This is a genomic window from Peribacillus sp. N1 (genome assembly GCF_054600815.1).
Map to the genome: position 1 here is coordinate 115,344 of NZ_BAAHZO010000004.1, position 115,343 is coordinate 230,686.

105 protein-coding genes, 1 pseudogene and 1 riboswitch (2 of these 107 cut by a window edge) are annotated in these 115,343 nt (G+C 40.7%); of the genes and pseudogenes, 72 read left to right on the plus strand and 34 right to left on the minus strand.

What is annotated here, in order from left to right; genetic code table 11:
* The 8 genes from ACYP5M_RS16430 to ACYP5M_RS16465 form a co-directional block, all read left to right on the plus strand.
* Positions 1–373: the 3' portion of an amino acid synthesis family protein gene (locus tag ACYP5M_RS16430; protein ID WP_057278565.1), read on the plus strand. It extends 206 nt beyond the left edge of the window; only the last 373 of its 579 coding nucleotides appear in the window; the start codon falls outside the window, past its left edge; its stop codon occupies positions 371–373.
* Entirely contained in the window at positions 373–1,185 is an 813-nt protein-coding gene (locus tag ACYP5M_RS16435) for an alpha/beta fold hydrolase (RefSeq protein WP_459735273.1), read from the plus strand. Before ACYP5M_RS16430 ends, ACYP5M_RS16435 begins: the two co-directional genes overlap by 1 nt.
* Positions 1,182–2,666, plus strand: a complete 1,485-nt coding sequence (locus ACYP5M_RS16440; protein ID WP_459735274.1) for an aldehyde dehydrogenase — start codon at positions 1,182–1,184, stop codon at positions 2,664–2,666. Before ACYP5M_RS16435 ends, ACYP5M_RS16440 begins: the two co-directional genes overlap by 4 nt.
* Before the next feature lie 57 nt (positions 2,667–2,723).
* Entirely contained in the window at positions 2,724–3,284 is a 561-nt protein-coding gene (locus ACYP5M_RS16445; RefSeq protein WP_101224940.1) for an NADPH-dependent FMN reductase, read from the plus strand.
* Positions 3,285–3,388: 104 nt separating this feature from the next.
* On the plus strand, positions 3,389–3,694 hold the full coding sequence (locus tag ACYP5M_RS16450; RefSeq protein ID WP_459735275.1) for a hypothetical protein: 306 nt from the start codon (positions 3,389–3,391) through the stop codon (positions 3,692–3,694).
* 37 nt (positions 3,695–3,731) lie between these two features.
* Positions 3,732–5,174, plus strand: coding sequence for an aldehyde dehydrogenase family protein (locus ACYP5M_RS16455; protein WP_459735276.1), 1,443 nt, complete (start codon positions 3,732–3,734; stop codon positions 5,172–5,174).
* 12 nt (positions 5,175–5,186) lie between these two features.
* On the plus strand, positions 5,187–5,441 hold the full coding sequence (locus ACYP5M_RS16460; protein ID WP_101224938.1) for a YciI family protein: 255 nt from the start codon (positions 5,187–5,189) through the stop codon (positions 5,439–5,441).
* A 629-nt stretch (positions 5,442–6,070) separates the two neighbouring features.
* The gene (locus tag ACYP5M_RS16465) at positions 6,071–6,523 is read left to right on the plus strand and encodes a helix-turn-helix domain-containing protein (protein WP_101224937.1); all 453 of its coding nucleotides are present in this window, start codon (positions 6,071–6,073) and stop codon (positions 6,521–6,523) included.
* Between the two features lie 119 nt (positions 6,524–6,642).
* On the opposite strand, the gene ACYP5M_RS16470 is transcribed toward ACYP5M_RS16465, so the two are convergent.
* The gene (locus tag ACYP5M_RS16470; RefSeq protein ID WP_459735277.1) at positions 6,643–6,999 is read right to left on the minus strand and encodes a hydrolase; all 357 of its coding nucleotides are present in this window, start codon (positions 6,997–6,999) and stop codon (positions 6,643–6,645) included.
* 188 nt (positions 7,000–7,187) lie between these two features.
* On the opposite strand from ACYP5M_RS16470, the gene ACYP5M_RS16475 reads away from it, so the two are divergent.
* The 8 genes from ACYP5M_RS16475 to ACYP5M_RS16510 all read left to right on the plus strand — a co-directional run bounded on the left by ACYP5M_RS16475 (position 7,188) and on the right by ACYP5M_RS16510 (position 15,514).
* Positions 7,188–7,877 (plus strand): hypothetical protein, encoded by a 690-nt coding sequence (locus ACYP5M_RS16475; RefSeq protein WP_459735278.1) that lies wholly within the window; start codon positions 7,188–7,190, stop codon positions 7,875–7,877.
* A gap of 196 nt (positions 7,878–8,073) precedes the next feature.
* Positions 8,074–9,309, plus strand: a complete 1,236-nt coding sequence (locus ACYP5M_RS16480) for a S1C family serine protease (RefSeq protein ID WP_260356403.1) — start codon at positions 8,074–8,076, stop codon at positions 9,307–9,309.
* Between the two features lie 254 nt (positions 9,310–9,563).
* A complete protein-coding gene (locus tag ACYP5M_RS16485; RefSeq protein WP_101224934.1) occupies positions 9,564–9,878 on the plus strand; it encodes a hypothetical protein in 315 nt (104 codons plus the stop codon).
* A gap of 1,048 nt (positions 9,879–10,926) precedes the next feature.
* On the plus strand, positions 10,927–11,856 hold the full coding sequence (gene qoxA / locus ACYP5M_RS16490; protein WP_101224933.1) for a cytochrome aa3 quinol oxidase subunit II: 930 nt from the start codon (positions 10,927–10,929) through the stop codon (positions 11,854–11,856).
* Positions 11,857–11,929: 73 nt separating this feature from the next.
* Entirely contained in the window at positions 11,930–13,876 is a 1,947-nt protein-coding gene (qoxB, locus tag ACYP5M_RS16495) for a cytochrome aa3 quinol oxidase subunit I (protein ID WP_101224932.1), read from the plus strand.
* Positions 13,876–14,472 carry a cytochrome aa3 quinol oxidase subunit III gene (gene qoxC, locus ACYP5M_RS16500; protein ID WP_101224931.1) on the plus strand — a complete coding sequence of 199 codons (597 nt, stop codon included), beginning with the start codon at positions 13,876–13,878 and terminating at the stop codon, positions 14,470–14,472. The genes qoxB and qoxC overlap by 1 nt, the downstream gene beginning before the upstream one ends.
* 1 nt (position 14,473) lies before the next feature.
* Positions 14,474–14,758: a cytochrome aa3 quinol oxidase subunit IV gene (gene qoxD, locus ACYP5M_RS16505; RefSeq protein WP_034305888.1), complete on the plus strand. Its 285-nt coding sequence runs from the start codon at positions 14,474–14,476 to the stop codon at positions 14,756–14,758.
* A 306-nt stretch (positions 14,759–15,064) separates the two neighbouring features.
* Positions 15,065–15,514 (plus strand): YfmQ family protein, encoded by a 450-nt coding sequence (locus ACYP5M_RS16510; RefSeq protein WP_459735279.1) that lies wholly within the window; start codon positions 15,065–15,067, stop codon positions 15,512–15,514.
* 593 nt (positions 15,515–16,107) lie between these two features.
* On the opposite strand, the gene ACYP5M_RS16515 is transcribed toward ACYP5M_RS16510, so the two are convergent.
* Both ACYP5M_RS16515 and ACYP5M_RS16520 read right to left on the minus strand, forming a co-directional pair.
* Positions 16,108–16,365 (minus strand): BA3454 family stress response protein, encoded by a 258-nt coding sequence (locus tag ACYP5M_RS16515; protein WP_434168402.1) that lies wholly within the window; start codon positions 16,363–16,365, stop codon positions 16,108–16,110.
* Between the two features lie 125 nt (positions 16,366–16,490).
* Positions 16,491–17,327: a DMT family transporter gene (locus tag ACYP5M_RS16520; protein WP_101224928.1), complete on the minus strand. Its 837-nt coding sequence runs from the start codon at positions 17,325–17,327 to the stop codon at positions 16,491–16,493.
* A gap of 303 nt (positions 17,328–17,630) precedes the next feature.
* Here ACYP5M_RS16520 and queF point away from each other — a divergent pair, with 303 nt between their 5' ends.
* The gene (gene queF, locus ACYP5M_RS16525; RefSeq protein ID WP_034305880.1) at positions 17,631–18,131 is read left to right on the plus strand and encodes a preQ(1) synthase; all 501 of its coding nucleotides are present in this window, start codon (positions 17,631–17,633) and stop codon (positions 18,129–18,131) included.
* 204 nt (positions 18,132–18,335) lie between these two features.
* Positions 18,336–19,682: an aspartate kinase gene (locus ACYP5M_RS16530; RefSeq protein ID WP_459735280.1), complete on the plus strand. Its 1,347-nt coding sequence runs from the start codon at positions 18,336–18,338 to the stop codon at positions 19,680–19,682.
* Positions 19,683–20,343: 661 nt separating this feature from the next.
* Here ACYP5M_RS16530 and ACYP5M_RS16535 read toward each other — a convergent pair.
* Complete coding sequence (locus ACYP5M_RS16535; RefSeq protein ID WP_101224925.1) at positions 20,344–20,904, minus strand: nitroreductase family protein; 561 nt, start codon at positions 20,902–20,904, stop codon at positions 20,344–20,346.
* 447 nt (positions 20,905–21,351) lie between these two features.
* On the opposite strand from ACYP5M_RS16535, the gene ACYP5M_RS16540 reads away from it, so the two are divergent.
* The 9 genes from ACYP5M_RS16540 (at position 21,352) to ACYP5M_RS16580 (ending at position 33,719) form a co-directional block, all read left to right on the plus strand.
* The gene (locus ACYP5M_RS16540; RefSeq protein ID WP_434168405.1) at positions 21,352–23,100 is read left to right on the plus strand and encodes an ABC transporter ATP-binding protein; all 1,749 of its coding nucleotides are present in this window, start codon (positions 21,352–21,354) and stop codon (positions 23,098–23,100) included.
* Complete coding sequence (locus ACYP5M_RS16545; protein WP_434168406.1) at positions 23,000–24,865, plus strand: ABC transporter ATP-binding protein; 1,866 nt, start codon at positions 23,000–23,002, stop codon at positions 24,863–24,865. Before ACYP5M_RS16540 ends, ACYP5M_RS16545 begins: the two co-directional genes overlap by 101 nt.
* Before the next feature lie 366 nt (positions 24,866–25,231).
* Positions 25,232–27,286, plus strand: coding sequence for a carbon starvation CstA family protein (locus ACYP5M_RS16550; protein ID WP_434168407.1), 2,055 nt, complete (start codon positions 25,232–25,234; stop codon positions 27,284–27,286).
* A gap of 13 nt (positions 27,287–27,299) precedes the next feature.
* A complete protein-coding gene (locus ACYP5M_RS16555) occupies positions 27,300–27,503 on the plus strand; it encodes a YbdD/YjiX family protein (protein ID WP_459735281.1) in 204 nt (67 codons plus the stop codon).
* A 304-nt stretch (positions 27,504–27,807) separates the two neighbouring features.
* Entirely contained in the window at positions 27,808–29,022 is a 1,215-nt protein-coding gene (locus ACYP5M_RS16560; RefSeq protein WP_230177882.1) for an ammonium transporter, read from the plus strand.
* Positions 29,023–29,037: 15 nt separating this feature from the next.
* Complete coding sequence (locus ACYP5M_RS16565; protein ID WP_063235326.1) at positions 29,038–29,400, plus strand: P-II family nitrogen regulator; 363 nt, start codon at positions 29,038–29,040, stop codon at positions 29,398–29,400.
* A gap of 570 nt (positions 29,401–29,970) precedes the next feature.
* Positions 29,971–30,621, plus strand: a complete 651-nt coding sequence (locus ACYP5M_RS16570; protein WP_459735282.1) for a LytTR family DNA-binding domain-containing protein — start codon at positions 29,971–29,973, stop codon at positions 30,619–30,621.
* 130 nt (positions 30,622–30,751) lie between these two features.
* Entirely contained in the window at positions 30,752–32,278 is a 1,527-nt protein-coding gene (locus ACYP5M_RS16575) for an acetyl-CoA hydrolase/transferase family protein (protein ID WP_101224918.1), read from the plus strand.
* Between the two features lie 334 nt (positions 32,279–32,612).
* Positions 32,613–33,719 carry an AI-2E family transporter gene (locus ACYP5M_RS16580; protein ID WP_101224917.1) on the plus strand — a complete coding sequence of 369 codons (1,107 nt, stop codon included), beginning with the start codon at positions 32,613–32,615 and terminating at the stop codon, positions 33,717–33,719.
* A 44-nt stretch (positions 33,720–33,763) separates the two neighbouring features.
* On the opposite strand, the gene ACYP5M_RS16585 is transcribed toward ACYP5M_RS16580, so the two are convergent.
* The 5 genes from ACYP5M_RS16585 to ACYP5M_RS16605 form a co-directional block, all read right to left on the minus strand.
* Positions 33,764–35,182 carry an NAD-dependent succinate-semialdehyde dehydrogenase gene (locus ACYP5M_RS16585; protein WP_101224916.1) on the minus strand — a complete coding sequence of 473 codons (1,419 nt, stop codon included), beginning with the start codon at positions 35,180–35,182 and terminating at the stop codon, positions 33,764–33,766.
* Between the two features lie 203 nt (positions 35,183–35,385).
* Positions 35,386–36,654, minus strand: a complete 1,269-nt coding sequence (locus tag ACYP5M_RS16590) for a dicarboxylate/amino acid:cation symporter (RefSeq protein ID WP_434168410.1) — start codon at positions 36,652–36,654, stop codon at positions 35,386–35,388.
* A 228-nt stretch (positions 36,655–36,882) separates the two neighbouring features.
* Positions 36,883–37,803 (minus strand): ketopantoate reductase family protein, encoded by a 921-nt coding sequence (locus tag ACYP5M_RS16595; RefSeq protein WP_459735283.1) that lies wholly within the window; start codon positions 37,801–37,803, stop codon positions 36,883–36,885.
* A gap of 147 nt (positions 37,804–37,950) precedes the next feature.
* Positions 37,951–38,508, minus strand: coding sequence for a 3D domain-containing protein (locus tag ACYP5M_RS16600; RefSeq protein WP_101224913.1), 558 nt, complete (start codon positions 38,506–38,508; stop codon positions 37,951–37,953).
* A gap of 397 nt (positions 38,509–38,905) precedes the next feature.
* Complete coding sequence (locus tag ACYP5M_RS16605; protein WP_459735284.1) at positions 38,906–39,970, minus strand: M20 family metallopeptidase; 1,065 nt, start codon at positions 39,968–39,970, stop codon at positions 38,906–38,908.
* 163 nt (positions 39,971–40,133) lie between these two features.
* Between ACYP5M_RS16605 and ACYP5M_RS16610 the strand changes: the two genes are divergently transcribed.
* The gene (locus tag ACYP5M_RS16610) at positions 40,134–40,640 is read left to right on the plus strand and encodes a general stress protein (protein WP_241590034.1); all 507 of its coding nucleotides are present in this window, start codon (positions 40,134–40,136) and stop codon (positions 40,638–40,640) included.
* A 49-nt stretch (positions 40,641–40,689) separates the two neighbouring features.
* Here the strand turns inward: ACYP5M_RS16610 and ACYP5M_RS16615 are convergent, their stop codons facing one another.
* From ACYP5M_RS16615 to ACYP5M_RS16625, 3 genes are all read right to left on the minus strand, one after another.
* Positions 40,690–42,684 carry a methyl-accepting chemotaxis protein gene (locus ACYP5M_RS16615; protein ID WP_459735285.1) on the minus strand — a complete coding sequence of 665 codons (1,995 nt, stop codon included), beginning with the start codon at positions 42,682–42,684 and terminating at the stop codon, positions 40,690–40,692.
* A gap of 203 nt (positions 42,685–42,887) precedes the next feature.
* Positions 42,888–44,360, minus strand: a complete 1,473-nt coding sequence (locus ACYP5M_RS16620) for a PH domain-containing protein (RefSeq protein WP_459735286.1) — start codon at positions 44,358–44,360, stop codon at positions 42,888–42,890.
* On the minus strand, positions 44,360–44,854 hold the full coding sequence (locus ACYP5M_RS16625) for a PH domain-containing protein (protein WP_434168415.1): 495 nt from the start codon (positions 44,852–44,854) through the stop codon (positions 44,360–44,362). The genes ACYP5M_RS16620 and ACYP5M_RS16625 overlap by 1 nt, the downstream gene beginning before the upstream one ends.
* Positions 44,855–45,088: 234 nt before the next feature.
* On the opposite strand from ACYP5M_RS16625, the gene dacB reads away from it, so the two are divergent.
* The 3 genes from dacB to bluB all read left to right on the plus strand — a co-directional run bounded on the left by dacB (position 45,089) and on the right by bluB (position 48,207).
* Positions 45,089–46,579 carry a D-alanyl-D-alanine carboxypeptidase/D-alanyl-D-alanine endopeptidase gene (dacB, locus tag ACYP5M_RS16630; protein WP_459735287.1) on the plus strand — a complete coding sequence of 497 codons (1,491 nt, stop codon included), beginning with the start codon at positions 45,089–45,091 and terminating at the stop codon, positions 46,577–46,579.
* A gap of 289 nt (positions 46,580–46,868) precedes the next feature.
* Complete coding sequence (locus ACYP5M_RS16635) at positions 46,869–47,474, plus strand: uridine kinase family protein (RefSeq protein ID WP_459735288.1); 606 nt, start codon at positions 46,869–46,871, stop codon at positions 47,472–47,474.
* Between the two features lie 91 nt (positions 47,475–47,565).
* On the plus strand, positions 47,566–48,207 hold the full coding sequence (gene bluB / locus ACYP5M_RS16640; protein WP_101224907.1) for a 5,6-dimethylbenzimidazole synthase: 642 nt from the start codon (positions 47,566–47,568) through the stop codon (positions 48,205–48,207).
* 117 nt (positions 48,208–48,324) lie between these two features.
* On the opposite strand, the gene rpoN is transcribed toward bluB, so the two are convergent.
* Entirely contained in the window at positions 48,325–49,668 is a 1,344-nt protein-coding gene (gene rpoN / locus ACYP5M_RS16645) for an RNA polymerase factor sigma-54 (protein WP_459735289.1), read from the minus strand.
* Positions 49,669–50,074: 406 nt separating this feature from the next.
* Here rpoN and ACYP5M_RS16650 point away from each other — a divergent pair, with 406 nt between their 5' ends.
* From ACYP5M_RS16650 to ACYP5M_RS16660, 3 genes are all read left to right on the plus strand, one after another.
* Positions 50,075–51,400, plus strand: a complete 1,326-nt coding sequence (locus ACYP5M_RS16650; RefSeq protein WP_101224905.1) for an aminotransferase family protein — start codon at positions 50,075–50,077, stop codon at positions 51,398–51,400.
* Positions 51,401–51,418: 18 nt separating this feature from the next.
* The gene (locus ACYP5M_RS16655; protein WP_101225038.1) at positions 51,419–52,852 is read left to right on the plus strand and encodes an aldehyde dehydrogenase family protein; all 1,434 of its coding nucleotides are present in this window, start codon (positions 51,419–51,421) and stop codon (positions 52,850–52,852) included.
* Positions 52,853–53,068: 216 nt separating this feature from the next.
* Positions 53,069–54,589, plus strand: a complete 1,521-nt coding sequence (locus ACYP5M_RS16660) for an aldehyde dehydrogenase family protein (RefSeq protein ID WP_434168418.1) — start codon at positions 53,069–53,071, stop codon at positions 54,587–54,589.
* Between the two features lie 264 nt (positions 54,590–54,853).
* Here ACYP5M_RS16660 and ACYP5M_RS16665 read toward each other — a convergent pair whose 3' ends face one another.
* Complete coding sequence (locus ACYP5M_RS16665; RefSeq protein WP_459735290.1) at positions 54,854–56,902, minus strand: molybdopterin oxidoreductase family protein; 2,049 nt, start codon at positions 56,900–56,902, stop codon at positions 54,854–54,856.
* A gap of 151 nt (positions 56,903–57,053) precedes the next feature.
* On the opposite strand from ACYP5M_RS16665, the gene putP reads away from it, so the two are divergent.
* The 4 genes from putP (at position 57,054) to megL (ending at position 62,534) form a co-directional block, all read left to right on the plus strand.
* Positions 57,054–58,523: a sodium/proline symporter PutP gene (gene putP / locus ACYP5M_RS16670; protein WP_434168420.1), complete on the plus strand. Its 1,470-nt coding sequence runs from the start codon at positions 57,054–57,056 to the stop codon at positions 58,521–58,523.
* Between the two features lie 114 nt (positions 58,524–58,637).
* Positions 58,638–59,963: an ATP-binding protein gene (locus ACYP5M_RS16675; RefSeq protein WP_434168421.1), complete on the plus strand. Its 1,326-nt coding sequence runs from the start codon at positions 58,638–58,640 to the stop codon at positions 59,961–59,963.
* 47 nt (positions 59,964–60,010) lie between these two features.
* On the plus strand, positions 60,011–61,147 hold the full coding sequence (locus tag ACYP5M_RS16680; protein ID WP_101224899.1) for a DEAD/DEAH box helicase: 1,137 nt from the start codon (positions 60,011–60,013) through the stop codon (positions 61,145–61,147).
* Between the two features lie 211 nt (positions 61,148–61,358).
* On the plus strand, positions 61,359–62,534 hold the full coding sequence (gene megL / locus ACYP5M_RS16685) for a methionine gamma-lyase (protein ID WP_434168422.1): 1,176 nt from the start codon (positions 61,359–61,361) through the stop codon (positions 62,532–62,534).
* Here the strand turns inward: megL and ACYP5M_RS16690 are convergent.
* Positions 62,531–63,268 (minus strand): TspO/MBR family protein, encoded by a 738-nt coding sequence (locus tag ACYP5M_RS16690; protein WP_459735291.1) that lies wholly within the window; start codon positions 63,266–63,268, stop codon positions 62,531–62,533. The two genes, megL and ACYP5M_RS16690, sit on opposite strands and share 4 nt — an antisense overlap.
* 202 nt (positions 63,269–63,470) lie before the next feature.
* Positions 63,471–63,601: riboswitch (FMN riboswitch) on the plus strand.
* Between the two features lie 145 nt (positions 63,602–63,746).
* On the opposite strand from ACYP5M_RS16690, the gene ribE reads away from it, so the two are divergent.
* The 4 genes and pseudogenes from ribE to ACYP5M_RS16710 all read left to right on the plus strand — a co-directional run bounded on the left by ribE (position 63,747) and on the right by ACYP5M_RS16710 (position 67,151).
* Complete coding sequence (gene ribE, locus ACYP5M_RS16695) at positions 63,747–64,385, plus strand: riboflavin synthase (RefSeq protein WP_101224897.1); 639 nt, start codon at positions 63,747–63,749, stop codon at positions 64,383–64,385.
* A gap of 18 nt (positions 64,386–64,403) precedes the next feature.
* A pseudogene (gene ribB / locus ACYP5M_RS16700) lies at positions 64,404–65,042 on the plus strand (3,4-dihydroxy-2-butanone-4-phosphate synthase); the annotation flags it as partial.
* A gap of 77 nt (positions 65,043–65,119) precedes the next feature.
* The gene (ribH, locus tag ACYP5M_RS16705; protein ID WP_048685088.1) at positions 65,120–65,590 is read left to right on the plus strand and encodes a 6,7-dimethyl-8-ribityllumazine synthase; all 471 of its coding nucleotides are present in this window, start codon (positions 65,120–65,122) and stop codon (positions 65,588–65,590) included.
* A 394-nt stretch (positions 65,591–65,984) separates the two neighbouring features.
* On the plus strand, positions 65,985–67,151 hold the full coding sequence (locus ACYP5M_RS16710; protein ID WP_434168424.1) for a DHH family phosphoesterase: 1,167 nt from the start codon (positions 65,985–65,987) through the stop codon (positions 67,149–67,151).
* Positions 67,152–67,213: 62 nt separating this feature from the next.
* Here ACYP5M_RS16710 and ACYP5M_RS16715 read toward each other — a convergent pair whose 3' ends face one another.
* From ACYP5M_RS16715 to ACYP5M_RS16745, 7 genes are all read right to left on the minus strand, one after another.
* Positions 67,214–68,080: a YihY/virulence factor BrkB family protein gene (locus tag ACYP5M_RS16715; protein WP_101224894.1), complete on the minus strand. Its 867-nt coding sequence runs from the start codon at positions 68,078–68,080 to the stop codon at positions 67,214–67,216.
* Between the two features lie 122 nt (positions 68,081–68,202).
* The gene (locus ACYP5M_RS16720) at positions 68,203–68,646 is read right to left on the minus strand and encodes a hypothetical protein (RefSeq protein WP_434168425.1); all 444 of its coding nucleotides are present in this window, start codon (positions 68,644–68,646) and stop codon (positions 68,203–68,205) included.
* Positions 68,647–68,753: 107 nt separating this feature from the next.
* A complete protein-coding gene (locus ACYP5M_RS16725; protein WP_230177854.1) occupies positions 68,754–69,980 on the minus strand; it encodes a cation:proton antiporter in 1,227 nt (408 codons plus the stop codon).
* Between the two features lie 6 nt (positions 69,981–69,986).
* On the minus strand, positions 69,987–70,484 hold the full coding sequence (locus ACYP5M_RS16730) for a cation:proton antiporter regulatory subunit (RefSeq protein ID WP_101224892.1): 498 nt from the start codon (positions 70,482–70,484) through the stop codon (positions 69,987–69,989).
* A 52-nt stretch (positions 70,485–70,536) separates the two neighbouring features.
* Positions 70,537–71,100 (minus strand): tyrosine-type recombinase/integrase, encoded by a 564-nt coding sequence (locus ACYP5M_RS16735; protein WP_101224891.1) that lies wholly within the window; start codon positions 71,098–71,100, stop codon positions 70,537–70,539.
* Positions 71,101–71,677: 577 nt separating this feature from the next.
* Positions 71,678–72,250, minus strand: coding sequence for a VanZ family protein (locus ACYP5M_RS16740; RefSeq protein WP_434168426.1), 573 nt, complete (start codon positions 72,248–72,250; stop codon positions 71,678–71,680).
* Between the two features lie 77 nt (positions 72,251–72,327).
* Positions 72,328–72,648 (minus strand): hypothetical protein, encoded by a 321-nt coding sequence (locus ACYP5M_RS16745; RefSeq protein WP_434168427.1) that lies wholly within the window; start codon positions 72,646–72,648, stop codon positions 72,328–72,330.
* Between the two features lie 465 nt (positions 72,649–73,113).
* On the opposite strand from ACYP5M_RS16745, the gene ACYP5M_RS16750 reads away from it, so the two are divergent.
* Both ACYP5M_RS16750 and ACYP5M_RS16755 read left to right on the plus strand, forming a co-directional pair.
* Positions 73,114–73,314 carry a hypothetical protein gene (locus ACYP5M_RS16750; RefSeq protein ID WP_434168428.1) on the plus strand — a complete coding sequence of 67 codons (201 nt, stop codon included), beginning with the start codon at positions 73,114–73,116 and terminating at the stop codon, positions 73,312–73,314.
* A gap of 95 nt (positions 73,315–73,409) precedes the next feature.
* Complete coding sequence (locus ACYP5M_RS16755; protein ID WP_434168429.1) at positions 73,410–73,610, plus strand: hypothetical protein; 201 nt, start codon at positions 73,410–73,412, stop codon at positions 73,608–73,610.
* A gap of 670 nt (positions 73,611–74,280) precedes the next feature.
* Here ACYP5M_RS16755 and mreBH read toward each other — a convergent pair.
* Entirely contained in the window at positions 74,281–75,288 is a 1,008-nt protein-coding gene (gene mreBH, locus ACYP5M_RS16760; protein ID WP_459735292.1) for a rod-share determining protein MreBH, read from the minus strand.
* Between the two features lie 294 nt (positions 75,289–75,582).
* On the opposite strand from mreBH, the gene ACYP5M_RS16765 reads away from it, so the two are divergent.
* The 6 genes from ACYP5M_RS16765 (at position 75,583) to map (ending at position 80,389) form a co-directional block, all read left to right on the plus strand.
* Complete coding sequence (locus ACYP5M_RS16765; protein WP_434168431.1) at positions 75,583–76,680, plus strand: AbrB family transcriptional regulator; 1,098 nt, start codon at positions 75,583–75,585, stop codon at positions 76,678–76,680.
* A 349-nt stretch (positions 76,681–77,029) separates the two neighbouring features.
* Positions 77,030–77,821 carry a flagellar motor stator protein MotA gene (gene motA, locus ACYP5M_RS16770; RefSeq protein WP_101224885.1) on the plus strand — a complete coding sequence of 264 codons (792 nt, stop codon included), beginning with the start codon at positions 77,030–77,032 and terminating at the stop codon, positions 77,819–77,821.
* The gene (gene motB / locus ACYP5M_RS16775) at positions 77,814–78,569 is read left to right on the plus strand and encodes a flagellar motor protein MotB (RefSeq protein ID WP_101224884.1); all 756 of its coding nucleotides are present in this window, start codon (positions 77,814–77,816) and stop codon (positions 78,567–78,569) included. Before motA ends, motB begins: the two co-directional genes overlap by 8 nt.
* A 45-nt stretch (positions 78,570–78,614) precedes the next feature.
* A complete protein-coding gene (locus tag ACYP5M_RS16780; RefSeq protein ID WP_230177842.1) occupies positions 78,615–78,890 on the plus strand; it encodes a late competence development ComFB family protein in 276 nt (91 codons plus the stop codon).
* 130 nt (positions 78,891–79,020) lie between these two features.
* Positions 79,021–79,536 (plus strand): type 1 glutamine amidotransferase domain-containing protein, encoded by a 516-nt coding sequence (locus tag ACYP5M_RS16785; RefSeq protein ID WP_459735293.1) that lies wholly within the window; start codon positions 79,021–79,023, stop codon positions 79,534–79,536.
* Positions 79,537–79,642: 106 nt separating this feature from the next.
* Complete coding sequence (map, locus tag ACYP5M_RS16790; RefSeq protein ID WP_101224883.1) at positions 79,643–80,389, plus strand: type I methionyl aminopeptidase; 747 nt, start codon at positions 79,643–79,645, stop codon at positions 80,387–80,389.
* Between the two features lie 40 nt (positions 80,390–80,429).
* Here map and ACYP5M_RS16795 read toward each other — a convergent pair whose 3' ends face one another.
* From ACYP5M_RS16795 to ACYP5M_RS16810, 4 genes are all read right to left on the minus strand, one after another.
* On the minus strand, positions 80,430–80,672 hold the full coding sequence (locus tag ACYP5M_RS16795; protein WP_063234700.1) for a DUF2164 domain-containing protein: 243 nt from the start codon (positions 80,670–80,672) through the stop codon (positions 80,430–80,432).
* 11 nt (positions 80,673–80,683) lie between these two features.
* On the minus strand, positions 80,684–81,199 hold the full coding sequence (mobB, locus tag ACYP5M_RS16800; protein WP_230177841.1) for a molybdopterin-guanine dinucleotide biosynthesis protein B: 516 nt from the start codon (positions 81,197–81,199) through the stop codon (positions 80,684–80,686).
* A complete protein-coding gene (locus ACYP5M_RS16805) occupies positions 81,187–82,452 on the minus strand; it encodes a molybdopterin molybdotransferase MoeA (protein WP_434168433.1) in 1,266 nt (421 codons plus the stop codon). Before ACYP5M_RS16805 ends, mobB begins: the two co-directional genes overlap by 13 nt.
* A gap of 97 nt (positions 82,453–82,549) precedes the next feature.
* Positions 82,550–82,774, minus strand: coding sequence for a DUF1128 domain-containing protein (locus ACYP5M_RS16810; protein ID WP_034305672.1), 225 nt, complete (start codon positions 82,772–82,774; stop codon positions 82,550–82,552).
* Between the two features lie 221 nt (positions 82,775–82,995).
* Here ACYP5M_RS16810 and ACYP5M_RS16815 point away from each other — a divergent pair, with 221 nt between their 5' ends.
* Together ACYP5M_RS16815 and ACYP5M_RS16820 are read left to right on the plus strand one after the other, a co-directional pair.
* Positions 82,996–83,388, plus strand: coding sequence for a YtxH domain-containing protein (locus ACYP5M_RS16815; RefSeq protein WP_101224880.1), 393 nt, complete (start codon positions 82,996–82,998; stop codon positions 83,386–83,388).
* A 16-nt stretch (positions 83,389–83,404) separates the two neighbouring features.
* On the plus strand, positions 83,405–84,244 hold the full coding sequence (locus tag ACYP5M_RS16820) for a YihY/virulence factor BrkB family protein (protein WP_101224879.1): 840 nt from the start codon (positions 83,405–83,407) through the stop codon (positions 84,242–84,244).
* Between the two features lie 235 nt (positions 84,245–84,479).
* On the opposite strand, the gene ACYP5M_RS16825 is transcribed toward ACYP5M_RS16820, so the two are convergent.
* Positions 84,480–86,399 (minus strand): heavy metal translocating P-type ATPase, encoded by a 1,920-nt coding sequence (locus ACYP5M_RS16825; RefSeq protein WP_402944420.1) that lies wholly within the window; start codon positions 86,397–86,399, stop codon positions 84,480–84,482.
* Positions 86,400–86,732: 333 nt separating this feature from the next.
* Positions 86,733–87,899 (minus strand): MFS transporter, encoded by a 1,167-nt coding sequence (locus ACYP5M_RS16830; protein ID WP_459735294.1) that lies wholly within the window; start codon positions 87,897–87,899, stop codon positions 86,733–86,735.
* Between the two features lie 187 nt (positions 87,900–88,086).
* On the opposite strand from ACYP5M_RS16830, the gene cax reads away from it, so the two are divergent.
* Together cax and ACYP5M_RS16840 are read left to right on the plus strand one after the other, a co-directional pair.
* Entirely contained in the window at positions 88,087–89,145 is a 1,059-nt protein-coding gene (cax, locus tag ACYP5M_RS16835; RefSeq protein ID WP_101225035.1) for a calcium/proton exchanger, read from the plus strand.
* 469 nt (positions 89,146–89,614) lie between these two features.
* Positions 89,615–90,427 (plus strand): YfkD famly protein, encoded by an 813-nt coding sequence (locus ACYP5M_RS16840; protein ID WP_434168436.1) that lies wholly within the window; start codon positions 89,615–89,617, stop codon positions 90,425–90,427.
* A gap of 36 nt (positions 90,428–90,463) precedes the next feature.
* Here ACYP5M_RS16840 and yfkAB read toward each other — a convergent pair whose 3' ends face one another.
* Positions 90,464–91,591: a radical SAM/CxCxxxxC motif protein YfkAB gene (yfkAB, locus tag ACYP5M_RS16845; RefSeq protein WP_459735295.1), complete on the minus strand. Its 1,128-nt coding sequence runs from the start codon at positions 91,589–91,591 to the stop codon at positions 90,464–90,466.
* Between the two features lie 149 nt (positions 91,592–91,740).
* Between yfkAB and ACYP5M_RS16850 the strand changes: the two genes are divergently transcribed.
* Complete coding sequence (locus ACYP5M_RS16850) at positions 91,741–91,926, plus strand: SE1561 family protein (protein ID WP_101224874.1); 186 nt, start codon at positions 91,741–91,743, stop codon at positions 91,924–91,926.
* A 294-nt stretch (positions 91,927–92,220) separates the two neighbouring features.
* Positions 92,221–93,789 (plus strand): fumarate hydratase, encoded by a 1,569-nt coding sequence (locus tag ACYP5M_RS16855; RefSeq protein ID WP_133351834.1) that lies wholly within the window; start codon positions 92,221–92,223, stop codon positions 93,787–93,789.
* A 47-nt stretch (positions 93,790–93,836) separates the two neighbouring features.
* Here the strand turns inward: ACYP5M_RS16855 and ACYP5M_RS16860 are convergent, their stop codons facing one another.
* Complete coding sequence (locus tag ACYP5M_RS16860) at positions 93,837–93,974, minus strand: hypothetical protein (protein WP_170971547.1); 138 nt, start codon at positions 93,972–93,974, stop codon at positions 93,837–93,839.
* A 109-nt stretch (positions 93,975–94,083) separates the two neighbouring features.
* Here ACYP5M_RS16860 and ACYP5M_RS16865 point away from each other — a divergent pair, with 109 nt between their 5' ends.
* From ACYP5M_RS16865 to ACYP5M_RS16895, 7 genes are all read left to right on the plus strand, one after another.
* On the plus strand, positions 94,084–94,269 hold the full coding sequence (locus ACYP5M_RS16865) for a hypothetical protein (RefSeq protein ID WP_101224872.1): 186 nt from the start codon (positions 94,084–94,086) through the stop codon (positions 94,267–94,269).
* Positions 94,270–94,364: 95 nt separating this feature from the next.
* Positions 94,365–94,664, plus strand: coding sequence for a hypothetical protein (locus ACYP5M_RS16870; RefSeq protein WP_459735296.1), 300 nt, complete (start codon positions 94,365–94,367; stop codon positions 94,662–94,664).
* A gap of 129 nt (positions 94,665–94,793) precedes the next feature.
* Positions 94,794–95,579, plus strand: coding sequence for a delta-lactam-biosynthetic de-N-acetylase (pdaA, locus tag ACYP5M_RS16875; RefSeq protein WP_101224871.1), 786 nt, complete (start codon positions 94,794–94,796; stop codon positions 95,577–95,579).
* 122 nt (positions 95,580–95,701) lie between these two features.
* Entirely contained in the window at positions 95,702–96,586 is an 885-nt protein-coding gene (locus tag ACYP5M_RS16880) for a DNA-3-methyladenine glycosylase family protein (RefSeq protein WP_230177837.1), read from the plus strand.
* On the plus strand, positions 96,583–97,971 hold the full coding sequence (gene rlmD, locus ACYP5M_RS16885) for a 23S rRNA (uracil(1939)-C(5))-methyltransferase RlmD (RefSeq protein ID WP_101224869.1): 1,389 nt from the start codon (positions 96,583–96,585) through the stop codon (positions 97,969–97,971). Before ACYP5M_RS16880 ends, rlmD begins: the two co-directional genes overlap by 4 nt.
* Before the next feature lie 395 nt (positions 97,972–98,366).
* Positions 98,367–99,329 carry a tRNA dihydrouridine synthase gene (locus tag ACYP5M_RS16890; RefSeq protein WP_101225034.1) on the plus strand — a complete coding sequence of 321 codons (963 nt, stop codon included), beginning with the start codon at positions 98,367–98,369 and terminating at the stop codon, positions 99,327–99,329.
* Between the two features lie 127 nt (positions 99,330–99,456).
* Positions 99,457–99,984 carry a YehS family protein gene (locus tag ACYP5M_RS16895; RefSeq protein WP_230177834.1) on the plus strand — a complete coding sequence of 176 codons (528 nt, stop codon included), beginning with the start codon at positions 99,457–99,459 and terminating at the stop codon, positions 99,982–99,984.
* Positions 99,985–100,132: 148 nt separating this feature from the next.
* Here ACYP5M_RS16895 and ACYP5M_RS16900 read toward each other — a convergent pair whose 3' ends face one another.
* Positions 100,133–101,032 (minus strand): 3-hydroxyacyl-CoA dehydrogenase, encoded by a 900-nt coding sequence (locus ACYP5M_RS16900; protein ID WP_452444906.1) that lies wholly within the window; start codon positions 101,030–101,032, stop codon positions 100,133–100,135.
* Between the two features lie 286 nt (positions 101,033–101,318).
* Between ACYP5M_RS16900 and ACYP5M_RS16905 the strand changes: the two genes are divergently transcribed.
* Complete coding sequence (locus ACYP5M_RS16905; protein WP_459735297.1) at positions 101,319–102,587, plus strand: S-adenosylmethionine decarboxylase related protein; 1,269 nt, start codon at positions 101,319–101,321, stop codon at positions 102,585–102,587.
* A gap of 434 nt (positions 102,588–103,021) precedes the next feature.
* Here ACYP5M_RS16905 and ACYP5M_RS16910 read toward each other — a convergent pair whose 3' ends face one another.
* Positions 103,022–103,162, minus strand: a complete 141-nt coding sequence (locus tag ACYP5M_RS16910; protein ID WP_202190642.1) for a hypothetical protein — start codon at positions 103,160–103,162, stop codon at positions 103,022–103,024.
* A 375-nt stretch (positions 103,163–103,537) separates the two neighbouring features.
* Between ACYP5M_RS16910 and ACYP5M_RS16915 the strand changes: the two genes are divergently transcribed.
* The 6 genes from ACYP5M_RS16915 (at position 103,538) to ACYP5M_RS16940 (ending at position 111,066) form a co-directional block, all read left to right on the plus strand.
* Positions 103,538–104,728, plus strand: a complete 1,191-nt coding sequence (locus ACYP5M_RS16915) for a glycine C-acetyltransferase (RefSeq protein ID WP_241589991.1) — start codon at positions 103,538–103,540, stop codon at positions 104,726–104,728.
* A 44-nt stretch (positions 104,729–104,772) separates the two neighbouring features.
* Positions 104,773–105,732, plus strand: coding sequence for an L-threonine 3-dehydrogenase (locus ACYP5M_RS16920; RefSeq protein WP_101224864.1), 960 nt, complete (start codon positions 104,773–104,775; stop codon positions 105,730–105,732).
* Between the two features lie 328 nt (positions 105,733–106,060).
* Positions 106,061–107,455 (plus strand): amino acid permease, encoded by a 1,395-nt coding sequence (locus tag ACYP5M_RS16925; RefSeq protein WP_459735299.1) that lies wholly within the window; start codon positions 106,061–106,063, stop codon positions 107,453–107,455.
* A 178-nt stretch (positions 107,456–107,633) separates the two neighbouring features.
* Entirely contained in the window at positions 107,634–107,927 is a 294-nt protein-coding gene (locus tag ACYP5M_RS16930) for an RNA polymerase alpha subunit C-terminal domain-containing protein (protein ID WP_452444908.1), read from the plus strand.
* Between the two features lie 96 nt (positions 107,928–108,023).
* On the plus strand, positions 108,024–108,944 hold the full coding sequence (coaA, locus tag ACYP5M_RS16935; protein WP_101224861.1) for a type I pantothenate kinase: 921 nt from the start codon (positions 108,024–108,026) through the stop codon (positions 108,942–108,944).
* A gap of 616 nt (positions 108,945–109,560) precedes the next feature.
* Positions 109,561–111,066: a malate:quinone oxidoreductase gene (locus ACYP5M_RS16940; protein WP_434168445.1), complete on the plus strand. Its 1,506-nt coding sequence runs from the start codon at positions 109,561–109,563 to the stop codon at positions 111,064–111,066.
* A gap of 365 nt (positions 111,067–111,431) precedes the next feature.
* Here ACYP5M_RS16940 and ACYP5M_RS16945 read toward each other — a convergent pair whose 3' ends face one another.
* On the minus strand, positions 111,432–112,484 hold the full coding sequence (locus tag ACYP5M_RS16945; protein WP_434168446.1) for an ion channel: 1,053 nt from the start codon (positions 112,482–112,484) through the stop codon (positions 111,432–111,434).
* A gap of 912 nt (positions 112,485–113,396) precedes the next feature.
* Here ACYP5M_RS16945 and ACYP5M_RS16950 point away from each other — a divergent pair.
* Both ACYP5M_RS16950 and nikA read left to right on the plus strand, forming a co-directional pair.
* The gene (locus tag ACYP5M_RS16950; RefSeq protein WP_230177831.1) at positions 113,397–114,734 is read left to right on the plus strand and encodes a YjiH family protein; all 1,338 of its coding nucleotides are present in this window, start codon (positions 113,397–113,399) and stop codon (positions 114,732–114,734) included.
* A gap of 335 nt (positions 114,735–115,069) precedes the next feature.
* A protein-coding gene (gene nikA / locus ACYP5M_RS16955; protein ID WP_434168447.1) for a nickel ABC transporter substrate-binding protein crosses the window boundary here: on the plus strand, positions 115,070–115,343 show its beginning. It continues 1,352 nt past the right edge of the window; only the first 274 of its 1,626 coding nucleotides appear in the window; the start codon lies at positions 115,070–115,072; its stop codon lies beyond the right edge, outside the window.

Consider the following 115,343-nt stretch of genomic DNA (forward strand, 5'->3'; position numbering starts at 1 on the left):
GCACATTGATTCCGCTGATGACGTCGAAGCATTCGGCAAGGCAGCTGTCGTGGGTGTTGATGGGGAGGTTGAGCATGCATCAGCTTTTATCCACACTTTGAAATTCGGTAACAAATTCAGGGACGCCGTGAAAGGAACGAGTATCTTAAGCTTTACTAATAAGCGTGGTGGCGCTGGATCTGCGGTGCTCATACCGATGGTACATAAGACAGATGAGTCTGAACGCTCTCATTTCATTACATTTGAAGCTTCTATACCTGATGCACCTAGGGCCGATGAGATCGTTGTTGCCATTGGGGCTTCTACAGGAGGACGTCCTCATCCGAGAACAGGAAACAGGCATCAAGATATGGTTGAAATGGGGCTGGTTTAATGCCAACTACATTGCATGGAAAAGATTCGCTTCATTATGAAGAGAAAGGGATGGGGCAATCGCTTATCTTTATTCATGGTGTTGGTCTTGATCTTACGATGTGGAAAAAACAAGTTGAAGATTTGTCGAAACATTTCCGTGTTATCACATATGACATGGTTGGGCACGGAGGATCTGAGCATCCTCCGGGTCCTTATTCCCTTTCACAGTTTGTTGAGCAGTTAGCAGAACTAATGAATCACTTACGGATTGAAGGAAGTCATATTATTGGTTTCTCCATGGGTGGTATGGTCGCTCAGGCATTTGCATTAAAATATCCGGATAAAGTGAAAACGCTAACAATTATGAACGCAGTGGCCAATCGGACGAAGGAACAGAGGAAAGCCGTTTTAAAAAGAGTGGAAGAAGTGAAAATAACGGGACCTTTGGCAACAATTGAACCGGCCATTAAACGATGGTTTAATATTGAATTCTTGAATTCAAAGGAAGAAACTGTAAGTGAAATTCGGGAAAGGCTTCAGACAAACGATGCTGCTTCATATTTAGCGGCCTATACACTTTTTGCAACTGCGGATGAAGATTTGTGGCCGCAAATCCACCAGATTAATATACCGACCCAAATTATAACAGGGGAGCATGATGTAGGTTCAAATCCCGAAATGGCAAGACAAATGCATGAAAAGATTGTGGATTCAGAATTAATGATAGTACCAAATATGAGGCATATGCTGCCGATAGAAGGAGCCAAAATAGTGAACGAAGCTATTAGGTCGTTTATTGAAAGACAAAAGCAAAGGAGTGACTCGATGTGAAAGAGCTGAAGAAATATCAGATGTATATAAACGGGGAATGGATAGAATCATCAAGTGGTGAATATTTCGATAGTTATAACCCTGCAACCGAAGCAGCTTGGTGTCAAGTCGCTAAAGGGAATGCTGAAGATGTAAATCATGCCGTTCAATCTGCGCATAATGCATTCCTGCATTCGGGATGGACCAATATGACATTCACGGAGCGGGGGCGTCTGGTTAGAAAGCTTGGAGAGCTGATTGCTGATCACTCTGAAGAGCTTGCGAAAGTCGAATCACTGGATAATGGGAAATTAATACGCGAAATGCGCGGTCAGGTAAAATATTTACCTGAATTTTTCTATTACTATGCGGGTCTAGCAGATAAAATCCATGGTCAAACCTTACCAATTGATAAAAAAGATATGTTCGCTTTTACATCCAAAGAGCCGCTGGGGGTAGTAGCCGCCATTACTCCTTGGAATTCCCCTCTTTATTTAACAACCTTGAAGCTTGCACCTGCACTTATTGCAGGAAATACCATAGTCATTAAACCTTCGGAAATGACTTCGGCCTCTCTATTGGAATTGGTGAAACTGGTTGAAGAAGCTGGTTTTCCACCTGGTGTAGTCAATGTAGTTACCGGCTTTGGAACTCCTGTAGGCGATACACTCACCTCCCATCCTCTTGTAAGGCGTGTGGCCTTTACGGGAGGTTCAGAATCAGCACGGCATATTGTTCGTAATTCGGCTCAAAATTTTGCGCAGGTATCACTTGAACTTGGAGGGAAATCACCCAATATCGTGTTTGAGGATGCTAATCCGGATAATGCGGCGATGGGTATCATAGCTGGTATTTTTGGTGCTTCAGGACAAAGTTGTGTGGCAGGTTCGCGTGCATTTTTACATGTTGATATTTACGATGAAGTGATGCAAAAACTGGTAGACAGAGTATCGAAAATCAAGATCGGTGATCCTTTTCAAGATGAAACAGAAATGGGTCCGCTGGCTACGCAGGCCCAATTGGAGCGAGTCGAAAAATACGTGGCTATCGGGTTAGATGAAGGTGGTAAACTTGTTTGCGGAGGTAAAAAGCCTGAATATTTAGAAAAAGGCTGGTATTTTGAACCCACGATCTTCGAGCATCACGATAATAATTCCCGTATTACAAAGGAAGAAATATTTGGCCCTGTGTTAAGTGTTATCCCTTTTAAAGATGAAGAAGAGGTTATTCAATTAGCAAACAGTACTGATTACGGATTGGCAGCTGGAATTTGGGTGAGTGATATTGCAAAAGCTCATCGAGTCGCGAAAGCTATACGTGCTGGAATTGTTTGGGTGAATACCTATCGAAGTATTTCACCAATTGCTGCAATCGGCGGATCTGGCCTAAGCGGTTATGGAAGAGAAGGGGGCTATGAAGCGATTCATGAATATATGCAAGATAAAGTTGTTTGGATCAATACATCATCTGAACCAATTCCTGACCCGTTCATAATGAGATAATGGGGATTTTTGGGTAGGCACTTTTATCTAAGAGATTTAATAAGGAGGAAAAGTGAAATGAAATTACTGGGGATTTCAGGAACGATAATAGGAACGAAGACGAAAGTTGTTATTGAAAAGGTTTTAGAGGAAGTTAAGAATAACCATCCTGATATCGAAGTCGAATTGCTTGATTTGAAAAAGTATGATGTTCAATTTTGTGATGGCCGTAATCCGTCAACATACACTGGAGATACGAAAAAAGTAATTGATATCGTTACCTCAGCAGACTTTTACATTATAGGAACCCCAATATTCCAAGGGTCAATTACAGGAGCTCTTAAAAACTTATTTGATTTGATCCCCCCGAAGGATTTCCGTAATAAAGTAATGGGGCTAGTGGCTACCGGTGGAACCTACCAGCATTATTTAGTCATTGAAAATCAGTTGAAACCTATAGCCAGCTATTTCCGTGCATTTGTTGCACCTGGCTCTGTTTATGCTCATAACGACCATTTCAATTCACAAAACGAACTGGTTGATGAGGAAGTTTTGGAACGTATTTCAATGCTGGGTGAAGAAATCGTTTTTATGCAAAAAGCACTGAAAAGTACTAAACCAGAGCATCAATTAAGCTAAAGGGCGGTAGATTTAGGAGATTTAATAAACTCCAGCTGATAAAAAATCGTTTTGGAATTGAGTACATTTCAATTAGCAGAGCTAAGTAGCAAGGAGGGGACAAATTGCTATTAGATGTAGAAGAGATAATAAACTTAACTGATTTATCTTTTATTAAAGTTTGTAATGAACAGTATGGGATTAATAGAGGAGTTTATAATACCATCGATGCCTGGTTTTATAAGCAAGGAATTAGTAACATTCTAGAAAGGCGCAATAGTATATTGTATTTTCTTGAATTTATTAAGCGAAGTTCCGAGAGTGAAAATAATCACTGTAAATTTGGTCACGGTGGCTTAACTACAAAATTAGAAGAGTATTATTTTCCAAGAATGGAATCGACTGTTTCAAAAATTGCCTCTAATTTTTAGATGAAGCACTTACAAAGAGTGAAGGGTGGCTGAGAACATGACAATCATAGATAAAGTAGAAAAAAAACATTTACTAATTAAAGGGGAATGGGTGGAGGCGAAGGAGTATAGTTTGCTTCGTTCTCCTTATTCAGGAGAAGTCATAGCTGAAATCCCCCTGGCCACAGACGAAGAAACCGACCAAGCTATTGAAGCGGCGCAAAAAGCTGCTAAGGTGATGGCAAAAATGCCAGCCCATCAACGTGCGAAAATCCTGGAAACATTGGCCCATCTTCTTGAAGAGCGCGCGGATGAAGCCGCCAAAATCATATCTATTGAATCAGCAAAGCCGGTTACAACCGCTAAGGGCGAGGTGGCGCGAACAATTGAAACCTACAAGTTTGCGGCTGAAGAAGCGAAAAGAATTCATGGAGAAACGCTTTCGCTGGATGCCGCCCAAGGTGGCGAAAACCGACTCGGTTACACTGTACGTGAACCGATTGGAGTGATTGGGGCCATAACACCTTTTAATTTCCCCATGAATCTAGTCGCTCATAAAGTAGGTCCTGCCATCGCCTCAGGTAATACAATTGTATTAAAGCCAGCAAGCCAAACACCTCTATCCTCTCTGTTCCTCGGAGAATTATTACAGGAAGCCGGATTGCCTGCAGGAGCATTAAATGTGGTCACAGGTGGAGGAAGAGTGGTTGGAGACAAGTTGGTCACTGATTCTAGAGTAAGTATGATTACTTTTACCGGCAGCCCAGGAGTCGGGATTGGCATCCGCAACAAAGCCGGATTGAAACGAGTGACGCTGGAGCTGGGATCAAATGCAGCTGTCATTATTGACAGGGGTGTGGATATCGATAAAATCATTTCTCGTTGTGTGACGGGAGCGTTTTCCAATCAGGGACAAGTATGTATTTCTTTGCAAAGAGTTTATGCTCATGAAGAAATCTACGATCGCTTTGTTGAAAAGTTTATAGAAGCTACTAAACTATTAAAATTAGGTGATCCGCTTGATCCAGAAACGGATGTTTCCGCTTTGATTTCCCCAAATGATGTTGAAAGAAGCCTCAATTGGATTGAAGAGGCAAGACAAGGTGGAGCCAAGATTGCAACAGGTGGAATAACGGAAGGCAATATCCTTCATCCGACCGTCATATTGGATGCAGATACTCACACAAAGGTATCTTGTCAAGAAGTGTTCGCCCCAATCGTTTTGATTAACAAGATTCAATCAGTAGAACAAGCAATTGATTTGGTGAATGATTCAATTTATGGCCTGCAGGCAGGGATTTATACGAACGATGTAGGTACAGCACTGGATGCAGCGGAAAATTTACAAGTTGGTGGAGTCATGATCAACGACATTCCGACATTCCGTGTGGATAATATGCCGTACGGTGGAGTGAAGGAAAGTGGAACTGGACGTGAAGGATTAAAATATGCAGTTGAAGAAATGACAGAAATGAAGCTGGTTGTCTGGAACCGAAATTAGGGAGTGGAAAGCATGGCTTATTATGCAGCAATTTTACATATGATTGATGCTGAAAAAAATATAGAAGTTCGTCCACATCATATCGAGTATTTAAACGAACTTGATCGTAGAGGGAAGGTTTTTGCAAGAGGCCCTTTTGCGGATGGCTCAGGCGGCTTGGTTGTTTATATTGCAGACACATTTGAAGAAGCACTCTCTTTAGCGGAAAATGATCCTCACGTTGTACATAAAGTGCGGAGACTCGAATTAAAAGAATGGAACATTTAATAATGAAACTTTATGATTGCGTGTCAATGCGATGAATATATACTGGGATCTGGAGACAGTTCCTTCATTAAAGGGAGGTTGCCGAGGCAACCTTTTTTTATGTGCAAAGCAACTCGATAACGAAAAGGTAAAGTTATACCAAAGTGAGGAATGATCTTTGATAACTGCCAGTTGTTATATTGTGAAAGTATTAGTGGAAAAAGGATCAAAGAGCGAAATAAAAAAATGCTTCGTGTAGTTAAACAGGCAGGAAAAAATGGGTTTAAAAGTCTTGTCTATACAAGGCTTTTTTTGAATTAAGCTGAATCATGTGATGGCAAGATGGCTTATTCAGTTGAAAAATTATAGAATTGAGTAGCTGCTTAACTGGCTAGCTATGACCCCGGAGTCGCTTGCTTTGATGAGGCTTGGCAGACAATCGGCGGAAAGGCAGAGAATTTCTGGAATCAACTGGATTTTTTAAAATTTTACCTTTCTGCAGCAGTTCCGGAAAATTAATCTGATTCCCTTGATATATCAAGGTTTTCTTCGGTGTCACTCATAAGTTGCATAGTAATGCGCTTATTACTATCTTTACTTTGCATAATTCATCTCACAATACTAGGAGTAGGAAAGGCGATGAACTCACTATGATTTTTAGCGAACGATTAAAAAAAGAACGGGAAAAAAGAAATTGGTCACAAAATGATCTTGCGGAGAAGATTCATGTGAGTCGCCAATCTGTGTCCAAATGGGAAACGGGAAAAAATTATCCTAGTATTGAAGTACTAATTAATTTAAGTGATTTATTTCAAATTACGGTAGATGAATTATTAAGGAGTGACGAGGAATTGAAAGAAAAAATAATAAGGGAAAGTAAGCAGTTAGCATTTCCAAAAAGGAAAATGTTTTTTGATATCGTATTATTAATAGGAGCATTTTTGTTAGTGTCTAAATTAATTATTTTTGGACTTAATAAATTTGCCGGCACAGATATTACCATTTTAAAAAGCATGCCAGTTGTATCGAATTTTTTACCATTAGCTTTGATGGTCATTGGCGGTATTGGTTCAGATTATTTGAAGGATAAATATGTAGATTAAAAGAACTCTGCTTATAAAACTTTATAATGAATCATAAAATAGAATCTTCTGTTTTCCCTTTTATTGGGGACATGATAATAAAAGAACAGAACCTTTGAATCAGGTTCTGTTCCTATTTCTTATTTGAACTTTTGCACTTCTTCTTGTCCCTCGAATTTGTTATCTTTCAATATGCCGATTTCTTCAATATGGTTTCGTGCCGTTTCATCCCCTAATTTATAAATGAGGGCATAAAGCCTTTGCATGGCTGCATCGTATTTATCATTTGCCCGGTCATGATGATAGAGTAGGTAGGGCACATGTGAACGGGCATATGCTTCCAGGTCATCTGTCCGGTGTTCCTCCAAGCATTGTTTCAATTCTGCAAGTTCCTCATCAGTTGCGTGTACAGTGAAGCTTGGATTCTCTTCAAGTTTTTGTCCGAGTACGTCGCCGCTGACCAAATCGACATGATAGGTCTGTTTTTCCTGCATCATTCTGTGATCATCCTTTCAAGCGTTTATCTATTCTGTACCACTATTTGTAAAAAATTAATCATCAATGTAAACATTTCCTTAATGAAAAAGATAGGAAATAGAGGTATCGGATTTCTTATCAAATGGTATAAGATGAATTTACAGAATAATATGGAAAATCAAGGGGTGATATAGTGAAGAGGTCAATCATGGTTATTTTTTTGGTGTTGATTGCTTCAGGCTGCGTAACAAGGAATTATGATTCCAATATGGATTTAGGGAAAAGTCAGTTGAATGAGGAAAATTATTTAGAAGCCCACGAGGCATTTGAATTAGCTTATAAAGAAGCAAATACACCGGAAGCAAGAGAGTTATTGGATCTTTCAGGTTTTCTGGCGAATGGAATGAAGAAATACGACGAACAGGATTTTGATTCGGCCAAAAGAGATTTTGAAGAAGCAACCGCATATAAAGCAAAATACCGGGAAGGTAAACTAATGGTTTCTAAGGCGGTGGAAATGCAACCGGTATCAGACTCCGCCACGATAGAAGCAGTAGAGGGAAATGACGAGGCGGAGCCGGCGGAGGAAGCAACCGTGGACGGAACCAATGGATCCAAAGTAGAAGATGAGGCGGCAACGGATACAATAGGCAAAGAAGAGAGCAAGGCTTCGGTTAGTACATTAAGTAAATCTCAGGCAGAAAAGCTAGTTAAGGATTATGTGGACATGGAAAATTTTCCTGATTTAGATATCGAATATGATCATGATGCCGAAAAGGGAGATTACATTTTTCATGTTTTCGAGGTGGATGAACCTAGTCAGGAAAGTGGCCACAAAACCACTTGGGGCTGGTATGGCGTGAATAAGAAGACTAAAGAAGTTTATGAAGTCTTGTAAGGATAACTGTATGGTCGAATTGAAGGCCCCTGTTGAGGCCTTTTTATTTTGCAGGCGGCAAGATACAGGATTCGATAAAATTTTATAATTTTTGTAAAAATGTCGCCCTATTCGTTATTTCTTAAGAATTTTTTAATATTTCCTGTTTATGATTGAGTCAAGTAAAGGATAAAGGACAATCATAGGAGGGATAAAGATGGAAAATTATAATGGTGATGAGCAAGTCAGAGTAAAGGCAGAACGGAAAAAGGGTAAGTCTCTTTGGCTAACTAGCCTTGTTTCCGGAACGGTTGCTGCTATGGTTACATCGTCTGTATTTCTATTTGGCGGGGACTTTATAGGTCAAGGGAATAGTCCAGTGAATGAGTCAACCAAAACGGCAGGTGTACAGCAAACGGAAAGTGTTGAAAAGGATAAAAGTGTCACGGCGGAAAAGTTATCGACAAGTACGGATTCAAATGATAGGGCAGAGATGGTCGAATCAGCATCCAAATCGATAGTCGGGGTCGTGAATTTACAGGAGATGCAAAACCAGTACCCGTACCAGCAGCAAAGCACGGAGAGCGAAACGGTTGAAAGCGGCACCGGCTCAGGGGTCATCTATAAAAAAGCTGATGGGAAAGCCTATATCATCACGAACAATCATGTTATTGAAGGAGCTAAGGAAGTCGAAATTTCATTGTATGATGGACAAAAGGCAACGGCGACGGTTGTCGGGGCTGATGCTTTGACTGATTTAGCGGTGTTGACAATTGATGCCTCGAAAGCACCTGAGGGAATTAAATTCGGTAATTCCGATAGCATGCGTCCAGGAGAAGAAGTATTGGCAATTGGCAACCCACTTGGACTTGATTTTTCACGATCGGTTACACAAGGGATCGTCAGTGCGACCGGACGCTCCATTTCAGTCGATACCTCGGAAGGGGAGTGGGAACTTGATGTGCTTCAAACAGATGCAGCGATCAACCCCGGCAATAGCGGGGGTGCATTGATCAACACCGCTGGGGAAGTGATCGGCATAAACAGTTTGAAGATTTCCGAAAACGGTGTGGAAGGCTTAGGGTTTGCCATACCAAGTAATGATGTGATTCCGATTGTTACGGAGCTGATTGAAAATGGAAAAATCACGCGCCCATATTTAGGAGTCAGCTTGGCCAGTATGGAAGAACTGCCGCAATATTACATTCAAAATGTTCCAGAAGCCGTAAAGTCCGGCGTAATGGTGACGAGTATAGAGGCGGGATCGGCTGCGGCGAATGGAGGGCTTAAGCAACAGGATATCATCGTTGAGATTGATGGAACGAAAATAAATACTGCCGCTGCATTAAGGAAGTACTTATATACAGATAAGAAAATCGGAGATAAAGTAAAGATTAAAGTATATCGAGGCACTGAAGAGAAAACGGTAACGATCACCTTGCAAAAACCATAGAATGAGGTAAGGCCCCTGATTATTCAACAGGGGTCTTTTATTGGAGTTTTTTTATAGTATACAGTGGGCTAATATCGGAAAAATAGATAGTGTATTTGCACTGTTTTGAAGTTTGTTCATATAGTCTTGAATACCTAAAAGTGAATGGTGGCGCCTTCTATTTGTCAAGGTTTTCATCGTGAATATGTTAAAAAATAGAAAAGATTTGACAAATTTGTGAAATGTTATAAAATAGAAAGAAAGGGGATGAAATTATGGAAGCTAATCAGAAGATGTTAGATGCAGTGAAATGGGTATCGGGCACAGGTTGTGTAATCGGAATTATTATTTTTGCTTTAAGTTTCTTTGTAAGCGATTACAATAAGGATTATATATTCACCGCTGTTGGAATCGCCATCACATTAAGCGCAGCTGCCATTTTTCTAGTTGGTATATTTTTTGTCCTGACAGAGGAAATGGTAATGAATACACGTAAAGGCGAAAGAATTGAACCGGAAACGACTAAAATCATAAAAATGAAAACAAAGGCTAAAGCTCCAACAAACAGAAGTACAGAATTCAGTAACTAAAGCGAGGAATATAGCGCAATATACTGTTTTTCTAAACAAAACTAGTTGTTCTTTTGCCTAACTTGCTGAATTGAGTCAACTTGATCACAATTAATGAATGCGCTTTCATTTTGTGTATTATCAGAATCGAATTATCGATTTGTTACATTTTAATTCAATATACTGCCACTCGTCATTGCCAAACACACGATGTGCTTGTACATCCAAACCAACTGCCTGCACGCCAGGAAGTCTCAATTACATTTTAAACAATATCTACGAGAAAAGGACACTTTTAAGAAGTCCTTTTTTTGTGGTTTTTTTTCTATGTACTTTTAATTGAAAATTCAAAAGGGAAAGGGATACAGGTATCAATATGGGGTTATTGAGCAGTGGTTTTGCTAAAGGCAGATTTGATAGCAAACCTGAATTACTTACTACGCTTTTGCTACACGGCTGTTTAAAAATACTGACAGGGCATAAGGATTGCAAAAAGATCCCAATTTCATTTCAACTCGTTGTTTCCTTATACATATATAATATTGACCTGTGTTGGTTCATAAGGGTATTGAAGCATGGAGACAACATCGTGTCCCATGTGTCTACCATTTAACAACCTCCATGGCCGAGTGAAAAAAATCCGTTTTAAATCATGGTATCTAACGATAAATACCTAATTGACAGGATAGGTAATATAATTCATAATCTTTAAGAGTTTTGAGGCAATATACACGGTGACTATAATGTGAAATTTTTATTTCATTATATTAGAGTAATATTAAATGGAAAGAGGATTGGTACTATTTGTAATCCTGCACTGTTAAGTGAATTTTCAAAGGCAAGATGTGAAACATTTATTATATTTCATTTGCTGAAGATTTTCGAACATTTCAGTTCATTTACCATCTTCTTACTGCTCTTTAATGAACTTTATGTGACAGATGTCACTTTGTATTGTCTTTTTTTAGACTTGGGATTAATATTGGTATGTCGGGGTTTGTGAACATGGTAACACTTTGTCCGAATAATTACCAATTGGAATTTTATTATGTAAGAAAGGGGTAGTACTATGAAAATAAAATGGGCTCTATTAACTATACTTTTTACTATTGCCACTGTGCTAACCGGTTGCGATAACCCATTAATGGTCTTGGACCCTAAAGGGCCAGTAGCTGCAACACAAGCAGATGTTATTATGATTTCGATATGGACAATGGCCTTTGTCGTCCTTGTCGTTATGGTACTGTATATCTTCATGATAATGAAATATCGTGCTTCCAAACAACGTGATGATTATGAACCGCCTCATATTGAAGGAAGTAAGGTTCTTGAAATAATTTGGGTTGCGATCCCAATTCTAATCGTCGCTTTCCTATCCGTTGTTACTGTTAAAACAACAAATGAAGTTGAGGCAACACCTAAAGGATACGGTGATCAAGAACCTTTAATTATTTACGCTTCATCTTCCAACTGGAAGTGGCATTTTAGTTATCCGGAAGAAGATATCGAAACAGTCAACTATCTGTTTTTACCTACTAACCGACCAATTGAATTTAAACTTTACTCATTCGGTCCAATCTCAAGTTTCTGGATTCCGCAACTTGGAGGACAAAAATACGCGATGTCGGACATGGTTAATACGTTGCACTTAGCAGCTGATGTACCAGGAGAGTATATGGGTCGAAATTCAAACTTCAGTGGTTCAGGTTTTGCTCAGCAAACGTTCAACGTTAATGTACTATCTGCAGAGGAATACGATAAGTGGGTAGATGAAATTAAAGCTACTGCTAAACCGATTACTGAGAAAAAATTCAATGAATTATTAAAACCTGGTCATGTGGGACAATCCACTTACACTGGAACTCACTTAGAGTTTTCTCCAGCTCCTGAAGGGGAAAATGCTGGTCATGACCACGGATCTTCTGATACGGAAGAAAATGATTCCAAGGATTCACACGATGAACATTCAGAACACAGCAACATGAATCATGATCACTAAGAATTAATTTCGTTCGATAAAACAACTAGGTTTACAAGATAAGGAATATTTTCCTGAAAGGAGTCACAAAAGTATGGATTACTTTGATCGATTTGCCGTACCTCATCCAAGTCCTGCGATTTATGCATCCATGGTTGCCATTGGTTTAACCATGATTGCGGTTGTTGCCGGAATTACCTATTTTAAAAAATGGGGTTACTTATGGCGTGAGTGGTTAACAACGGTTGACCATAAACGTATTGGTATCATGTACATCTTGGCAGCACTGCTTATGCTCTTCCGTGGTGGCGTGGATGCTCTTATGATGCGTGCTCAAACGGCTATTCCAGATAACGGTCTTTTGGATGGACAGCATTATAATGAGGTATTTACAACACACGGGGTCGTCATGATCCTGTTCATGGCTATGCCATTTATCATTGGGTTAATGAACATTGTCACACCATTGCAAATTGGAGCGCGTGACGTAGCATTCCCACGTCTGAACGCAGTAAGCTTCTGGTTATTCTTCATGGGGGCAATGCTATTTAACATCTCTTTCGTAGTCGGTGGTTCTCCTGATGCAGGTTGGACATCTTACTTCCCGCTGGCAAGTAACGATTTCAGTGAATCAGTAGGTTCGAACTATTACGCGATTGCAATTCAAATAGCTGGTATCGGTACATTACTGACTGGTATCAACTTTATCGTAACAATCTTGAAAATGAGAGCACCTGGCATGAACTTAATGAAAATGCCAATGTTCACATGGTCTATATTGATCACAAACTTCATTATCGTTTTCGCTTTCCCTGTATTGACAGTGGCACTTGCGTTGATGACAATGGATCGTCTATTCGGAACTCAATTCTTTACGATGGCCAATGGCGGTAGCGATATGCTTTGGGCGAACTTGTTCTGGGTTTGGGGACATCCTGAAGTTTATATAGTAATTCTTCCGGCTTTCGGTATATACAGTGAAATCATTTCGACATTTGCACGTCGTAACCTGTACGGGTATAATTCGATGGTTATCTCCATGGTAGCTATTTCTACTCTATCTTTCATTGTATGGGCTCACCATTTCTATACAATGGGTCACGGTGCAATGGTTAATGGTATCTTCTCGATTACCACGATGGCAATTGCCGTCCCGACCGGTGTTAAGATTTTCAACTGGTTGTTCACACTTTGGAAAGGTAAAATCGTTTTTACCGTTCCGATGCTTTACTCTTTAGCTTTCATTCCGATTTTCACGCTCGGTGGGGTAACAGGGGTCATGCTTGCAATGGCAAGTGCTGACTACCAATACCATAATACAATGTTCTTAGTAGCTCACTTCCACTACGTTTTAATCCCTGGTACTGTATTTGCCGTACTTGCTGGTTTCACGTACTGGTGGCCAAAAATGTTCGGTTTCATGTTGAGCGAAAAAATTGGGAAATGGTCGTTCTGGTTCATTACAATCGGCTTTAATGTTACATTCTTCCCGATGTTCATCACTGGTTTAGATGGGCAGGCACGTCGTATGTATACGTACTCTGAATCAACAGGGTATGGTCCATTGAATATGCTCTCTTTCGTTGGAGCGATTGGCTTGGCAATAGGTTTTGCACTTATTGTGTACAATATCTATTGGAGCACTCGTTATGCGTCAAGAAATATTTCAAACGATCCATGGGATGCACGTTCTCTAGAGTGGGCTACACATACACCAATCCCTGAATATAACTTTGCAATTGTGCCAACAGTTGATTCTACAGAAGCATTCTGGGATTCAAAGAAAAAAGGCTTTAAGTTATTTGGCGGTAAAGTAGAAAAGATCCATATGCCAAATAACAGTGGTGTGCCGTTTATCATGAGCTGTATCTTCTTCGTTTGGGGCTTTGCGATGGTATTCAGCATGTGGATCATTGCTATCATTGCAACGATCGGTATCTTTGCTTGTATGATTCACCGTTCATTCGAAAAAGATCACGGACGTTATATCTCTGTTGAAGAGATCGAAGAAACTGAAAATAAATTGCGAGGTGCTAAGTAATGAAAATAGATAACTCGCTGCCACTAGAATATAGCACGGAAGAAAATCGCTTAAAGATTTTTGGATTCTGGATTTTCCTAGGAGCAGAAATAGCTCTTTTCGCTACACTGTTCGCCACTTATTTTGTATTGGTCAATGGAACTGGAAATGGTCCAACAGGGGAACATCTTTTTAAAGTCCCAACCCTGATGTTCCAAACAATCTTTCTTTTAACCAGTAGTTTTACCATAGGTCTTGGAATCAATGCAATGAGACTTGGCAGACAGAAAGCAACGATTGGTTTCTTCATTATCACCCTTATTCTTGGTTTAGGCTTCTTGGGAGTCGAAATTTATGAATTCGTGGAGTATGTACATGAAGGAGCAACCATTCAAACAAGTGCTTTCTTATCTAGTTTGTTTACATTACTAGGTACGCATGGAGCTCACGTTACACTTGGTTTATTCTGGGGAACCTTCATCGTCATGCAAATCAAAAAGCGCGGTATGACTCCAGAAACAACAAACAAGGCTTTCATCTTTTCACTTTACTGGCATTTCTTGGACGTTGTCTGGATCTTCATCTTCAGTTTCGTCTACCTGAAAGGAATGATGTAATATGAAAGAATTATTCCCACGGGGCCAAGTTATGGGATTTGCGTTTTCTCTAGTCCTGACTTTGGTCGCACTATCAGTTATTATGTTTGATCTCTCACTAAAAATGGGTGTGATCATCCTACTTGTTACAGCTTTCATGCAAGCTGCACTGCAATTAGTTATGTTCATGCACGCAGGTGAGTCTGAAGATAAAGCATCGATTTACACAAACGTTTATTACGGATTGTTCGTTGCATTGGTTACAATTTTCGGTACAATGCTAACAATGATTTGGGGATATCAATAATCGATTCCGGAAAAGCTGGGCGTCTTGATGACGCCCAGTTTTTTTGTACTTTAATAAATATAATTTCTTATACCGATCTATCCATCTCATTCATGGAAATTTGTTAAGAAGGATGTGGATGAAACGATTATGTTTAGTATAACCATTTCGGAAAATTATATTTATAAAGGGTAAATTGTGTTTAAGTACAATGTTTTACCAAAGTAAAACGTTAATAGAACGGACACATCTTCTAAGAGAAATTGCCAGCCCTATTGATATAATAAGTTATAAAGAATTAATTATAAATGTAGCGGAGATGATGAATTGACATTGCCGGTTTTGATTTTGACAATTATATTAAGCTTGTTAAAAATATTGGTTTCCTGTCTTCCAACCGATGCTGTTAATTGGATTATCAGCAAATTTAAAATACACTCAGAAATTAGTGGCGGGAATGCGATCGTATCCTTTGACGGAAAACGTTTGGAAGGTGAAGAAAAAGTGCAAGTTATTAATTACTTTAATAACGCCAGATTTTTGAAGAAAAATCATATATTCCCGGGTAACGAGCAATTGTTTTTACATCCAGAGGACAGTGGGACTCCATTAGTCATTGATACTAAAAAAGGCAAAATTGATGTTAAGTTATTTGTGTTTATTTACAATGACCGAGTGGATGTAGTTAAACAGTACAAGAAGAAAGTCATTTCTTATAGCCTGTTTTCCGATAACCTCCAAGAACGTTCCATGCCATTAATAAGAAATTTAGTTTAATAACAGTAATTCGGTCTCAGTTTGTAAACAAAAGGGTTCTGTATTAAATTAAAAACAAGGTTGATTGGAATGGTGTGTGCGAGACCTTTGCGGGGAAAGCGTGTCCAGGGGAGACCTCGCAGGCGCAAAGTGAGTGCCAGGAGAGGAAATAAACGATTGAATTTAAAACCCTCAACAAAAACTGCAGGAAAATCAATTATTAGCTTGTTAGTGGACAAAAGGGGTTCTATCTAAATTTTAAAACAAAGTTGATTGGAACGGAGGCTCCCGGACCGCCTGCGGATAGCGAGTGCCTGGAATGGAAATCAACGGTTAAATTGTCTACAGTTGAGACGGTCCTTTAAAAGACCGTCTTTTTTAAAAGACTTTTATTATATAATCCCATTTCAATTGGATATTTTTTTCATTATAAAAAATTCTAGTACACAAACTGACATCTTAATTTTAGTGTCTTTTGAATAAAAATAATTAAAAGTGTTTTTTACCAGGAGGGAATTGCTGCAAGAGGGTCTTTAATAGTTCATATGAAACGTATTTTGGAAATTATTAAAATGGTAATAAAAAAGCAGGTATCTATTGCGATGCCTGCCTTCTTACGCTTTCCATTGCTTTTCAACTTGATGAAGGGCTTGTTGTAAAATTACTTCATGATCTGTACCCGGTTTAGTAAGGACGTTAGTTTGATAAGATTTTCCTTGGAAATCAACTGTTACTGTAACTTTTACCATAATGCATCTTTCCTTTCTTGATTCAGAATAAAATGAGGTGGTTGTACCTATTTCTTTAATACCCGTGGCAGAGGATTTTTCAAACATTTCAAAAGCTGTTAAATCTAAAGAATTAATATTCAAAATTATCTGATATTTTTACGGATGTGTCAACATTTTTTTTTTTGACCTACCCCATTTCCCATTAAATAGAAAACGACCTGGCTTGTACACATGACAGCCAGGTTGTTTTTGTAAACGTACTATATTCATATTTTAGTTAAAATAATACCGATTAATGCTGCAAGAACACCGGCAATTTGATAGGTTTTTAGTTTTTCCTTGAATAAATAACATCCAGCGAATACGACAACTAAACAGTTCAGGCTGACGACAGGGAAAATGATGCTTGCGATCCCGGTGTTCAATGCAAAGAAATAACATCCATAGCCTATCATGCTTAAAAAACCTACTAAGGAACCGATTTTGACTTCCTTTAGCTTGATTTTTTCTTTTTTTAAGGCCAGAGCCGAAAGAAGATAAAGCATTCCGCCTCCATACATTGATACAAGGATATCAAGGGAGTTTAAATGAAGACGTGTTGATGTCGTCATTAGAATTCCGAGCACTCCGAATGATAAGATGGAGAATACTGTGTGCATGATCCAAGGGACATATTGATGGTTACCTTTGGCGTTAGGTGTATACTGGATAACTAATGTAGCGAGAAACATGCAGACTATTCCACTCCACTGCAAGGAGGAAATATGTTCGTGAAAAATTAAAGCTGCACAGAGTATGGGGAATATGGCATTCGCTGCGATTAATGGTGATGTCAAGCTTGCCGGCCCTTTTTCAAAGGCGCTTGCCATCTGGATGTTACCATTAGCGTTCAGTACACCAATTGCTGCTCCAAGCATGATGGACAGCCAGTTCAGCTGCAAACCATCCATAAACATTCCATAAATAATGGACAAAATAAAAGCTGAAAAATAAAAGAAAAATTGGATATGTATCTTGGAATAGCCTTTTCCGCTGCTCCATTTGAAAATGCTGTTATTGATTCCGAAACATAAGCTGGTGATGAGTGCTGCAAAAATCCACATGTGTATATTCTCTTCTTTCTTATAGGTTGAACTGCTTTTTCCATTTTAAACTGAATATATAAATGAATCAAACCCAATTTAAGAGAGTTGCATTGACATATTGACTATTTTTTTTTATATTTACTAAGACAATTTTAAAATATTTCCCGATAATCGGGAGAGGTTCATAGCATCACCCTCTTAAAAAAACTATGGCTTTGATATTTTTCGCGAATCAACCATATCTTTGAGGAGATATGGTTTTTGTTATATAGAGGCCCATTTTATGAATCTCCCTGAAACGTGGGATTAGGAGGACTTTTCATGTCTGGAAGAAAAGAAGAAGAATTAAAAAAAGATATCACACTGCTTGGTAATCAAGGAACAAAATATACATTTGACTATGCGCCTGAAATCCTTGAGTCATTCGATAACAAGCATCCGAACCGGGATTATTTCGTCAAATTCAATTGCCCGGAATTCACTAGCTTATGTCCGATAACGGGCCAGCCGGACTTTGCTACCATTTACATCAGCTATATTCCCAGTGTGAAAATGGTGGAAAGCAAGTCTTTGAAACTTTATTTATTCAGCTTCCGCAATCACGGTGATTTCCATGAAGACTGCATGAACATCATCATGAATGATTTAATCGAATTGATGGATCCTAAATATATTGAAGTTTGGGGTAAGTTTACACCTAGGGGCGGAATTTCCATCGACCCTTACACGAATTATGGGAAACCAGGCACGAAGTATGAGGAAATGGCGAATTACCGCTTGATGAACCATGACTTATACCCGGAAACTGTGGATAATCGCTAAAGAATAGGAGAGACAATGGGCATATGCCCGTTGTCTTTTTATTTGTTTTTAGCCATTCTTGATCCTTCGTCTTGATGGTTTGTCCTTTTTAAAAATACAAATGTCCTCCTATAATGGAATTTATACTTGATTGTTTCGAGAAAAAGCGTAATAATAGGGAGAGTTGATTTTGACAGAATATTTACGAAAATAGGGGATGTCGAGATGAAAGTTGCAAAGTTTGGTGGAAGTTCACTTGCTTCAGGTGAACAATTGAGGAAGGTATTCGAAATTGTTGTTTCTGATCCAGATAGAAAGATTGTAGTCGTTTCGGCTCCAGGGAAACGCAATTCCGATGATATAAAGGTGACGGATTTATTGATTGAAGCTGCGGAACAGCAGCTGCGCGGGGATAACGGAGAGCATTTGATAGAGGATGTCGTATCCCGCTATGCGAGCATTGCTGAAGAGTTGGATATATCCGAGAGTGTCATCAATGGGATTCATGAAAATTTAATGGCACTGCTGCATGCAGACCAAACTAACCCGAAGCGCTATTTGGATGCCTTGAAGGCCAGCGGCGAGGATAATAATGCGAAGCTGGTCGCAGGATATTTCCAAAGCCGTGGTGTAGAGGCGCAGTATATAAATCCAAAGAAGGCCGGCTTGATCGTAACGGATGAAGGTGGATTTACCAGGGTGCTGCCAGAGTCTTATGATCGGTTATATGCTCTGCGTGATGAGCCTGGAATCGTAGTATTCCCAGGGTTCTTCGGTTATACGTTGGATGGTGATGTGTTAACCTTCTCAAGAAGCGGTTCCGATATTACTGGTTCGATTCTTGCGAATGGGGTCAAAGCTGATTTGTATGAGAACTTTACGGACGTGGATGCCGTTTATGCGGTGAATCCAAATGTGGTTTCCAATCCAAAGGGAATCCGGGAATTAACCTATCGTGAGATGCGTGAGCTTTCTTATGCAGGCTTCTCGGTATTTCATGATGAGGCACTGATTCCTGCATTCCGTGCGGGAATACCTGTCCATATCCAGAATACGAACAATCCGGCGGCACAAGGGACCCGCATTGTGAATACACGGGATAATACGAACGGGCCCGTTATTGGGATTGCGAGTGATAAAGGATTTTGCAGCATTTACATTAGCAAATATTTGATGAACCGGGAAGTTGGCTTTGGCCGGAAACTGCTGCACATCCTTGAAGATTATGGAGTTTCATATGAGCATATTCCATCAGGCATCGATGATGTGACGCTTATTCTAAGGCAGGACCAGATGAAAGGTGAAGCCGAGAGAAAAATCATTTCCCGAATCAAGAAAGAGCTGCATGCCGATGAAGTGAATGTGGAGCATGATCTTGCCTTGATCATGGTTGTAGGGGAAGGAATGCGCCATAATGTCGGTACAACGGCAAGAGCGTCAAAAGCCTTGGCCGAAGCTAAGGTGAATATTGAGATGATCAACCAGGGCTCTTCGGAGGTAAGCATGATGTTCGGTGTGAAAGGGCACAACGAAGAGACGGCGATTCAGGCATTGTATCACGAGTTCTTTTGAGTATGGGCGTTCAGGGACCTCCTTTTAGAAGGGGGTTTTTTGATTGAGCTTTTAGTCACTATACATACGCTGGGTTTTTCATTCGGTTCTTTATGATAGTGGCAATGACCGTGTGGGGATAATCATTACAAGCTAACAGACGCGCTGTAGGGTTCAGGGCGTCTGTATTAATTTAATACCCATTTGTCAAGTGGTTAAAGCAATTAGAGGAGAACGGAGTTGACGCTCCAACCTCTGAATACATATCTTTCACCAAATTATAAATGAAAGAGATGTCAAAGGCACATCAAGTTTACGAGCCAAATGATTCACTGAGTTGATCTTGCTGAATAGAATCATGTTTAGAAAGCATCCATATCACCCAAGTTAAATACTTCTATATAATACAAAAAAGAATGTAGGGATAAGTTCTATCTATATGTTAAAACAAAGTTGATTGGAGTGTAAGGGGCGAGACTCCTGGGGGAAAAGCGCGTCTAGGGGAGACATCGCAGGCGTAAGCCGAGGAGGCTCCCGGACCGCCCGCGGAAAGCGAGTACCTTTAGCGGAAATCAACGTTCAAATTGTAAAAGCCATAAAAAAACTGTAGAAAACTCGATTTTCATCAAGTTTGTCTACAGTCTGAGTCTCCAAATAGAAGATTGGATGCTTTCCTTTTATGTTAGTCCATAATGGTCAGGAGTTGATCGATCGCGGTCCTTGGACGAGGGGCAGGAATCATATCGGGATAGCCAACGTGAAGGCTGCCGACGATCTTCTCGCCTGGTTTCACGCCCAAAGCTTCACGAAACTCCATGCTGTGTATCATGCCGTATGTTTCCCATATCATCCCGATTCCCTGTTCCCAGGCAAGCAGGCTGAAATTCTGGATCAAGGCACTTGTAGCCGCATAATCTTCTTCACGTGTCATGGGATTCGGGTTCTCTTCCATGATCACTGCGACAAACATCGGTACACCTATAAGTTTATTATATCCTCGCTGTCCGGCTGCTTTTTTCTTTTCAGGGTCCTTCTCTTTGCCTTCCATGAATGCACGGGTTGCTTCTGCGAGTTTTAAACGGCTATCACCATGCACCACGACGAAGCGCCATGGCTGGGTCATTTTATGGTTCGGTGCCCATGTCGAAGTTTCCAATAATGATTGAATGGTATCAATAGGAACAGGAATGTCCTTAAATCGTTTGATGCTGCGCCGTTCTTTAATGATATCTTCTAGTTTCATGATCATCCTGCTCCTTTAATCATATATGTAAGTTTAATAGTTGAAAAAAATAATCCCCGGCTGCCTAATATGCTTCCAACGTGAATAAATTACTTGAATAAAGAGGGGGCAATATTCTAGTGACTTGCATTCGCTAATGAGCATATAATTTTACTAGGCACAGAGAAGCCGGGGCGACATTGTATCTATGTACAATATCAAAAGGGTACGATAAGAGAATATCGTAATTGCTTATCAAATTTCAGAGATCGATAATGAAATTGAAAATCATTATCAATTAGAATTTTCGCTTATTTCCTGTTATTTGTCAAGGGTATTTATAAAAAAAATTCAAGATATTTACCAATGCTTTAAAACGGTTAAAATCTTTTAAAAAATCTGTATAAAAATGTATAATGGGAGGATGAAAAGATGCTATTTACATACGGAGAATCGAAGGTGTCATAGATGAAAAAATTGTCCTCATTTCTTAAGCCATACTGGCTTTTGATCATTCTTGCTTTATCCTTAATGATTGTCGAGCTCGGGGTAGAGCTGTTACAACCTCTATTTATAGCAAAAATCATTGATGATGGCATTTTGCAGAAAGATTTATCGGTGGTGATTAAATGGGGAAGTGTCATGGTTGGACTTTCCGTTTTTTCATTTCTTGGCGGGATCGTTAATTCATTTACGGCATCACATGTAAGTCAAAGCTTTGGACATGATGTCAGGAAAAGCCTTTTTGGTAAAATACAGGCGTTTTCTTTTGCAAATTTGAATAATATCCCGACTTCCTCGTTGATAACAAGGATGACAAATGATGTGACACAACTTCAAAATACGGTTTTTATGGGCTTGCGTATCATGGCGAGGGCGCCACTGATCGTAATCGGCGGAGCGATAATGGCTATTGCGGTCGATTTGAAACTATCACTTGTTTTGGTCATTTCAATTCCGATTCTTGTTTTCTTCCTGAGATGGGTTATGAAACGAGCAGCCAAGCTGTTTAAGCTCGTACAGAAAAAACTCGATAATGTTAATGGCGTAATGAGGGAAAACCTGATAGGCATGCGCTTGATCAAGGCTTTTCTTCGTAAGGAGCATGAAATCGGCCGATTTGACGATGCGAATGAAGAGTTGAAAAGAAAGACCGTGACTTCGCTTCGTCTAATAGAAACGACGATGCCTGTACTGATGTTGGTCATGAATGTGGCGATTCTGATCATTCTCTGGCTTGGAAGCGAATTTATAACAACGGGAGATATACAGGTAGGGGAAGTTGTGGCGATTGTCAACTATGCCACAAGAATTGCGGCATCCCTTTCCGTTTTTTCATGGCTGATCATGGTCATTTCCCGTGCGAAGGCTTCAGCGGAGCGTGTGACGGAAATATTTGAAACCCCGATAGATATTGATGAAGGTAAGGCGGAAAGCAAGAGTGGGGCCGTAAATGGGGGAGGCATCAAGTTTTTGGATGTATCTTTTCGTTATCCTGGAACCGATACGCCGATATTGAAAAACCTGACCTTCTCCATCGATCCGGGAGAAACGCTTGCCATCTTAGGAGCGACAGGATCAGGGAAAACATCTCTGTTTCAGCTGATTCCGAGATTATACGAAGTTGAAAGCGGCTCCATTCAAATTGATGACCAAGATCTGAAAGATATCCCCCTGAATTCTCTGCGGAAAAGGATCGGCTATGTACCGCAAGAGGCGCTGCTTTTTTCAGGAACCATAAAAAATAATGTCGCTTGGGGAAAAGAAGGTGCCTCGATGGAGGAAATCATGGCTGCGGCCAAGCATGCTCAGGTGCATGAGACCGTAATGAAACTTCCGAAGCGATATGAAACCCAGTTAGGGCAAAAAGGAGTGAATCTGTCCGGAGGGCAAAAACAGCGCTTATCGATCGCAAGAGCATTGGTGCGCAGACCGAAGATTCTCCTTCTGGATGATAGTACGAGTGCGCTGGATTTGAAAACGGAAAGTAAATTGCTTGCCGCTTTAAAGGAATATACATGCACAACGCTCATCATTACACAAAAAATCAGTACAGCCATGGAGGCGGACAAAATCTTGTTGCTGGAAAGCGGTCAAGTCCTTGCACTGGGGAAGCATGAGGATTTGCTTCAAACAAGCGATCTTTATCGAAAAATCGTTCACTCACAGTTTGGGGAGGAGGGGATTTCGCTTGAGTCAAAGAATATCTCCCGATAAGGCAAAGTCCAAACCGGTCAACTCCTGGAATACGATAAAAAGGATCATTCCCTACTTAGCAACGAATAAAAGCCTGTTATTTTGTGTCCTTTTCATGGTGCTGATAAGCTCGGTTTTGGGATTGCTTGGCCCCTTTCTTGTTGGGATGTCCATTGATGATTATATTGTCACAAAAGATAGCGGGGGGCTGATCACCCTTCTTTTCGGACTTCTTGGAGTCTATATATTCTATTCCCTATCCATGTGGCTTCAGAATTATTGGATGATTGGAATCGCGCAGGATACGGTTTATGAAATGCGCAATCAATTATTTAAAAAGCTTCACCAGCTGTCCATCCCCTTTTTTGACCGGCGCCAGCATGGGGAATTGATGAGTAGGGTCACGAATGATATAGAAAATGTCAGTTCCACTTTGAATAGTTCCGTCATCCAGATTTTTTCAAGTGTGCTGACACTGGTCGGGACGATCGGAGTCATGCTGTATTTGAGCCCTTTATTAACTGTTTTAACCTTATTCATCGTTCCGCTTATGTTCTTCGGTCTGAGGTGGATAACGAACCGGACAGGAAAGCTGTTTAAACAACAGCAGAAGAACCTTGGGGAACTGAATGGGTTTATAGAAGAAACGATTTCCGGACAACGGATCGTAAAGGCTTTTTCACAAGAAGATAAAGTGATCCGGGATTTTATCATCCGGAGTGAAAACTTGAAGAAAGCCGGCTTCCTATCACAATCATACTCCGGGCTGATTCCAAAACTGATGAATTTACTGAACAACTTAAGTTTCACGGTAATAGCTGCTGTCGGCGGGTTTTTGGCGCTGAGTGGCATAGGAACGGTTTCCATCGGGGTAATTGTCATCTTCACCGAGTATTCAAGGCAATTCACCCGTCCGCTCAATGATCTGGCTAACCAATTCAATACACTCCTTTCAGCTGTTGCCGGTGCGGAGCGGGTTTTCGCCATACTTGATGAAGAAGAAGAGGAAGTGGATGAGAAGCAGGCCTCTGAACTTCGCGATGTCTGCGGTGAGGTGGTCTTTGAGGGTGTTTCCTTTTCGTATAATGATGAGGAGCAAACGATATATGATGTTAATTTCCAGGCGGAAAAAGGGGAGACCATCGCGCTTGTAGGTCCCACTGGGGCCGGTAAGACTACGATCATTAATCTTCTTGCCCGTTTTTACGAGCCGAGCAGCGGCCGGATAATGATTGATGGGCAGGATATCCAACAGGTGACGAGGTCTAGTCTCCGTAAGCATATGGGCTTCGTTTTACAGGATTCCTTCTTGTTTCAAGGTACGATTCGTGAAAATATCCGCTACGGCCGACTGGAGGCGGAAGATGAAGAAGTGGTGAATGCAGCCATGCTTGCCAATGCCCATTCCTTTATCATGAAACTGCCAGATCGATATGATACCATCTTGAATCAAGAGGGCAGTGGAATAAGTCAGGGGCAGCGCCAGTTATTATCGATTGCCAGGGCTATTTTAGCCGATCCCATTCTATTGATTTTGGACGAAGCGACAAGTAGCATAGATACGATTACCGAACTTAAAATCCAGGAAGCATTACACCGCTTGATGGAGGGAAGGACAAGTTTTGTCATTGCCCACAGATTGAATACAATTCAGCAAAGTGATCAAATCCTTGTACTTGATGAAGGAAGGGTCATTGAAAAGGGATCCCATGATGAATTGTTGCGGCAGAGGGGTTTTTATTACGACCTATTTCGCAGTTCTTTAAGGGGAAATCAGATTGGATGAAGAAAGAATGTGTGCCGTCAGGCGCACATTTTTTTGTTGTTGGTCCAATAACAAGGACAACTTCCGTTTCATTTAATGATGCACCTTCTAAAAATGGGGTTATTTACCCAATGCGGTTCTTATAAAGAGTGTGAATTCATAAATCTATATTGGTGGGAAAAGAGGTAATTATCGACAAAATAATGGAAAATACTTTACAAATTGACCAATTTACTATTGCTAAAAATCCTTATGGTGACATATAATTCAGAATATATATAAAATTCTTTAAATTTAATGGGCATGGGGAGTAATTCAGCCCAGGTCCCTTATAAATGAAGGTTTTTTATAGTTGTAAAATAGTTCAATGGAGGGGAGATGGAAAAAATGAAAGCGCTTAAGTCAGTCGTACTTTGGGGGATCATATCTGCTTTGGGGGCGGTGAGTTTTGGTTTCGTCGCGCTAAACCGGGGGGAAAGCATCAATGCCATGTGGATTGTCACTGCAGCACTCTGTGTTTATTCAATTGCATACCGCTTTTATAGTAAATTCATTGCACGGAAAGTGTTTGAGCTAGATGACAATCGCCAGACTCCATCGGAAGCGAATAATGATGGGAAAGATTATGTTCCTACAAACAAATGGGTGTTGTTTGGCCACCATTTTGCAGCAATTGCCGGAGCTGGCCCTCTGGTAGGTCCCATCCTTGCAGCGCAGATGGGATATTTGCCAGGGACGCTATGGCTTGTAGTCGGAGTTGTTTTGGCTGGTGCCGTACAGGATTTCATCATTCTTTTCGGTTCGATGCGCCGTAACGGCAAATCTTTGGGAGAGATGATCAAAGAGGAAATTGGACCGATTACAGGCTTGATAGCGATGATCGGTATCCTCGGTATCATGATCATTTTATTGGCGGTACTTGCCCTGGTTGTCGTAAAAGCGCTGGTGGGCAGTCCGTGGGGAATGTTCACGATTGCCTCGACCATACCGATTGCAGTCCTTATGGGCATTTACATGCGTTATATAAGGCCGGGACGGGTTGGTGAAGGGTCGATTATCGGAATCATACTTTTGATGCTCGCGTTATATTTCGGCCGCTTTGTAGCCGAGAGTGCAACATTGGCGCCAATGTTCACTTTCAGCGGGGAAACGATTGCCATCATGTTGATTGTCTACGGTTTCGTTGCCTCCGTTTTGCCTGTATGGATGTTATTGGCACCGCGTGATTATTTAAGTACATTCTTGAAAATCGGTACGATCATCGGACTTGCACTTGGTATCTTTATTGTCATGCCGAGCCTTGAAATGCCTGCAGTCACTCAATTCATCGATGGAACAGGACCTGTATTTTCCGGAAATTTATTCCCGTTCCTATTCATTACGATCGCTTGTGGAGCGGTATCGGGATTCCATGCACTCGTTTCCTCAGGTACAACTCCTAAGATGATTGAACGCGAATCGCATGCACGTCCAATCGGATACGGGGCGATGTTGACTGAATCCTTTGTAGCCATCATGGCGATGATTGCCGCCTGTGTATTGACGCCAGGTATCTATTTTGCTATTAACAGCCCGGGAGCCGTTGTGGGAACGGAACCAGCGCAAGTGGCTGCTACCATATCCGATTGGGGTTTCCTTGTAACACCTGAGATGATTACCGGCCTTGCAGACGATGTTGGGGAAGAGACCATCATATCCCGTACTGGAGGAGCACCGACCTTTGCAATCGGCATGGCCCATATCTTCTCGCAAGTGATTGGGGGGGCGTCCCTGATGGCGTTCTGGTATCATTTCGCGATCTTGTTCGAGGCATTGTTCATATTGACCACCATTGATGCAGGAACCAGGGTGGGACGTTTTATGATACAGGATATCATCGGCACCTTTTACAAACCATTTGCCGAAACGAATAAATGGCTGCCTAATATAATTGCAACTGCCATTTGTGTAATCGGTTGGGGGTACTTCCTTTATCAAGGGGTCATTGATCCTCTTGGCGGGATCAATACCCTTTGGCCATTGTTTGGAATTGCGAATCAGATGCTTTCCGCCATTGCGTTGCTGCTTGGGACGACGGTCCTTTTCAAAATGGGCAAAAAAGCGTACACATGGGTCACTCTTGTGCCCACTACATTCTTGTTGATAGTGACCATGACGGCAGGGTGGCAGAAGCTGTTCCATGAAAACCCGGCAATTGGCTTTTTAGCACATAAGGATAAATTTAAAGCGGCCTATGATAGTGGGGAAGTTCTTGCTCCGGCAGCTAATCTGGCCGAGATGAAACGGGTTATCGTCAATGATTATGTGGATGCAGCCCTTTGTGCCATCTTCATGATCGTGGTGATCACTGTCCTGATTTCTGCCATTAGGTTATGGATAAAGGTCTTGAAGAACCAGAAAATAGATTTACATGAAACACCTTATGTATCAAGGACGTCATAAGGGAGGGAAAGCAATGTTGAAAAGAATAATTACAATTCTCAGCTACAGAAAGCAATTCGTCAGTTTGCTCGTCGGCGTGCCAAGTTATGATACGTATGTGGCACATATGAAAAAGCATCATCCTGAAGAGCGCGTGAAAACCAGGAAAGAATTTTTCTGCGAAGCCCAGGATGAACGGTATAACGCAAAGGGTGGGAATGTGTCTCGTTGCTGTTAATTGAATATTTTTTGAGGGTCCTCAATATGAGGGCCCTTTTTTTATTGGTTTTTTTGAAGTGGGACATAGGTAGAGGGGTAAATGTAATAGTAATGGAGTCGTAAAAAGGTGGAAAATTAATTATAAGACAAAAAAATCAAATTATCTAAGCCTTTATTCACAGTGATGTTATATAACCTAACATTTTTTTATAAAATATAAAAATTAAGTTGAATTATTAGAAAATTAAGTATATGATAAAAAATATAACATAATAGTGTTAATAAACATAACATATACAAAAAACAAGGGGGAAAAAAACAGTATGCAAATGGCAGATTCGGTATTCATGTTTTTGGCGACAATGATGGTTTGGTTAATGACACCAGGGATTGCCCTATTTTATGGAGGGATGGTAAAAAGTAAAAATGTCCTGAATACGGCAATGCATAGTTATATGCCATTGGCTGTCATTTCGATTCTTTGGGTGCTGATTGGGTATTCATTATCATTTTCACCTGGTAATACACTTCTGGGAGGTCTGGACTGGGTTGGCTTAAAGGATGTAGGCTTTGCACCTGGACCATACAGTGAAACGATTCCTCATAGTTTGTTCATGTTATTCCAAATGACTTTTGCCGTTTTAACCGTCTCGATCATTGCAGGTGGCATTGCCGAGCGGATGAGATTTTCAGCATTCCTGATTTTTACGATCCTTTGGTCTTTATTCGTATACGCTCCCGTTGCACACTGGGTATGGGGAGGCGGCTGGTTAGCGGAACTTGGTACACTTGACTTTGCAGGCGGCAACGTTGTTCATATTTCTTCAGGGGTTGCAGGTCTGGTTTTAGCGATCATGTTAGGTAAAAGGAAAGAGTCGGGTGACAGTGCACCGCATAATCTTCCTTTAACATTCCTTGGCGGATCATTAATATGGTTCGGTTGGTACGGCTTCAACGTCGGAAGCGCACTGACAATCAATGAAGTGGCGATGAATGTATTCGTCAATACAGCTGTTGCGGCCGCTGCTGGTATCATAGGCTGGCTGATCGTTGAGTATATGGCAAATAAAAAGGCAACATTGCTGGGTGCGGTATCAGGAGCTATTTCTGGCTTGGTGGCCATTACACCTGCTTGCGGATTCGTAACCCCTGCCTCTTCCATCATCATCGGTGTCATTGGTGGTGCCGTATGTTTCTGGGGCGTATTCTTCCTGAAGAATAAACTCGGTTACGATGATGCACTTGATGCTTTCGGATTGCACGGGATCGGCGGGACATGGGGTGGGATCGCTACAGGTTTATTCGCGACCACTTCCGTTAACGAAAACGGTGCAGATGGTTTATTCTATGGAGATTTCAACTTGTTGTGGAAGCAGCTTGTAGCGATCATTGCGACATATATCTTCGTTGCCGTGGTCACATATGTCGTTGCTAAAGTCATTAACCTTTTCGTACCGTTGCGTGTCAGTGAAGAAGATGAGTCAATGGGGCTTGATCTTACACTTCATGGAGAAAAAGCTTATCACGAATCCATTTAAAAGGGGGTTGCTCATATGTCCGAGGTTTTAACGAAAATCGAAATCATTACACGTCCGATCAAGTTTGAACAATTCAAAGCGGAACTTGCAAAAATAGGGGTAAGCGGAATGACTGTATCGGAAGTAAAAGGAACGGGTCTTCAGAAAAGTTATGTGGAAACCTATAGAGGCAGAAATCGTGAAATGTCACTACATGATCGAATGAAAATCGAAATCGTCGTGTGTGAAGTGCCAGTTCAGGATGTTGTGGATGTAGCAAGGAAATTCCTGAGTACAGGTAAACCAGGTGACGGAAAAATCTTCATTTATGAATTGGCGAATGTTGTGAATATCCGTACCGGAAAAGAAGGTCATGATGCGTTAAAGAATGACATCTGAATGTCCGGCCGAATGTGCCGGATACAGTTGATTAAAGAAAGGGAGCTGAAAATGGGGAGACTGGTCCGAATTGTTAATGCAAAAAAACAGAAGATCGTTAATACGCTCATTTCAGAGGATGTATATCAACCTGATGACCGACCCTTTTTATTGGAATTGCCACTGAAAAATCTAGAAGAGATACTATCTCTAAGAATAAAATCCTCGTTTCAAAATCCCCGTTTTAAAAAATGACCTTTAGCCGTTATCCTATATGGGGAGAGCGGCTTTTTTATGCGTTTGATTTCCACCCTCGCGACATTTAAATGTTAGTATATAAGGAAACTTTTTTCTTGAATCCCCCATGGAAATCGGGGAGCTTTCCAACTATAATGAATAAGGATGTAAATTTAAATACGATTTTTTTGCCTTTTTTGACGCTTTTCGCTTAGTTACTTCAATTTTTCTTTAATTTTACGAATAGTAAATTCAAAAAAATGTAAGTTTTCCAAAAAATGATGAATTATTTTATGAATGCCCTGTTTAATAATAGGGAAATTATTAATATGTTCTTTTAAGAGGTGAAAGGAAATGGATCAATTTACGGTCGAATCCGTTTTAAATATCATCAGGGAATTTGTACCGAAGGATGCTTCAATTTCTGTGGCTGATTCCGAAAAATACATTTATTATCAACCGAGCAAACAAGTTGATTTAAGAATAAAACCAGGTGATTTAATCAGTGAAAACACAGCGACATATAAAGCACTGAGTGTCCGTAAAAAAATAGGGGTGCAGGTTGAAAGCAATGTATTTGGCGTACCTTACTATGGGCTGAGTGTTCCTATCATGGACCAGGGCAATCCTTTAGGAGCGGTAACGGCCATCTTGCCGACAAAGCCATTAATTTTACCGACATCATTCTTGACCATTAAAACCGAAGATCGCTGGATACCGCTTCCATATGATGGAATTATGTATCTGGAAGCTCAAAATAGGAAAACTAAAATTCAGTCCGAACGTGTGAGTGGATTTCATAAAATGAATTTAAGTGAATTGGAATTCATTTTACCTAGTGATTTATTCATTCGCGTGCATCGTTCGTACATCGTCAATATCAACTATATTCAAGAAATCCTTCCCGATTTTCATTCTACATTTTTACTGATAATGAAAGACAATTCCAAAATCCAGGTCAGTCAAACGTATGCAAGTCAATTCAGGAGGGCTTTAGGATTTTAATGATTCTCCCTTGTGTGAATAAAATGCTGGTTTATGACCTATTTAAGGCTTTTCATTCAAAAATGAATGTGACGATTACACAGGATTGGTAAAATTAAGTGTAAGAAAAGCGAAAATGGGGGTCTTTTGTATGAACGAAAGCGTTTTCAAAAAAATTCGCAATGAACAATTTAAGGGGAAAGTAGTTACAGCGGAAGAAGCAGCTTCATGGATTAAAGATGGGATGAAACTCGGGATGAGTGGATTTACCCGTGCTGGTGATGCTAAAGTTATTCCGATGGCTCTAGTTGAAAAAGCAAAAACTGAAAAATTCAAAGTTGACGTTTATACTGGTGCTTCATTAGGACCGGAAGTCGATCAACATATGGCGGAAGCCGGTATCATAAATAAACGTTTGCCGTTCCAAGCGGATAAAGGCATTCGCAATAAAATAAATGCTGATGAAGTCACTTATGTGGACCAGCATTTATCTCATACAGCTGAACAAGTTCGTCAAGGCATTGTCGGACCTATAGATTTTGCAATCATCGAAGCACTGGCGATTACGGAAGAAGGATTGATCATCCCGACAACTTCTGTAGGTAACTCAGCCATATTCGTTCAAGAAGCTAAACATGTAATCATTGAATTGAACGTGTCCCATCCAGAAGGATTGGAAGGGATGCATGATATATATACACCAGCTGAACAAGGGAAACGCGAACCGATTCCTATGACTAAAGCTAGTGATCGCCTTGGATCGATCGGTATTGCGGTTGACCCTGAAAAAGTAATGGGAATCGTCATTTCTACAGATCTTGATGCACCTTCTACAATCGTGCCGCCGGATGAAGAAACTGCAACAATCGCGAACCACCTCATTAACTTCCTTCGTGAAGAAATCAAGGCTGGCCGTTTAACTGAAAGCCTTGCTCCGCTTCAGTCGGGTGTAGGTTCAGTGGCAAATGCTGTATTCGCTGGCTTCCTTGATTCTGAATTTAAAGATTTGGAAGTTTATTCAGAAGTGCTGCAAGATGCGGTATTTGATTTAATCGATGCTGGAAAAGTGAAATTCGCTTCAGGTTGTTCGATCACATTAGCTGAAGAAAAAGGTAAACAAGTTTACGGTGAACTTGAAAAATACCGTGATAAACTAGTTCTTCGTCCACAAGAAATATCTAACCATCCTGAAATCATCCGCCGTCTTGGCTTGATTTCAATCAATACAGCGTTAGAGTGTGATATCTATGGTAATGTAAACTCGACACATGTTTCTGGGACAAGAATGATGAATGGAATCGGTGGATCGGGAGATTTTGCCCGTAACTCACGCCTAGGCATTTTCGTAACGAAATCATATGCAAAAGGCGGCAAGATTTCCAGTATCGTTCCTTTCGTTTCTCATGTGGATCATACTGAACATGATGTGGATGTATTAGTGACAGAGCAAGGGATCGCTGATTTACGTGGTTTGGCACCAAAAGAGCGCGTAGAGTTAATCATTGAAAATTGTGCGCATCCTGACTACCGTCCACAGCTTCGTGCATACTTCACTGAAGCTGTTGCGCAAACTGGCGGGCATCAAACTCCACACATTCTTGAAAAAGCATTTTCATGGCATACAAACCTAGCTAAAAACGGTACGATGCTTGAAGCAGTACTTCAAGATCAAAAATAAGACTCAAAACCACCCCGCCAATACAGCGGGGTTTTTTTTATTTGGGTCCGTTTCCCGTATTGGGAAAACCATGAATCTTTCAATTTGCATGATGGTGCATATTAGTTTTTTTCCTCTAACATATAAAAGATTTAAAGTGTAAAATGATGCTTAGCCATCGAAAAGATAGGGAACTGTATCTTTAGGCTTTTTTCTTTTATTTTTGTATATAATTATTCATTCAAGTTATAGAAGTATGGTAAACTGCTAACAATGAAGGATTATCATACATAGAATTTTTTCGTTTCCTTAGAAATAAGGAGTCATATAGAATGCTTATAGTGGAGGAGATTATTTGTTCAAGCAAAAACTGCATTTTTGGACGTTAGAGTTATTACTTTTGTCTTTACTTTTTTATGTTGGTACAAAGATTTCTTTTCTTTTTGAACCAATCGTGATTTTTACCTCGACATTGTTCTTTCCCATCTTGATTTCAGGTTTTCTCTATTTCCTGTTCAATCCCACTGTTGATTTCCTCGTTAAAAGAAGAGTGCCTAGGGGATTGGCGATATTATTGCTTTATGTATTTTTCCTGGGATTGATTAGTTTATTGGTCGGTTTGGTTGGCCCGTCACTTTCCAAACAGGTTACGGACTTAATCAATAACCTTCCGGATTATTTCAATCAAACAAGGAAGTTCATTGAAGATTCAGCGGAGTCAAAATGGTTTTTATGGACGGTGGAACAAGATTATGTACCTCTGCAAGAAGTAGGGGATTCGCTTCAGAAATATTTGACTGATTTACCTAGTAATATAACGAACAGTTTAACTTCCGTTTTCAGCGTAGTGACGAATATTACTTTAGTGGTCGTAACGGTTCCTTTCATCCTGTTTTATATGTTGAAGGATGGGGATAAGCTTCCGGCCGCCATTATGAAATTCGTACCGGTTCGCTATAGAAAACCAGCTTTAACAGTACTTCAGGAAACTGGCGGGACGCTTACTACATACATACAAGGGCAGATGCTTGTTTGCATGTTTGTCGGGATCGGAACGTTCATCGGGTATTTGATCATTGGTTTGCCTTATGCGTTCTTATTCGCGCTGATTGGTGCAGTAACCAATATCATTCCATATGTAGGCCCGTTTATCGGAGCCGCTCCTGCTGTCATTGTGGCATTGATTCATTCACCGACAGAGGCATTATTGGTCATTCTGGTTGTAACGGTCATTCAGCAATTGGATGGCAATTTCATTTCACCGCTAGTCATTGGGAAAAAATTGAACACGCATCCGCTGACCATCATCATCCTATTGCTCGTGGCCGGAAACATTGCCGGTATCATCGGCATGATTTTGGCCGTTCCGACTTACTCGGTTGTTAAAACGATAGTATTGAATATCGTTAAATTCATCAGGATCCGAAAAGAGGAAAAGCTTGAAGAAGATATATTGGAATGAAAAAACGGGCCCGACTCAATTGAGTCGGGCCCGTTTTCTTAGTGTCACAAACCTAAGGAAATATATTTTACTTCCAGGAATTCTTCGATGCCCTGGTGTCCGCCTTCACGGCCGAGTCCGCTTTGCTTGAATCCGCCAAATGGAGCTTGCGGAACGGAAGGAAGTCCATCGTTCAAGCCTACAATTCCAAATTCAAGTGCCTCGGTGAATTTGATGCCCTTGGTGATATTTTCAGTGAAAACGTAAGCTGCCAAACCGAAGATGGAGTCATTTGCCCTCTTGATTGCCTCCTCGTCAGTCTTAAAGGAGGCTATAGGAGCTAGTGGACCAAATGTTTCTTCCTTCATGCAGAGCATGCTGTCATCAATGTTGGACAGTACGGTTGGTTCAAGAAAAAGGCCGCTTATTGATTTACCGCCAGCTTCGAGCTTAGCACCGCTGCTGATTGCTTCATCTATTTGTTTTTGAACCTTATCCACTGCATTTTGATCGATAAGCGGACCGATATCGACGCCATCTTCCAGTCCGTTTCCTACCTTTAGTTCCTTTACCTTGGCAACGAGCTTTTCGATGAAGGCTTCTTGTATGGCTTCGTGGACATAAATGCGATTTGAACAGACGCATGTTTGTCCTGCGTTACGGAATTTTGAACTGATGATGCCATCAACCGCTTTATTAAGGTCGGCATCCTCAAGAACGATTGCTGGTGCGTGACCTCCGAGTTCAAGCGAGATTTTCTTAACTGTGTCAGCCGAGCCCCTCATAAGGGTTTTCCCGACTTCTGTAGAACCGGTAAACGTCAATTTACGAACCCTCGTATCTTGAAGCCAAGTTTCACCGATTTCTGATGATTTTCCTGTCACGACATTGATGACACCTTTTGGAATGCCAGCTTCTTCAGCTAATTCAGCCATTTTTAAAGCTGTTATTGGAGTCAGGTTTGCCGGTTTAATGACGACTGTGCAGCCGACGGCAAGCGCTGGTGCCACTTTTCTTGTAATCATGGCTGCAGGAAAGTTCCAAGGCGTAATGACAGCTACAACTCCGACAGGCTGTTTAGTCACGAAAAGACGCTTATTGGACACGGAAGCAGGAATCGTTTCGCCGTACACCCGTTTTCCTTCTTCGGCAAACCAAGATAAAAAGCCGTTTGCATATGTCATCTCACCAAGAGCCTCTTTAAGGGGCTTGCCTTGCTCTTCAGTCATGATTTTTGCCAGTTCTTCTTTATTATCATCAATCAATCGATGCCATTTCCAAATCAGTTCAGCGCGTTCGTAGACTGAGAGTGCAGCCCAGCCCGTAAAGGCTTCATATGCGGCATCTGCAGCCTTCGCCGCTTCAGTTGCACCGCCTTTAGGAACGGTGGCAACTATTTCATCCGTTGCCGGGTTTCTTACTTCAATTTTATCCAATCCAAAATCCGACCACTCACCGTTAATAAATAATCCGTAATCCTTCATGATAAAACCTCCTAATTTGGTTAAATCCATCAAACTACTAAAACTTTTAACTTTATACTTTTACCTGTTACATAAAAGTATAAACACTTTTCACTGATTCTGAAATTTATTTGATTGGCTATTTATAGAAAATTGGCTAATTGATAGAAAGGGAGCAATAAAAAAAAGAGGTGCAAGTTACACACCTCTTCATTAGTGTTCGATTATTTTTCCGATGAGACGGCCACTTCATTCATATCACCTGAGATGGCTTGGTTTGGATTGAATTCACCTTCTGATTTAGAAATGACCACTGTAGCAACACTGTTACCGATTAGGTTGGTGATGGCACGTGCTTCAGACATGAAGCGGTCGACTCCTAGTAGTAATGCCATTCCTTCAACTGGAATCATTGGGAAGGCAGCTAATGTTGCAGCAAGGGTAATGAAACCGGATCCCGTTACACCAGCAGCACCTTTGGATGTTAACATCAAGATTCCCAGAAGGGTCAATTCCTGCCAGATGCTTAAATCGACACCATATGCTTGAGCGATGAAAATTGCAGCCATGGATAAGTAGATGGATGTGCCATCAAGGTTGAAAGAATAACCTGTTGGGACAACCAAACCGACTACCGATTTTGAGCAACCGTATTTTTCGAGTTTTTTCATCACGCTTGGCAGGGCGGATTCCGACGAAGATGTTCCTAAAACTAAGAGGATCTCTTCTTTTATATAGGCAATGAACTTGAAAATATTAAAGCCGTACATTTTTGCGATCGAGCCAAGGATTAGTATGATGAATAGTGCCATTGTGATATATACGCTGCCCATTAATTGTCCTAACGAGGTTAAAGAACCAAGGCCAAACTTACCGATTGTATAAGCCATTGCTCCAAATGCGGCCAATGGAGAAACTTTCATGATCATACCTACTATGCCGAAGAAAATGTCGGCAATATGCTGAAAGAAAGAAACGACTGGCTGCACTTTCGGTCCCATTGCCGCCATTGATAATCCGAATAATACGGCAAAGAATAGAATAGGGAGTAAGTCTCCGCCGGCCAGTGCTGCAACGGCATTATCAGGAATGATATTAGAAATGAAAGCAATGGCTCCATGTTCCGTTTCGGAAGCGGCTGTTGTATATTGTGATACATCTCCGCCCTCGACTGAATCGATGTTAAAGCCTTTACCAGGTCCCAGCAGATTGACTACGATGATACCGATGGCAAGTGCGAAAGTGGTAACGATCTCAAAATAGAGCAGGGCCTTTCCGCCGATGCGGCCAACCTTTTTCATATCACCCATACCGCCAATTCCGATTACGACGGTTAAGAAGATGATTGGTGCAATGACCATTTTAATCATTTTAATAAATAAATCAGCTAATATCTTCAGTTGTTCACCGAAAGCAGGGAAGAAGAAACCGACTGTTATACCCAGAATGATACCGATGATGACCTGAACTGTTAGATTTTTTAATATTTTCAAGGTGCATTCTCCTTTATTATATGATAGCGCTTTCTTAACTTGGTAATAGTGTAACAGAAGAAAGAATCAGAATATTCTTTTGGTGATATTGTTTTCTTTTTGTTCTTTTTGGTCTTGGGGATTTTTAATAACTGAAGGGAAGAAGAGGAATTAAAAGTGCCATTAGGATATAGATAGATTACTAAGCTGCAAAAAAAAATACCGGTGGAGCACCGGTATTGGCGAAAATCAATTTTCAAAAGGTTTTATGAGTGCATATAGGGTTCCGATCACAGGAAGTTTCAAACCGGCCTTTTCGGCAAGGCGCAGTGCACCGCCCTGTAAATGTTCCACTTCGAGGGTTAGGCCCTTCCGGCGGTCCTGGTGCATGGAAGAGGTGGATTCGTCAGGTAAACCTGCCATGTTTTCTAACGCTTGAGCAATATTCTCCACAGTAATACCGACGTCATAAGCATTTGCAAGCTCCTTCATTTCAACAAGGACCTTTTCTAGCAATCCATTGGTTTCCGGGAATCTCCGTATCGTGCCGATAGGGAGGTTAGATGCAGTTGTCACACCGGAAAAAGCGGTGATGAACATATATTTGATCCACATCCTGATCAATATGTTTTCCGTTCTGCTTGCCTTCATGATAGCTGATCCGGTAGCCTGTTCGAATTCATCACAAACCTTTTTTTGTGACGGATGAAGCGGGCCATAGATTAAATCGTGATTTTCATTGGAGTGAATGACATGACCTTTTTCATCAAGGGTTGCTATGATGAAGGCGCTTCCTCCCAAGATGGCTTCTTCGCCCAGTTCGTCCTGTAAAATGGATACATGTTCCAACCCATTCAAAAGCGGGAGGACCTTTGCGCCCCTTTCAACAAGCACCTTTAAATCTGTAAGAGTGCCTGGCAGATGCTGGCCTTTTACAGCGAGAATCACAAGATCGACCTTTTCTATATCATTTACATTCTCTGTGATATGAAGGTCGTTGAATTGGTAGTTTCCATGTGGGCTGGTTAAGCTGATCCCGTTTTCCTTCAATTGTTTAGCGCGGTTTTTTCGGACAAGGTATTGAACATCCTGCCCGGCCTGCTGCAACCTGCCCCCAAAGTAGGAGCCGAGTGCCCCTGCCCCTATAATGACAATATTCAAAGCGCACACCTCTCTTTTGATTAAGATATACTAATCATAACATTGACTGAATTTTCGGTAAATGTTTTCCGTTTGACGGTAACTGGTTGTTTAGTTGTTTGCAAGAATGGGAAAAACAAAAAAACAGCCTGAAAGGTTTCAGGCTGGTGCTTATCATTATTTATAGATTTTTACTTTAACGGTTTTTCTGCCCCAATTGATAGCTTTTGAGTGAGAAGAGTAGAAGACGTCAATTTTATTACCTTTGATTGCGCCGCCTTTATCTGCAGCAATGGCATCCCCGTATCCTTCTACATGAACTTTTGTTCCAAGTGGAATGACTTTAGGGTCGACTGAGATTGCTTTTACGTTAGGGTTTTTCTTTAAGTTAAGACCCGATGCTGTAATCCCGCTGCAGCCTTTGCAGTTTGCTGTGTATGCTGTTGCCTTCACCGTGATCGTTTTATATTTTTTTGATGATGATGATGTTTTAGCTTTAGGTTTAGCTGCGGTCGATGTTTTCTTGACCTTTAAAACTTGTTTTGGATGGATGTTATCTTTTTTCAGGTTGTTCCAACTTTTGAGTTGATTGACTGTTATATTATGTTTATTGGCGATACCCCATAGTGTGTCGCCGCTTTTAACTTTGTATGTAGTAGTAGCAGCCGATGAAACTCCGGAAAAACTAAATACCAAAAAGAAAGCTGTGAATAGTGGAAGTAGTATTTTTTTCAAAATGAATAGTCTCCTTTGTTTTAAATCGTAGACTTAGAATAACAGGTCTTTATGACAATAATGTTTCGGTGGAATAGTAATTGTGTTACAAAAAGGTTTCCCTTGATAAATAAATGTAATATAAACTAGGTCAAAAGTACTTATCTAAGAAATGTAAATATATTATTTATTATGTCAGTATAAGCGTATTTTTGTTAAATAGTGTTGATGTAATGGCGTATCCTGTTTAATGAGGTAATATATGGACGTGTAATCCCTGGTTTTAAAGTCCTGTATATTTTGTAAAAAAACAACGTAATAATAGACGATTGAATGCTGTTTATTTTAGTAGGAGAGGATATGCGGAACATGAAAAAAGCCGACATCTATGTGATGCCGGCTTTTTTCATGATTTGGATTAATGTAAAACAAATTCAGAAGCGAAATCGACAAGCATTTTTTGATAGACTGCTATCGATTCAAGATTGACGCATTCCCTATCTCCATGCCAGTTCTCACCTTTTGGTCCGAATTCAATCGCTGGGATATCATATGCCGCAAAAAAGACGGTATCTGCGGAGCCATGTTGTCCAAAAATGACAGCGTCTTGCTTGGTGTTTCTTTCGATAATCGGACGGAGCAGAGTGATGAATGGGTCTGACTCTTCGGTTTTTACAGGTTTACTGTACATATTAAGGTGGACATTATTTCCTGTCACACTTTCGATCTGAGCAATGATATCTTCCATTGTTTGCGTAGGAAGATAGCGAATATCAAGACTTAGCAAACAGGCATCCGGTACCTTATTATAGACCTCCCCACCTTTTATTTTTGCTAGGTTAAGTGAAGGTGAAGCGTAAAGGGGAGTATGCTCCCGGGTGAAAGGAAGTTCCTTTATTTTTTGATAAAGATCATAGGCCTTTTCAATTGCATTCACGCCTTCCCATGGCCGGCTTCCGTGTGCGGATTTGCCGGATACTTCAATATCGATACGAAGGGCACCCTTTGCCTGGAGCCCGATACCCAATTGCGTCGGTTCAGCACAAATCACAAAGTCCCCTATATAACCATGTTTCGCTAAATATCCGGAACAGTTCAACCCGCCAATCTCTTCATCCGATACGATCTGAAGCTGGATTTTCAAACCTAAGTCCTTATCCTTCAGTTCGGTAAATGCACACATCATCCCTGCAACTCCAGCTTTCATATCGGCTGTCCCGCGTCCATATAAGTTTCCTTCATGAATCTCAGGGAAAAACTGATCCGGCGTTCCGCTGACAACATCGACATGGCCATTCCAAATTAGGGTTTTATCTCCGCTGCCAATCTCGCTTACAAGCATCTTATAACCGTTATTTACGATCACATTCACGGTAATTCCTTGATCTTTAAGCCAGTCCGCACAGTAATCAACTGCTTGGTTAGCTCCTTCTTTCGATGAACTGTCGATAGATACTAAATCTTTAAGTAACTCGATGAGCAAAAAGAAAACCTCCTAAAAATATGCATACTATGATTATATATACCCTTTCTGAGAAAGGGTTAACTCAAAATTTTTTTCCTGTTAATTAACGTTTAGCACTTTCATCCTCTGGGGTATGTAAAGGGGGAGCGACAATTTACATTCTTTAAGGAGGATGATAGATATGGATAAACGTATAATTGGTGTATATGAAACTGGAGAAGAAGCCATAAAGGCTGTTGAGTCATTACAGGCCCAAGGATATGATCGTGAAGATATTTCAGTGGTAGCTAAAGATAAAGAAGAATTAAATGCAGTGAATGAAGAAACGGGTACAAAAGTTGAGGAGGGGCTCGCAGCAGGTGCGGCGACCGGAGGTATTTTGGGCGGTGCTGCCGGATTATTAGCTGGTGTGGGAGCGTTGGCGATTCCGGGAATCGGACCGGTACTGGCAGCTGGACCGCTTGCTGCAACATTAGCCGGAGCGGCTGTAGGTGCTGGTACAGGAGGATTGGCCGGTACATTAATCGGTATGGGCATACCTGAAGACGAGGCGAATCGTTATGAAGCGGATGTAAAGAGTGGCAAGCTGCTTGTGTTAGTCGATTCGGATGCGAGAAAATCCAGTTCTTCTTACTCAGGCATAACGGAAACCGATGAAACGCTAACGAACGGTAGAAGGACTCTATAGGTCGTAAGTTAAAAAAGGACGGATCCCTTAGGACCCGTCCTTTTTTTGATTAGAATGTGAATTTCTTTATTTCTTTGTGCATTTCCTGGGATAGGGCATCCAATTCACTAGCCAGGGCATTTAATTGTTCCATGGAAGCATTCGTTTGTTCCACGGAAGCAGATACTTCTTCAGTTCCCGCTGCAGTTTCCTGACTGATCGAATTTAATTTTTCTGCATTGCCCGCCATCCGTGTGACCTCGTTTACCATATCGTTCATCATCTTTTTGATTTCGTCAAAATTGCTGAATGTGTTCGCGATGATGGATGCAATGTGACTGAAGGCATTTTCCGTATCCGTTACAGAAGTATCCTGAAGATGGATTTTTTGATTGACTTGATCAATCAAATGAACGGTATTGGTTGTATCGGTTTGCATGGCTTGAATGATTTGAGAGATTTCTTTCAGTGAGTTTTCCGTCTGTTCGGCCAATTTCTTCACTTCATCGGCAACGACTGCAAACCCTTTTCCGTGTTCACCAGCCCTGGCTGCTTCGATGGCAGCATTCAGGGCGAGTAAATTCGTTTGTCCTGCAATCCCGCTTATGGTTTTTACGATCGCACTAATATCATTGGATCGTGCATCCAATGATTTGACTGCCGTACTCATCTTATTGGATATCATGGACGTCTCATTGAATTGTTGTTTCAGGCCTTGTACTTGAGTGATTCCGTTTTCGGAAGCCTTGAACATATTTTCGGATTCCGTGGCCATTTTGCCCGTTTGCGCCTCAAGATCATTGATTTTGTCAGCCAATAGCTTTACGGCCATTTCGTTATTCTGCCCGACTTCGATTTGGTCTATGGCACCGGTTGCTATTTGTTCCATCGTCATGGCCACCTCGTTAGCTGCCGCTGAATTTTCATCGGCACTAGCCACTAGCGTCATGGAGGAATCCGATACTTTATCGGAAAGGTTGTTGACAACTCCTAACATATGACTCATATTCCTCGTCATTAAGCTGGTGTCTTCTGCAAGTTGGCCTATCTCATCTTTTCTGGAAATGGAATTCCTGGATGTGAAATCGCCGTTAGCCATTTTTCTTATGGATTCCTGCAGCTTTTTAATGGGATTTGTTAAAGAACGGGTGATGAAGATGGCAGATAGTGCAGTGACGGTAAAGACAATCAAAAGTGTGATGATATTATCGATTATCATCGGGCTTGCCCGGACTTTCACCTCATTTTCCTCCATTACCCCTGCTATTCTCCATCCAGTGGTAGGATTTGTGGCGTATCCGACGATCCGGCTTTGCCCTTCAAATTCCTCGATCATTGATCCGGATTCACCTTTCATTTTTTTGAAAATATTTTCCTTTGATATATCCTGTTGAATTTTTTTCTTGTCTGGATGTGTAACGAATGACCCTTTCTGATCCAGCAAAACTGTATATCCCGTTTCGCCGAATTTCGTTTTATTGACCATCGTGATCAATGTATCGATCGAGATGTCGACACCGAGCACGCCTATTAATTCATCACGATCATCATATATGGCTTTTGCTGCCGTAATGACAAGCTCATTCGTAGCCTGATCGGTATAAGGTTCCGTCCAAATGGTCTTGTTTTTTTGTTTTAATGCGGATTGATACCAATCCCTCTGTCTTGGGTCGTAGTCAGCCGGCAATTCAGTTTCTGGGAATATAAATGCTTTTCCATCCTTCTCTGTGCCGAGATATATACCATTTATTTCAGAGTTACTGGTTTGCGTATAAGAAAATTCATCCATTATGGATTCGAGGTACTTATCATAAGAAATCATGATAGGATATTTACTGATTCTATCCAATTGATTTTCCGTTTTTTGAAAGAAGCTCTCGAAAGAATCGTTCATTGACTTGACTTGTTCTTCCGTCGTTCCGGTAAGTTCCTGGGTCGTCAACTCGATACTATTTTTATAGCTCATGTAAGAAATGACCATTCCGCTTATCATGATCAAAGCTAAAAAGGGAATCAATATTTGTTTTTTTAGTGAATTAAAATACCAGTCTGTCAGTCTTCTCATTTGGAAAAACCTCCTTCTTATAAACTTCTAATTAATTTTGGCTTCTATTTGATATTTCGGTCTTCTTTCGCGTTTTTGAAGTGATTAAGTTAGAAAATTCCAATATTAATTTTGTCATGAAGTGCAAAGGTGGGAAGGGAGTGGGATATAGAGGATAAAAAAAGAGTTGACTGCCGTCGTCAACTCTTTCATTTCAATGATTACTATTCGACTTGGATATTTTTTGTCCTGTCCATATACCATGTGTAAAACTCGTCTGCGTATTCAACGGATACATCTTGGAGCTTTGTATGGTGTACAGGCTTGGAGCGGTTGATCGTTTCAATTGTGGCAAGCCCGAAAAGCTTTTGCAGCTTCGAACGTTCCACCTCAATTTGAATGACCTTGCTCCTTTTGGTTATGAATAGTGATGTTTCCAAACTTCCGGCTTTGAACTGAATGAACTCATCATTTATTAAGTAACGGCTATTTTTGTAATCCATTATTCTCAATGTATAAATGAGAACGAGTAGAATCAGTGAGATATACCATAGGGAGACGTTGAAATAATAGATTGCCAATGTTGTGAAAATCCAGAAAAAGCTGGGCCGCAGCATTCGGATTTTGAAGGCCTGTTTCGATAGTGACTTCATTGATCGTTCCACTTTATAAGCGGGTAAAATCTCTTCTACCATCCCATATGCCCGTTCAATTGATAAAAAAGGATAGAGGGTGTTCGTTTCCAGCTCTTCATCACCGGTGCTTCCTGCACTGATCAGTTTCACTTCTGCCAACCCTAGCAATCTTTTAATGATTGATTGGGTGATTTCGACTGCTTGTACTTTTTCTTTCCGAATGGAAAAGGCAGATTCGTCCAGTACGCCTTTCTTGATATATATGCGCTCATGATCGGATGAAATTTCATATTTTCCATATTTAACGAATGTGGAAACGATTCCGAAGGCAACGGCGACACATATGAGGCCTGCAAAAACGATGGTAATGATCCACCATGAATCCAATAACTTGGCAAGAAACCCTTCGGCATTCTCCAAATCGATAAAATCATCGAGTGTATTATATAAAGTAGCCAATATCGGGATAAGAGCCAGGAAGCTGAGTGATGTAAAGGAAGCTTTCAGCACATCTTGTTTGCTTGGCGTGAAATGAATCGTTTTTTCATTGGCTGGTTCCATATCCTCAGCAATTCGTTCTTCGGGAATATCCGCTTCGTTAACCGGAAGTTCCTGTTTTGAAGCATATTCCCCCTCAAGCCGTTCGGCCTCTTTTCGGGAAATCATCTCGAAAGGTACACTACCCTGATCACCTGTCATCCCCGTTTCGAATGTTAAAGAGGTCAATCTGAAAATCTTATGAAATAACGTCGTGCGTTGCTGGACATTCTGAACCTTATGAAGCGGGACAGTTCGATACGATTTTGAGACAAGCCCTGAAGTAATATATAAGGTACCTTCTTTGATTTGGTATTTGTATGTATACCATTTAAGGATGACAGAAATGACTTTCCAAACCAGATAAACTAGAAAGCTGATTTGGAGTACCTTCATATACATCTTTTCAGAACCGAAATTCAAGACATAAAGCATGATTATGAAAAATACATTTCCTTTCAGCAATTTCCAAAATTCGAAAGGGATTTTGATAGGGTGTAATCGTTTTGCTTGTTCTTCCATCATTAATCCACTTCCTTAATTTTCGCGAAATGGGCAATTTTATCTCGTAATTCATACGCTTCCTTCTCGGGGATGGCTGGTATGTCATGAGAGTCGCCCATTGTTCCGATGCTTAGGGAATAAAGGTTGTATTTTCGCAAAAACGGTCCTTGGTTCAATTTGACGGATTGAACCTTCGTCATCGGAATGAGTTCATGCGTTTCACTCCAGGCTCCACGCTTTGTTTGAATGAATTCTTCGTTCACGTCGTAACGCCAATACTTTTGCAACAGTATCGGTTCAATGAAGATGGACCAGATAGCATGGATAAAAGATAATACGATAAGTCCGTTTAAAATCCATCCAATCCATTCTTTCCAAGTGAAATAATCATCAACAAATAATAGGATGCCAAGGACGGCGAGGATAATGAGATTGGTAATGGCTTCGGTCATCCGCCACACCTTCACTGATTCTTTGGATATTTTCTTCGTTGGTGGCTGTATCTTGGAATACATATATTCACTCCTTACTATGTCTTTATACTTATACGGATTATCTTGCAAAAAAGTTCCCTATTATAGGTACATGTATAGAAATTAGCAGCCGCATACCATGGAGTGGCGGCCGAATAATCCTGCAGTTTCCCGAGTATGTATAAATAAGGAGTTTTCTAGTGGATCTTTTCTTTTTATATGATCGAAAAATGGACAAGATAGAAGTGGTGAGTTTCTAGAGTGGGAGTGATAGGTTTGACGTATAAAAGGAAGGTGAGTTTTATATTCTTCCTGTTTTTGATTTGTTTTTTTAATGGAGAATCGATGCAGGCTGCGAATGATGATGGAAACCTAGGGCAGGAAATTCAAAGAATATTGGAGCATTCGCCAGGACTGGATGGGGCGTTGACGGGAATTTCCATCCGTTCAGCTGAAACGGGGGAAGTGATTTATGAACGGGGGTCGCAAACGAGATTGCGGCCTGCTTCGAACCTTAAGCTTTTGACTGCAGCAGCTGCGCTGGAAACTTTAGGGGAAGATCATGTTTTTCAAACGGAACTATACATAAAAGGAGTGCAGGTTGGCCATGTTCTGCAGGGCAATGTATATCTGAAGGGAAAAGGAGATCCCACATTATTGGAAAAGGATTTTGATGAGCTGGCAGCTTCACTGAAGCACAGGCAAGTTAAGTTCGTTCACGGGGATCTTATAGGCGATGATTCTTGGTATGATGATGTTCGTTATTCCCAAGACTTAGTTTGGAGCGATGAACAGGAATATTACGGTGCAGCCGTTTCGGCTTTAACCGCTTCCCCGAATGAAGATTACGATACCGGTACCATCATCGTGGAAATGACCCCAGCGGAAAAGGCTGGGAAGAGGGCAACGGTGAAGCTGGAGCCTGAAACCGATTACGTGAAGGTCATCAACAAAACGAAAACTGTATCGGATGACGCTAATAACAAAATTGAAGTTGAACGGTCTCATGGCACACAAGTCATTACGGTGACCGGTACCATTCCGGAAGATGCCGGGGTGACCAAAGAGTGGATTTCTGTGGAAGATCCCACAGAATATGCGCTGAGCCTATTTGAAAAATCAATGAAGAAACATGGAATTAAAGTGTTGGGAAAAAGGAAAAAAGGGAAAACGCCAGTAGGAGCGGACATGATTGCCACTCATCAGTCCATGCCGCTTTCACAGCTGCTTATTCCTTTCATGAAATTGAGCAATAACAGCCATGCCGAGGTTTTGGTAAAGGAAATGGGCAAAGAGGCAGAAGGGGAGGGAAGCTGGAAGGATGGTTTGAAGGTTACTCAAAATCAGCTGAAGAGTATGGGTCTAGATATGCAAACAATCATGATGCGTGATGGATCTGGAATTTCCCAAGTCAATATGATTCCAGCGAATGAAATAACGAAGCTGCTGTATGCCGTTCAGGAAAAAACGTGGTTTCCTGCTTACTTGAATGCTCTACCGATTGCAGGCAACGAAAATCGGATGGTGGGCGGTACGCTTAGAAAGAGGATGAAAGGGACACTTGCAGCCGGGAATGTTCGGGCGAAAACAGGGACGATTTCAGGAACGAGCTCCTTATCAGGTTATGTGACGACCAAAAGAGGGGAAAAAATCATATTTTCAATCATCTTGAATAATTTTATCGAAGAAAAAGGTATTACGGCAATTCAGGATAAGATAGCCGTAATGCTCGCAGAACAGGAAAACCTATTGGAAAGCGGCCATTAATATTCATGGAAAGCTAAGTTGAAGTTCAGGATATGCGGGAAAAAGGTCGGCTTCAGCCTAATCATTTTTATACCAAGACTGTTAGTGAAACGTCTGTAATCCAAGAGGAGTATACCTGTCCAGCTTACTTCTGTTCGAAGAACCTTAAACGTTTTTTTAGTGATGGACCAAATCTATTTTTTGTTTGAAACTAATAACAGTACCTTCATCTTAGTTTTTTCATTTTATCCCCTCAAGGAAGGAATTTAAGGGAGGATGAATAGAAATAAGTAGTATAGGGGGAATGCTTATGAACTTTCCAACACTTAATGGACCGTATACGATTAGCAGTCTTATAACTAAAATTCATGAAATTTCCAAAGAACGATCTCTCTATATATTGGCCATAGATGGCCGGGGCGGGTCTGGAAAAAGTACACTCGCTGCCTGTATCCAAGCAGAATGTCCGGGCAGCGCGGTCGTACATATGGATGACTTTTATTTGCCATCATCGGATAGGGTTCAACTGCCTCCATCCCAAAAGCCGATTGGAGCGGATTATGATTGGGAACGTGTTTGTAACCAAATCCTGAAACCGCTTACGGAGGGAGGAGAAGGAAGGTATCAAAGGTATGATTGGGAAAAGGACACTATGGCCGAATGGCATGAGGTTCCTGCTGGGGGCCTTGTCATAATAGAAGGAACGTATTCTATCCGTAATGAATTGGCAGGGTACCATGATTTCACGATTTGGGTGGAATGTCCACGTGATCAGCGTTTGAAACGTGGCCTTGAGCGGGATGGTGAAGATGCTCGTCAAATGTGGGAGGATAATTGGATGGTTCATGAAGATCTCTATGTGGGTGCCCAAAGGCCTCAAGAAAGAGCGAATCTTGTTGTGGACGGAACGAGATGAATCCGGGGATATTTTAATTGTAAGGGTTTACCTATAAAATAGATTGTATGTTTAGATAAATTTCTGGGGAGCCGGAAACAGGGGGGAAACTATGTTTACTAATGAAGAACAAGCTGCCGTATATAAAGCCATTTATAACCGTAGGGATATCAGGAGTTTTTTGCCAAAGCCAATTGCAAAGGATATACTCCGGAGAATTTTGGATGCTGCACATCATGCGCCGTCTGTAGGATTCATGCAACCTTGGAGTTTCATCGTGATTTCGTCTCAGGAAACCAAGAACAGTTTGGCATGGGCAGCGGATAAAGAAAGAAGGGCACTCGCTATTCATTATGAAGGAGGTAAAGAAAATAAGTTTCTTAGTTTGAAAGTGGAAGGGTTAAAAGAAGCACCATACACCATTTGTGTTACATGCGACCCGACACGGGGCGGCTCCCATGTTTTAGGGAGAAACTCCATTCCGGAAACCGATATTCTATCCACAGCCTGCGCAATTCAAAATATGTGGCTGGCTGCCTGTGCGGAAGGATTGGCAATGGGGTGGGTAAGCTTTTATAAGAAAAATGATATTCGTGATATTTTGGAGATTCCGCCGCATGTAGAACCCGTTGCACTCCTGTCGATTGGCTATACGGATCAATATCCGGATAAGCCCATTCTTGAACTTGCTAATTGGGAAAAAAGAAGGCCGATGGATGAACTTATTTTCGAGGATAAATGGGGTAATAAATAAAACGATATATTAAGATTCCAAAACTTTTTATTAAGCCCTGGTTCAGGGCTTTTTGGTTGTGATGAAGACATAAAAGACTCTTACGAAAGATACATCTTTTGTAAGAGTCTTTTTAAGTTAAAACCTGCGCCGTTTTGAAGATCCCGGTATACCGAGATCTTCACGGTATTTTGCAATAGTACGACGGGAGATCTTCGTTCCTTCATTTTCGAATATTTGACAAAGTTTCTGATCTGAAAAAGGCCTTATCTTATCTTCATCGGCAATCAATACCTTTATTTTTTCTTTGATGGTGGTCGTTGATTCGGTTGCTTGGCTGTTCACGCGGTGTAACCCTCTAGTAAAGAAGTTCCTTAGTTTAAAGAGGCCATGCGGCGTCTGGATATATTTATTGCTCGTCGCCCTGCTGATCGTTGATTCATGAAGCTGAAGTTTTTCCGAAATGTCTTTCAGTGTCATAGGTTTTAATCCAGTAATTCCCTTCATGAAAAACTCTCGCTGTTCGTCCACGATTGATGCTGTCACTTTATAAAGTGTCATTTGCCTTTGCTCAAGCCCTTTTAAAAGTAATTGGGCATCATTTATGTGCCCCTTTATATAATCTTTAGCTGGATTAACTGAATTCATAGCAACGTGGTTCTTGTAGAAAGGATTGATGGAAAGTTTAGGCATGCAGCTATTGTTGACCGTTATCAGAAAACCTTCTTTATCTATTTCCACGTAAACATCCGGAACTATGTAATGAGTCATATCATTGGAAAAGTGACTGACTGGACGCGGGTTTAACGTACGGATGAAATCCGAGGCCTCTTGTACTTCCTGAACGGTCACCTGGTAAAGACCGGCAATTTTCCTGTAGCGTTTTTCTGCTAAATCCGTTAAATGCTTTTTAACGATCTTATACGCCAATTCATTGTAATCCTCATGCTCACGCAGCTGAATGAGTAAACAGTCGGTCAGATCTTTAGCCCCGACTCCAATGGGGTCAAGGGACTGCAATACTTGAATCATATTTTCGATTTCTTCCACGGACACGGAAAAATGAGAGGCAGCCCAATTGGCATCCAATTCAAGAAATCCATATTCATTTAAGTTCCCAATCAAGAATTGGAGAATTCTCTTTTCAAATGCTTTCAATGAACTTAGTAAACTCAATTGTTCCAGTAAATGGCTTTCCAGTGTTTCTGTGTTGATTGAATAATTATTGATAGGGTTGTAATCATTGTCTCCGTTAAAACTTTTACTTTTATAGGACCGTATCTGAGAATTTATTTTATGTGTATGAATGCTAGATTCAGAAAATGATGCGAGGGGTTCTTTAAAGCCAATTTCGAGAACGGGATTTTCGTAAGCCTGTCGGTTCAGGAAATCTATCAGTTCATGGGAGGAATATTGAAGGATATTGATTGATTGCTGTAATTCAGGTGTTAATGACAATTTCAATGTTTGTTTTTGATACATTTCAAATCCTACCTGCATATATATCAACTTCTTTCGTTTAGATTAACATAGCGGTTCAAAAGGAATGAAAAAATATTAACATGATAATAATACAAATCTTCCGAAAATTCAACATTTTGTGTCAGGTTTTGTAACATCAATTAGAAAATAAAGAGGGGGATTCAAAAATTTGTGTAAATTAAGATTTAATTTAATGAATGGGAGTCGAGTGATTCAAATTCGAATCAAATGATTTGTATATGAATTAACACACGCTCCTAATGATTCACTTATGAATCATATTAACTTGAATACCTTTAATATAAGGCCCATATAATTTGGCATGCATCTTGCTATATCTATATATATAAATATAAAAAATAAACTAGCTTGAAAAAAATCCATACATGAGAAGGGTGTTTTTTACATGATTAAAGAGACTACGGGTATTCAGGAATTAATCGATTTGGATAAAAAGCATTTTATCCATCCGACTACGTCAATTGAGCAACAGCAGGCAGATGGTCCAAGTTTCATCTTTAAGGAAGGAAAGGGAATATATCTTACGGATGTAACGGGCAGGACTGTCATTGATGGCATGGCTTCACTTTGGAATGTGAATATTGGACATGGACAAGAAGAGATGGCTGATGTCGCAAAGGAACAAATGGCGAAGTTAGCTTTCACCTCAAGTTTCGCCACTTTCAGCAATGAGCCGGCAATCCGTTTAGCGGCCAAAATCGCTTCCATCGCTCCTGGGGATTTGAATGCAGTTTTCTTCACTTCAGGTGGATCGGAGTCGAATGATACGGCAATCAAGCTAGCACGACATTACTGGCTTTTGAAAGGGCAGCCTAACCGTCAAAAAATCATTTCCCGCTCGAAATCCTATCATGGAGTGGCAATGGGAGCCACAAGTGCGACTGGCCTGAAGCCGTTCCGAGACTTCACGAATTCAATCGCACCGGATTTTTACCATGTGGACGGTTCTTCCATTGAGGAGTTGCGTAAGGTCATAGAACAGGAAGGACCGGAAACGATTGCGGCATTTATCGCTGAACCGATTCAAGGGGCCGGCGGCGTGAACCTTCCTCCTGAAGGCTATTTTAAAGAAGTAAGGGAGATTTGTAATGAATACGGCATTTTAATGGTGACGGATGAAGTCATTACAGGTTTCGGAAGAACAGGGACTTATTTTGGGATTGAACACTTTGGTGTTGTACCTGATATGATGTGCTTTGCAAAAGGTGTGACAAGCGGATATGCACAGTTAGGCGGGGTCGTCCTGAATGATAAGATGCATCAGGATTTCATTGCCCTTTCAAAAGGCACGCTTTTACACGGCTACACATACAGTGGCCATCCTATGGCTTGTGCGGTTGCTTTGAAAAATATTGAAATAATTGAACGTGAAAACCTGATAGAAAACTCGAAACAGCGTGGTGAAGAGTTGCTTGCCGGCTTTAAGAAGCTTCAAAGCAAACATCCGATTATTGGTGATGTCAGGGCACTTGGATTAATTGGAGGCATCTCCATCGTAAAGGACAAACAAACAGGCGAAGGCTTTGAGACTCAGCTTGCTCCAAGGTTGGTTGCTGAAGCGGCGAAGAATGGTTTGATTTGCCGGTCTGTTACGTTTGATCAAGATACACTCGTATTCGCACCTCCTTTAATCATTACTAAATCGGAAGTCGAAAGAATAATTGAAATCCTTGATGAGACATTTACTGCTGTCGAAAAAGAAATTTTATAAGAGGTGAAAGTGATGGTCATGACGGAAACGCTGAAAAAGAAATTATTCATTAATGGTAAATGGCAAGAAGCTGAAAATTTCACGACACTAAAGTCTCCCTATAGCGGGGAAGTTCTAGCGGAGATTCCTTCGGCAAGCCTTGAAGATGTCGAGTTGGCAATAGAATCAGCCTATCAAGCTAGAAAATCAATGGCAGCTTTACCTAGTCATAAACGTGCTGCCATACTTGAAAAGCTTGCGAGCCTTTTGGAAAGCCGCAAAGATGAGGCAGCTGAAATAATTGCTAAAGAGGCAGCGAAACCGATTAAAACGGCAATGGTTGAAGTATCCCGGACGATTGCCACATATAAATTTGCAGCAGAGGAAGCAAAACGGATTCATGGAGAAACATTGACGATGGATGCTACAGCTGACGGAGAAGGAAGAATAGGATACACAGTCCGTGAGCCTCTAGGTGTCGTAGGTGCGATTACGCCTTTTAATTTTCCGATGAACCTGGTTGCCCATAAAGTAGGCCCGGCGATTGCTGCCGGAAATACACTTGTCCTGAAACCTGCGAGCCAAACACCGCTATCTTCGCTATTTCTTGCTGAACTATTAGCTGAAACGGATTTGCCGGCAGGTGCGTTTAATTTAGTTACCGGAAGCGGCTCGGTAATCGGTGATAAATTAGTCACAGATTCACGGGTAAAGAGCATTTCGTTTACAGGAAGTCCGGCTGTCGGAATCGGGATCCGCAATAAGGCCGGGTTAAAGAAAGTGAGTCTTGAACTAGGTTCGAATGCGGCTGTCATCGTTGATAAAGGGATCAATATCGATAAAATCATCCAACGCTGTGTATCCGCAGCATTCGCTTTTCAAGGGCAGGTCTGTATTTCCTTACAGCGTGCATATGTTCATGAAGAGGTATATGATGAGTTCGTCAAAAAATTCACAGAAGCAACGAATGGCTTGAAACTTGGAGATTCTTTGGACCCGTCGGTGGATATTTCGGCATTGATCAGCGCTGGCGATGTACAGCGAAGCCTGGATTGGATCGCTGAAGCTAAACAACACGGTGCGATTGTTGCAGCAGGAGGCAAATCTGAAGGAAATATCCTGCATCCAACTGTGTTGCTGGAAGTGGATGCAATGCTAAAGGTATCTTGTCAGGAAGTCTTCGCTCCAATTGTTTTGATCAATAAGGTTTCTTCCGTTGAGGAAGCGATTGACTTGGTCAATGATTCCGAATTCGGATTGCAGGCCGGGATTTACACAGAAAATATCAATCTGGCTCTTTCTGCCGCAGAAAAATTGGAAGTCGGCGGTGTTATCATTAATGATATCCCAACTTACCGTGTCGACAACATGCCATATGGCGGAGTCAAAAAAAGCGGAACTGGCCGCGAAGGGCTGAAATATGCAATTGAAGAAATGACGGAAATGAAATTGGTCATTATTAACCGGAATTAATCAGAAAAGAGGTGAGCAGCTGCTCATCTCTTTTTTCTATAATCTTGAAAGAGTTTGGCCTATAAGTTATGCAAAAATGAATAGTTAATTCAGCACTGAATTTAAATGAGACAGGAAAGGGCAAAAAACCGTGAGTTACCTAATATTTCAAACTGGCATGAATCTTGCTCATATCTAATATATAGATAGATAACTTAAAACCGAGGAGGAAATTACATGCAGGAAACTTTGCAAAATAACAAGAAAAAAGAAGGAACGGGAGCACTGGACTTAAAGATGTTCATCAATGGGGAATGGGTGAATTCGACTTCAGGTGAGAAGAGGGATGTATTGAATCCGGCTACAGGTGAAGTTATTGCCAAAGCTGCGGAAGGAACACAGGAAGATGTGGATGCAGCGGTCGAGGCAGCAAAATATGCTTTCTATGAAGGTGGTTGGTGGGGAACTCCTGCAGTGGAAAGAGCTCGCATTTTATTCAAAATAGCCGACAAAATAGAAGAAAAAGCTGAAGAACTAGCTGCGTTGGAAACATTGGATAATGGGAAACCGCTGCGTGAGGCTCGTTTTGATATTGCTGATTCTGCAGCCTGTTTTAGATATTATGCAGGATTGGCTACAAAACCGACAGGTCAGACTTTTGAGGTTCCTGACGGCCAGCAAGCGATGGTCGTTAGGGAACCGATCGGTGTATGCGGGCAGATCGTTCCATGGAATTTCCCTCTAATGATGTCAGCCTGGAAACTGGCTCCGGCGCTTGCAGCAGGAAATTCCGTTGTATTCAAACCATCTGAGATCACTCCGGTGACAGCGGTCAAACTATTTGAAATCATGGATGAGGTCGGATTGCCAAAGGGTGTCGCAAACCTTGTTTTGGGAGCGGGTCCAGTTGTCGGACAAGCCATTGCCGAACATGACGAAATCGACAAAGTAGCCTTTACAGGAGGAACGGCAACAGGTCGTAAGATCATGGAGGCTTCACTGGGTAACCTAAAGAAAGTGACATTGGAGCTCGGCGGGAAATCGCCTAATATCGTATTTGCGGACTCTGACTTTGAGACTGCCGTTGATTATGCTCTATACGGGATTTTCTGTAATCAAGGACAAGTGTGCTCAGCAGGCTCCCGTTTACTATTGGAAGAGTCCATTTACGATCAATTCATTGCAAGTCTTACTGCGAAGGCGAAAAAGATCAAAGTAGGTTCAGGTTCTGATGAAAACAGCCAGATGGGACCTATCGTTTCAGAAGCCCATATGAACAAAATATTATCGTATATCCAAATCGGAAAAGAAGAAGGTGCCAAATTAATCGTCGGTGGAAATCGAATTAAAGAAGAAGGCATGGATAAAGGTTACTTTGTCGAACCTACTATTTTTGTTGATACGACACCGGACATGCGGATTGTGCAGGAAGAAATATTTGGGCCGGTACTTGTCGTTCAAAAATTCAAGGATGAAGCGGAAGCTCTTCGACTTGCCAATGATACGAAATACGGCTTAGCGGGAGCGGTGTTCACGAATGATATCGCAAAAGCATACCGTGTCATTAAAAAAGTGCGTGCAGGCATCACGTGGATTAACTCATATCACCCAACTTATAACGAAGCTCCTTGGGGAGGGTTCAAGCAAAGCGGAAATGGACGCGAACTGGGAACTTTCGGTTACGAAGCTTATACGGAAGTGAAGCAAATCAATAACAACTTGGATATCCAGCCAACAGGCTGGTTTGATGAAGAGTAAATAGCTTGACGAAAAGGCTGTTCCTTAGGGAACAGCCTTTTTTGTGGATCGCAGATATATTTCTGAAATCGGAGATATATTCAGGGAATTCGCAGATAAAACTCCGAAATCGCAGATAAAATGCCGGAATCGGAGATAAAACTCCGAAATTGCAGATAAAATGCCGGAATCGGAGATATAACTCCGAAATCGGAGATATAATCCGAAAATCGGAGATATATTTCAAAGAATCGCAGGTATATTCAAAGATTGCTCAAGGTTGATCTACTTTTGTTGGACTTTTTCAAGATCCACCCGTCCTGAGAAGAAAACGGCGCCATTACCCATATCTGCGAGCCGATCTGGGGTAAGGGAATTAATGTGTTGCTTTGTTTCGGGAGTATTCTGCCACAAGCCTTGGCTGACAAGAACGCCTGGTAACACATTTTCACCAGGAGCAGCGGTAAGCAAACATTCACCGCGATCGTTCCAGATTTTAACGATATCTCCGGGTGCTATCCCCATTGTTTTGGCATCAGCGGCATTCATGTGCAGTTTTGGTTCCTTTTCCATGGAGATATGTTTGGCATTATTAGAAAAGGTTGAATTCAAGAAATTGTGATTAGGTGCCGGTATGAATAAAAATGGCAGGTCGCTGTCTTTAATGATGGGCGTATATGTTGGCAAAGGCTCGTATCCATCCCGCTTCATCCTTTCGGAATAAAGTTCGATTTTACCGCTTGGTGTCGGGAGTTTGCCTGGGAACATCGGCCGCATTTTGGCTTTGAGAAATTGATTCCTCGAAAGGGAGTCATAGGTGATGCCTTCCAAATGCGGGTTGTCGGGAAAATCCAGCGCCTGCCGTATCATATCTTCCTCTGAATCTCTAAATGCTTGTTCCTCAAATCCCATTCCAACAGCCAACAGTTTGAACAATTCAACATTCGATTTAGATTCGCCATATTTTTCGACTACAGGTTTTTGTATTTGGACGTAATTATGCCAGTATGAATTATAAAAATCCTCCGTTTCATAAGATGACGTGGCAGGAAGGACGATGTCGGCAAACATGGCCGTTTCGGTTAAGAATAGGTCATGGACCACTGTGAAAAGATCTTCCCGCATTAGACCTTCCTGTACCTTATTTGCATTTGGAGCGACAAGTGCTGGATTGGAGCCGTAAACAAACATGGAGCGAATCGGGTTTTCTTTTTCCAGAAGAGCTTGCCCGATTTGGTTCATATTAATGGTCCGGGTAGCTTTATTTTGCAATAAATCCGGACGTCTTAAGGCATTTGTATTAAACGCGAGATATCCTGAATTCCCTTTGATGGCTCCGCCGCCTTCCGCCATCCATTGGCCGGTAAGGGCAGGCAGGCAGGCAATGGTGCGTACTGCCATGCCGCCATTGTCATGGTGCTGCAGGCCATTGCCTATCCGGACGAATGATGGACTGGTCGTGCCGTACATCCTGGCTAATTCATATAAGTCATCAATTGGAACTCCAGTGATCGCGGAGACCGTCGCAGGGTCATATTGGCGGACGTGTTCGCGCAATTCAGCAGCACCCACTGTGTATTCATCGAGAAAGGCCTGGTCGACTAGATTCTCGGCATATAGGATATGCATTAATCCGAGGGCGAGCGCACTATCTGTACCAGGCAGAATCGGAATGAACCAATCCGCCCACTTGCCTGTTTGGTTTTTATGTACGTCAATGACCACTACTTTGGCCCCGTTTTTTCGGGCTTGCTGGGCAAGCGTTACTTGGTGCATATTTGTACTCACAGCGTTAATGCCCCACATGACGAAAAGTTTTGTATGAATCGTTTCTTCTGGGTCGGTGCCGAATGAACCACCCATTGTATAGCTGTATCCGACTGAGCCGGCCGCGTTACAAATGGAGCGTTCAAGCATGCTTGCACCGAGCTTGTGGAAAAAACGGCGATCCATTCCTTCAGCGCTAAGGTTGCCCATGTTTCCGTAAAAGCTGTAGGGAAGTATGCTTTCCGGACCATGCATATCGATCAGGTCTTTCCATTTGGAAGTGATTGTGTCAATGGCCACTTCCCAGCTAATTGGAGCGAATTTCCCTTCTCCTTTCGGACCGATGCGCTTTAATGGCTGCTTTAAGCGATTTGGGTCATATAGACGGGCAGTCATGTTGCGGACTTTGTTGCAAATATTCCCTTTTGTGACTGGATGATCAGGGTCTCCTTGAACTTTAATGATTTTCCCATCTTTTTTGTGCAGCAGTAAACCGCATTGATCAGGACAGTCAAGAGAGCAAACAGAGGGAAAGACTCCATCTGGCTGATTGATATAGGATTGCATGGCGTATTCCTCCTTATAATTTAATCTAATAAAATGAATTTTCTTAATTATATTGAAAGTGAAATCGGTGAAAGGTGCAAGAACTTCTTAACATATGTTTTTTTTTCTGATAAGCTTACTAGATGAAAAATTAACCTAGGGGGATTCATTTTTGGATTACGGAATTATAATATCAATTGGAATATACATGGCAGGCATGCTGTTAATTGGTTATTTGGCCTATCGGAAAACGGCAAACTTAACCGATTACATGCTTGGCGGACGGAACTTGGGCCCGGCTGTAACTGCATTGAGTGCAGGTGCTTCCGATATGAGCGGCTGGCTGTTGATGGGTCTTCCGGGTGCAATGTACATAAGCGGATTGAGTGCTGGCTGGATTGTCGTCGGCCTATGTGCAGGGTCTTATTTAAACTGGCTATTCGTGGCACCAAGACTTCGGACATATACGGAATTGGCCGGTAATTCGATTACGATTCCCGACTTCTTGGGAAATCGGTTCAAGGATGGCTCCCGGGTCTTAAAAGTGGTATCGGCATCGGTCATTTTAATTTTCTTCACCTTTTACACATCTTCAGGCATGGTAGCAGGCGGTGAGCTTTTCCGCACGGCTTTCAATTTGGATTACCGGTGGGGCATCTGGCTGACAGCGAGCGTCGTTATTCTTTATACATTATTCGGCGGATTCCTGGCTGTTAGCTGGACGGACTTCGTACAAGGTACGATTATGTTCATAGCCTTAATTCTAGTCCCGGTTGTCACAATTGTAAATATTGGAGGCTGGGATCCCACCTTCAATGAAATAAAATCGATCAATCCGAATTTATTGCATGTTTTTGAAGGAACATCGACCATTGGCATCATATCTCTTCTGGCATGGGGGCTTGGTTATTTCGGGCAGCCTCATATAATCGTTCGATTCATGGCGGTTTCATCTGTTAAAGAATTGAAAAGTGCACGGAGAATCGGTATGGGCTGGATGATTTTTGCCATCGTCGGAGCGATGTTCACCGGGTTGGTGGGGATTGCTTATTTTAACCTGACAAGCAGTCCTTTAGGGGGAAAAAATGCTGAGTCCGTCTTCATCATTTTAGCAAAAGAACTGTTTCCTTCCCTAATTACAGGCTTTTTGTTGGCTGCGATTTTAGCCGCGGTCATGAGTACGATTGCATCTCAGCTGTTAGTATCGGCAAGTGCCCTGACCGATGATTTCTATAAGCAGTTCATTCGGCCGAAAGCATCTGATAAGGAATTAGTGCTGGTAGGTCGGTTTGGTGTATTGGCGATATCTGCCATTGCCTTATTATTGGCGTTTAATCCAAGCGGTACAATCCTTAAATTGGTGGGTTATGCATGGGCAGGTTTCGGAGCGGCATTCGGTCCTGTCATTCTATTAAGCCTATACTGGAAACGGATGACGAAATGGGGAGCCCTGGCGGGAATGATTGTCGGTACAGCAACCGTGATCGTTTGGGATATGATCGATAAGTTCGCTGAAGTATACGAAATCATTCCTGGTTTCATTGCTGGTTCAATAGCGGTGATCGTTTGCAGCTTATTATCGGCCAAGCCTACAAAAGATATAGAAGAAGAATTCAATCAAGCCATTAAAAACCTCTCTTGATCATTGGAGGTCCAGTTAAAATGCTCTGGATTTTTTAGCTATATAAAACAATGATTGCAATATATATGGTACAATATCGATAGAGTCCTTATGTTGAAAACATGAGGGCTTTTTTTGAGTGATTTGGGAATAATAAACCAAAAACAATACAAAGGAAAAAATATGAACCAATCTCATAAAATTGCATGTAAAGTGGCTTTTATATATATAACCATTGGAGTCTTATGGATTGTCGTTACGGATTACATCTCTATGACACAGGCAAGGGCAGATGTTCAGATATATGCAATGTTTCAACATTCCAAAGGTTGGATGTTCATTTTCATAACCGGGCTTTTCCTATACTTCATAATCAGGTATTGGACGGGGAAAATGTTGAGGTCCCAACAGGAATTCATTCTGAAGGATGAACAGTATCGGTCGCTGTTCAAGCATAACCCGGATTGTGTCCTTGAGCTGAATCTCGAAGGAAATGTAGTTTCGCTAAACCCGGAAGCTGAGAAACTGTTGGGGCATAATAGTGACAATTTGAAAGGCAAGAATGCGAATCATCTCCTCAACTGGAATGAAAGTGAAAAAGTATCTGAATTCTTTTTACAGTCCCTTCAAGGGGAGGCTGTTAAATTCGAAACGACCATCCAGAATAGCAGTGATGAAAAACGGATAATCCGTGTGACCTTTTTACCGATCATCGTTCACGCGGAAATGCTAGGGGTATATGCAATCGTTAGGGATATTACTGAATTGCGGCGCGAAGAGGAATTGATGATCATGTCTGAAAAGCTATCTGTTATCGGACATCTGGCTGCCGCCGTCGCACATGAGATAAGGAACCCACTTACATCGTTAAAAGGATTCGTACAGTTAATGGATATGACCCAGGAAGTAAACCCGCAGCATTCCGATATAATGTTGAAGGAAATTGACCGAATCAATATTATCTCAAGCGAACTTTTGGTTCTTGGGAAGAAACAGGATGTCGCATTTCGCAGGATCGATCTTGCCGACTGTTTACAGCAGGTTTTCACGTTGATGAAGGCAGAAACGAATTTGAATAATATCGAAATGGGATTCAGGGTTAAAACTGCCGAACCGATTTATATTATGGCTGATTCAATTGAACTTAAACAGTTGGTAATCAATATCATAAAGAACAGCATTGAAGCGATAAAGGATAATGGCGAAATTGAAATTTCACTGCAAATCATCGATGGACAAGCTGTAGTCAGCGTGAGTGATAATGGCGTGGGAATGGGGCCCGAGCGTCTTGAACGGATTGGTGAGCCTTTTTACTCAACGAAGGAAAAGGGCACAGGGATCGGGCTTGCAATTTGCCGGAAGATCGTTCACCGCCTTCAGGGGGAAATGGATTTTGAAAGTGAGATAAACAAAGGGACGACGGTTACAATTCGCATTCCGTTGGCTACTGGACAAGAATAAATGGTACTATGAAAGATAGGAAAAGTTTTATATTAAAGGAGAACGATATGAGCGAATTACCCGCATTAATAAACGATAGAAAACCATATATACAAGAGGTCTGGAAAAAGTCCGGATTCGGACAACTTACCCCGATTCAAACGAAAGCAATTCCCGTGATTGTCGAGGGAAAAGATATCATGGCCGAATCACCGACAGGTACAGGGAAAACATTGGCATATTTACTGCCATTGCTGGAAAAGATAGATCCTGAAAAAAAATCGCCCCAAGCTTTGATTTTGGCATCATCACGAGAACTGGTCATGCAAATCAATGAAGAAATTCGCATTTGGTCAGAGGGAAGCGGCATTACGGGCGCAGCATTCATCGGTGGTGCAAATGTGAAAAGGCAATTGGACAAACTGAAGAAGCGTCCACAGGTGATTGCTGGAACACCGGGACGGATTTACGAATTGATTGCCCAAAAGAAATTGAAAATGCACGAAGTTAAGACGATAGTACTTGATGAAGGTGACCAATTGATCACTCCGGAGCATATGGGAACGATCAATAATATTATCAAAACAACGCTAAAAGACCGGCAAATCATGGTGTTTTCAGCGACCCTGCCGGAGGAAACGGAAAAAGCGGCCAGGGGATTCATGAATGAACCCGAAATGATCAAGGTTGATAAGCATGAAAAAATGGAATCAAAGGTGGACCATCTTTACTTTGTTGTTGAGAGACGGGAAAAGTCCAAGATTCTAGAGAAAATCACAAGACTTAAAGATGTGAAGGCCCTTGCCTTCCTGAATGATATAGCAGAGCTGAGCGTCTTACATGAAAAGCTGAGCTATAAAGGTATTGAAATGGGCGTGCTTCACGGCGAATCCAATAAGGTTGACAGGGAGAAAGCGCTGCGCAAGCTTCGTTCCGGAAAATCCCCGATGCTGATAGCAACGGATGTAGCGGCAAGGGGGCTAGATATAAAAGGCCTTACTGCGGTCGTTCATATTGATATGGCTGACAACATCGAACAATATATCCATAGATCGGGTAGAACTGGGCGTGCAGGTGCAGATGGCACTGTCATTTCAATCGTAACGGAAAGAGAAGAGCGAGAGTTGAAAAAAATGGCTCGTGAACTAGAGCTGCCATTAACGAGAGTAACCTTCTATGGTGGAAACATCGTAGTCGATGAATGATTCGGAAAAAGGGACGGCCATGGCGGCTGTCCCTTTTTTACGAATGCCCGGGTAAATCCACCTGAACTTGTTCATCTATTGCCCTACGGAAACATATCATCTTTACTAAATTCAGGGGTTCATTTATAGGTGATGACCATGAATGAAAACGCTTCCTTTATATAGGTTTTTGACATATGATAGCAATAGACATAGGTTAGGAGGAGACGGTATGACAGGAAAGTATAAAAAGTTTGAAACGGCAGTCATCCATGAAGGATATGACTCAAAGAAGCATTTAGGAAGCTTGGCAACACCCTTATTTCAAACCTCAACATTCACTTTCGAAAATGCCGAGCAAGGGGAGAGGCGTTTCGCCGGTATGGAAGATGGATATATATATTCACGACTTGGAAATCCAACGGTACATGTGCTTGAAGAAAAGATTGCCGCTTTGGAAGGCGGGGAAGCTGGCCTTGCTTTCGGTTCAGGCATGGCCGCCGTTTCAGCTGTGCTTTTTGCGTTAACGAAAACAGATGACCATATCCTATGCTCACAGGGGTTATATGGTTGTACATTTGGCCTTCTGCAGCTTATGAAAAATAAATACCGCATCACTCATGATTTTTGTGAGATGGATACAGAAGAACAGGTAAGGAAAATGATTCGGCCTGAAACGACCTGCATCTATGTAGAAACCCCGATCAATCCGACGATGAAAATGATTGATTTACAGATGGTGGTGAAAGTTGCGAAGGAACATAATGTGACGGTCGTAGTGGATAATACGTTTTCGACGCCATATCTACAGAGACCGCTTGAGTATGGCTGTGATATCGTCCTTCATAGCGCTACTAAATATCTTTGCGGGCATGGGGATGTCGTTGCAGGACTTGTCGTAGGTAAGAAGGAATTCATGAATCAGGTAGCAGGGACTACACAGAAGGATATCGGTGGAATCATTTCACCTTTCGATGCCTGGTTACTATTGCGGGGGTTAAAGACCTTGCCTGTCAGGATGGACCGTCATTCGGCCAATGCAATGGAAATCTTTCATGAACTTAAGAAACATCCAAAAGTGAAAAAGGTATATTATCCAGGTGATGAAGCTTCACCGGATCATTATATAATGCAAAAACAGATGAAACATGGCGGCGGCCTTATCTCTTTCGAATTGCATGGCACAAAACAGGATGCACAGGAATTCCTAAATAAATTGAAACTAATCAAAATTGCCGTAAGTCTTGGGGATGCCGAAACATTGATCCAGCATCCCGCTACCATGACGCACTCTGCAGTTCCTGATGATTCACGGAAACAAATGGGCATCAGTGACCAGCTGGTCCGTCTCTCAGTTGGCCTAGAAGCTTGGCAGGATGTCTGGCAAGATCTTCAGCAAGCATTTTAGGCTACCATATTCCTTCTACTTTTAATGAAGATGGTGATGGATACGATAAAAGTGATGACAGCCAGTATATAAGAAATGTCCGTAATTACCGGATAGGCGGAGCTATTTCGTATCCCGATGCCTATGAACGCCCAAACGAATACGAGAGGATAGCACCAATCCCGGTTTTTACCTGCAAAGACAAAAGCCAGGATTGTTGCTGCAATCAGCAGGACGATCGTCCAGGTTGAACTGGAAACCCCAAAACCGTCCCATTTGATATACGTGAGGTAATAAGAAATGTCAGCAATCGTTGCAACACTTACCCAGCCTGTATAAACGGAAAACGGAAATAGGTCGAAAGACGCATGCTTCACTTTTTTTACGTTAGTATAAATGACCATTAAAGTAGCCAAAAGAGCAATGATAATGAATACGGATAACAAAAAGTGCTCATAGTGCCAAGCCAAAAGCCAAGCGCCATTCAAGACACAGCTTAAAGCGAACCAAGGGAAGGATGCCTTATAAGCAGGGCTGTTTTGGTGTTTGCTTAAAAACTGCCTGAATACCCAGATGGCGAGCAGGAAATAGATCAAGCCCCATATGGAAAATACATATCCTGCAGGAGTGAAAAGGACATCAAGTTTATCGGAAATCTCTCCTGATGTCTGGCCGTTCAATGGCAGGTAATTAGCTAAAAAATTCATCGTGACGACGAACAGATAGAAAATCAAGTTGATGATGGAAATAAGCATAAGGCTTCCTCCTTATATGAATTGTGATCCTCTAACCCTATTCCACATATTTAGCCTGATTAACCTCTTTGGAGCACATCGGGGACTTTGGAGGTCGTTTTTCCATAAAGAGAGGAAGTTTCTGTAACAATTGAACCATTTAAGGTTAGAAATTTTACATCTTCACTTTATGGTGATAAAATATTCAAAGATTCATATTATTTTAGTCCTTCGGGGTCGGGTGAAAATCCCAACCGGCGGTGATGAAGAAATTCTAAGCCCGCGAGCCTGTTAAAGGCAGGATTTGGTGAGATTCCAAAGCCGACAGTAAAGTCTGGATGGGAGAAGGACGTGTGGAACCCAAGTGTATACGTACGCCTAATTTTTCAAAAATGAAAATATTAGGCTTTTTAGGTATACAATTTTTTCACTCATTTCTCCTGCTAACTCCTTAGGTCATCCTAAGGGGTTTTTTATATTTTATAAAAGGGGGAAAAACATGTTTACGGGAATCATTGAGGATATCGGTACCGTTCATTCCATGAACAAAGGAAAAAGCAGTATGGAGTTATCGATTCGTTCTGAAAAAATCCTTGAAGATGTTCATCTGGGGGATAGTATTTCAGTAAACGGGGTCTGCTTAACGGTAACGTCCTTCACTAAAAGTTTGTTTACGGTCGACGTGATGCCGGAAACGGTCAAAGCTTCCTCGATACGGACATTGAAATTGGGATCACCTGTGAATCTTGAACGAGCCATGAGTGCACAGGGAAGGTTTGGCGGTCATTTTGTTTCAGGTCATATCGACGGAACCGGAACGATCATCAAAAAAGAACGGAAAGAAAATGCCGTTTATTATGTAATCCAATTGGAGGAGGGGCTCAGTGCCTTTTGCATTCCAAAAGGATCCGTGGCCATTGATGGAACGAGCTTGACGATATTTGGGATCGAAAGGAACCTATTGACTGTATCACTGATTCCATTGACTCATCAGGACACCATATTGGGACAAAAAGCGGCTGGCGATATCGTTAACATCGAAAACGACATGATAGGGAAATATATAATACATCAAATGAAAAATGGCAATCCAAAACCAGGACTGAATTTAGAGTTTTTGGCAGAGCATGGATTCTAATAAAAGGGCGGTGTAATGATGTTCCATACAATAGAAGAAGCGATAGAAGATTTGAAGGCAGGCAAGGTAGTAATCGTATCCGATGATGAAGACCGTGAAAATGAAGGGGATTTTGTAGTGCTGGCCGAAAAGGCGACACCGGAAGCGATTAATTTCATGGCGACTCATGGACGTGGTTTGATATGTACAACCATCACTGAAGAACTGGCAGCGAAATTGAAACTGCATCCTATGGTTGGAGAAAATACCGATCATCATGGCACTGCTTTTACGGTAAGTGTCGATCATAAAAGCACCTCTACAGGAATCAGTGCTTTTGAAAGGTCCTTAACCATCCTTGAGCTTCTTAATGAAGATTCGGTCGCTGAAGATTTCCAAAGGCCTGGTCACACTTTTCCGATAGTCGCAAAAGAAGGCGGCGTATTAAGGAGGGCGGGACATACAGAGGCATCGGTGGACTTGGCGAAGTTATGCGGTGCCGCTCCAGCTGGTGTCATTTGTGAAATCATGAATGAAGATGGATCGATGGCCCGGGTATCCGATTTAGAAGTCATCGCTGATAAATTCAACCTGAAGTTCATTACGATAGCCGATTTGATTCGGTATCTTCAACAAAATGATACTATCGGGAACCAGGAGCTTGAACTGAACATCCCGAAAGCTTGAGGATTTAAGTAATTACATCTTACAGAACAAAAAATTATATTGTTTTTTAAAATTAGGAGGAATTGGACATGGGGAAAACTATTGAAGCACAATTAATCGGATCAGGATTGAAAGTCGGTATCGTGGTAGGAAGATTTAATGAGTTTATCACAAGCAAGCTTTTAGGAGGGGCATTGGATGGCCTTAAGCGTCATGGCGTTGATGAGAATGATGTTGACATCGCTTGGGTCCCGGGTGCTTTTGAACTACCGTTAATTGCAAAAAAACTTGTGAATACAGGTAAATATGATGCGGTAATCGGTCTTGGAACGGTAATCAGGGGTGCCACTTCACATTATGATTATGTCTGTAATGAAGCGGCTAAAGGCATGGCTTCCGTTTCCTTGGAAACGGGTGTACCGGTTATCTTCGGTTTGCTGACAACTGAAAATATTGAACAAGCGATTGAACGTGCAGGAACAAAATCAGGTAACAAAGGCTATGAAGCGGCCGTTAGTGCAATTGAAATGGCCAACCTTGGAAAATTGATTGAACAGTGATTTGGTATAAGGAAGCCGCAGGGAATAACGTCCCTGCGGCTTTTTTTGATGTACCGGATCATTTGTCGGATTGGGTCTGGCTTTTTAAACCATTAAGCAATTCTTCAAAGTTCGTAAAATTCCTAGCCATTTGATCGATTAGTGAATGCTGATCTTCACCACTCACAGCAACCTCTTCAATGGAAAAACCTCGACTTCAAAGTAATGGACGTTATAAATTATGGAAAATAAAGAATCATCAGGGGATTTTTCGAAAAAAAAAACGAACAAAAGCATCACGTAATGGAAGCATGATAAAATATGCGGATATGATTATGCTACAATTGTAAAGATTGCAATTGAAATTCATGTCTTTAGGGAAAAGTAAATTTATTAGTTACTAGGAGGGGTTTGTGTGTACCATCTCTTTACACATAATGATTTAGATGGAGTCGGCTGCGGCATTATAGCTAAGCTGGCCTTCGGAGAAGAAGTAGTGGTAAGTTATAATTCAATTGGTCGCCTTAATCAGAACGTAGGAGCATTTCTTGAGCAGGCCAAGCTTGAAGATACATTGATCGTTACTGATCTATCGGTTGATGAAGATAACGAAAAAATGATTACTCAGTTTGTAGAAGATGGAGGCAAAGCGCTGCTGATCGATCATCATAAGTCAGCATTGCATTTGAACGAACATGATTGGGCATCTGTAACTGTCGAACAGGAAGATGGTAAACAGACGGCAGCGACATCATTATTCTATCAGTATGCAGTTGAAAATAAATACCTGGAACCTTCAAGCATTGTCGCTGAATTCGTTGAATTGGTCCGACAATACGATACTTGGGAATGGGAAGTCAATAAAAATACAACGGCAAAACGATTGAATGACCTGTTTTTCATGATTCCGATAGAGGAATTCGAAATGAAAATTGCAAATAAGCTGTCTACGGCTGAAAGTTTTACTTTTGACGAAGTGGAGCAAACCCTTCTGAATGTTGAAGAGAGTCGGGTAGATCGGTACATAAACAGGAAAAAAAGAGAAGTCTATCAGGCTACGGTCGGTCCCCATACAGCTGGTGTGGTCCATGCAGAGTCATATCACTCAGAATTGGGTAATGAACTGTCGAAAGAGTTCTCGCATCTTGATTATATAGCGATCCTGATGGTTGGAAGTAAAAGAATCAGCTTCCGGACAATTCACGACGATATTGATGTTTCTGAAGTTGCTGGCAAGTACGATGGAGGCGGCCACCAAAAAGCGGCAGGTTGTACCATGTCCGAAAAGGCGTATAGCCAATATGTCGAAAAGACCTTCTTTGCCGAGCCCCTTAAACGAGACGCACATAAGAATCAACTGAATGTAAAGGAATCCCCAGAGGGCTGCCTATATTCAACGAGAGACAAACATGACATATTCATCTATGAAGATGAAGAAGAGCAATGGATTGTTGAAATCAACGGAAAACAACAGAAAAAAACATTCGATACATTTGTGGAAGCGGAAAAATACATGAAGCGGAAATACGCTGCATGGCTGGCCCATGATGAAAGATATGAAGAGTTTGTCAATAAAGGATGAATACGAAAGCGGCTGTCCGAATGGGACAGCCGCTTTTCTATCTTTTGTCGTAATTCATGATTTTATCTTTTAAGCGGGACAGGATGGACGATCGTGCGGGAGGGTTTTTTTGGAATGGAGTTTTGGCGATGAAGAATTGCATTGATTTCTCCGCCGATCACAAAAATCAGACCACTCAAATACAGCCATAGCATCAAGATGATGACGCCTCCTAAACTGCCGTAAGTGGAAGAATAGTTGGCAAAATTACTGACATAGAATGAAAATCCAAGTGATATTCCTAGCCAAAGTACAGTTGCGGTAACTGCCCCAGGGATGACATGTTTAATGGGAAAACTTTTATTCGGTGCAAAGCGATATAAAAAGGTCAGGACAAGTGATATGACCACAACCGCGATAACCCACCGTAAAAAGCTGAATATTATTTGCGTTTCTTCAGGGATCGGAATGACTTGCTGTAATAAATCGATGATCACTTTTCCGAAAACGGGGAGACCCAACATGACGATGAATGCCACAACCAGTCCTAATGTCAATGCAATGGAAATGAAGCGGGCTTTAATGAAATTCCTTGTTTCTTCAACATCATAGGCGATATTCATGGAATGGATGAACGCATTCATTCCATTGGAAGCGGACCATATGGTGCCAAGGAAACCAAAAGTCAGTAAGCCTCCGTTCCGTTCAGATAATATGTTAATGATATTTTTCTCGATGACTTCCATCGTTTCCGCAGGCATGAAGGTTTTTATCGTGTCAAGGGCAGTCTGAATATCGATGTTCAGATAAGGTAATAAGGACAGCAGTAAAATGAGCAAAGGGAATAGTGCCAGTAGATAGTAATAAGCTTGTTCTGCTGCCAGTCCGGTCACACGATCTTCCTTTATTTCTTTAATCAGTTTCTTTGAAAATTTTATCGACTTATTCATCTGGGCATCACTCCTGAATAGTTACTTAGGTTATCTGCTTCTTTTCCCTCTGTTACTGTAAGTTAATCCTCAAAAGAAAAGAAATTAAAAGGCGCTTCCTAAAAAAGAATTTCCTTTCATTTCTATTCCGCGAGCTTGTAGAAGCTTGTGACAAGGATATAGCCTGCAACTACTCCGGTGATCGAAAGTAACATGGTTGAACCATTAGCTCCGAAATAACCAAAAACAAATTTGGAGAGAGGCAAATCAAGTTTAAATGCTCCAGTAAAGTACAAAATCGGAATGATGGATAGGTAAAGAAAGGGCAAGCCAAGGATGACCAACCTTAGCCAATTCACTTTCCAATGCCCTTTTTTTGAAAAGTTTTGCAGAAGTCGGGGAATGGCAAGTATCATGCCTAGGAAAACTGGGAGTGAAGATTCGTACAGCAAGTATCCCTTAATCTCGTAAGTTTCGCGACTAACTGTAAATAGGTGCTGTTCATATTTCAAGCCTATGAATAATACGCCCAACACTACTACTAGGTATGTTAAATAACTAATGGCTCTTTTTAAAGAAAGATTCATGATTTATGCCCCCTTTTTCAAGTATATTATCATCAGGTAAATTATGGAATGGGATTATAAAAGGTAAACACAAAAACGGCCAGACATTGCGGTCTGGCCGTTTTTCTCTATTGCACTTCTTTTCCCTGTTCCTTCTGAACCTTCGGAGAGGTCCATTTGAATACTTTATTTAGGATATTATAGATGTGTTTGGATTCTTTGGTAAGGATCGGCCCAAGAATCGCTAAGGTTAAAACATAAAGTGCCGCAAACGGGGTTAGTATAGGCATTAAACCGCCGGCAATGCCTAAGTTGGCTAAAATGATGGAGAATTCGCCGCGTGAAACGATCGTTAAACCGATGTTTGCGGAAGCTCTGTGAGATAAACCGGATTTGCGTCCGGCAATCATACCAGCTGCAAAGTTACCGATTATGGTGATGATGACGGCACCAAGAACCATCCAGACAGCTCCGCCAAGGGTAGTCGGATCGATACTCAAGCCAAAGCTGAAGAAAAATATGGCCCCGAAGAAGTCTCGAAAGGGAATGACAAGTTTCTCGATTCTGTCGCTATGTTCAGTTTCAGAAAAGACTAGGCCGAGCAGTAATGCACCAATGGCTTCCGCAACATGAATTGTTTCCGAGAAACCGGCAATGAAGAATAGTAATGCGAACACGACGATGATAAAAATCTCATCGGAGGATATATTGAATAATTTGTTAAGGACCCCAGATGCTTTCCGGGCGATAACGAAAAATATCAGCATATACCCAATCGCGATAAATGTAGAAAGTAATGTTCCCCAAACGGAACCAGAAGAGCTTAATACCAATCCGGATACGACTGATAAATAAACAGCGAGGAAGATATCTTCAAACATGATGATGCCAAGGATTAGCTCCGTTTCATTGTTACCGGTCCTTTTAAGGTCCACAAGCACCTTTGCCACAATGGCACTTGAAGAAAAACTGATGATCCCGGTTAATATCAGAACCTCTTTCAATGGAAGACCGAGCAGGAAACCGTAAAGCAAGGCCATTCCCACGTTGATTAAAATGTAATAGGTTCCGCCTGTCACGATATTTTTTCCGGATTTCATGAGCTTTTTGACGGAAAATTCAAGCCCTAGGTAAAACAGAAGGAATAAAATACCGACCCGACCGAGGAATGCTATGATTTCATCGCTTTCGATGAAACGCAGGTCAATTAATCCGAAGTGCGGGGCATGGGGGCCAACGAGCATCCCGATGATAATTAATAGTGGAACATTCGATATTTTGAATTTACCTGCTACGAGAGCGGCTAATGCCACTAGAAGTAGGGCAGTTCCCACTTCAAAGACTAAATGGTCCATATGAGCTTAGTCACTCCTTTCGTCGGTCAATAATTCTCTTGTGAGGTTTCGGATATCTTTTCTTTCACCGGATATCACAAGGGTGTCGCCTGTTTCGATGATGGAGTCAGGACCAGGATTATTCAGTTGTTTTTTTCCTTTTTTAGAATGGGCGATGACGGTCACGTTATAATTGCTCCTGATATCAATCGCACCGATCGTTTGATTGATGGCCTTTGAACCTGGTTCGACTTTGAACCATTCAATCACCAAGTCACCCAATGACATTTCAATCGTTTCAAGTGCTTGCGGTTTATAAACCATGCCGCCTATGATGGAAGCCATTTGCCGTGATTCCTGATCGTTAAGGGTGATGCTCGATATGACGTCCTCATGTTCATTATCAAAATGGTATAATTCCCGACGGCCGTCATCATGAATGACGATTACTAACTTTTCATCATTTCTTGTTATGATTTCAAATTTTTGGCCAATACCAGGAAGTTCACTTTCTCTAATTCTCACTGGAATTCCTCCTTAAAATGTTGGTTAGAGTTAATAGAAGATAGCAGAATGTTTATAAGTTAACGTCAATATTCGTCTTGAATTTCTTCTCCTTCGATATGCCGATGTATTTTAATGTCTCCGATGGACTGGAATGATGGTAATGCTTCTGTATCAATGCCAGTGACACTCCTTGTTTATAGGCATGGTAGCCAAAAGTTTTACGCATCGAACTTGCTCCGAATTTGCCTGTCAGCCCTGCACCTTCCACAGCATCATGTATGATTCGGTGAGCCTGTTGACGTGTGATCGGCTTTTTTGTCTTAGGGGAAAGAAATAAAAATTGACCTTCGATAACCTTTGAGCCTTTAAGGTATTCTTGTAAGGCGGTACGGACTTTCAGGTTCAAATAAATTTGGTTTACTTCGTCATTTTCCGTACGCTGCTCATAGAACTCCTTTATTTTTCCAGTTTCATCCAGAACGCTGGCGACGGTGATTTCGAGCATTTCATTTATCTTCATACCTGTATTGATGCCGAGTACAAACAATAAATAATCCCGACTGGAGTGAGAGCGTAAGTATGTTTTTATTTTGCTGATTTGATTGATATCCTTAAAGGCTTCTACATATTCCATAGATCTTCTCCTCTTACCAATGTAACATAATTATATTATAACACAAGTTATGTAACATTGCATGCGTTAAGTCCTATTAAGTCCTATTAAGGCTTCTCCAAAAAGCAAAGTACTGTTGAACCAAAAAAAGCCTTTTCTTATTCTCTACACAATCAAGTGAAAATATATCAGTTTCTTTTAAAAGCAAAAAGGGGTTTGTCTACATTTTTTTATGGCTTGTACAATGTGGGCGTGGTTGTAACGAGAGGCACTAAGCTTTCCAGAGGCGGTACGGGAGCCGCATCGGCTTTCAGCGAGGCTGCTGAAAAACTAAAGGTTTTAAATGAGTTATTGTTTTTTTAACAAAAATAGATCACTTCCTGTACGATAATGAACAGGAAGTGATCTATTTCTTTCATATTTAGTTACTTTTCTGCTTTGATTTTCGTGAAAATTCGTTTGAGGTTGACTGCGAAAATGGCTGTTGCTCCTTGAATTCTCATGCCAAATAGAGACCCGCTGATGATGCTTCATCATACCCGTGTCTGTGTAGTCGGATAACGATTTGAAATGGCGTTTTTCACAGGATAAATCGTTATTATGTATTATTGATATGTTTAACTATGGAATTAAACTTTATATGCCACTTTCTCACAAGGATATGAAACATTAATTTAAATAACTTAAATAAAATGAAGTATCCTAATAATGTCCCTGATATATTAAAGATTACATCATCAATATCAACAAATCTAAAAGTATATCCTGCATATAAAGCTGTTAGTAGTTGACCTGATTCGAGAACTATTCCAGTTAATACACCAGCTATTAAAATTTTCTTAAATGAGGCTCTAAATAAGAAGGGTAATCCAAAGCCTAGTGGGACAGTCATTAAAATATTAAAAAAGCTCAATTTGGTAAATTCATATTTAAATGGGATTAAATTCATTTCTCTCCAAACATTTTGCCCCCCAAACGCTTCTCTTTGATCATCATCTACATAAATGGGAAATTGAGTGAGGTTTATAACATTACATAAATAAACATACATAATTGTATAGAATAAAAGATAGGTATAACTTTTTTTGAAACTTAATTTTAGTATTAGTGCCAAAATGATATATAAAATTATAAAACTGTAAAGAATCCAACCGCTGAAATGATAAACCATTTTAGAGACTCCTATCGTAAAAATATTATCTTAATAAAGAAAGAACTTATAAAGAATTATAAGCTCTTTCCAGTTGTTTAATTTGATATTTTTCCTGAACCTTTTATATTTCTACCGTCATCAACTCTAAAAATTTGCAAATAATACTTAGTACCCCCACCTAGACCAGAATAGCTACCTGACACACTAGAAGAAGTACCATTTTTATTAGGTGTAGCTTTTATTGTACCAAAACTGTTACCTGAGGTCTTATTCCATAATTGATAAGTTATGGGGTTAGGACCTACAGGGCTAGTGTCAGAGCTATATTGATAATGTGTACCACTTAATTTTGCAGTTCCTTTATTTAATTTAAAATATTGACCGTTTTTACTTCCATCAACTATACGAAGATTCATTGTAAAGCTATAAGGTTAGTTGCTGCAAAAGCAAAAGAGGGCATTGCTATTATAATTGATAATATACATATCACTGAAACTGAAAATAATTTAGTTTTCAATAATTACACCCTTTCAGTTTTTTTATATGTGACCACATATTACCTATTTGTTAACAAGGACTATAGTATCGTAAATATCCACAATTTACGTCTCAATTTTGAAGTGTTCTGTTTCAGAAAAGAAAAATAGTATAAAGAAATAAATGGTGAAATGATGTTTGAATATTTAATTTTATTTTAAAGTTCATGGTGAATAATGATTGTAAGTTAATGAACAACAGATGTATTAAAGGAAGTGGTTGTAACGCAGATAAATCAAGTTTATCGAGTTGAGGTATAACCATGAAAAAACAATCTTTTACATAATCACTATGTTATTTATCAGCATACAATTTTGGTAGTAAAGAAATTAAGGTGAAATTTAATGATGTTGAGTGTTAGAAATCTGGGCTATGTGTCTAATATCAGTATTTATGATAAGCCTAAAAAAGTCGCAATTTTAGACAGCGTTATTAATGATCAGCAACCTGCATTAAATGGACAAATTGTTGTTAAATATGACGTAATTAATAAAAAAATTATACAAAAGATTTATATGGTCATGGAACTCCAATTGCAAGCATAATTGCCGCAAAGGAAAAAGAAGAAACGGTGCAAGGAATCAATCCTTTAGTAGAAGTAAACGGTGTAAAAGTAATTGATGACGAAGGGAGGGATAAGATGTTAGGCATTGAAAGAAATCCAAAAAATCGAGTATATTTAGAACTGCTTGATTTATGCTTTGATGTGTGTGATGAATTTCATCTAGTTGTTAGAAACGATATGGGTTCGATACGAGGGTTAGAAGAAATAATAAATAAGTTAAAAGCATCATTAATAGAATTGAGATGCGAGTCAACATGGGCTAGTACCTCTTGGTGATGATCAAACAGCAAATGTTTATTATTTTCACGCTGACGAGAATGCAAAGAAAATTATAAGATTGATAAATCGCTTTATGAGTGGGAAATGCCAAATTTACCTGAAGATTTGTCATTTTTTTAAACAAGGAAAGTTTTGGTTTGGCTACTTCTTCGCATGAAAAACAATGCTTTATTTATCCTGAAAATGATACCGTAGCTTCTAGGATTAAGGATATTGAAGGCTTAAGAATTCGAGAATTGGAAGATTAACAAATGGGAGTTTTCCTTGATAATAAAATAAGGGTGAATCCTATATACCTTTACAAAGCATGAAAGGTTCTCAACTTAAATGTTGAGGTCTTTTTTCTTTGTATTGGATACGCAAAAAAGGTTGCTGGAGGACGGCGCTATGGGGATAGGCGTATCACCTTAGAATTACGTAACTAAGGTGCTCGCATCAAGTGTAATTTTGTATAGGATGAAACCAGTCCTTCCATTCCATGTTTTAGATAGCGACCCATACTTTCAGAGGGGATAAACCTGATGTCTTTCTTGTTTTTTTTCCTTCTAAGTAATCTAAAACTGCGTTTGATTTTTGGTCTATCGTATATTTAGGAAAAAAAACTGCACCTCCAATTGTTAGATGTTGTCTAACAATTGGGGTGCAGTTCAAAGACAGCCATTTATTTCTAGTATACGGCTTTTTGTAATTTGTGAATGACCTCAAGTGAAAGCCCAGTTCCGATGGCAACTGATTCAAGCGGGTTATCTGCAAGTTTGACTGGGACGACGATTTCATTCGTCAGCCATTCTTGTACCCCGTTGAGAAGTGCACCCCCGCCGGATAAGATGACACCTTGATCGACGATATCCCCGCTCAATTCAGGAGGACAATCTTCCAAAGTGGCCCTGATTGCTTCCAGTATATGAAGAAGCGATTCCTGGATGGCTTCCTGGATGTCAGTGGATGATATTGTAATCGGCTTTGGAAGGCCCGTTACAAGATCGCGGCCCCTGACTTCCATGGTGATCACGGAATGTTCAACGAGTGCGTAGCCGATTTCTTTTTTTATTTCCTCGGCTGTTCTTTCCCCAATCAGCACATTATGTTTTTTTCTGACATACTGGCTGATATCTTCATCCAATTGATCTCCGCCAATTCTGATTGAATTGCAAGAAACGACGCCGCCATAAGAAATGATTGCGACCTCAGTCGTTCCGCCACCGATATCAACGATGACATTGGCAACTGGCTCTTCGACAGGCAAGCCCGCACCTATTGCTGCTGCTACTGGTTCCTCGATAAGGTGGACCTGTTTCGCTCCGCAGCTTTTGACTGCATCCTGAATGGCCCTTCTCTCAACTGATGTGGAACCTGATGGTGTGCAGACCACTACACTAGGTTTGCGAATCGATAATCCTAGGGCCTTACTTGCTTTTTTCATGATTTCCCGAAGCATTTGCGCGGTCACATCAAAGTCCGCAATGACACCATCCTTAAGCGGACGGATTGCCACAATATTTCCAGGTGTTTTTCCGATCATGTTTTTTGCATCCACACCGACTGCCAATACTTTATTAGTCTCTATATCAATGGCCACCACAGATGGCTCATTAAATACGATTCCTTTATTTTTACTGTAAACTAGCGTATTTGCAGTTCCTAAGTCAATGCCTATTTCTGTATTTGATAACATCTAGTCACCCCTCCATAAGAGTTTGACCCCTATATACTCATTCTACCTTTTATAGCGAATTTGTGGGGGTGGGAAATCTAGTAAATAGTGGAAGTCCCGTGCTGTTCCTTTCATAGAGCGAAAACATGATGAAATATAAAAATGCACTGGTGAGGGAGGCGCCCCAAGAACGGCAAATGTCCAATTGGCATCCTGACAATGGAATGTTGAAAACAAACGTGGAGGCAGCTTTGAATCCGCCTATTTTATGTTAAGATAAAGATGAAAATCCGCTTATATAAAGAAGGTAATTTTGTGAGTGTAAATTTAATCAAGAGTAAGAGTTTTAGAGTCATCTTTACAGCTTTTCTAGCTTTCCTGGGTGGTTATGCGTTTGATAGCCTTGGAGTATACCTGCCATGGATGCTTGGACCATTATTCGTCGTGATGATTGCTAAAGTGAAGTTAAGGAAGTACTTGTATTGGTCTAAAACCTTTAGAAGTACTGGATTGGTCATTCTAGGTTTGCAACTGGGCAGTTCATTCACGAAACAATCGCTAAATGAGATGATTGAATATCTGCCTGTTATGCTTTTTACGACAATTGCAATCATTTCATTTACTGTGTTGACTGGATGGTTTGTCGGAAAGCGAATGAACTTATCCTTGAGCACATCGATGCTTGGCAGTTTTCCGGGAGGCCTTTCCCAGATGGTGGTCTTAAGTGAGGAAATGAAGGATAGTGATGAAACGGTTGTAGGATTCATGCAAACACTGCGGGTCATCCTTGTGATATCCATTGTTCCTTGGATTGTGACCCATGTAATGTCAGTTGAATCAGGTGCGGTAATGGCCGTATCGGAGCGGCCGTTTTTCTTATTTGAATATGATGGGAAATTAGCGATCATGATGTTGGTAACATTGCTGATATTCATCTTCATCACAAAGAAAGCCAATTTTCCGCTACCTTTTTTGCTAGGACCTCTCATGGCCGCAGCACTATTCAATTTAGCAGGCCCAGGTGCACCGCAGATTCCTGACTTTTGGTTGAACTTATCGCAATTGTTGATCGGCGCACATTTAGGCTACACACTGAAGGTTGATAACCCCCGACTTTTCAGAAAGATGTTCGGGGCCGTATTCGTCAGTAATGTCCTATTGATTGGATTTTGCTATTATCTTTCCATTCAGTTTGCCCCAATCCTATCTTTACAGGCGAACGAATTATTTTTGAGCATGGCGCCAGGCGGTGTCGCCGAAATGGCAGTCACAGCCATGTCGGTGCATGTGGATTTATCCGTTGTCACAAGCTTTCATTTATTCAGGATCTTATTCATTTTATTTTTTCTGTCACCCATCATAAAATGGCTGGCCGGAAGAAACCTCGGGAAACAAAAACAGGGACAAAGCTGACAGGCTTTGTCCTTTTTGCGTTAAGCGGAATTCACGAGTAAAATGCTGAACTCACGAGTAAACAGCCAAAATTCACGAGTAGAAACAGCCAAAACTCACGAGTAGATGCCCATATTCCAGACGTATTGAGATAATTTCGTACAAAACAGGCTGGTAATTCCGCTCTGAAAGGATATTGTACCCAAAATATTGAAATGTGCTGTTGGTTAAGCTCATCAAGGCAATAAAGTTGGTAGATTTTGTGATGATTTAGTGAAAATTGAAATCGAATAGTAAAATAATCCTCACTTTTTTTGAACTTCATCCGATATAAGGAGGAGACGAGACTTTAAATGAATGGGTGAGTATTATGGATATAACATCAGTTTTGGGCGTAGTTCTGGGTATCGTGGCCATCTTGGTCGGAATGGTGTTGAAAGGCGTTAGTGTAACGGCGCTGATAAACCCGGCGGCTATTTTGATCATTATTGTAGGGACGATAGCTGCTGTCGTAACGGCTTTCCCTTTGTCGGAATTAAAAAGACTACCAAAAATATTCAAGATTTTATTCTTTGAACAAAAATTGACAAAGCCTGAAGATTTAATAAAAACCTTTTCTGAATGGGCGGTCATTGCCAGGAAAGAAGGCTTATTGGCATTGGAAAGCATTTCGGATCAGGTGGATAATACTTTTTTGAAAAATGGCTTGAATCTTGCAGTCGAAGGTCAAAGTGCCGATTATATTCGTGATATTTTAGCAGAGGAAATAGATGCGATGGAAGAACGTCATCTAAGCGCGGCAGCGATTTTTAGTCAAGCCGGTACATACGCACCGACGCTGGGTGTATTGGGTGCGGTAATCGGGCTGATAGCTGCATTGGGTAATATGGCCGACACGGAGGCTTTGGGACATGCCATATCTGCCGCGTTCGTCGCAACCTTGATGGGTATTTATACGGGGTATGTTTTATGGCATCCATTTGCCAATAAGCTAAAACGGAAGTCGCAGCAGGAAGTTCGAATCAAAGAAATGATGATAGAAGGTATTTTATCGATCATCGAAGGGGAAGCGCCGCGAACGATTGAACAGAAATTAACATCATATTTGCCTGCTGGAGATCGTAAAAAGTGGTTAGAAGGCGATGTGAGAGAAGATGGCTAGGCGCAAAAAGAAACAAAGGCATGAAGAGCATATCGATGAATCATGGCTGGTTCCCTACGCCGATATCTTAACATTGCTTCTCGCGCTTTTTATCGTCTTGTTCGCTTCAAGTTCGGTTGATGCAGTAAGGTTCCAGCAGTTGTCCAATGTATTTAACCAGGTTTTTACAAGCGGAACGGGTTTTATGGATTTTCCAAGTGATTCCCCCAGCAATGAGCCAACGTCACCAGAACAAAGAACAGGTGCGGAAGATCTTGAGAAGCTAGGGAAAAACGAGCAAGAAGAACTTACGGAAGTTCAGGAGCGTGTAAATGCCTACATCCAAAAGAATGATTTAACGAATAAATTGGGAACGAACCTAACGGATGAAGGCATGTTGATTTCAATTAGGGAAAACGTGCTGTTCGAATCGGGTGTGGCTGAGGTGAGAAGTGAAAACCGAAAAATCGCTAAGGAAATCTCAGATCTACTAATCATGGATTTACCCAGAAACATTATCGTAAGCGGACATACAGATAATATTCCTATAAAGAATTACCAGTATGAATCCAACTGGGATCTGAGCGTGATGCGATCTGTGAATTTTATGAAGCTTCTCCTCGAAAATAAAGAGTTGGATCCCGAAATGTTCAGCGCTAAAGGTCATGGGGAATTCAAGCCGGTTGCTTCCAATGAAACGAAAAAAGGAAGGGCGAAAAACCGGAGAGTTGAAATCCTAATTGTTCCACGGACAGCGATAAATGAGTGAAAACCTGTCAGAAATGGACGGGTTTTTCTTTTTTAAGGAGATTATATGGAAAGAGAATATACAAATGTGATGGAAGAAATTGTTGTGACTTGGGTGCAGGTTTTAATGTCAGGTATGGAATACCAAACATTTTGTTCATGCGGTAAATGTAAAAATGACATCATCACATTATCATTGAATAACCTGCCTAATTACTATGTAACCACGGAAGAAGGGCGGAAAAGGATATTTGGAAATTTGAATACAGAAGAAAACAGGAAATGGATCAATAAAAGAATCATCAATGCGATACACGTTGTTGGCCAGTATCCTAAACATTGATTTGCTTTGGGGATAGGCTAATGAAATTTAACACTTACATTAATTATGTGTTTTATTTATGGTGGCAGAGGGAACATAAATAAAGTGCAAAGTATGTTCATTCGATCAAAAATTGAGGAGATGAATTATTATGGGTAAAAATATCGCATGTGTAGTAACGAATATGTTTGAGGACTCGGAGTATAGTGAACCGGCAAAGGCATTTGAAGAAGCCGGCCATACGGTAACGACTATTGAAATGATAAAAGGGAAAACTGTTAAAGGGAAACAAGGGGAGGTAGAAGTCGAGATTGATGAAAGCATCGACTCAGTGAAACCGGAAAATTTCGATGCATTATTCATCCCCGGTGGGTTCTCGCCTGATCAGCTGCGTGCTGACGAACGCTTCGTATCTTTCGCCAAATCGTTCATGGATGATAAGAAGCCTGTATTTGCGATCTGTCATGGACCGCAGTTGCTGATTACAGCCAAAACACTTGAAGGACGCCATGCAACAGGATATACATCCATTAAAGTCGATATGGAATATGCAGGTGCAAAATATTTGGACAAGGAGGTTGTTGTTTGCGGCAACCAGCTTGTAACCAGCAGGACACCTGAAGATCTTCCGGCATTTAACCGGGAATCGCTCAATCTATTGAAATAATGAAAAATCCCGGCAGCTGCCGGGATTTTTCATTTTAAAGGATTCATATACTTTCATCTTTGCAGTAAAATAAAAGGAGAGACGAATAAAAAAGGAAGTGTCACAATTGATCGTATTAAAATCTGCACGTGAAATCCAAGCGATGCATGAATCGGGTAAAATTTTGGCAGCTTGTCATAGGGAGATTGCTAAGTTGATTGTTCCTGGGGTGACAACATGGGAAATAGAAGAATTTGTTGAAGGATTCTTAAAAAAACATGGTGCGAAGCCGGAACAAAAGGGTTACAAAGGGTATGAATATGCGACATGTGCCAGCATAAATGAAGAAATCTGTCATGGTTTCCCTCGTAAGACCCCTTTGAAAAATGGAGATATCGTAACGATTGATATGGTCGTCAATTATAACGGGGCCCTTGCCGATTCAGCCTGGACGTATACGGTCGGTAAGGTTTCAAAGGAAACCGAGCATTTGGTTCATGTGACGAAGGAATCTTTATATAAGGCGATTGAAGTATGTGTGGAAGGCAATCGAATTGGAGATATTGGTCATGCCATACAAACATATGTCGAGGCGGAAGGCTTCTCTGTCGTTCGTGATTTCATTGGGCACGGGATAGGAAGTGTCATTCATGAAGAGCCGCAGGTTCCGCATTATGGACTGCCGAATAAAGGTCCGCGTCTTAAGGAAGGCATGGTATTCACCATCGAGCCAATGGTAAACGTAGGTACATATAAAGCAAGCCGGGATCCGAATGGGTGGACGGCATCCACTGCAGATGGGAAATACTCGGCTCAATATGAGCATACGATTGCCATTACGAAAAACGGTCCGCTTATTCTGACCGAACAATGAAAATGAAAAAACAGCATCGATTATGATGCTGTTTTTCATTTTAATCAATTGGCCGTTCCAATGAATACAAATCTTCTTCGATATTTCCTAATCTGTCCTCAATGACTTTTTTAGCATCTTTGATACCTTCATTATAAATAAATGGAGCAATATTTTCGAAAATGAACTGCAAGTGATTTTCAGCAGCGATTTCTCCGATTTCCTTGCCATGTTCCTGATACACATATTCTTGGATACTTTCGATCATCTTGCGGCGTTTTTCTATGGGAAATTGAATGAACATTGTGCCCTCCTTCATATTTGTTCTAAAAACCATGTAATGAATGAATCTGAATCCAAAGGGAATACGGGAACTGAAGCATGATTCCTGGTTCGTTCCAGACATTCGGGCCAAGCCACTGCTGCTTTGACATTAGTAAGCCGTTCCAATAACACGAGGTCACTTTCTTCCTTGATTAAAATGACCTTAGGAAAGTCCTCTTGCTTATAACCCTCAATTAAAATCACATCAGGGAGAAATAGACACAGTAATTGAATCAGCTCAGTTATAGGGGCTTCACCCTTGAAATTCCCGAGCAGCTCGATTGTTCCATCACCTTCAACAAGTGAAGCTGCCGCCCCAGCCTGAAAGTGTTTATTGGAATCCTTCATACCGTTAACATACGGTTTTCCGCCATGTCCATGATGTTTTAAAACGGCTGTCTCTAATTTGGCTTTGCGAAGCTTTTTGATAATATTCGTTATGAAGGTTGTTTTTCCTCTATTTTGGTAGCCAACCACCTGAAAAATAAAAGGCTTCACCAAGGCCATTTGCATCCTTCCTGGTCATCGAGGAGCAGGATGTCCACGAAATCTCCCGTTTGGAAACCACGGGTCCCCCCAGGTAAGACGGTCAGTGAATTGGCACCTGCCAAGCTTGTTGTAATATTGGATTTATCCACACCGCTAGGAATTACCTTCAACTGGCCTGATTCGTAAAATAATCGGGTCCGAAGCAGACGTGAGAATGGATTGGGCTTTAAAAAGTCTTCTGCCAATAGGGCCGTCTCTTTTCGTAAATGCGGATGTTCCGAAAACAGCATGGTGCGGATGATCGGTCTTGCAAATAGTTCAAAGCCAACATAACTGGCGGAAGGATTGCCGGATAAACCGAATAAAAATTTGTTATTATATACCGCTACAGTCGTCACGCTGCCGGGGCGCATGGCCACTTTGTTGAATAAGACTTCAGCACCCATTTTTTGATAAATATCCGGGAGAAGGTCAAAATCACCGACAGAAACCCCTCCAGTTGTAATGAGCAAATCCACTTCCTCCAAGGCAGTTGAAATGGCCTCGTAACTTAATTCGAATTCGTCCTTAAGCTTTCCATAAAAGCGGACATCTCCTCCGGCCCTCCGAATTTGGGCGGAGATGGCATGTGAATTGCTATTACGGATTTTCCCGGGCTGCAACGGTTCGTTAACATCAAGAAGTTCCGAGCCTGTAGCGAATAATCCGACGACAGGTTTCTTGGCAACTGGGACTTCGGCATATCCGAATGTTGCCAGCAAGCCGATGATCCCTGGATTGATCGTTGTTCCTTTTTTTACAAGAACATCGCCTTTCTTTGCATCCTCTCCTTGAAAAGAAACGTTTTCGCCTTCCTTAAGTGGGCGTTTAAATGATATGTACTTCTTTCCGTCCTTTTCGAATTCCTTTGTGAGCTCGAGCATGATTACGGCATCACACTCAGCTGGCATCTGAGCTCCAGTCATGATTCTCGCCACTTGATTTTTTTGTACAGGGATAGTCGGTACCATCCCCGCAGCCAGTTCTTCAACCACTTCGAACTCAAGAGGGTTATTTATGGAACCCTCTGCCGTATCCTTGGACCTGAGGGCGAATCCATCGTATGGAGAGCGGTTAAAATGCGGAACATCATTTGTAGCTACAATATCTTGAGCCAAAAAACGGTCTTGGCTTTCCTTGAGGGGAATCAGTTCCGCATGCCCTATTAATTTATGCTTCATCACTTTTTCCACTGCTTCCGCAATACTGATGGGTGTTCTTCTTTCTACCATGATTACAACTCCTGTCAGTTTTCAATTTCTATATCAAATGTATCAGAATTATTTTAAAAATGAAAAAAATCCTCACCGGTACGGGAGGATTTGAATGTTACTTATTACGCAGTCTTCCAAGTTCTTCGGCGATCGCTTCCATTTCACGGACACTGAAATTCGTTTTTTTCATCACCATTGTATAAATATCGTGCAGCTCTTCGTACATTTCGATATCAAAATGGGTTGATTTGATTGCACCGAAGTTCATCACTTTTAATTTATCCTTGATTGCTTCGATCATAAACTCGACACTTTCGGCTGTGTTTTGCGTTAAATCCATTTCCCTCATCCTTTCATACGTTCCTAAATTATTTTCATCTTTGCATGATTACCGCTGGAAGTCAATGAATATTACGAAGCTTGATCCCCAATATCCTTGGTCATCTCCACGTTTTAAACTGAGGGAGTTTGGGAAAAGATAGGAAAAAACTTTTTTAAACATTGTATAATGGAGATAGCTACCATTATCCATCAACTAATATATGACAAGGAGGAGAATATATGAGCAACATTCGAGAAGAATATAAGTGTGTCAAGAAAAGTAAATTTATGCAAGCGGTCTTTATTGGTGCGTTAGCAGGGGCTGCGATAAGCCTTTTTGACAAGGATACGCGTAATTCTGTATTGGAAAACAGTAAAAGCTGCATGAGTAATATGAAGGAATTCGTGAAGAATCCCAATGGGGTGCTTACACAAGTACGTGAAACATCATCCAAGGTCCGTTCCACTGTTGAAAAAATTTCCGATGATGTATCCTTCATTTCCCAAAAGGTGGAGGAAATGAAAGATATTCCATCGCAAGTTGCCCAAGTGGTGATGGAGACGAAGGAAGTTTTTGCTGCAGAGCAAGATGAGTCATCTTCAAGTCACCATGAACGGATTTCCTTAAATTAGAAAATGGGGTGGAGGTATGGCCAATAAAAAAGAATGGCTGAAAGGCTCATTCTTCAAGACTTTCATAAAACGGTTACAGATGGATGATGTGTCGGGGCTTGCCGCACAGCTGTCTTATTTCTTCTTACTTTCCCTGTTTCCGTTACTTATTTTTTTATTCACCTTATTGGCCTATCTGCCATTTTCCCAAGAAGATATATTAAATACCGTCCGTACATATGCGCCTGACGATTCGATGAAAATCATTGAGGCCAACCTATCTGAAGTAATGGAAGCGAATGGGACTTTATTGTCGTTTGGTGTCATCGGAACGATATGGTCGGCATCGAATGGGATGAATGCAATCATTAAAGCATTTAACCATGCATATGATGTAAAAGAAAGTCGAACTTTCTTTATTTCCCGGGGAATGTCGATTCTGCTCACATTAGCGATGATTTTTGTTTTTATTGTCGTTTTATTGCTGCCGGTATTCGGAAAACAGATCGGAGTATTCCTATTTGCCGAAATTGGACAATCCGATGAATTTCTTATGATTTGGAACCAGCTTCGCTGGGTAATAAGTACGCTTGTATTTTTAATTGTGTTCACGATCCTTTATTGGATTGCCCCCAACATAAAGCAAAAATGCATAACCGTACTGCCCGGTGCTATCTTTGCAACGGCAGGATGGAGTCTTGTTTCCTTTTTGTTTTCTTTTTATGTGGAGAACTTCGCTAATTATTCCGCAACATATGGGAGCCTTGGAGGGATCATCGTATTAATGGTCTGGTTTTATTTATCAGGGCTCATCATCATACTGGGAGGGGAAATAAATGCGCTCATAAGTGAAAGGCAAAAACCAGAATGTGCATGAGCTTCCTGAAGTTCCCGTAATAGCGGACTATCATGCTGCAGATACTATTCAAGAAATAACAACTTTTGATGAGGAGGAGTTCTTTCATGAGTAAAAAGGATGGCAGCACAAAGCAAAAAGGAAAAAATAAAGGTTCGAACCATAAAACATCAGGTTCTGCAAATGGTAAGAACGGATATCACTAAATTGAAACGATCATAAAAAAAGGGAGCCTTGGAGGGCTCCTTTTTCATGTTTAGTTTCTCAAAAGTCTTAAGCTGTTCAGTATAACGAGAATTGTGCTTCCTTCATGTCCAATGACGCCGTATGGAAGGTCAAGGAATTGAAGGAAATTGGATGCGATCAGGATCATGATGACCGAAATTGAAAAGATGACGTTTTGTTTGATGATTCGATTCATCTTCTTGGATAATTTGACTGCTTCCGCGATGCGCGGCAAGTCATTCTTCATCAGAACAACATCCGCTGTCTCCAAGGCAACATCCGTGCCTTCACCCATTGCAATTCCCACAGATGCCGTTGCTAGTGCAGGTGCATCATTGATGCCATCCCCAACCATTGCTACAGTGCCAAAATGTTCTTTCAGCCTTTTCACTTCAGTCACTTTGGTTTCTGGCAGGCATTCGGCAATATATGCATCAATGTGGCTCTCCGACGCAATCGCTTTAGCCGTTTTTTCACCATCGCCTGTCAGCATGACGGTATGGATGCCCTCCTTTTTCAAAGCTTCGATGGCTATAATGGTTTCTTCACGCACGACATCTTTCAAAGTGAGAATACCGGCAATCCCTTGATCATCCTTTGCATAAACGATTGTCTTGCCTTGTTCAGCCAATGTCAGTGCAATGCCATTTTGGAATCGTTCTGCTTCACTGCGACCGACGAAATCAGCTTTTCCGACTTTCCAAAGCACGCCATTGATGTATGCTTGAACCCCATTGCCTGAGATATCTTCCATGTTATCCGGTTTAATGATGTCTCTTTGCAATTTCGTTTTGGCATAACGTACGATCGATGTTGCCAAAGGGTGGTTTGAATAATTTTCAACAGATGCAATATGAAATAAGAAATCATCTTCGTTTAAATCTTCGCGGATAATGACATCCGTTACCTCGGGTTTTCCTTTTGTTAATGTACCGGTTTTATCTAAAGCAATTGCCTGCAGGTTACCTAGATTCTCAAGATGGATGCCGCCTTTAAATAAAATGCCATGACGAGCACCATTTGAAATGGCAGATAGCGTTGCTGGCATAATAGAAGCCACAAGTGCACAAGGTGAAGCGACAACGAGCAGGATCATCGCCCTGTAGAATGTTTCGGTCCAGCTCCACCCCAATATGAAATGGGGTACGAACATCATCAAGCCGACAACGGTCAATACCACTTTTACATAAGTACCTTCAAACCGTTCAATGAACAGCTGGGAAGGGGACTTTTCACTTTGTGCGGATTGAACGAGAGTGATTATTTTTTGAAATAATGTTTCACTTGCTGGTTTGGTGATTTCCACGGTAATCGTACCACGGAGGTTAACCGTTCCGGCAAATACTTCATCATCCAATGATTTGCTGACCGGTATGGATTCACCAGTGATGGCGGCTTCATCGATATTGGTACGGCCGTCAGTGATTTTTCCATCTGAAGGAACTCTCTCACCTGGTTTCACTAAAATCAGATCTCCGACATGCAGCTGTGAAACGGATACGGTTTCTTCATATCCGTTAGTGATGCGCAGTGCTTCCTCAGGCTGTAAGTCCATAAGTGCCGAAATTTCTTTATGGCTTTTATTCATCGTGTATGTCTCAAGGGCACCGCTTAAAGCGAAGATGAAAATCAATATGGCACCTTCCGTCCAGTATCCGATGACCGCAGAACCGATGGCCGCAAAAATCATCAGCATCTCAACATTCAATTCCCGGTCGGCAATCGTATCTTCTATTCCTTCTTTTGCTTTGGCATATCCGCCAATCAAGAAAGAAGCTAAGTATATGACGATGGAAGTGGACTCCATTCCGTTCTTTGAAAGGGCCCATCCCAACACTATTAATAAACCGCTGAACAATGCAGCAAAAAGTTCTAGATGAGGTTTTGCTTTTTCCAACCAAGTGGTTTGGCATGAAGCCGGTTGGGTTAAATGTTTAGTATCTGTAGTCATAAGATTCCCTCCCACATTCTTCTCTATTTTGTGTAAATGATATAGATTATCATTTGTGTGATATATAATTGAGAAAGATAATCAACGTCATTTCTCTGGATAAAATATGAAAGCTGCCACCGTAATTGCGATGACAGCAATGTTTTCAAAGGTTTTTAAACGTAATGTCCCTTTTGTTATTATTATAATACCACATATCCTATTCAGAAATAAAGAAGAATGATTCTAATCTAGTAAAAAATATAAAGTGCATCCTAACCAAATATTCAGCCGCTATTGAGAAATACCTTTCAAATTGAATAATAAAAGAAGTAGTCCAGATAATAAACTATACTAAATAACTGAAGCAGGCATTTTCTCCTTAAACAAGGCCAACGAAATGAGGACAAGGAAAAGCATGATGCTGATCATATAGAAAAAATTCCCGCCTTGTATATGTTCAATGACAAGGCCGCCAAAAAACGGACCGCTGATGCTACCGAGGCTAAAGAAGATACTGCATAATAAATTTCCAGCAGGTAATAGGTTTCGAGGCAAAAGGTCTGCCATATAACTGATTCCCAGCGAGAAAGTCGAACCAACCATCATTCCGCCAAACATAAAGCAAATGAATAGACCAAGCACTGAATAAGAATAAATCCCTGCAAGAGTGAATATGGCAAACCCGGAAAAAAGTATCGTCAGCAAGGTCTTTCGCCGGCCAAAACGGTCACTTATCATCCCCAAGGGAATCTGGGTAAGCAGGGTCCCCGCGGAAAATGCCGGGATGATGATGGATACTGCGGTTAAATCGATTCCGGAGCGCAGGGCGAATACAGGGAAATTGCTATTCAATGATGCTTCAAGCACGCCAAATGTGAACGGAAGTAAAAAAGCGACCCAAGCTATGCGGCTAACTTTCGTAAACCTTTTGAGTGTGCCAAAGAATGATGTGTTTTCAGAATCATCCTGTTCAGGGAGCTCATTTCCAATAAGGAAAACAGTGGACCAAGCTAGAAGGCTAAGTATGGATGTGATGATGAAAGGTAAAGACTGATTAATCTCGAGAAGCTTCGTCATCATCGGGCCAACCATGAACCCAAGACTGAAGAAAAGTCCATAAATGGCAAGATTCCTTCCGCGCTTCGTTTTTGGTGAAATGGCAGTGATCCATGTCTGGGTAGCAAAGTGAAGTGTATGATCGCCGATTCCAATGAAGAAACGCAGGACGAACCAAAACCAGAATGATTTCCAAACAGGAAATAATGCAAGCGATAGAATGACCGTTATACCGCCAAATAATATCAAAGGCTTATAGCCGTATTTACGGAGCGGGGCTTCCATAAAAGGAGAAATCAACAGAATTCCAAGATAAAGCGAGGCTGCATGAAACCCGTTTAGGGATGAGCTAATTCCGTCATTTTCAAAAATGATGGCAATGATCGGCAGAAGCATCCCTTGAGAAAACCCCGATATGCCGACAATTAAGATTAAAACGCTAAAAAGCAATTTATTATTCATAAAATCAAGTCTCCTAAGAAATGTATACCTTCTGATGTTACATCTTAGGAAGAGGATTAAGCAATAGAAATTTGGGTAAATATTGACAAGAAGAGAGAGGATGATAAAATTTTCCTTTGTCATCTCCCGAAGATTATGTATGATAGTTTTTGTTACATAAAGGAATTATAGGATTGTGAGGAGAAGTATCGTGAATAAAATATTTTTTGGGCTTGTCCTGTTAGGCGTCCCTATATCAGTCATTGGGTCATTATTGCATTGGCCGAGCGTGATCATGTTCATCGTATATTGCTTAACCATCGTTGCGCTAGCAGGATTCATGGGCCGTGCGACTGAAAGCTTAGCGATCGTTATGGGACCAAGGATTGGCGGTCTCTTGAATGCAACCTTTGGAAATGCAGTGGAATTGATCATATCCATCTTTTCATTAAAGGCGGGGCTTGTGGGGGTCGTGTTGGCTTCTTTAACTGGTTCCGTATTAGGAAACTTATTGTTGGTGGCAGGACTTTCATTCTTTGTCGGAGGGACTAAATACAAACGGCAGAAATTTAATGTATTCGATGCGAGGCATAATGCCGGTCTATTGATTTTTGCAGTTATTGTAGCCTTCGTCATACCGGAAGTATTCACACAAGATATGAGTGAATCACGTACGATGTCGTTAAGTGTAGGAATTAGCATTATTTTGATCTTATTATATCTTGCTGCATTATTCTTTAAATTGGTTACTCACCGTGGGGTATATCAGCATACGGAGAAACCCGAGGAACATGAAGAGGAAGTACCGGAGTGGAGCAGGAAAAAGGCAATTATTATACTTGCTGCTGCTACATTGGCCGTTGCGTATGTATCGGAGAAACTTGTTCATACGTTCAGCGAGGTGGGGGAAACCTTCGGATGGTCGGAGTTATTCATAGGTGTCATTATCGTTGCAATCGTGGGTAACGCGGCAGAGCATGCGTCAGCCGTCATAATGGCCTATAAAAACAAAATGGATGTCGCAGTGGAAATTGCCGTTGGTTCCACACTTCAAGTAGCGATGTTCGTAGCTCCTGTACTCGTACTTATTTCATTAATGTATCCAACTCATATGCCGCTTGTTTTCACAATGCCAGAACTGATATCAATGGTTACAGCAGTCTTTCTGATGATCATGATTTCGAATGACGGGGAAACGAACTGGTTTGAAGGCCTTACCTTATTGGCCGCTTACTTCATTATGGGAATTGGATTTTACTTATTATAAGAAATGCAGGCCTTCCGATGCGGGAGGTCTTTCTTTTTATATAATTCAAAAATAAAAATGACTCTGCTCAGGTTAGATTTAGCAGAGTCATTTCTATATTAGTAAATTACCATTCATAAGTCATTCCAAAATTTTTCATCATGCTTTTGTAAAAGTTGAGAAATATTCTAGAGTGTCACACCATCCTTTTACATCAGATTTAAGTATAGGCGAATTCGTTTTCTGTCATCCTTTAAAAGGGTGTCATGGATTGTTCGATAAGCATACCTCCTGAAGGTTTAATAGGTATGAACGATTTCGCCTCCTTTTTATAATGTAAAATAAGTATAACCGATTTAAATAAAAAAGTAAATATTCTGAACTTTACAAATTCATTACAAAATCGAAATAAGAATGAAATGTATAGAATGTTAGCTAAAAACAAAATCTATAACAAAATGATTGAACCCCTCAAAAGGAGTGCGACAGCATGAGAAGAACTATTCTTATTACGATGATTGCCCTAATTGCCTTTATTCAGACGAATGTAAGTTTTGCAGCTGATATTCCAGAAGGCAAAGCAAATCCGAATATGGTGAAAATCCCACCTTCCGTTTTGAATATTGCAAAGGAGAATACGTATCCGAACCCAACCCAGGATCTTCCGATGCTGCAGCCGAGTAAGTTGGCCGAACAATTGATCGATTCGTCGGATATCAAGATTGAAAATCCAGAACTCATCCATATGTTGAATGAATCGGCAATTGCAAAAGCTCCGCTTGCTTTTGGTTACAGGGCGACGATTTACCTTGGCCATTGGGCATTGAATTATGAGTCTTCGGAAACGGCGCCAAACTGGGAGTACCAAAAAATCAATACGAATTACTACGATAATCGCGGCGGTGAGGTTCCATACAGGATCCGTTATGTCCAGGAAAGTCAAAAGGCAGTGAGTGGCGGTCTTACTGCGAAAATCCCTAAGGCAGAGGATGTTCAAAAGATGATGCTGTTAAAAGCCACTGAGAAAACGAATTTGCCGTTGGCTTTTGAAACGATCATCGGAGCTGGTACAAAAAAAGATGAAGTATACAATGTTGCTTCTAATAGGATAGGTTACTTATCCAGTTATGCTTCCGCCGTCAATGAAAAAGGGAAGATCACATATGGGGAAGTGTATTTGAACTTAAAAGGAAGTAAAAGAACCATTACGATAAAGAACATCACTTCACAAGGCATCGGTGCATGGATACCGGTTCAGGACCATGTTTCCTTCAGCTTTACAGTCTCGCAGCAACCCAGGTAAATTGAAAAACTCGCCGGAATGGCGAGTTTTTTTTCTTCATATGGTTGACTTCCTGATCCTGAAGTCCTCCTTCGGGTAGTATGCATTCTTGACGAGAACATTCGGGCCTAGACATTTGACTGCCGGACAGTGGCAATTCAATTCATTGGCGAGTTTCGAATTCATCCATGTTTCATAGGATTTTGTCAAAGGTTGGTCTTTGATATTCCCTAATGTAGGCGCGTCACCGAAATCGGTCACGATCACTTCCCCGGTGAAAATATTGATGTTCAACCGGGAACGTCCATCAGGGTCATTACGAACAGTTACTTTATGTGAACCATAAAGGCGTTTAAGCAGCTTTATATCCTCTTTACTGTTATTGCAAGGATAAAATGGCAGGGTACCGAAAAGCATCCAAACATTTTCATCACGGATATCAAGCAAATGATGAATCGCTTCACGCATTTTGTCCAATGATAAAGTTTCAAGTGCCGAAGCGAAATCGCTTGGATACATCGGATGAATTTCGTGCCTTTGACATCCCATTTCATCGACAATCTGTCTGTGAATATGCTCAAGATGCGGCAATGTCCGTTTATTAAGCATCGTTTCTGCAGAAACCAGCACACCAGCCTTGGTCAGGGCACGGGAATTTTCAATCATTTTATCGAATAATTTCTTTCGCTGTTCCCGAGATGGTTTTCGGTCCATCATGGCAAAGCCGATATCAATGAATTCATCGATCGTTCCCCAGTTATGGGAAATGTGCAGAACATCCAAATAAGGAATGATTTCCTCATACCGTTCCAGGTCAAGGGTCAAATTGGAATTGATTTGTGTCCGGACCCCGCGGCTACGGGCATATTTCAATAGAGGCAAAACATAATTCTTCACTTGTTTTCTTGAAAGCATCGGCTCCCCGCCAGTGATGCTGAGCGAGCGAAGCAAAGGGATTTCATCGAGGCGCTGAATCAATAATTCCAGTGGCAGTGCATCCGGGTCCTTGGGCTGAAGTGTGTAACCGACGGCACAATGCTCACAACGCATATTGCAAAGGGTGGTGGTGGTGAACTCCACATTGGTAAGGCTGAGCTTTCCATATTGTTCAACGTCCATATATGCTTCCCAAGGGTCATACTTGGGTGTAATTGGTGTTAAAAGATCTTGCTTGATTATTGACATATTTAAAACTCCTTACGTAATAATGCACTAACCCATTATGAACAATGGGGACAAAAAATGTCAAATGGCGGAGAGTGCATTTATAGCTTGCCATTGCACTTTCAAGCAGATTTCGTTACGATGAAAGAAGAACGGAAGGAGAGTGCCTCATGGGAAAATCCATTACAGGTAAAAACGAACAATTAACATACTTAAAAGAACGCCTCACGATGTTCATGGAAGTTCTTGATCATATCGAACCGGAAAATACGGAGTTGGAAGATATAGACCGTTTAATCGGCATGTTAGATGATTTGGAAGGCAAAGTGGAACAATTCAAAACCCGCGAAGATTAATATCTGTTTCGATAGTATGATTTTTTCAATGTTAATATTCATGAAGGGATGACGGGAATACTGCGTCATCCTTTTTTAATGGAAATGATTGGTGATGAAATTTAATTCATGGGTTATTTCTGGCGGGTTTGCTCATTTCTCTCCAAATTGCTTTTCATTATGAAAAATAATTACTTGTTTTCGAAAGATTATGTTAGATGTATAATAAAACGGGTGTTGTATCATTCGCTATTTATAGAGAAGCAGGGAAATGATTAAATCTAATCTAGGGGAAATAAGAGGGGGAAGAGAAATTTGGATATTCAAAAATTCCAAGAAAGTATGTACAGTCTTATCGTTGAAACTTCAACGAATCTTCCAAAGGATGTTCGTCGTGCGGTCAAAAGTGCAAAACAACGTGAAAATGCAGGTACTCGTTCTGCATTGAGCCTGACCACCATCACGAATAATATTACAATGGCTGACGACAATGTATCACCGATTTGTCAGGATACTGGTCTGCCGACTTTCAAAATAAAAACTCCAGTTGGCGTGAACCAACTTGAAATAAAAAAAGCAATCCGGAATGCGATCATCTTAGCGACAAAGGGCGGAAAACTTCGTCCAAACGCAGTTGACTCTTTATCGGGTGAAAATAGCGGGGATAACCTTGGGGAAGGTCTTCCTGTCATTAAATTCGATCAATGGGAAAAAGACTATATTGATGTTCGTCTAATCTTAAAGGGCGGCGGCTGTGAAAATAAAAACATCCAATACAGTCTGCCTATGGAGCTTGAAGGATTGGGAAAAGCGGGCCGTGATTTGGACGGAATCCGTAAATGTGTCCTTCACTCTGTCTACCAAGCACAAGGACAAGGCTGCAGTGCCGGCTTCATCGGTGTTGGTATCGGAGGGGACCGTTCATCCGGATATGATCTGGCTAAGGCTCAACTTTTCCGCAGTAATGAAGATGTGAATCCGAATGAAGACCTTCGTAAACTTGAAGATTACATCATGAAGACAGCTAATGAATTGGGAATCGGCACGATGGGCTTTGGCGGCGAAACTACGTTGCTTGGATGTAAAATCGGTGTCATGCACCGTATTCCGGCAAGCTTTTTCGTCTCCGTTGCTTACAACTGCTGGGCGTTCCGCCGTTTAGGAGTGAAAGTCAATCCGGAAACAGGCGAAATAAATGAGTGGTTATATCAAGAAGGGGAGAAAATCGACTTTGCTTTGGAAGCAGAAAAAGCAGCGAAGGATGAAGTGGCAGCCGCTGCAGAATCGGACGTTGAAGCTTCCCGTGAAATCACCCTGCAAGCACCAATCACGGAAGAACAAATCCGTGAATTAAAAGTTGGTGACGTCGTTCATATTAACGGCAGAATGTATACAGGCCGTGACGCCATCCACAAGCACTTATCTGAAAATCCTGCACCAATCGACCTAGATGGACAAATCATCTATCACTGTGGACCGGTTATGCTGAAGGACGAAGAAGGCAAATGGCATGTAAAGGCTGCCGGACCGACAACAAGTATTCGTGAAGAACCATACCAAGGTGATATCATGAAACGATTCGGCATCCGTGCAGTTATCGGTAAAGGCGGAATGGGACCAAAAACACTAGAAGCACTAAGTGAGCACGGCGGCGTTTATCTAAATGCAATCGGCGGGGCTGCTCAATATTATGCAGACTGCATCAAATCCGTCGAAGGTGTGAACTTCACTGAATTTGGTATTCCAGAAGCAATGTGGCATCTGAATGTTGAAGGATTTACTGCCGTGGTTACCATGGATTCACATGGAAACAGCCTGCATAAAGACGTTCAGCAATCTTCATTGGAAAAATTGGCGCAATTCAAAGAACCAGTATTTAAATAAATGTATGCAAAAGACGCTCGCCAAACGGTGAGCGTCTTTTGCATAGCTTACTCCTCTATTTCCGGCAGTGGATCGATTCTTGATGCATCCTCTAAATTCAAACCACTTTTCACAAAATGAACAAACACTCCACCACTTAAACCAAGACAACCAACAAAGCCTAAAGTGATAACCCATTCCAGCATTTCATTCCCCCCCTGCTAATGTATATGAAAAAAAGGCGAAAATTACCTCAAAAAAGTACAATCTTTTGGAAAGGTCGCACATACATTAGAAGAGAAAGGGGGGATTTTCATGCAGAATAACTACTTCTTATTCTTTATGGCCATGCTAACCGGTTTTGCTTTCATCAAACTTCCTGTGGCAAACACGATTTTCTCCGGACTTGAAACATTCCTTGACGTAATCGGAATTGTAATCGTTCTCATTTTCGCTATCGCCATTATTTGGAAGGCGGCACAAGCGCTATTTAAAGGATAAACAAAACATGGAGGGCCAATCCTTTTCGGAGGAGAGGCCCTTTTTTGCGTCTGTCATAGATACTAACGAACTAATTCGGCCTCCGGGGCGTTAATTTGATCCAGAGCGAAATTTATAAGGCTCAAGAGCGAAAATACGACCTGTGGCGAGATCAATTCGCCCCATGGAGCGAAAAAATCGACCTGTGGCGAGATCAATTCGCCCCATGGAGCGAAAAAATCGACCTACGGCGGCAGAAATTCGACCTACGGAGCGAAAAAATCGACCTACGGCGGCAGAAATTCGACCTACGGAACGAAAAAATCGACCTACGGCGGCAGAAATTCGGCCCATGGAGCGAAAAAATCGACCTACGGCGGCAGAAATTCGACCCACGGAGCGAAAATTCGACCTAAAGCGGCAGAAATTCGACCTACGGAGCGAAAAAATCGACCTACAACGAGATCAATTCGACCTTCACAATATCATGCATATAAATCTCCATGTTCCAAACAATAAGAAAAAAGAACATGGGGGATATTCCAATGAAAAAAATGGTGATTTTATCCGCTTTTATTTGCTTGATATGCTCTTTGGCAAGCCCGGCTTTTGCAGAATCCTATAACTGGGGTTTCAATAAAGGAAAAAATGGGACACCTGCCGATGCCGGTAAAAAATTCAATGAAATGCTGCCTGAATATGAAGCGATTTATAAGGGGGATACAAAGAAAAAAGTCGTTTATTTAACATTTGATAACGGTTATGAAAATGGCTATACGGCCCAAATTTTAGATGTCCTGAAGAAACATGGTGCTCCTGGAGCTTTTTTTGTCACGGGTCATTATTTAAAAACGGCACCTGAGCTTGTTGTCCGTATGGCTAATGAGGGGCATATCGTAGGAAACCATTCATGGAACCATCCGGATATGACCAGCGTGACGGACGATGTGATTCGCACGGAGCTTGAGCGGGTAAAAGAAGCAACGGAAAAATTAACGGGGCAAAAGGAAATGAACTACTTAAGGCCGCCTCGTGGGGTATTTAATGAAAGAACGATGAGGATCGCAAAAAAAGAAGGGTATTACCACATCTTCTGGTCACTGGCATATAGAGACTGGATTGTTGATCAACAAAAGGGTGCCGCGTTCGCACACGATGAAGTGCTTAAGCAGATTCATCCCGGTGCGATATTATTATTGCATACCGTATCGAAGGATAATGCGGATGCTTTGGACTCGATTCTGACGGATCTTGAAAAACAGGGGTATGCTTTCGGTAGCCTTGATGATTTAATGATTGAGAAGCAGCTGCCGAACCGAATGCTTTATTAAAGTGAGAAGCGGGTCCTGTAGAGATAATTCAGGTCCCGCTTTTATCCATTCTCCTCAATTTCAAGTAATATTTCAGGAAACATGCTATAATACGTGGAAAACTGCTAAAGGATGGATCGCTTGTGTGGACAGAAAAATTACAGGTTCAAGGACCCTATAATTTCGATCTAGTTCTCGAACGATTATCGTTAGACCCACTTCAGGTAGTTGATTTCACTAACAGGACGGTAAAAGTTCCGCTATATATAGAAAATGAACCAATCGTTTTGCAGGTTCAAGCAATAGGAAATATCGATGAACCATCTTTTATCATCAAAGGTCATTCAGAGGTATACAAGTCAAAAGCGATCGAACGGTTAAAAAAGGTCTTTCATTGGCATCAGCCATTAGAAGGCGTTTCCAGGCATTTCCGGGAATCCGATTTGCGGGAAATCTTCGAAGAGCACCGCGGTACTGCCATAGTCTTGGACTTCGATTACTACAGTTGCCTCGTTAAATGCATCATACATCAGCAATTGAACTTATCCTTTGCCCATACGCTTACGGAACGATTCGTTAAAACCTTCGGCTACCAGATGGAAGGTGCCTGGTTTTATCCGACGCCGGAAACAACCGCCCAACTTAAAATCGAGCAATTGAGAGCCATTCAATTCAGCGGCCGGAAAGCGGAATACGTCATCGGACTTTCCGAGCAGGTCATTCAGGGCCATCTCAACCTTGATATAATGGAAAAGCTATCCGATCAAGAGGTTATGGATACACTAATAAAAATACGCGGTATCGGTAGATGGACGGCTGAAAACTTCCTGCTTTTTGGACTTGGCCGGCCGAACCTATTTCCTAAAGCCGATATTGGCATTCAAAATGCCTTGAAAATATTATATGGCTTACCGCAAAAGCCAACCCAAGAAGAAATGGAGTCCTATAGTGAGAAATGGGCTCCATATCTAAGCTACGCTTCCCTCTATTTGTGGAGAAGCATTGAAAAACGGAGTGAAAAGAAATGACAAACATTCAAGATACAAAACTGGAAGTGGATCAAACCCTTCCCCTTACGATTAAACGGCTTGGCATTAATGGAGAGGGAGTCGGTTATTTCAAAAAGAAAGTCGTCTTCGTCCCAGGAGCATTGCCTGGTGAAGAAATTGTAGCTTTGGTCACAAAGGTGCAGCCAAACTTCACCGAGGCGAAAATAAAAACCATCCGTAAAGAATCACCGCATCGCATTGCAGCGCCATGTCCGGTTTACGCTGAATGCGGCGGATGTCAGTTACAGCATTTAAGCTATGACCAGCAGCTTATCGAAAAGCGCGATATCGTCATTCAAGCGATGGAGCGCCATTCGAAATTCCCGGTTTCTTCATTAAATGTAAAAGAAACGATCGGTATGGAAGATCCTTGGAATTACCGCAATAAAAGTCAGTACCAAGTCGGCCAAAAAGATGGTAAATTGATTGCTGGCCTTTACGGCTTGAATTCCCATAATCTGATCGATATCCCGAATTGCCTTGTACAGCATAAGGCAACAAATAAGGTAACACGTACAGTGAAAAAGATTCTAAAGAACCTGAACATCTCAATATATAACGAAAGAAAAAGAAAAGGTGTTATTCGTACGGTCATTACACGGGTAGGCTTTGAAACAGGTGAAGTGCAGGTTGTCCTTGTTACAGGTGCGGAGGAAATTCCACAAAAAGATCAGTTGCTAAAACAAATTCGGGACCAATTGCCAGAAGTGAAATCGGTCGTTCAAAACATCAACAACCGAAACACATCACTGATATTTGGCGAAAAAACGATTCACCTGGCAGGCGAAAAAGTCATCAACGAAACATTGGGTGACCTATCATACGAACTATCAGCGCGTACATTCTTCCAGCTTAACCCCGTTCAAACTGTTCGCTTATATGATGAAGTGAAAAAAGCGGCAGCCTTAACCGGCACGGAAAAAGTGGTTGACGCTTATTGCGGTGTAGGAACCATTGGTCTATGGCTGTCTGAAAATGCCAAGGAAGTCAGAGGAATGGATGTCATTAAAGAATCCATCGAGGACGCCAAGAAAAATGCTAAAAAACATAAACGCGACAATGTATACTATGAAACAGGCAAGGCCGAGAATATCCTTCCACGCTGGACCAAAGAAGGCTGGAAACCGGACGTACTTGTCGTCGACCCGCCAAGATCAGGCTGTGACCAATCATTACTGCAGACAATCTTGAAAGTAAAACCGAAAACCATAGTGTACGTATCATGCAACCCTTCCACTTTGGCCAAGGACTTACAAGAACTGAGCACTTCTTATCGCGTTGAGGCCATACAGCCTGTGGATATGTTCCCGCAGACGAGCCATGTAGAGTGTGTCTCGCAACTCATTTTAAAAGAAGGAAACTAACGAATCGCTAGTTGCTTTTGTATATAGTTTTTACACTGATGTAAATGGATTAATATATTGGAATCATGTATTGAATAAAATACTGATTTTCTGAGAACATGTTTCTATTAAAACATGTTCTCCTATTTTTTATTCTTCTTCATAATGTAATTCTGGTGGGTTTGAGCGGTAAATGCGTTTTGGGTATTCAAGTCCGCCGTCAATTACATTCGGACCGGTTTTCCTTAAAATAAACATTGCTGATTTTCACAAATTATAAATGTCCAAAATGTACTTGTGTTTGATAATGAGTTATTAAGCATGATATAAGTGTAAAAGAAGTGGAGCACTTGGCTTTTATATTTTTTGACCGAGAGTTTGAAGTTGTATCCATAGTGAGAGGATTTGAGTTTGAAATGATAGATAATTTTTGGCGTGATTTACCACGACCATTTTTTGTACTTGCACCAATGGAAGATGTGACAGATGTTGTTTTTCGTCACGTAGTAAGTGAAGCCGGTCGACCGGATGTATTTTTCACAGAGTTTACAAACTCGGATAGCTATTGCCATCCAGAGGGCATGAAAAGTGTGCGTGGCCGTTTGACTTTTACAGAAGATGAGCAGCCAATGGTGGCACATATTTGGGGGGATAATCCCGAATATTTCCGTCAAATGAGTGTTGGCATGGCAGAGCTAGGATTTAAGGGCATCGATATTAATATGGGCTGCCCTGTACCGAATGTGGCATCGAGAGGGAAAGGTAGTGGCCTAATTCTGCGTCCAGACGTGGCGGCAGAACTTATTCAAGCAGCAAAAGCGGGCGGACTGCCTGTCAGCGTGAAAACACGACTTGGCTATAATGATGTAAATGAGTGGGAGGAGTGGCTGACGCAAATTTTAAAACAGGATATTGCGAACCTTTCCATTCATTTACGTACAAGAAAGGAAATGAGCCAAGTAGATGCGCATTGGGAGCTAATTCCGGAAATCAAAAAATTACGTGACCGTATCGCACCAAATACGCTACTAACAATCAATGGAGACATTCCTGATCGTCAAACTGGACTGCAGCTTGCTGAACAATATGGTATTGATGGCGTTATGATCGGGCGAGGAATTTTTAAAAATCCTTTTGCTTTTGAAAAAGAGCCAAAAGAGCATAGCAGTAAAGAATACCTTGATCTTTTAAGATTGCAGCTCGATCTTCAAGATCAATATGCGGAAGTACTACCACGTTCAATCACAGGGCTTCATCGCTTTTTCAAAATTTATGTCAAAGGATTCCGTGGAGCTGGTGAATTAAGAAATCAATTGATGAACACGAAATCAACAGATGAAGTGCGTGCATTGCTTGATAACTTTGGAAAAGAATGTTGATGGGAGCAATAAGCAGAGTGATCCGGGAATCTGTAAAAGGTTCTCGGATTTTAATCTGCGTTTATTTCCATCCATTTGTGTAATAATGAGAGTACTGTGAATAGAGAAATACATAGGAGGTTTTTGGATGCATAATCATGATATATTAATTCGATTAAGATATGCGCTTGATATTAAAAATAAAGATATGGTAGAGATATTTAAACTCGGGGAGATTGAAGTGACGATGGAAGAAGTCATGCAGATGCTCACAAAACCAAAAGATGATTATTATGATGAATATGAAGAATATGATGATATGGATGAAGAGGAAGATGGGGTAACCTGCAATAACATGATGTTAGAGTCCTTTTTAAATGGTTTGATCATTTTTAAAAGAGGGAGACAAGAGCCAAAACCTGGTCAGCCTCAAAGTCAGGCACCGGCTGTAAAGATTAAGGAAAGTGTGAATAATATCCTCTTGAAGAAACTGAAAATAGCATTAACATTAACCAGTGAGGATATGATCGAAATTTTGGAAGAAGCAGGAGTCATGATAACCAAAGGGGAATTAAGCGCTATACTAAGAAAAGTGGGTCATAGGAATTATAAAGAGTGCGGAGATCGATACGCGAGGAATTTCTTAAAAGGATTAACTTTGAGATATAGGGGATAACACTGTAACATCTACATTATAAATCAGACCATGAAATCGTGAAAAGTACTTTTCACGATTTCATGGTCTTTTTCTTATGACGATATTGAAGGGATATAAAGTGCAAATAGTAAAAAAAGAAGGCTCTCTCAAGGCACCTTCTGAATCATTAACCTTTTAAAAAGTCTGTTTTTGCGAAATTGGGGTTTGGATATTTATAGAAGCCTTCTCCTGCTTCTCTTCCGATTTTCCCTTTATCGATATATTCTGTTTTCAATAAGTTAGCCAGCTTTTCAATCTCTGGATCACCTGTCGCTTTCGCTTTTGCAAGTGAAATATTATAAGCGGTATTGATTCCTACCACGTCCAATATAGCGAATGGACCAAGAGGTGCCCCTGTTGCGACCATCCACGTTTTATCGATGGTTTCCGTATCGGCCACTCCTTTTAATAAGAGCATTTGTGCAGCATCCAAAAGAGGAACCAATAAGGAATTCAGAATATAGCCTGGCTGTTCTTTATGTAAAGGCAGAGGAACCATTCCAATCGCTTTTGCAAAATCAATCACTTCTTCGAAAACTTCACTATCCGTTGCAGGATGCTTCATGATTTCTGCCGTATTGTTTTTCCAGATTTCATTAGCGAAGTGCAAAGCGAGGAATTTTTTTGGACGGCCTGTTGCTTCGGCAAATTGGCTTGGTAATAATGTAGAAGAGTTCGTGGCGAAAATTGTTTTTTCAGGTGCCACTTTTCCTAACTCTGTGTAAAAATCGGTTTTGATTTGAACCACTTCCGGAATCGCTTCAATCACAAGATCAGCTTCGGCAACTGCCCCAGATAAATCACTGTGGAAAGAAATGCGGGCATAAGCAGCATTAAGATCTTCCTCCGCAGCTCCTATGTCTTCTTTATAGTAGGGCTTCAAATTAGTGATCCTATCTTTTGCACGTTCCAATGCTTCATCATTGATGTCATATACTGATACGTTAAATCCTTTGAATGCGGTTTGAAATGCAATCTGACTTCCTAAAACGCCGCTGCCGGCAATCGTGATATTCTGATAATTCATAGTCATTCTCCTTTATTTCTTTGGATATCTCTACTTGTTAATTATTGCACTTATCATGAAAATAGATGCAGGAATAGCTTTGGATATATATTATTTTCCCTTTAAGGGACCCGATAAAAGCATATTAAAACGTAACACCCCTTCTTAGATGCAGGAGTTTCTTCATAACCATTCCTATTATTTTGAATTGATGATAGCTTGTACGTATTGCTCATTTCATCAGTTGCCCATTGCATTTCACCCGTAACTACATAGTTTATAATAAAAGGTTGGACGAGGTGTAAAAATGGATGATTACCAAAAAGTGATAACCATTCTTGGGAGTGCAGGAGGGGCAGCAAAATCAATACTTGCCATATTGAATAAATCAGCTATTGATAAAAAGGATCCACTCCATCTTTTTATATCCAGTTGTATTATTCACTTAATTGATATTAAACAAAAGGAAGAAAAATATTATCATGAATTATTTCCACACCTAAAAGATCAAATTGTACTGCATCAATTTGATTTAAAAGATAAAAAGCGGTTTATCAAGCATCTTGAAAGCACAAAAACATTATGTGTGATTGATCTTTCATGGGCGGATACGGTTGAAATGCTGGAATGCTGCGACGCATTAGGCGTTAATTATGTTAATTCCGCTTTAGAAAACACAATGGTCGATGAAAATGAAGAATTATATTATGGGTTTCCTCTAATTGAACGGATCAGGCATTTTGAAAAGTTTAAAGATCGATTTTCCAATTCTACAGCTATAATTGGGTCGGGAATGAATCCAGGGGTGGTGCAATGGATGGCCATTGAGCTGTTAAAGAGTGATTCAGAGGAACGACCGCTAGGCTGTTACATTGTAGAGCATGACAATTCGTTTTTTAAGGACAAATCGAAGGCAAAGAATGACGTCATTTACACAACATGGTCTCCCGAGTGCTTTCTGGATGAGGCTATTTCAAGCTATCCAATGTTTATGAATCACCATACACCGCTCTTTTTATATGAAAATGTTTATGATGTCGAATTTAAAGTCACATTAGGGGACAAACAGTTTTACGGTTGTCTAATGCCTCATGAGGAAGTATATACTTTAGGTAAATTGTATGATATGGAAGGCGGCTTTTTATATAAGGTAAATGACCATACGACGGAGTTAATCCGCTCGAAACTGGATGACGCCGATCAATTATGGAACCATGACATGAAGGTTCTCGATCCGCTTGAAGCCGAACTTGACGGGGAAGATCTAGTTGGTGTCCTTATCGTTTATCAAGATAAGGAGCGTTATATATATAATACATTAAAGAATCGCGATATCTTTTCCAAATACAAAACCAATGCAACATACTTTCAAGTGGCCTGCGGGATATATGCTTCATTATCGGTGCTGCTAATGGATCAAATCCCCAAAGGGGTATACTATGTGGACGAGTTATTGTTAAATACCAATAATCATTACGGTCAATATTTGACCTATTATATGACGAGTTTTGTAATTGGAGAAAACAATCATTCAGATGGTCCTTTACTTCACAGAATGAAAAAGATGAATCAATAATGTGAATTTTAAGTCGGCATCAGAATTGAGCTGGCTTAAATTTCCAACTAAAGTTGTGCACATTTCCTTCTGAATGTGCATAACTTTTTTGTTTTTTGATTTACTTTTTACGTGTAAGTTACGGCAATATCCGGAGCTGATCAGCAGCTCTTTTTTTATTGTTGTAATGGACTTTAACGTCCATTAGTACAATGTAAAACAGACAAAAAAGAGGATAATTAATGCCCTTGCAGACCATAGACAATTTCAGTTTTTTCTTTAAAAAAGTTTAAGAAATTCGCTCCCTTTCCGCCGACTATCTGCCAAGTCTCATCTGGAAGGGGGCACCAAGTATTGTTTTAAAAAGTGGTGAAATCACTTCGGTAAAATCGTGGAAGGGATTCGGCAAGAGACCATTCCGGACTCCCTTTTTCGACAAAACTGAAAGAGGATAATCAATCCCCTTGGTTGACTTCATTTGTTTGTTCATCAGATTTTTGGACGATTTCTTTTAATTCACCAATGTCACCTTTTGCATTGATAATCTCAAAAATCTCATTTAGGCCTTCTGAGGTCTTTTCATTTTCAGTTTTCACAATACCACTCCTTTATTAGGTTAATGGTTAATGTCTCCAAAAAACCCGTAGATAAAACATCGGTTACATTGGAAAATTGATGAAATTCTCTTCGTATTTCCATTGATATAAACGCATTTCAGGCGAATGCTGATTGTAAAAACTACAAAAATTCAAATTTTTTTGTCCACACAATATGGACAACATTAAAATTATCAATTATTATGATTGTAATAACACTTAGTATAAAGGGATTTACGTTAATGTTGAGTGTGTTTATGGAGAAGACACGTGTATTTTTGGAAAAAAGGGAAAAAATACAATGTTTTTTTAAATAGGGGTAAAACATATAAAGATCCTGCATTTATTCCAACCATCAATGAGGGGGTATATTAAATGTCAAGTGAAATATTAAATAAATTTTTGAAAGAAAATTTGGAAGATTTAAAAGAAAAAGGGCTTTACAACGTTATTGATCCGGTGGAAGGTCCAAACGGTCCGGTAATCACCATTGCAGGCAGAGAGCTAATTAATTTATCATCCAATAATTATTTAGGTTTAGCAACAGATAGACGATTAATAGAGGCTTGCATAGAAGCGACTAAAACATATGGTGTCGGTGCCGGTGCCGTTCGTACGATCAACGGAACGTTAGATATTCATGTCAAATTAGAAGAAAAGCTTGCCGAGTTTAAACATACAGAAGCAGCCATTGCTTATCAATCTGGATTTAACTGTAATATGGCAGCGATTTCAGGAGTGATGGATAAACACGATGCCATTCTTTCAGATGAACTGAATCATGCTTCAATCATTGATGGTTGCCGATTATCCAAGGCGAAAATTATTCCTTTTATCCATTCCGACATGGACGATTTACGGACAAAAGCACGTCAAGCAAAGGAGTCCGGATTGTATAACAAGATCATGATTATTACCGATGGGGTTTTCTCGATGGATGGGGATATTGCCAAGCTTCCTGAAATTGTGAAGATAGCTGAAGAGTTCGATTTAATTACGTATGTTGATGATGCGCATGGTTCAGGTGTATTAGGTAATGGTGCAGGAACGGTAAAACATTTTGGATTATCGGATAAAGTGGATTTCCAAATTGGTACATTATCCAAAGCCATTGGTGTTGTTGGAGGCTATGTAGCAGGAAAGAAAGATTTGATTGATTGGTTAAAAGTGAGAAGCCGTCCATTTTTATTTTCAACGGCTGCCACACCGGGAGCAGTTGCAGCTAGTATAGAAGCCATCGATATTTTGATGAATAGCTCAGAACTTCAAAATAAGCTGTGGGAAAACAGCGATTATTTGAAAAAAGGCCTAAAAGAATTAGGGTTTGATATCGGGGAGAGCGAAACACCGATTACGCCTTGCATTATAGGTGATGAAGCAAAAACGCAGCAATTCAGCAAAAGGCTGAATGAAGAAGGTGTGTATGCTAAATCCATCGTATTCCCTACCGTTCCAAAAGGAACAGGAAGAGTGAGGAATATGCCTACTGCTGCTCATACAAAAGAGATGCTGGATCGTGCAATTGCCATTTATGAAAAAGTAGGAAAAGAGATGTCGATCATATAAGAGATTGCTTGTTTCAGAGTTTAAAACATGGGGAGGGATTTTTGATGAAAAAGGTCTTGGTAACGGGGGCTTTAGGTCAAATTGGTTCAGAATTGACGCTGAAAATGAGAGAGATTTATGGAGCTGACAATATCATTGCAACAGATATTCGAAAAACGGACAGCGATGTTGCTCAATCGGGTCCATTTGAGATATTGGATGTTACAGATGAAAAAGCGATGTATAACATGGCAAAAAAACATGAAGTGGATACGATTATACATTTAGCCGCTTTATTGTCGGCAACAGCTGAAAAGAAGCCGCTTTTAGCTTGGCATTTAAACATGGGCGGATTGGTCAATGCTTTGGAATCTGCAAGAGAACTCGATTGCCAATTATTTACACCTAGTTCCATTGGTGCCTTTGGTCCAACCACTCCTAAAGATTGGACACCGCAAGACATCATTCAACGGCCGAACACGATGTACGGCGTGAACAAAGTATCCGGAGAATTATTATGTGATTATTATCATCATAAATTTGGGGTTGATACGAGAGGTCTTCGATTCCCGGGACTGATTTCGTATGCGACACCTCCTGGCGGCGGAACGACCGACTATGCAGTTGAAATTTACTATGAAGCGATTAAAAACAAGCGATATACTTCTTACATTGATAAGGGAACGTATATGGATATGATGTATATGCCGGACGCTTTAGCAGCCATCATTACATTAATGGAGGCAGATGCCTCAAAATTGAAACATCGGAATTCTTTCAATGTTTCTGCCATGAGCTTTGATCCGGAGCAAATTGCAGCCGAAATTAAAAAGCATATTCCGGAATTTGTCATGAATTATGAAGTCGATCCTGTAAGACAATCCATTGCAGACAGTTGGCCAAATACAATTGATTCAACTTGTGCGAAGGAAGAGTGGGGATTCAAGGCGGAATATGATTTGGAGAAAATGACGAATGATATGTTGTTAAAGCTGAGAATAAAGTCCCTTTTAGTAACAGCATAATAAACCTGCCAGCCGAATAAAAGAGTTGCAATACTCTTTTATTCGGGTTACTTTATACAGGGGAATTTTAATGTTTAAGGGGTGAGCTTTTATAAACGTTAAAAAGTAAGCGCTTTCTATGAAACCTTGAACAGAATTAAGAAATAACATGAAATTTTATGGTAATCTTTCCAACTGTCAGAATGCTTAAGAGTGAAGAATGATTTTATGAGGCAGCTTTAAGAAAGATAAAAAAAGTGGAGCCTGCTATATCATTTCTATACTAAATAGGGAGTGTATTAAGCATCTTGAAAAAATTTCGACTATTAGTAGTGTAGGGGGAAATGGAATGGCAAACAAAGATTTGAATAGGGAGTTGAAAGGTCGTCATATTCAGATGATCGCTTTGGGCGGAACGATTGGTGTCGGTTTATTTATGGGTTCAGCCAGCACGATCCAATGGACAGGCCCGTCTGTAATGTTAGCTTATGCGATATCTGGGCTTTTTATATTCTTGATCATGCGCGCAATGGGGGAAATGTTGTATTTGGAGCCAAGTACAGGTTCATTTGCGACATTTGGTTATAAGTACATTCATCCATTGGCTGGGTATATGACAGCATGGAGTAACTGGTTCCAATGGGTTATTGTCGGGATGGCAGAAATTATTGCAGTGGGGACGTACATGCAGTATTGGTTCCCTGAACTCCCTGCTTGGATTCCAGGTTTAATCGCAATGGTGATTCTTGGAGCAGCGAACTTAATTTCCGTTAAATCCTTTGGGGAAATTGAATTTTGGTTTGCATTGATTAAAATCGTGACAATCATTTTAATGATCGTTGCAGGTTTTGGACTTATCTTCTTTGGATTCGGTAACGGAGGGGAAGCCTTAGGATTATCGAATCTTTGGGAGCATGGCGGTTTATTTACAGGTGGCTGGAAGGGCTTCTTCTTTGCTCTTTCACTGGTGGTTGCCGCTTATCAAGGTGTAGAATTAATTGGGATTACAGCTGGTGAAGCAAAGAATCCGCAAGAAACGATAACGAAAGCGATTCAAAGTACCATTTGGCGTATTTTAATCTTCTATATCGGTGCAATTTTCATTATTGTAACCGTTTACCCTTGGGATCAATTAAGCGCGATTGGCAGTCCATTTGTTGCGACATTTGCGAAGGTTGGTATCACGGCAGCAGCTGGAATCATTAATTTTGTCGTAATCACGGCTGCTATGTCTGGCTGCAATAGTGGTATTTACAGTGCTGGACGCATGCTTTACACATTAGGGATGAATGGACAAGCACCAAAATTCTTTGCTAAAGTATCTAATAGTGGTGTTCCTTTATTCGGTACCTTTGGAGTGATAGTCGGGTTAGCACTTGGGGTTGTATTAAGTTATATTGCACCAGAAAATTTATTTGTGCATGTATACAGTGCGAGTGTACTTCCTGGAATGATTCCATGGTTTGTCATTCTGATCAGTCAAATTAAATTCAGGAAAGTCAAAAAAGCTGAAATGCACAATCATCCATTCAAGATGCCTTTTGCACCTGTTACAAACTACCTGACCATCGCTTTCTTGGTCATGGTATTAATCGGTATGTGGTTTAATGATGAAACACGCATATCACTTATGGTTGGAGTAGGTTTTCTGGCTATCGTTGTAATTAGTTATTTCGCTTTTGGAATAGACAAGCGTGTACAAGCCAATGCTCAGGCAGAGGCTAAGGAAGATAAAGTGGGTTAATCTATCATTCACTTTGGGTTTTTACAAAGGGTTGCTGCGGCAGCCCTTTTCCAATGAAACCAAAAGGGCAGTTCAGTTTTAACAAGAGATGATAAAATGGATTAAAATGATTGCTTCATTGTGAAGTGTGAACTTTTTATGTTCGGATTAAAAATCTTAAGTAAAGGGGAAGTTGACAATGACAACTTCACAGAAGAATATGAGGACTTGCGAAAAGGGACACAAATACTATAAATCCAGCGATTGTCCGACCTGCCCTGTATGTGAGCAGGAACGAAAAACGGACACCGGATTTCTTTCAGTGCTCTCGGCACCTGCCAGACGTGCATTGGAATACAATGGGGTAACCTCTTTACAACAGCTCTCAACATATAGTGAAAAAGAGATTTTGAAATTTCACGGTATGGGACCAGCTTCTTTACCTAAACTTAGGGCTGCTTTGGAGACAGGCGGGTTATCATTCAAAGATTAATCACTTTACTTGGATAAGGGATCAGGAACATCTTTTTTATGATCATCATCCTTGTTAAACTGATAGTAACTCTAAAAAGTGAGGTAACGAAAAATCATGAGTTCCTATACTCCCTATTTTGAATTCAATCGAGAAAAGTGGGCATCTCTGCGAAACCATACTCCTCTTCCTTTAACTGAAGAAGAATTGGATAACTTAAAAGGAATAAATGAAGAAATATCCATTCAGGAAGTAGAAGAGGTTTATTTGCCCTTGACTCGTTTGATCAATTTACATGTTGAAGCATCTCAGCAGCTTAACACAGCCACCACTTCATTTTTAAAAACTGATGTTAAAAAAGTACCTTATATCATTGGGATTGCAGGGAGTGTTGCTGTAGGAAAGAGTACGACAGCAAGGTTGCTTCAGACTTTATTATCTAGATGGGATAATCACAGAAACGTAGGTCTTGTCACTACCGACGGTTTTTTGTACCCAAATGATCTTTTAGAAGAAAAAGGACTCATGAAAAGAAAAGGGTTTCCTGAAAGTTATGATACTCAAAAATTAATCAATCTTATCGGAGATGTAAAAGCAGGAAAAAATAAAGTGGAAGTTCCAATCTACTCACATTTGAAGTATGACATTTTGCCAAATGAAGTGCAGACTATCTGTAATCCGGATATCTTAATAGTGGAAGGTGTTAATGTTCTTCAAGTAGACAAGGAAAACCAAGTATTCGTCAGTGACTTTTTTGATTTCTCACTCTATGTAGATGCAGATGTAAATGACATAGAAAGATGGTATGTTGAAAGGTTCCTTTTACTTCAAAAGACCGCATTTCAAAGTCCTGAATCCTATTTTCATCGTTATATTAACTTGTCTAAGGAACAGGCCATTAAACAAGCGACTCAAATTTGGGATGAAATCAATTTGAAAAATTTACATGAAAATATACTGCCGACAAAAGGACGGGCAAAACTCGTCTTGAAAAAAGGATCAGAACACAAAGTTGAAAATATCTTTATGCGAAAATAATATAATGAATATAAGGAATGTGTATTAGAATAATATTTTTTTGTAATAGCAATAAAGTAAGGAATTTTTTAAAAGGACTATGCTATAAGTCTTAAAATTAGCAATATTATCAATGGTCTTACCTTATATTGGTTTAATTATCAGTAATTATTGGTATTGTTATAATATCTAATAATTGGGTGAAATTTATGATACAAGTTAAAAAGGTAGGAGTTTAACATTTTCAGGAAGGTACTTATTGTTTAGGGAAATGGTTACAAATCCTTCTAATTTCACTTCTGATTTTGTCAATAAATGTGTTTTTTTCGTCGTTTTTCCGATGTGTCAATATTATTTCACTAACAGTTTCTTCCTTCAATAAGGGGAAGTTGCTGAAGAAATCTTTTAATGCGACTATCGGGGCGGATAAGTTTAAGCTAATTTCTTCACAAAATCAATATTTTAACAAAAAAAGTAATAGTAGAATATTTTAATCTATGAAATAATAATAATAGACTATGATATAGTTATAAGGAGACAGAAAAGGTGTGTTCCTTGTTCGTGCCTGGCTTTTTGTGACACCTAAGCAGGAGCGCCTACATCTTTTTTGAAAATATAGGGGATAAGGAAGGTTATAATGAGCAACATACAGAAACAAACAGACGTTATCTTAATTGGCGGCGGAGTCATGAGCGCGACTTTGGGATCATTACTGAAAGAGTTAGCACCGGAATGGGAAATCAAAGTATTTGAGAAGCTTGCAAACGCAGGAGAAGAAAGCTCTAACGAATGGAATAATGCGGGTACGGGTCATTCTGCACTTTGTGAGCTTAACTATACATCCGAAAAATCTGACGGATCTATAGATATAAGCAAAGCAATTAAAATTAATGAACAGTTCCAAGTTTCATTGCAGTTTTGGTCGTATCTTGTAAACTGTAAGCTGATTGATAATCCGCAAGACTTTATCATGCCATTGCCTCATATGAGTATGGTACAAGGGGATAAAAATGTAGCGTTCTTAAAGAAACGTTTTGAAGCGCTGTCAAAAAATCCTCTGTTCAAAGGTATGGAGTTTTCCGATGACCCAGCAAAACTGATGGAATGGATTCCACTTATTATGCAAGACCGTCCATCAAATGATTCTATAGCGGCAACAAAAATTGATTACGGTACTGACGTTAACTTTGGTGCTTTGACACGCATGTTGTTTGACCACTTAAAGACTAAAAACGTCGATATCAAATATAAACATAGTGTTGATAATGTTAAACGGGCTAGCGATGATACATGGGAATTAAAAGTGCGTAATGTCGATACTGGCAGCGTAGAACGCCATAATGCTAAATTCGTCTTTATCGGCGGCGGGGGCGGAAGCTTGCATTTGCTGCAAAAATCCGGTATTCCTGAAGGGAAGCATATCGGCGGATTCCCAGTTAGCGGATACTTCATGGTATGTAATAATCCGGAAGTTGTTGCGCAGCATCATGGAAAAGTATACGGAAAAGCTAAAGTTGGTGCTCCACCAATGTCTGTTCCGCATCTTGATACACGTTTTATCGATAATAAAAAATCGTTGCTTTTTGGACCATTTGCAGGCTTCTCTCCGAAGTTCTTAAAAACAGGTTCAATGCTGGATTTAATAACTTCCGTAAAACCTAATAATGTTTTAACTATGTTGGCGGCAGGCGCAAAAGAGATGCCATTGACAAAATACTTGATCCAGCAAGTTATGTTATCGAAGGAACAGCGCATGGAAGAGTTACGAGAGTTCATCCCGAACGCTAAGAGCGAGGATTGGGATTTAGTAGTGGCTGGCCAACGTGTACAAGTTATCAAAGATACTGCTGAAGGCGGCAAAGGTACACTTCAATTTGGTACGGAAGTTGTCAGTGCATCCGATGGCTCGATTGCAGCATTGCTAGGTGCTTCTCCAGGGGCTTCTACTGCTGTTCATGTTATGCTTGAGGTAATTAATAAATGCTTCCCGCAACGTATGGAAGAGTGGGAACCGAAAATTAAAGAAATGATTCCTTCTTATGGAGAGTCACTAATGGAAAATACTGAGCTTCTGCACGAAATTCAAACTTCAACATCAGAGACGCTTGGTCTAAGCAAAAAAAAAGAGCTAGTTTATAGTTAATTTTTGGATACTGAAGTAACATTGAAATTAAAAATAACAGAACCTTTAATCTATCATTGATTGAAGGTTCTTTTTTTGTTTTAAAGCCTTATTCATTTAAGGATGCTTATTTGTAGGCAAACACGAAGAAAATTGAGTTTATGGCGCTAGTACAATTTGGACGTTGATTGGAACGAGAGGCAATCTCTTTCCGCGGGCGGTCCGGGAGCCTCCTCCGCTTGTGCCTGCGGGGTCTCCCCTAGACGCGCTTTTCTAAGAAGAAGTCTCGTACACCCGCTCCAATCAACCTAGTTCTAACTTTAGATAGAACCCTCTTGTCTACAAACTGAGGAATGCTATTATAGCATCCCTAAAGATTTCTGCTTCTAATGTATCTTTGAATTTATTTGGGAAATGGTTTCTTTATCGCAAATAATGAAAAGCTGTGCATCATCGGGAATTCGTGCATCTAATTTTTGGTTTATGTTAAGATCACCACGATCTGCTACCAGTGTGGCTCCTTTGTTAAGAAGATCTATAAACGCATCACGATAGGTTAGCCATTCATCTTGTTTAGGAATCTCATACATAGTTTCCTCATATTTCGTGCTCATAAGTTCTGAATACATGTGGGTGACTCCATGAGAAAATAATGATCGTACTGCTGCGTGGGAGATCATTTCTTGCGTAGGAATAAACTCGTCCACCTTTACACGCTCGAATAAACGAATATGCTTTTGATTGATCACCTCGGCTGTGACATGGATGGACGTATTTGTTTTTTCTTCAATGGCCGTTATGGCAGTGGCAACTAATAATGTCTTTCCATCGACAAGTAACGGATCCTTTGTAGCATAATTATCTTGTGTAATTTGGTCAGCAAAAATGATAACGCCTTTTGCTTTAGGCAGATTTGCACGGAGTAATGTTTCTTCATCGGTGGCATCCCCGCGAACATAAAACAGACGCTCCTCCATCATAGGAGCTTTTTCCAAGTTATCAATGATTACAATATCAATGGTTTCATCAGATTTAAAAATTTCTTGGAGTGCAGATTTTGACTTAACACTCCACCCAATCAAAATGATATGATTTTTACCTGTATATTTCATTTTTCCACCAACTTTACGTTTTTCGATAAGATATACAGATTTAATGATTTTTCCAATAAAAAGACTAACAAGCCCAATACCAGTGATGTAAAGACCAATGGTAAATGCTTTTCCAAGATCGGTGACTGGTGCATAGTCCCCAAAACCAACCGTAGCAAGCGTTGTAAGAACCCAGTAAACTGAGGTTAAATATGATTCGAACGTCTGTGGCTCTATTGAAAAAGCAACATACGCAGCAACTAATATGTATAAAATGGCAAATGGTATAAAGATTCTACCTCTTAATTTAATCAGGTAATATATTATTTTTTTTACCTTAATTCTCATCATACCCATCCTAGTTTTCAAGTCATCGATTAAATTTATAGTTCCCCAATTTAACAATTAAATAAACGTAAGTGTAAAAAAACTATTTTTTACCTAAGCAAGAAGCAAAAGAAAACTGTTTAAAATAACGTTCAGCTCATTTTCTTAAGCAAAGAAATGGGCAGATCGTTGAGAATTCCATTGGGTTTCATCTGCAGAAGTTTAATAGACCACACAATCAGTATAAGTTTTTTGCACCAAAACCACGCATTCGGCTATTAAATTTTGCTCTAATTTTAATATAGATTATAAAATGAACAATATCAGATGAATTTTTGTAAATAAATTATAAAATAATCATCAAAAAATAAAATTATTATTTGAATTTTCAGTATACAATGAATGTTAAATAACGAGGAGGTCCATCAAAATGAAAGCGGATACAATAAGTGGAATAATGACTTTATGAAGGAACAGGATTGCATACAAAAGACAGTACTTGTCATATTAATGAACAATCGGAATATAGCTGAGCCCCAGATGGCGGGTATAAGGCGGGATTGGAAAGCGGCACATAACTGGGAGTGTTTGGCTTCGAATCCTCAATAAGAGCTGGAAGAGGGTGAAAGCTCTGGGGAATCCTAACGATGCACCACGGGCAATGGCATTTGTGAAACAGGATTGGCCCAATAATAAATAAAGTTCCAAGGCTTTTCTTCCCGTATTCTGCTGGTTAGGCTAGGGGGGCGTGCCGAATTTTAATTTTAAACGATATGGCGGCAAGCGGAGAACTAAAAGCCCTATCGTAATCGAACGTTGTATTCTGGTCCTGTTGCCTTACCAAATCGTGAGACAGGAGCGATAAGAGGATCGGATGTGGGTATGACGCCAAGAATTTACCCAGCATGCAATTATATAATAGGGGGAATAATTATGGGATCACCAAATGTGGCGACAAATACGAAACAAGAGAAGCCGCAAATTCAATCAACTACTAATATACTGAAGTTTATCATATATAGTTTAATAGGAAGTTTTATGTTTTTTATTCCTATTACCATAAATGGTGTTTCAAGCATACCAATTGATCATATAGTAACATGGATCAAAGTAACCTTGCCGTCAGCCGTTCCTATTTATGCTCTTATTGTCATTCTATTAGGAGCTGTCTATCCATTTATTTCAAAAAGCTGGAGCAAGGATAAGGTATCAATAGTTTTTTCTTTCTTAAAAGTAATAGGTGCTGTTGTTGCGATCTTAATATATTTCAAGATTGGGCCCGAATGGTTAATGGCCCCAAGTATGGGTCCTTTCCTTTTCGAAAAACTTGTCATACCTGTAGGACTTGTCGTTCCTTTTGGTGCTCTATTTTTGGCGCTTCTCATTGGATACGGGCTTCTTGAATTTTTGGGTGTATTGATGCAGCCAATCATGAGGCCGATATTTAAAACGCCGGGGCGTTCAGCAGTTGATATGGTCGCTGATTTAGCAGGAAGCTACTCCATTGGTATGCTTATTACGAATCGACTATATAAAGAAGGAAAATATACGCTTAAAGAAGCCGCTATTATTGCAACTGGTTTTTCAACCGTTTCAGCAACGTTCATGATTGTTGTAGCAAAGACTCTCGGGCTTATGGACATATGGTCCCTTTTCTTTTGGGTTTCTTTAGGGATAACGTACCTTGTCACTGCCATTACCGTACGTATTTGGCCATTAAATAAAATGAGCGACGATTATTATTCGGATAATGCCGATCCAGAAGAGGTTATCAAAGAAGGACTTCTCAAAAACGCCTGGTATAGTGCGATGGTGGGAGCAAACAATTCGGTAAGTCTTGGCAGAAATTTATGGGATAACTTAAAGGACGGTTTTCTTATGACAATGAGCATTCTGCCGTCCATTTTATCCGTTGGTCTCATTAGCCTTGTATTAGCGGAGTATACTCCAGTATTTAATTTACTTGGCTATCTTTTTTACCCATTTACTTGGGCATTGCAAATACCTGAACCATTTTTGGCTGCAAAAGCTTCAGCTATAGGAATTGCAGAAATGTTCCTGCCGGCGCTTCTCGTAGTTGATGCACCTCTGGTAACTAAGTTCATTATTGCCGTGGTATCTGTATCATCCATATTGTTCTTTTCAGCGACGATACCTTGTATCCTATCAACCGAAATCCCAATCAGCATTACGAAGTTGATTGTAATCTGGTTTGAACGGACGCTCATCACGTTAATTATTACTGCACCTATCGCAATATTGCTGCTTTAGTACGAATCAACGAATCTTAATTCGATCACAAATCGTACGGGTGCGTTCGTATTATAAGGTCGACCAGTAAAATTACTGGTTGACCTTTTTTAATAGAATCTTTTATATCAGTAGGCATGGTGGAACGTACAGGTGCGCGGGGCATTTGAAGGCTTGTAGGGACGTAGAATAAATTATTTGGAACAGCATCATCAAAGAAAAGGATTTTGAGTTTATATGTTTCTAACAAAACAAATTTATATCTTTCGAGAATTTCGACATTATATTGACAATAATATAGTTACTCATTAGAATTGATAAAGATTCTCAATATGGTACTGGGAGGCACCAATGTCATGTCAAAAAGAAGAAACAGCAAACAAGTGTTATTTATATCCGCAATCGTTTTAATTTTATCAACGCTTTTACTTGGATGTACAAATGAATCAAAAGAAAATTCAACTTCAAATAAAGACAGTAAAGACATGCTTACTTTGGCTTGGCCGAGGGATATAGGTGAAATGAATCCGCATGTCTATAATCCTTCTCAATTATTCGCTACATCAATGATATATGAGCCTTTGGTCAGCTACCAAGATGGAGGCGAGCTGAAACCGCATTTAGCTGAAT

What these genes read in the sequence shown, in the direction of transcription:
- ACYP5M_RS16735 (WP_101224891.1), bottom strand. Translation starts at nt 71,100, where the DNA reads ATGGAATATGTAGAAGCCTTTAAGGATATCAATCAAATCAGCAAAATA.
- ribE (WP_101224897.1), top strand. Translation starts at nt 63,747, where the DNA reads ATGTTTACGGGAATCATTGAGGATATCGGTACCGTTCATTCCATGAAC.
- ACYP5M_RS16480 (WP_260356403.1), top strand. Translation starts at nt 8,074, where the DNA reads ATGGAAAATTATAATGGTGATGAGCAAGTCAGAGTAAAGGCAGAACGG.
- ACYP5M_RS16610 (WP_241590034.1), top strand. Translation starts at nt 40,134, where the DNA reads ATGGATAAACGTATAATTGGTGTATATGAAACTGGAGAAGAAGCCATA.
- ACYP5M_RS16930 (WP_452444908.1), top strand. Translation starts at nt 107,634, where the DNA reads ATGACAACTTCACAGAAGAATATGAGGACTTGCGAAAAGGGACACAAA.
- ACYP5M_RS16780 (WP_230177842.1), top strand. Translation starts at nt 78,615, where the DNA reads ATGGAAAGAGAATATACAAATGTGATGGAAGAAATTGTTGTGACTTGG.
- ACYP5M_RS16470 (WP_459735277.1), bottom strand. Translation starts at nt 6,999, where the DNA reads ATGATGCAGGAAAAACAGACCTATCATGTCGATTTGGTCAGCGGCGAC.
- ACYP5M_RS16815 (WP_101224880.1), top strand. Translation starts at nt 82,996, where the DNA reads ATGAGCAACATTCGAGAAGAATATAAGTGTGTCAAGAAAAGTAAATTT.
- ACYP5M_RS16715 (WP_101224894.1), bottom strand. Translation starts at nt 68,080, where the DNA reads ATGAATAAGTCGATAAAATTTTCAAAGAAACTGATTAAAGAAATAAAG.
- ACYP5M_RS16625 (WP_434168415.1), bottom strand. Translation starts at nt 44,854, where the DNA reads ATGTATTCCAAGATACAGCCACCAACGAAGAAAATATCCAAAGAATCA.
- mreBH (WP_459735292.1), bottom strand. Translation starts at nt 75,288, where the DNA reads ATGTTATCAAATACAGAAATAGGCATTGACTTAGGAACTGCAAATACG.
- bluB (WP_101224907.1), top strand. Translation starts at nt 47,566, where the DNA reads ATGTTTACTAATGAAGAACAAGCTGCCGTATATAAAGCCATTTATAAC.
- ACYP5M_RS16865 (WP_101224872.1), top strand. Translation starts at nt 94,084, where the DNA reads ATGCAGAATAACTACTTCTTATTCTTTATGGCCATGCTAACCGGTTTT.
- qoxB (WP_101224932.1), top strand. Translation starts at nt 11,930, where the DNA reads ATGGATTACTTTGATCGATTTGCCGTACCTCATCCAAGTCCTGCGATT.
- yfkAB (WP_459735295.1), bottom strand. Translation starts at nt 91,591, where the DNA reads ATGTCAATAATCAAGCAAGATCTTTTAACACCAATTACACCCAAGTAT.
- ACYP5M_RS16755 (WP_434168429.1), top strand. Translation starts at nt 73,410, where the DNA reads ATGTTAGGCATTGAAAGAAATCCAAAAAATCGAGTATATTTAGAACTG.
- ACYP5M_RS16810 (WP_034305672.1), bottom strand. Translation starts at nt 82,774, where the DNA reads ATGGATTTAACGCAAAACACAGCCGAAAGTGTCGAGTTTATGATCGAA.
- ACYP5M_RS16915 (WP_241589991.1), top strand. Translation starts at nt 103,538, where the DNA reads ATGTCAAGTGAAATATTAAATAAATTTTTGAAAGAAAATTTGGAAGAT.
- ACYP5M_RS16435 (WP_459735273.1), top strand. Translation starts at nt 373, where the DNA reads ATGCCAACTACATTGCATGGAAAAGATTCGCTTCATTATGAAGAGAAA.
- ACYP5M_RS16475 (WP_459735278.1), top strand. Translation starts at nt 7,188, where the DNA reads ATGGTTATTTTTTTGGTGTTGATTGCTTCAGGCTGCGTAACAAGGAAT.
- ACYP5M_RS16905 (WP_459735297.1), top strand. Translation starts at nt 101,319, where the DNA reads ATGGATGATTACCAAAAAGTGATAACCATTCTTGGGAGTGCAGGAGGG.
- ACYP5M_RS16750 (WP_434168428.1), top strand. Translation starts at nt 73,114, where the DNA reads ATGATGTTGAGTGTTAGAAATCTGGGCTATGTGTCTAATATCAGTATT.
- ACYP5M_RS16585 (WP_101224916.1), bottom strand. Translation starts at nt 35,182, where the DNA reads ATGAAGGATTACGGATTATTTATTAACGGTGAGTGGTCGGATTTTGGA.
- ACYP5M_RS16555 (WP_459735281.1), top strand. Translation starts at nt 27,300, where the DNA reads ATGTTGAAAAGAATAATTACAATTCTCAGCTACAGAAAGCAATTCGTC.
- ACYP5M_RS16925 (WP_459735299.1), top strand. Translation starts at nt 106,061, where the DNA reads ATGGCAAACAAAGATTTGAATAGGGAGTTGAAAGGTCGTCATATTCAG.
- ACYP5M_RS16550 (WP_434168407.1), top strand. Translation starts at nt 25,232, where the DNA reads ATGAAAGCGCTTAAGTCAGTCGTACTTTGGGGGATCATATCTGCTTTG.
- ACYP5M_RS16565 (WP_063235326.1), top strand. Translation starts at nt 29,038, where the DNA reads ATGTCCGAGGTTTTAACGAAAATCGAAATCATTACACGTCCGATCAAG.
- ACYP5M_RS16560 (WP_230177882.1), top strand. Translation starts at nt 27,808, where the DNA reads ATGCAAATGGCAGATTCGGTATTCATGTTTTTGGCGACAATGATGGTT.
- rpoN (WP_459735289.1), bottom strand. Translation starts at nt 49,668, where the DNA reads ATGTATCAAAAACAAACATTGAAATTGTCATTAACACCTGAATTACAG.
- ACYP5M_RS16805 (WP_434168433.1), bottom strand. Translation starts at nt 82,452, where the DNA reads ATGGTAGAAAGAAGAACACCCATCAGTATTGCGGAAGCAGTGGAAAAA.
- qoxA (WP_101224933.1), top strand. Translation starts at nt 10,927, where the DNA reads ATGAAAATAAAATGGGCTCTATTAACTATACTTTTTACTATTGCCACT.
- ACYP5M_RS16575 (WP_101224918.1), top strand. Translation starts at nt 30,752, where the DNA reads ATGAACGAAAGCGTTTTCAAAAAAATTCGCAATGAACAATTTAAGGGG.
- ACYP5M_RS16940 (WP_434168445.1), top strand. Translation starts at nt 109,561, where the DNA reads ATGAGCAACATACAGAAACAAACAGACGTTATCTTAATTGGCGGCGGA.
- ACYP5M_RS16520 (WP_101224928.1), bottom strand. Translation starts at nt 17,327, where the DNA reads ATGTGGATTTTTGCAGCACTCATCACCAGCTTATGTTTCGGAATCAAT.
- ACYP5M_RS16840 (WP_434168436.1), top strand. Translation starts at nt 89,615, where the DNA reads ATGAGAAGAACTATTCTTATTACGATGATTGCCCTAATTGCCTTTATT.
- ACYP5M_RS16900 (WP_452444906.1), bottom strand. Translation starts at nt 101,032, where the DNA reads ATGAATTATCAGAATATCACGATTGCCGGCAGCGGCGTTTTAGGAAGT.
- ribH (WP_048685088.1), top strand. Translation starts at nt 65,120, where the DNA reads ATGGGGAAAACTATTGAAGCACAATTAATCGGATCAGGATTGAAAGTC.
- ACYP5M_RS16545 (WP_434168406.1), top strand. Translation starts at nt 23,000, where the DNA reads ATGAGGATTTGCTTCAAACAAGCGATCTTTATCGAAAAATCGTTCACT.
- ACYP5M_RS16570 (WP_459735282.1), top strand. Translation starts at nt 29,971, where the DNA reads ATGGATCAATTTACGGTCGAATCCGTTTTAAATATCATCAGGGAATTT.
- pdaA (WP_101224871.1), top strand. Translation starts at nt 94,794, where the DNA reads ATGAAAAAAATGGTGATTTTATCCGCTTTTATTTGCTTGATATGCTCT.
- ACYP5M_RS16895 (WP_230177834.1), top strand. Translation starts at nt 99,457, where the DNA reads ATGCATAATCATGATATATTAATTCGATTAAGATATGCGCTTGATATT.
- motB (WP_101224884.1), top strand. Translation starts at nt 77,814, where the DNA reads ATGGCTAGGCGCAAAAAGAAACAAAGGCATGAAGAGCATATCGATGAA.
- ACYP5M_RS16615 (WP_459735285.1), bottom strand. Translation starts at nt 42,684, where the DNA reads ATGAGAAGACTGACAGACTGGTATTTTAATTCACTAAAAAAACAAATA.
- rlmD (WP_101224869.1), top strand. Translation starts at nt 96,583, where the DNA reads ATGACAAACATTCAAGATACAAAACTGGAAGTGGATCAAACCCTTCCC.
- ACYP5M_RS16660 (WP_434168418.1), top strand. Translation starts at nt 53,069, where the DNA reads ATGCAGGAAACTTTGCAAAATAACAAGAAAAAAGAAGGAACGGGAGCA.
- ACYP5M_RS16540 (WP_434168405.1), top strand. Translation starts at nt 21,352, where the DNA reads ATGAAAAAATTGTCCTCATTTCTTAAGCCATACTGGCTTTTGATCATT.
- ACYP5M_RS16830 (WP_459735294.1), bottom strand. Translation starts at nt 87,899, where the DNA reads ATGAATAATAAATTGCTTTTTAGCGTTTTAATCTTAATTGTCGGCATA.
- ACYP5M_RS16920 (WP_101224864.1), top strand. Translation starts at nt 104,773, where the DNA reads ATGAAAAAGGTCTTGGTAACGGGGGCTTTAGGTCAAATTGGTTCAGAA.
- megL (WP_434168422.1), top strand. Translation starts at nt 61,359, where the DNA reads ATGACAGGAAAGTATAAAAAGTTTGAAACGGCAGTCATCCATGAAGGA.
- ACYP5M_RS16655 (WP_101225038.1), top strand. Translation starts at nt 51,419, where the DNA reads ATGACGGAAACGCTGAAAAAGAAATTATTCATTAATGGTAAATGGCAA.
- ACYP5M_RS16620 (WP_459735286.1), bottom strand. Translation starts at nt 44,360, where the DNA reads ATGATGGAAGAACAAGCAAAACGATTACACCCTATCAAAATCCCTTTC.
- motA (WP_101224885.1), top strand. Translation starts at nt 77,030, where the DNA reads ATGGATATAACATCAGTTTTGGGCGTAGTTCTGGGTATCGTGGCCATC.
- ACYP5M_RS16795 (WP_063234700.1), bottom strand. Translation starts at nt 80,672, where the DNA reads ATGTTCATTCAATTTCCCATAGAAAAACGCCGCAAGATGATCGAAAGT.
- ACYP5M_RS16535 (WP_101224925.1), bottom strand. Translation starts at nt 20,904, where the DNA reads ATGAAACTAGAAGATATCATTAAAGAACGGCGCAGCATCAAACGATTT.
- ACYP5M_RS16890 (WP_101225034.1), top strand. Translation starts at nt 98,367, where the DNA reads ATGATAGATAATTTTTGGCGTGATTTACCACGACCATTTTTTGTACTT.
- ACYP5M_RS16635 (WP_459735288.1), top strand. Translation starts at nt 46,869, where the DNA reads ATGAACTTTCCAACACTTAATGGACCGTATACGATTAGCAGTCTTATA.
- ACYP5M_RS16850 (WP_101224874.1), top strand. Translation starts at nt 91,741, where the DNA reads ATGGGAAAATCCATTACAGGTAAAAACGAACAATTAACATACTTAAAA.
- ACYP5M_RS16665 (WP_459735290.1), bottom strand. Translation starts at nt 56,902, where the DNA reads ATGCAATCCTATATCAATCAGCCAGATGGAGTCTTTCCCTCTGTTTGC.
- ACYP5M_RS16720 (WP_434168425.1), bottom strand. Translation starts at nt 68,646, where the DNA reads ATGAATCTTTCTTTAAAAAGAGCCATTAGTTATTTAACATACCTAGTA.
- qoxC (WP_101224931.1), top strand. Translation starts at nt 13,876, where the DNA reads ATGAAAATAGATAACTCGCTGCCACTAGAATATAGCACGGAAGAAAAT.
- ACYP5M_RS16455 (WP_459735276.1), top strand. Translation starts at nt 3,732, where the DNA reads ATGACAATCATAGATAAAGTAGAAAAAAAACATTTACTAATTAAAGGG.
- ACYP5M_RS16650 (WP_101224905.1), top strand. Translation starts at nt 50,075, where the DNA reads ATGATTAAAGAGACTACGGGTATTCAGGAATTAATCGATTTGGATAAA.
- ACYP5M_RS16860 (WP_170971547.1), bottom strand. Translation starts at nt 93,974, where the DNA reads ATGCTGGAATGGGTTATCACTTTAGGCTTTGTTGGTTGTCTTGGTTTA.
- ACYP5M_RS16725 (WP_230177854.1), bottom strand. Translation starts at nt 69,980, where the DNA reads ATGGACCATTTAGTCTTTGAAGTGGGAACTGCCCTACTTCTAGTGGCA.
- mobB (WP_230177841.1), bottom strand. Translation starts at nt 81,199, where the DNA reads ATGGCCTTGGTGAAGCCTTTTATTTTTCAGGTGGTTGGCTACCAAAAT.
- ACYP5M_RS16740 (WP_434168426.1), bottom strand. Translation starts at nt 72,250, where the DNA reads ATGGTTTATCATTTCAGCGGTTGGATTCTTTACAGTTTTATAATTTTA.
- ACYP5M_RS16945 (WP_434168446.1), bottom strand. Translation starts at nt 112,484, where the DNA reads ATGAGAATTAAGGTAAAAAAAATAATATATTACCTGATTAAATTAAGA.
- ACYP5M_RS16785 (WP_459735293.1), top strand. Translation starts at nt 79,021, where the DNA reads ATGGGTAAAAATATCGCATGTGTAGTAACGAATATGTTTGAGGACTCG.
- ACYP5M_RS16745 (WP_434168427.1), bottom strand. Translation starts at nt 72,648, where the DNA reads ATGAATCTTCGTATAGTTGATGGAAGTAAAAACGGTCAATATTTTAAA.
- ACYP5M_RS16460 (WP_101224938.1), top strand. Translation starts at nt 5,187, where the DNA reads ATGGCTTATTATGCAGCAATTTTACATATGATTGATGCTGAAAAAAAT.
- ACYP5M_RS16465 (WP_101224937.1), top strand. Translation starts at nt 6,071, where the DNA reads ATGATTTTTAGCGAACGATTAAAAAAAGAACGGGAAAAAAGAAATTGG.
- ACYP5M_RS16445 (WP_101224940.1), top strand. Translation starts at nt 2,724, where the DNA reads ATGAAATTACTGGGGATTTCAGGAACGATAATAGGAACGAAGACGAAA.
- coaA (WP_101224861.1), top strand. Translation starts at nt 108,024, where the DNA reads ATGAGTTCCTATACTCCCTATTTTGAATTCAATCGAGAAAAGTGGGCA.
- queF (WP_034305880.1), top strand. Translation starts at nt 17,631, where the DNA reads ATGTCTGGAAGAAAAGAAGAAGAATTAAAAAAAGATATCACACTGCTT.
- qoxD (WP_034305888.1), top strand. Translation starts at nt 14,474, where the DNA reads ATGAAAGAATTATTCCCACGGGGCCAAGTTATGGGATTTGCGTTTTCT.
- ACYP5M_RS16690 (WP_459735291.1), bottom strand. Translation starts at nt 63,268, where the DNA reads ATGCTTATTTCCATCATCAACTTGATTTTCTATCTGTTCGTCGTCACG.
- ACYP5M_RS16950 (WP_230177831.1), top strand. Translation starts at nt 113,397, where the DNA reads ATGGGATCACCAAATGTGGCGACAAATACGAAACAAGAGAAGCCGCAA.
- ACYP5M_RS16485 (WP_101224934.1), top strand. Translation starts at nt 9,564, where the DNA reads ATGGAAGCTAATCAGAAGATGTTAGATGCAGTGAAATGGGTATCGGGC.
- ACYP5M_RS16680 (WP_101224899.1), top strand. Translation starts at nt 60,011, where the DNA reads ATGAGCGAATTACCCGCATTAATAAACGATAGAAAACCATATATACAA.
- ACYP5M_RS16825 (WP_402944420.1), bottom strand. Translation starts at nt 86,399, where the DNA reads ATGACTACAGATACTAAACATTTAACCCAACCGGCTTCATGCCAAACC.
- ACYP5M_RS16820 (WP_101224879.1), top strand. Translation starts at nt 83,405, where the DNA reads ATGGCCAATAAAAAAGAATGGCTGAAAGGCTCATTCTTCAAGACTTTC.
- ACYP5M_RS16530 (WP_459735280.1), top strand. Translation starts at nt 18,336, where the DNA reads ATGAAAGTTGCAAAGTTTGGTGGAAGTTCACTTGCTTCAGGTGAACAA.